Here is a 102,601-nt window from a genome sequence, read left to right on the forward strand (position 1 = left end):
GGCGAATTTACCTTCATTGATTTAGCTGATACACAAGCGAAAAGCGAAGATGAAGCCATATTGTCTTCACAGACGCTCGAAAAAGCACTTCAAACTGTAGGTAATGCTCAGTTTGTAGTCCACAACGGAGATATCGTAGACACCGGTACCAAGGAAGAGCAGTGGGACTGGTTGTTGGGACATTCACAAAAAAGTCTTTTGAATACAACCATTGTTCCTTCAGCAGGTAATCATGAGGATGAGAACTACGCTTTTTATGATCACTTTAATATTAATCAACCAGCTGGTTCTGCTACTAAAACAGGAGCGTACTACTCCTTTGATTACAGCTATGCTCACTTTATCGTACTGAACTCCAATGAGGACTCAGAGAAATATGCCAATTTTTCTGAAGATCAAGTCGCATGGTTAAAGAAAGATGCTGCGGCAGCCAAAAAGGCAGGTGCAAAGTGGATCATTGTTAACATTCACAAAGGTCCCTACACTACCTCTAATCATGCAACAGATTCTGACATCATGGATAACAATGGAGTTCGTAACCAAATCGCTCCACTCATGGACAAACTTGATATCGACTTTGTCGTGCAGGGGCACGATCATATTTACGCTCGTACGAAGCCAATCAACCAAGAGGGTAAAGCAACAACGCCAACCAAATTAAAAGATACATTAAATGAAAAGACGATTGAATATAGTGTGAATCCGGATGGAAGTATCTATGTCATCCCAGCAACTGCTGGCCCCAAAGTCTACTACAAGAACCCGAGTGAAAAACTTGGAGATAAGTACTATAATCTCTTTGAACTAGCTGAAGAGAATCATGCGGCAGTGTATGGCCCGGATCCGAGTGACAATCGTAGACCCACACGAGGACAGGTACAGAATTTTGTTGGCATCACTGTAGACGAAAATAAACTTACAGCCGTAACGTACGAAATTGATCAAAACAAAAATGATGCCAAACCTTTTATTGTGGATCAATTCGGAATCATCAAAAAATATTAGTATAATTGATTTAATGGTTTCTAAATGATCATAAAAGGATATCCTACAGTCTGGTCGGCTGCATGGATATCCTTTTTCATTTTCTTATAGGGACTTTCTTATAGAGACGTCTGATGTTGTGCTTGTAATACTTACGCCCTGTTCGGAAGCGGGTAAACCGTACATAATGCTATTAAGAGATCCAAAGTTCAAAAGCAGTCAATTTTACATATAGAAATTTTCTTGCAAAATATGGAGGGATAAAACGATGGCTTATCAAGAAATCAATGGAGTACGCGTATGGGGATCACCTGACCCGGGGGCACTATCTCAAGCCCGCACATGTGCCGAAAATGGTAATGTGATTCAGGCGCTACTGATGGCAGATCATCATAAAGGCTACAGTCAGCCAATTGGCGGTGTGATGGTGTATGACGGACAAATTTCACCTTCAGGTGTAGGGTATGATATCGGCTGCGGGAATAAGGCGGTAAGAACCAAGCTGTTTGCAGCAGATATTATGCCGCGTATTTCAGCCGTGATGGATGAGATTGCCCGTCATATTTCGTTTGGCGTAGGCCGTGTGAATGCAATTCAGGTAGACCATGAGCTGTTCGATGACCCGGATTGGGCAGTATATGCGGCGATTGGGAAACAAGAACATGACAAACTGAAGTCCTTGGCGAGGGAACAGCTGGGTACAGTAGGGAGTGGCAATCATTTTGTTGATGTATTCGTGGAGGAAGCGACAGGACAGGTCTGGATTGCCAATCATTTCGGCAGCCGGGGCTTTGGACACAAAACAGCAAGTGGGTTTCTAAACTTGGCTGCAGGACGGGAGTTTCTCGGAAAGGCGCCGGGAGAACATATGGATCAGCCGCCTGTACTGCTGGATATGAACAGTGAGCTGGGAGACATGTACTACCGTGCGATGCGCCTTGCCGGACGCTATGCGTATGCGGGACGTGACTATGTGATAGAACAAGTGCTTGGTATTATGGGGACCGAAGCGGATTTTACGGTGCATAACCACCATAATTACGCGTGGAAAGAACAGCATGATGGACGCGACACCATTGTAGTCCGCAAAGGCGCAACCCCCTCGGCACCTGGTCAAATGGGCTTTATTGGAGGAAGCATGGGTGATATCTCGGTGATTGTACGTGGGAAAGATTCGGTAGAAAATCGGGATTCCTACTATAGTACAGTCCATGGCGCAGGTCGTATTATGAGTCGTACCCAGGCAGCCGGTAAAATGAATTGGAAAACCCGCACACGGAGTGGTGGACAAATCACGGATGTACAGATGAAGGAGGCTGTTCGGAACTATGGTGTCGAGCTGCGCGGAGCCGGTACAGATGAAAGCCCGTTCGTCTACCGCAAACTGCGCGAGGTACTGGACGCTCACTCCGAGACCGTGGAAGTTATGCATGAACTAAAGCCTATTGGGGTATGCATGGCTGGGGCCAATGAATTTGACCCGTATAAGGATTAATGAAAAGAGAAGGAAGAACGGGGCTGTACCCATAAAAAAGACGATGCCCGGCAGAAGTGTTCATTCGCCGAGCATCGTATTTAAAGTACATATATGCGTATATAATAGAAGGAACTCATGGCTTGATGTGCTTGTTGAGCAGCTCTAAATCTTACAGTTGATCAGCAAAAAGTTGTTCTTTAATATAAGCGACTGGCATCTCTTGGCCTGTCCACAGTTCGAAGGCTAATGCGCCCTGCCACAGCATCATGCCCAGACCGTTAATGGCGGTTGCACCTACGGATTCAGCTTGTTCCATCAGCTTGGATTTAGCTGGGCTGTATACTACATCGGTTACAATCAGATCGGAACGAAGCATGGACACATCCTCAATGACACTTTTGCCTTCCAGCGGTTTCATACCCACACCTGTACCATTAGCGAAAATATGACTTGTAAGAATCTCTTCACGCAGCTTCTCCTGATTCTCTAATGCATAGATATTCGCCTTGACTTGGGCATGTTTCATCTCTTCATTAATCATACGGACATTTTCTTCCGCCCGGGCAAAGAACTGGTCATTACGAGCGAAAATTGAAATTTCAGCGAGACCAGCTCGAGCGGCTTCAATAGCAATCGGCGTTGCAGCACCGCCTGAGCCGACGAGTGTCATTTTCTTACCTTTCAGATCAATGCCGTTCTCCTGCAAGTTACGAACATAACCTGATCCATCTGTACTGTAGCCTTTCAGCTTACCATCCGTATTCACGACAGTGTTGACGGCACCTGTAAATTTAGCGCTGTCGTCTAGCTCGTCAAGATACTGGAGTATAGCTGTTTTGTTAGGCATGGACACGTTATATCCGCGTATGTTCAGAGCGCGCATCCCCCGTACGACCTCTTCAAGCTGTTCATTGCCTACTTCAAAGGCCATATACGCGTTATTTAGGCCCAGCTTTTCAAACGCAAGATTATGCATAGCCGGGGACAAAGAGTGTCCGATCGGTGTAGCTAGCAGTCCGATTAATTGTGTTCTTCCGTCAATACGTCCAGCATTTTTCATGATATAAGCCTCCAAGTAACGTGTGTAGTTTAATGAAACACTTTTTTATATCGATAAGCAACAAACACGGCCAGCAAAATACTGACTACAGCAATCGCAATATCCAGAATGAATACGGAGGTAATTCCCAGACTTTTGGACATGCTCCCGGTAGCCAAAGGCATCAGGATGAACGATAGGCTGGCTGCTATGTTTACGAGAGAAGTCGTAGTTCCTTTGTTCTTGCGGAAAAATTCCGTCATTACCGTAAGGGCAATTTGGAATATGCCTGCGGTAGACAAGCCGATTAAGAATGAACTGATCAAGGTAGCGACAGGATTGTGCCATACAATTAAAGCCAGCAAAGAAAGTAGGGCAATAAGCGGATACACAATCATGACGGTAATGGGCTTAATGAATCTACCAAGTACCATAGCCAACAAAATAACGGAAACTAATGAACCTATACTATAGTAGCTCAGCAGCTTAATAGCGCTGGCTTTGTCCATGCCAAGAGCCTCTTGTCCAAAGGTAGGAAGCCATAGCTGCACGATCATGAACAATACAGTTGAAGTAAAACCGATAATAATCAGAGACAAACCTTCTTGCCAAAACTTAGGCTCGCTGTGGAACGAATCCGTTGATTGACCAGTCTCGGCTGGAGCCTTTTGTTCCTCGGCTTTGTGGTTGGGGAAAGCGGTCATTGACAAGAAAATCCCGTTCAGCAGATAAATTCCTGCTGGAATAAAGAAGGAATATCCATAGAACATATCGTGATTAATAAAAAATGCAATCATGAAAGGAATAACAATGGCACCGATCGAGATGGATGCTTTGACTAGGACGGTTGCAGACCCGGCTTTTTTTCCGAACCCTTCAATGAGTGCGGGATAAGTCCCCGCATCCATCATCGAGTTGCAGAGCCCTGCGATAATGGCAAACACGAATGCCAAGGTGTAGTTAGGTGCAAGCGGAATACCGATTAGGAAGATTAAATAAGCAAATGATGCAATAACAATGAGTGGTTTCCTTCCGTATTTATCTGACATTTTTCCGGCTACTCCGAGAGCGAGCAGTTTACCGATTCCAATCGCTGACACCAGATAGCCGATGGCTGCTTTATCCGTGTTCAATTGCACGGTCAGAAAGCTCATATTCGACGAGAGAATAACATTAATCATACCCAGAAGAAAATAGTTGATATAAAGCCCTGTTGCCATTCTGATATAAGGATTTTTCATAAGTGTAACTCCCAACATAAATTTTAGATCAATGGCCTAGGTAGGCATCGTCCAGGTGTATTAAAGTACGCCCACAAACAAGTGAAAATATTCACATAATGTCTATGTCTTAATTATATAAGGGGTGATATTATAAATCCAATGCATATTTTTATCGTTTTTCATAGTTTGGGTCTATAATTTAAAATATGAATTAAAGAAGGGAATTACATAATTATGAACCTGAAGCACTTACAATATTTTCGTGTACTTGCGGAGATGGAGCATTTTACTCAGGCAGCTATGCGGCTATGTATCACTCAACCCAGTTTAAGTCATGCGATTTCAGAATTAGAAAAGGATTTGGGCGTTCATCTGTTTGAGAAGCAGGGGAGAAATATTCGGTTAAACAAATACGGACGATTTTTTCTGAAGTATGTGGAGCACGCGATGGATGAATTGGAAAAGGGGGAGCATAACTTACGGGAATTAGTGAGTCCAAGTCATGGTAATATAGATTTGGCGTTCATTTACACACTAGGTTCACACTTCATTCCAGCAATAATCCAAGCCTTTTCAGCTCTGGATGCCCGTAAAGACATTTCCTTTTCGTTTCACCAAGGGAATACGAACGATATTATTCAAGGCCTGAAGCAGGAACACTATGACGTGGCGTTCTGCTCTCACGTGGAAAATGAACCGGATGTGGAGTTTATTCCGTTGGCTCAGCAGGAACTGGTGGTCATTGTTTCACCTGATCATCCGCTGGCTTCTCTGGACCAAATTGATCTCAAGGATACAGCAGATTACCCGGTGATCTTCTTCAACAAAAAGAGTGGGGTTCGGCCCATTATTGAGAATTTGTTTGCCAAGGCGGGCGTTACGCCACAGATTATTTGCGAGATTGAAGAAGATACGGCAATGGCAGGACTGGTGTCTATCAATTACGGGATCGGAGTTATGCCCCGCATTTCATCGTTAGATTATTTTAACGTCAAAACATTGCCTATTATTAATCCAGAATACGAGCGTTTTATCTACCTAGCCAGCATTAAAAATAGATATTTATCCCCGGCAGTAGTAGAGTTTCGGAACTTTGCCCTAAGTTATGGCAAGGAGTTTTATTTGAAAACACATCAGCGTGTCTAAGCCGGAGTCTCGCAATATTTAAACTTGATAAATTTTAAATTGTGTTCTATACTTCATCATCGACACAAGCAATGTGAAATGATTCACGTTTTGATACTACAAGACTTACTTACAAAAGCAGGTGAATTCATGATGAAACGTACTTCTTTTCCAGTGGCGACAGGACTTTATGTAAACTATCTTTTGTTCGGCATGTTTAATATTATGCTGGCATCGCACATGTCCTTTTTAACAGAGCATTTGCATACAGATCAGGCGGGCATCAGTCTCTTGGTTTCTGCGATGGGATTTGGCAGGTTGTTTACCCTGTACATATCCGGGGTGCTCTCCGACCGTTATGGTCGCAAACCGTTTATTGTGGCAGCCGGGCTACTGATGGCTGTATTCTTGGTCGGTATACCGCTGAGTTCCAGCTTTGAGATGGCGATCGTACTGGCTGTGCTGGCAGGCGTAGCGAATTCTTTTCTTGATTCAGGTACTTATCCAGCGCTGATCGAAGCTTTCCCCCAATCCTCTGGTTCGGCTACAGTATTGGTGAGAGGTTTTATATCCGTTGGGGCGGCATTTTTACCGCTAATGATTATCTTTTTTATGAATCACGATATTTTCTACGGGTTCTCTTTCTTTTTACCTGCCCTCATATTTGCTTTGAATGCAATGTACTTGTTCAAAATGAAGTTCCCAGACATGCGCGTGCAGCCCGCCAAGGGGCAAAGTGGCGGTAATTCTGTATCAAGCCTAGCGGGAAAATTGGAGGCAAATGACCGGAGTAAGCCGCGGTTTTGGCAGGAAGGGCTATGCCTTATCTTGCTCGGATTTACGGGACCTACCTTGCTTTATATTGTGCAGTTATGGTTGCCTACTTTTGGACAACAGTTTATCGGTATGACCGAATCAGAGTCTCTCAGATTATTAGTTTATTACAATATGGGTTCGCTGGTTTCCGTGTTTGTATTGGTCATTGTGTTAAGAAAATGGGTTAAACCAGTTCACATTATTCTTATTTATCCATGTATTTCCCTGTTGGCTTTTGGAGCGCTTCTCCTTTTCAAGTCAGGGGCTGCGTCCATTATTTGTGCGAGTGTTATCGGGTTTTCAATATCAGGTGTACTTCAGCTGACATTAACCGTAATGAGTGAATTTTTTAGTCAACGAAAAGGACAGATTACCGGGTTTGTTTATACAGCAACCTCGCTTTCATACACGATCATTCCTGTGTTTACAGGCTTTCTGTTGAAACATTCTCAGATATCGAGTGTTTTTATGCTAGCTATTATTGTGAATGTGCTAGGGATCGTACTGGCGGTGTTTGTTAATTTTCGGTACAGTTTAGTTTTTCCAGCAAGTCGCAAATTTTCGCCTAAAATTGCACTTGAACCCAAATAACGACGACTGGATCATATCATCTGCATGCTTATTCAGAATGCGTTATACTATGAATTATTGTACATGTTCGACTTGAAACTGTAATTTGGGAGTGAGAAAGAGATGGCTAAAATCGTAAAGGTGAAAGATGTCCTGATTGGTGAAGGAGCGCCAAAAATTTGTGTGCCCATGGTGGGAGAAACGTTGGAGCAGTTGAAGGAAGAAGCTACTTATTTACGTACGCTCGACCTGGATATCGTGGAGTGGAGAGTCGATTTTTTCGAACATGTGGAGGATCTGGAAAAGGTAAAGGCTGCCTTACATGAAATTCGGTCTATTTTAGCCAATATTCCACTCGTATTTACGTTCCGTAGCGCTCGGGAAGGCGGAGAAAAGGAAATCAGTGCGGCGAGTTATGTGGAATTGAATCGTACAATAGCCGCAACGGGGCAAGTCGAACTTATTGATGTAGAGCTTTTTAATGAGGAGGCTGATGTGAAGACGCTGGTAGAAGCAGCACATAAGCATAACGTGTATGTGATTATATCTAATCATGACTTTCATAAGACGCCGTCGAAGGAGGAGATTGTTTCCCGATTATGCAAGGCGCAGGAATTGGGAGGCGATCTGCCTAAGATAGCAGTGATGCCGACCAATACAGCCGATGTGCTCACTTTGCTGGATGCCACGCGTACTATGGCAGAAGAGCATGCAGATCGGCCGATTATTACGATGTCGATGGCGGGGAAAGGTGTCGTGAGCCGCCTGACCGGAGAACTGTTTGGTTCGGCTTTGACCTTTGGTGCCGCTAAGAAAGCTTCCGCACCGGGGCAGATTCCTGTCACTGAACTGAGAGAGATATTGACGGTGCTGCATAGCCATTCTTAAAAGACGGATGGCATGCTCGCCAGTCAGTAATATATCCGCAGTGAACCAAAAAGGAGGGCCCCCATGCGATAAGCATGCTGGAGCCCTCCTTTTTGGTGTAACTCTTAATTCAATCCCCGAGTAGGTTCATATAACTCCCAACCTAGATTCAGCGTTTGAATAATATAGTCTGCGACTTCTTCCGCATCCAACTGATCTGTATCGATCTTGGAGTGATTCACCGCGTAGATGTCCTGTCTGGAACGGAATAAATCCTCAATTTCCCCTAAAGTCTTGTTTTGTAGATTAGGACGGGTGTCAATCAGCATCTTGAGCCGATCTTTCCAGGAATCCCAATTTAAATCCAAGAAGAAAACAATCGATGAAGCCAAACAAGCTTGCTTCACCTCTTCCTGTAAAAATGCACCACCGCCAACGGAAATGATTTTAAGGCGTGTGTTGCTGCACAGCTTCAAAATATGCTCTTTTTCAATCTCACGGAAACGCTTCTCTCCATAAGTCTTGAAAATCTCTGTTGTTGGCATGTTGTACTCTTGTTCAATCTCCTGGTCAATGTCCACGAAATCGCGATACAGCTTGCGCGCTAGATGGGAACCGATCGTTGTTTTACCTACACCCATAAAGCCGATGAGCACAATATTTTGTTCTTTTAATGGAATCTCACTATTGTTTTGCACGATAACCACTCTTTTCTCACCAGTAATGTTGAGATGTAACGCTTCAAAGCACTAAATACATTATACGTTCATCAACCGTGTCATTCAATAGTATAGATCACATCAGCAATGAGGTATACGATAAAAGGGATTCTGAATACCAATTAAGTGATAAACAGCAGGCAAACGAAACAAGGTATTCAAGTATTGTTTAATGTGTAAATTGAAGAAATACAAACTTGTACAAGTATAAAAGAGGCAATTTTATGTACTAAATTGAAAAAAAGGACATATTTTGCCGAGAAATATATTGAAATTACTGGAAGTGTGATTATAATAGAATTATACAAATTGTAAATGTAATCGCTCTATTTACAATTTGTGCTTTATATAATTTATGAGACAAAATTACTTTGAACCAAAAACCAAGTATACATATGCAAATAGTTGAATGATGCTTTATAGACGTGTATCGGTCATTGGGTTCATTGTGCGAAGGTGGTGATACGGTCTACACGTTCTAGTCAACGAAGAGTTGGAACAATGAAAAATATCTACGAGAGGGATGAATTGACATGAAAACAAACACAGCTAACGTATTGAAAAAGGGAATCAGTATCGCTTTATCAGGAATGTTGGTCGCCTTATTTGTCGGCAATTATTCTGCACATGCAGCTCCAGAAGTCGTTCATAAGACCATACTTGTTAAAGCTGGAGAAGTTTACGATGGTAAAGGCAAGACTGTAGTGGCTGATCCCGATACCTTGGGAGATGGAAGCCAGAAAGAGGCCCAAAAGCCTATTTTCAAGCTTGAAAATAATGCAACACTGAAAAATGTGATCATCGCTGCCCCTGCTGCGGATGGGGTGCATGTATATGGCAACGGCACAATCTCCAACGTAACGTGGGAGGATGTCGGTGAAGATGCCTTGACGCTTAAAGAACCAGGCACGGTAAACATTACGGGTGGTGGAGCGTTCCACGCATATGATAAAGTATTCCAAATTAATGCCGAAGGTACGATTAACATTAAAAACTTTAGAGCCGATGATATCGGTAAGCTGGTTCGCCAACTTGGGGGCTCTACATTCAGAGTGAATATGACTTTGGATAACTCGGATATTTCCAATGTAAAGGACTCGATCCTGAGATCGGACGGTCCTAACAGCAAAGCTAAAATTACGAATACTCGTTATCATAATGTAAAACAATTGTTCAAAGGTTTTAAATCCAGTAATACGAGTGAATCCGGCAATACTCAATATTAATTGGTATAGAAGAGAGTAAGGATAGGAGTACGGATGTGATAAGGGGCTGCCCAACAGGTCGTATGATCTGCTTGGGCAAGCCCCTTTTTGGGTGCAGCGAGTTACCCCAAAATGATCTGGGCTTCGTTCGGAACGAGGACTGTGATATGATCGTGCTATTACATTTTATACAAAAAAGTTGGGTGGCTATGAATCCTTTTCATAAATATGTGAATGTTGACGGTACCTTAAATGATACGCTGGTGCGGAATCGTGAGGTTTTATATACAGGTACGAATGGCCGGCATGTGGAACGTTTTTACGTGTCATCCTCTGAAAGTTATATATTTAAACCGCTAACCAACGATGATCAGAAGGGGCGGGAGAGATGGGTGTATGAGCATGTGCTTCCTGCGTTATCACCGATCTATCCCCGATTGCTAGCCTGGTCTGATGCAGGTGTGGATGGCGGAGAAGAATGGATGGTTTTTGAGGATCTTGGTCCGTTACATCATCTACACGCAGACGAAACTTTATTGCGAGCTGTTAGACTTGTTGCATGGTGGCATGCTTTGCCGACGGATCGTTTTGCTGGGATACCGCTGCGGGGACCAAAGCCACTCATTCAGGAGATGGTGTCCGAGCTATACACGCGCAAGCCGGATGTGTTACAGCTTTGCAGCTCACTAGGATTATCTAAGCAACAGATGCAGCGTATGTATGTACAGCTGGAGCATGTATCTTTTTCACAGCAGCTTGTACTGTCTCATGGTGATCTTCATCCGGGGAACTATGCGCTGAGCGGGGAACGGCTTATGGTGCTGGATTGGGAGCATACTCATCTGAACACACCGCTGTGGGATGTATATCACCTGATCGACATGTCCCATCCGTTGTTTCCCCGACGCATGACGTCCGAATTGCGTATTCGTATACTGGACACCTACGTGGAGCAGCTGGAGCTGTTGGGGATAAGAGTGGATCGAACGGCTTTTATGCTGGAATATGGCATGTTTGCTGTGGTATTTTCGCTCTGGATGCTGTTGTTAATCACAAGTGATTTGCAAAGGATTGGAACGCACCTGCATAGAAACGGCGACAAATGGTCAAAAGAGCAATTAGAGTCCCAGTTGGACGAAACGTTAGCCTGTTTGAACCAGTGTGCTGCGATGATGAATTGGGGACAAGCCCAGCGATGTAGATAGTAGCTTAAGACATAGACCGTATTTAGTTAGCCAAAGAAGGTAGGGAATATATCCATGAAAAAAGTTGGTTTGGTCATGAGAAAAATACAATTTGCTGAAGCACAGGGTCCACGTATTTTTGCAGAGCGTCTGAAGCAGATCGGGTTGGAATTGGGGGTGGACATCGTATTTGTATCACCGGAGCGCCATGTGAGCAGTCATGACTGGCTTCCGGGTTATGAACACGAAAAAGGCGACCTGGTCAATTATGACGTCGTACTGGACCAACTCCATGAGCAGCAGATTGAGCACGTTATTTATACGGTATCTGGCTTTACCTATTTGAACATGTTTTTTAAAAACAGCGTGCTTTTTCCGCATAGTTTTCCTGATCCGGCACTGACAGGCTATGAAATGATGAAGCCTTTTTATCAGATCGTGGACAAGGCTATCGTACAGACTGCCTTTCTCAAGCAGGAGATGGCTTCGAAGTTTGGCGTAACCGATGTGACAGTCATCCCGATCGGATTTAATGAGCGGCTGGTGGAAAAGCATTTTGATCCCTCGCAAGTGGTAGAGAACCGGGTGATGTGGATTGGTAGAGATGAGGAGAACCGACGTCCGGATTTGGTACTGGAGTATGCGAGGCATAATCCTGACAAGGATGTCTATATGGTATTTGGCGGTGAACGCTACAAGGAAAGTATGAAGAAATATGATATCCCGGACAATGTTAAACTTCAATTTGCGTTGACGCAAGATGAGGTGTTTGCGCTGATGAACACGGCGAAGGTGTACTGGAGCTGCTCCAAATTTGATACGTTCGCCATGCCGCTGACCGAAGCGCTCGCTATGGGTAAAATCGTGGTTAAGCCAGAGCATCCTTGCTATGGACATATCAGCTCTACGCATTCTTTTTCAGGGAATGAGAAAAACTGGTTTGAGCTGGTCAATATGGCTGCCGCCTCACCCCGTCGGGTTTCTACAGAAAATCAGGCATACGCCATGGAACAGTTTTCAAGTCAGGTGATGAAGCAGGGATACCGAGACTTTTTTGATCATTGGTTAAGCTGAGCAGCGAGGCATAATACTGTGGTTGCAACTCGCGTTTGGGTATCCAGAGTGAAATAAAAATAACCCGCAAGGGGGTCACTTTTTTTCAAAAATTCCATCTTGCGGGTTACGGTTCATCATTGACTTATCGTTTGGACTTTACTGGAACCGGGGTTCCTTTTTTAAAGCGAACCGGTCTTCTCGGAATTCTGTTAATGCCGGAGTCCTCCGATTTGGAAGGTAATGCTCTACGAGTTTTCTTTGTTGACAGTAAGCTTTGATTGGTTCTGCTGAACTCAACAGTGTAATTGTCTACAGATGAATCAATGGCAAGTCGGCGCATCCCCACTCGTCTGGATGATCCACTGCTATCGTTCCAACACCAATGAAAATCATGGTCAGTACTTCTCGGAAGCCGTGTGCGGTACGTACCACGCCACCTATTGGAGTGATTCTCAGCATAATAATAGAATGTGGTTCCCCCTACAGACCCGCTCCATACTTCTCTCGTATCACCAGGCTCTAGCCGATACCAGCCCATTTTAGAATAATTCATGGGATGACAGTCGGAATCAGGATAAGCATAGGCAGCATAGATGGTGTTACTCGTGTTGTTTGTAAAAAAAAGGCTCATCATACACACTTCTTTCCTCATAAATTGGTATTACAATGTTATACTATGAGGAATTTGGAGGAAGAGAGTGGACAATATCTCTCAATCTATGAAAAATGAACCAATCGTTTACGTCCAATTTACTAAACGATTCTATGATTGTATCTCTGCTATCGCTTCAGTATGAGCTGTCTTGCGATCCACAATGTAGCTAACTACCATGAGTAGCAGACCGCCGACAGTAATTAGCGATGCAACCCATGGAATAGCGGCTAGCCCCATTTGATTAATAACAGCTCCCCCGATAAAAGCGCCGCCTGCGTTACCCAGATTCAATGCGGAATGGCTGGAGGTAGAGGCAAGCAAAGGAGCCTCATAGGCCAGATTCATGATGCGAACCTGAATACCCGGCATGATGCCGAACGCAGCAATGCCCCAGATAAAGACTGTAATAACCGCCAGTACCTTGTTTTGAAGCGTAAACGTCAGAATGGCCAAAATAATAGCCAGTACAGCATAGTTTGCGATCAGGGATGGCAGCAGTTTCCAATCCGCAAGCTTGCCGCCAACGATGTTGCCGATCGTTACCCCTAGGCCAAACAGGACGAGAATCCAGGTAATGCTATGCTCGGCAAAGCCACTAATATCCGTAAGCAAAGGCGTAATGTACGTAAAGACAGTGAACAGACTGCCACAACCGACTGCACCTGTGAGCAACATCAGCAGCACTTTTGGATTAAACAGGCTTCGGACTTCTTGTTTGAGACTGGAAGGCTTGTCCTGATGAATCACCGGAATATAACGAATGATACCAAACAGAGAAATCAAGCCGATGACCACAATGGCTCCAAAGGAAGCACGCCAGCCGAGTTGTTGTCCGATAAAGGTACCAAAGGGTACGCCTATAATGTTCGCCACGGTCAAACCGGTCAGCACCATAGAAATAGCACCCGCGCGTTTGTCAGGACGAACCAATCGGGCAGCGATCAGGGAACCGGCTCCCAAAAAGGTTCCGTGCGATAATGCAGTAGCCATACGGGCAGCAATCAGAAGTTCGTAATTGGGAGCAATGACGGAAAAAAGATTACCTAAAATGAATATGGTCATTAGTAGGCATAGCAGCTTTTTCTGCGGTACCTTATGAGTTAATACGGTAAGCACAGGTGCACCAATAGCCACACCAAGTGCGTAACTGGTAATTAACTGCCCGGCTTGCGGAATTGTAACATGAAGATCATGGGCTACATTGGGCAGTAGTCCCATAATGACGAATTCGGTCATGCCAATGGCGAAGGCACCAAGGGTCAACCATAGCAAGGAGGGAGGGAAGCGGTTTGCTGTCATATTTTCTTGAGTACTCATAAGTGTCTTGTATCCTCCTGAAAAAATAGTAATGCGAGTATATCACTACAGGCGATATCTGGCGACCCATTTTGCAAGAATTTTACATACTAAGTTGATAAGTTTTATGTAATTTACAAAAGCGACAGGTAGGAAGGAGCCAAGTGTGTTATTTTGGTAGTATGATATGAAGATCGTAAATAACGTTGTAAGGAACGATCCAAGGAGGATACAACGATGGCACCTAAAGTGGTATATAGTATTACAGATTTAATAGGAGATACACCTTGTGTAAGGCTCCAACGGCTCACAGGGCCGCAGGATGCGGAAGTGTATGTGAAGCTGGAGTATTTTAATCCAAGCGGCAGTGTTAAAGACCGGGCGGCGGGCAACCTGATTGCCGAAGCGGAAAAGGCAGGACATCTAAAGCCGGGAGGCACCATTATTGAGCCGACGAGTGGCAACACGGGAATTGGCCTTGCGATGAATGCGGCAGCCCGGGGTTACCGTGCGATTTTGGTGATGCCCTCGAATATGACGAAGGAACGGGTCAACATTTTAAAAGCCTACGGGGCTGAGGTCGTACTGACACCAGCAGAAGAACGGATGCCAGGAGCAATTCGCAAGGCACTTGAACTGGGGGCTGAAATTGATGGGAGCTTTATCCCGCATCAATTTGAAAATGAGGCAAACCCCGATATTCACCGTACGACCACAGCACTTGAAATTTTGGAACAGACGGAAGGGAAGCTGGATGTGTTCGTCGCTTCTTCGGGAACGGGCGGTACCATTACGGGAACGGGTGAAGTGCTGCGTCAGCATTTGCCAGATCTGTGGATTGTTGTAGTTGAGCCGAAGGGCTCGCCAGTACTATCTGGGGGAAAACCCGGTCCACATAAGCTGGTTGGCACCAGTCCAGGCTTTGTTCCCACCGTGCTGAATACGGAAGTGTATGACGAAATCGTGCAGGTTTCGGATGAGGATGCGATTGCTACGACACGGGCGATTGCTGCCCAGGAAGGGATTCTGGTGGGCCCCTCTAGCGGAGCTACGATATGGACGGCGATTCAGGAGGCTCGGCGTTTGGGAGCAGGCAAACGGGTACTTTGCATTGCCCCGGATACCGGAGAGCGATATCTGAGCATGGGGATATTCGGATAAGAAGATGTGGATTGGGACCAAAGTGATTCGACTCATTTATATGTAGTATGATCCAGCCTCATTAAGTGAAGTAACAAAAGTGAATTGGCGATATGGCAATCAAGAATACACAAGTATAACAAGATGACTCCTGGAGCGCCTACTTCTTCACTAGCCTATTATAGCTCGACCTTGAAATATTATCTTTGAAAGAATAAAGGATGATGGGAGCGATATAGTAGATTCTTTTTCAATGGAGGAACATAGACATTGAATACATCCTTTTCATAATTCATAGGTTAATTTCACTCCTGACAATTAATAAGCCACAATCCATAAGGTTGTGGCTTATTAATTGTCGATTATAGCTTATATTCGTGAGAATTTTAAAAGTCTCACGGTTCATGCTCCGTTCTTCGATCTTATTTGTCTCTTCAGGATCCTCTTGAAAAACCCAAATAATCAGAGAAGGAAACACCGAGCCTATTATCCATTTCAGCAAGAGCTGCCTCAAACGGGTCAACTTATTAGTTGACTGCTTAAATGGTTGTGGAAAATAGTATAATGTACGCTGACATTTTTTGGCTTCTCTAATATTCGTGCAGCGATTATACCCAATTCAAGCTATTTATCAAAAATATGCAGCGGCTACGCAAGTGGGTTGATCGGTTGTCCACGTATCGATTGTGACCACTCGCACACCATCAGGCCACAACTCTTCCGAACGCACCTATAGAGGTTAAATGGACTGAACAGCAAACGATCGCTCGCTGCCTCACTTTTCATATTTTTGGCGGCTAGTACGTTTCCACTAAAGACTTCGCGCAAGACGTACAATTTTTCATTGCCTTTTTCCGGCTGGACTCCACCCATAGACAAGAGAACGTCACCGTTTTGTTCCGTCGTTTCGGCCAGTATCGTACGAATATGGTCATCGAGATGCAGCAAAAAGAGCTTGATATCGCTCAACAGATTTTGGGTACTTGTTGGGATGCCTGTAGTGCGTCAGTCAGTTCCTTTACAGTCATGTCCTGTTTGAATCGCAGTTCGTCCACAAGAGCCAGCACATCGTAGCCATAGGACGAGCGCTTCATGCTAAGCATCTCTTCTTCAGCCGATTTATACGAGACACCTGTATAAGAACATATCGGATTCTTGCAAGCATACGCCATGCTCTAAGCGTCAATCGTTTCGCTCTGTGTCGGTATTTTTTTATGCCATGCCGCATGGGCAGCAAAATGACTGCAATTTAGGAGGTTTGGAATACCTTTCAGGAATAAAGTATAAAAAACGGGAGAATTAGATATATTCTTTATTCATCGACAGCAAGATATGACATACGGTCACTCACAATAAATGTGATTTAGGGGTACCACTGAAATCATGTTTATTATAATCTAATTCAGAGAGGAAGAGGAAAATGAAAGTAGATCAAATGTTTGACCTTGATTTAAGAAAGAGCTATGAGGCCAGTGAGCTTAGCCCACAAGCTTCAATCATCAAAACAACCATTAAGGTATCCAAAGCAGTATGTAAAACTCTTACCTGTATCTGTACCGGTTCTTGTTCCAATTGTAAATAATTCATAAGCGATTCGTAAGTCAGGGGTAGTGAAATAGGCTACCCCTACTTACATTATGGAGATTGCATGATAAAACCTAATATATACAATTGGCATGTAGCCCGGCTGACCGATCATTTTAGTTGTGGTGCAACTGTTGGTCAGCCGCTTACTATCCTGTTTATTGATACAGGCGTCGATAAATCCCACTCAGAGATCCAAGGTAATCTAGTTGAGGCAGAATGCAAGTCATTTGTACCTTATGAGCCTTGTCTAAGCGATTACGTCGGGCATGGTACACAAATGGTTAGCTCTGTTACCGGCAAATATATATTGAAGGGGATATGCCCTTTCGCTCGGGTTGTTGTCTACAAAATTACGGACAAAAAAGGAATAAGCAAGCTTGAATGGTTGTATAGAGCGCTGGAAGAGGGTATTGCTAAAGGATATCCAATTATCAACGTCAGCTATCGTACAGAATATGAGGTCGACTTATTCGAGTTCAATAGGTTTCAGGCTTTGGTTGACTGCGCCAATGCGCAAGGCATATGGGTAGTCTGTTCCGCAGGAAACGATGGACGCGATATTACGCAGGAGTACAGAGTACCTGCGAATTTAAAGGGAGTATACCCAATTGGATCAACTAATAAGAACGGGGATATCTCCGGGTTCAGCAATACGCTCAACGATCAATTTTTTGCGCCGAGTGGTGATGAGTATGAAATCAATTACAACAATGATTGGGTAATGGTTGCCAAATCGAGCTTCGACACAGAGGATTACTTATATGAAGTGCTGGGATTTGACAAAGCATACACAGTGGGTATCGGTACGAGTATTGCCAGCGCCTTATTCAGCGGAGTTGTTGCCTCCCTTAGCGGAGAGCTTATCGCGCAGGGGATGAATGCCGGACGCACAGAAATGGAGTGTCTGCTCCGTCAAGGCGCGAGACTGATTGATGTTCAGCGGAATTATTATGAAGTAAGCCTTGCCGGTTCAATTCGTGCTTTAAGACAGATGAGAGGTTGATTGCATGTTGGAGAACTTTGAAATCTCGGAAAATTACATGTACCGGAAAACGTTGCTTGGCATGGAGTATTATACGCAGATATTTGATCATGAACAACTAGATGATGATGAATACCTTGACAGACTTGTACGGTTCGTTCAGCAGCAGGGGTTGATAGATTCCATTTATGTCTCCAGCCCCTCGACCTACGCTGCACTGCAAAGCCTGGAACAAGGCAGAACATTGAAGTCCAAAAAAAAGCGGAATCTTATCCTAAGTCTAAGCAAGTTCATTTCGCGGGCAATTTGTAGACCAACACCGTTTGGACTGTTCGCGGGAGTAGGCATTTCCCGATTTGGAAAAACGGGAGGCGCCGGGGAACATGTCGTCTGGGCAACTCCGGATTATAGCCTAATTTACCGCTTAATAGGGCTTTTCCATGGGGATACGGATGTCCGCAATGAATTGAGACTGAGTGTAAATAACACCTCTTACATTGACCATCACAGGCTCGTCATCTCTTATCAGACTCTGTTTGCAGCAGATCAGGAGGAACGAAGCACTGAAAATATATCTATTCTCAAAACCCCGGTCATAGATTTCATCATGAAGATCCTTGATAAAGAGCAGCAGACTTTTCTGCAGCTTATGCAAGCTATAAAAGACGCCTTCGGCGTGGATGACACGATCAGCACAGATTTTTTGCAGCAATTGATAGAACAAGGCTTTTTGGTAAGTGAGATGATTCCCAATCCTCGGGATAGCGCTCCTCTGGCGCATCTGATACGTACACTAAAGCTGCTTGCTACTCCCAAGGCAGCATATTACTCAGATATTTTGGAGAGAGTTGGACAAGCCATTCAGGACATTACAGTTGCTGCGGTCAAACGCGAAGGCATTGAGGCTGTCCGAAAACTAGTCCAGCTTATCCTTCCCGATTATCAGGGCGACTTGGTCAAAATAGACGTAAGACTGAATCAGGTAAATGAAATTCTATTGTCGGACAGCGATAGGCAATCGTTGGCCCAAATAGCTTCAATATTGAGCATGCTTTCTACGTACAGGAAAGAGGATACACTTTCCGACTATCGTCAGCAATTTACTGAGAAGTACGGAGTATATGAAGAAGTGCCCTTATTGCAGTTGTTCAGTAAAACCTTGGGGCTCGGCAAACCTGAAGAGTACAAGAGCCACTACCAGAACGGAGATAAGTACAGGCACAAGGATGAAGGCAGGTTCCGACAGCTTAAGGCGCTAATTGCGGAGTGGCAGACCGAAGCGCTTGTCAATCATTCGGATATCGTGCTTGACGAGGTCAAAATCCAACAGCTGTCTGAATTGAGTCTGGAGAATGTCCATGTCTCGTTCGATTTGTATTATTCCTGCATGGAGAATGAGCAAGGTGAAGTTACGTTTTATTTAAACAACAGAGCCGGATCATTGGAAGCGTGTCAGAGCTTCGGAAGATTTGCCTACATGTTTGACAAGGATAGCCGTGATGAAATCTTCAATTTTGTCAGGAACCCGAAGGATCAGAAAGCAGGGGAGAGCGCCGCTGAAATCTCATTTTACCCATTCAGTCCCAAAATAACTAATATTATGACGGCAGGCCCGACACCAGACCAATCTATGGATATGGCCACGTTTCCCGAGAATCGGAAATTAGATGTTTCCCAGCTGCTGGTAGGGGTGGAGGATTCGGGATACTTTTATCTGAAGCACAGGGAAACAGGCGAACTGGTATTTCCCAAACTCAGCAGCATGTACAATACAGAGCTGGCGCCTTATCTGATCCGGTTTCTGAATGATATTAATCTGCAGTATCAGACCGGATGGTCCCATCTGGAGGAGTATCTCTATGATTCTTCTTTTACACCGAGAGTAACCTATAAAAATATCATCATCTGCCCCAAAAAATGGACATTATATGCGGATAAACAGCTCCAGAGCGAAGAACAGTTTCTGTCCTTTCTGGAGGATTGGATCATAAAGTATAACATTCCGCGATATGTATATTTGGTGGAGCTGGACAATAAGCTGTTGCTGGATTTGGATCGCCATCATCATCGAAAGCTTTTGCACAAAGAATATACCCGGAATCCGGAAGGCAAGGCGGCCGTTATTATGGAAACGGAGAAAGAATTGTTCGCTTCCGCTAACCGATATATGGAGGAGTGCGTATTTTTTTGCAAAAGCCCGATGTTTCAGTACTTGCCGATAGACAGATTGTCTGCACAGGCTACCGATAAAAGCTTAAATAAAGTGCTGAGTTCTTCGGTGAATGCCGTTTATTATCCAGGTTCGGATTGGATATCCCTGCAGGTATATTACAATCAGGAAATGCTAACCGATTTGCTGGGCAGTGCGTTTAAGACATTCATGGACAATAGCGCCGAGTACTTCATTGACCAGGTTTTTTTTGTCCAGTATGCAGATAAGGAGCCGCATATCAGGCTAAGGTGCAAAATGTCGGGAAGCGTAGAGCATCAGCGTTTCACGGCCTTGAACTATGTTTTTGATTTCCTGAATACTGTAACCTCGTCCGGATTGGTTAGTTCCTATTCGGTTGTTCCTTACCGGCCTGAAATTTTGCGGTATGGCGGCGCAGCCTTCATTGAACAAGCGGAGAGGTTATTTGCTATCGATTCTTATCTAGTTTCAGGCTATTATGCAGGCAAGAGGTCAATTAATGCAACCGATCAGATGTTATTTTGCTGTACCGGACTTTTTGAGGTTGTGAACTGCGCGTATCCGCTGGCAGAAGATCAATTGAAGGCTATGGCTGCGATTATTGATCCAAAGAAATTCAGACAGGAGTATCGGGAACACAAAGAAGCGCTATTCCAAAGAATTCAACAGACCCGTTCCATATCCTTGCCAGCAAGCGATACAGGCGACAGGTTGCGGCAATACGCTGCATATTTCACGGCTATCCGGGAAGCTGACGACAGAACCAATTATTACGATGATATTATGTTCAGCATCATGCACATGTTCTGCAACAGAGTGTTCGGCCTGGACCGGGAAAAGGAAGAGCTTGCCCTACACCTGTGCTACTACAGTTTGGAAGATTATTTACAGGTAAGCAAATACCATGTTGCTTATTGAGGAGGAGCTTATGGCGGTCAAACAAGTCCCGGGAAATTTATCTGAAATAGTCAGGCAAAGCGCAGAAATTTACAAAGATATAGATACTGTAACCCTGCTAATCAAGAAGCACGCCATGCATGATTACCCTGAAATGGAGCTGATATCATTGGCTTCAGGATATCCCGGGATCAGCCTTCTTCTGGATAAACTAGATGAAGTCTACCCGGGGGAAGGGTGGGATGCGCTTGCTTTCAAGTACAATCAGGAGATTGTGCGCTTAATCGGCAATATACCGTTCCATTCATTGTCACTGTATACCGGATTGGCAGGTGTTATTTATCTGTTCAACGAGTGTTCAAGAGGTTCAACAAGATATACGAATGTGCTCTCACAGACGCTGGATATGTTTCTTAGCAGCTATGGGGAATTCTATGAGGAGACAAGGGGGAAATTGGAAGACTCCTTGATTGAGGATAGCGACTTGGATTTGATTTCAGGATGGACGGGGATTGCAGCTGCATTAATGGAGGTTAAGGAACGCCAAGACAGATACGCTGGGAAGCTGGATGCGGTGCTCCTTAAGATCCTTCAACTGATTACGGATGCTGTAGGCAAGCTGAGACATTTCGGGGAACTTCCCGAACAGACCATTTACTATAATCTTGGCATGGCGCACGGAATTACAGGAGCCATTAATTTGCTGGCTGTTGCACATCTCCGCCGCTACCCGTTAACAGGATTGAGAGAAGTACTGGAAGTTGCCAAGACTTTTCTACTCGGAAATATCAGAGAGTGGAACGGCACCCTTGTCATACCTAATATGTTCACACCGGATGAATCCGCAGAGACTAGTCGGAATCCAGGTTATCACAGAGATGCATGGTGTTACGGCACACCGGGAGCTTCTGTGGCTATGTTCCGGCTGGGATTGGCCCTGGAGGACAAAGCGCTGCAGCAGCAGGCTCTGCAATTGTTCAATACCGTCTACTCCAGACCAGATTCGCTAAGAAAGGTAATTTCACCGACGATCTGTCACGGCTATGCAGGCTTGCTCCTGATTCAGCACCATTTCAGCCGTACGGCAGCCATACCGTTCAAGAATGATTTTTTGCATCGTATGTTATCATACCGGAATACTCAAGAGGCAGTACCCTTTACAGACCTTGAGGGAAGCGTTGATGATCCGTTATCTCTCGATAAAGTAGGGCTGCTCGATGGATGTGCAGGTGTATTGCTGACACTGCTGACCTGTGATAATGAGAACTTGAGTACATGGAAGCAGATGCTGGTATTTAGCTAAAAGGAGGAGACGGTAATGTTCATTTTATTAAAAGAAATTATTACAGTCATGGTGGGACTGATTACCGATTTTCTCTCTTTTCAACTGGATGCATATTTTTATATTTGGTTTCTGGTCCTGTTTATTTCAAGCTTGGCAGCGACCCTGGTTCAACGAAGCGAAGGGACTATTACCTACAGCACAGCCGAATGTGTCGGAATAAATGTGCTAGTTGTCGTATTATACCTAGTAATCGGTACAATTTTGGCCAGATACTTTGCAAGTTTTGAGGATCAGCAGATTGTTGCTGGAGATAAGATTATGCTGTATAAAATTTCTTTTATGCTTACATCCGCTGTAATTATAGTGGATATTATACTAGATAGGTTGAAGAGAGGGCGGAAATTCTCCTACTCTTTGGAGTTTCTTGCCGGAAGCGCCGTGTGCTTCTTACTGTTCCAATTAAGCAACCAAACGGACTGGATAGGAACCAAGCTGTCGCTCTCCTATATTGTCATGGTAGCGATAGCCGCAGGTGTCTATACAATGGCAATGAAGTTTTTGCTAGAATACGAAAATCACAAAGAGAAATAGGTGATTAAGCCATAATGGAATTGAATATGGAGAGCACGGCATATAAAAAGATTGGTGAAGAAAAACAAACGGCCCATTCCTTGCTGGAGTTAATCAAAATTGCGAGATGGCCCAAGCTTGCGCTTGCTTGGAGCATCGTATTTACACTGATTTCCGCCGCTTTTTCATTAGTATTGCCGATCATTACAGGCAAGCTTGTCGATAAGATCTCAGCTATGGAGCTGACGATCCAGACCGCAGCTGTGCTTATTTCGCTGTTTCTGGCCGGAGGGATTTTAAACGCCGTGTCTTCTCTGCTCCTCAGATATGTGGGGAGCAAGTTTTTTCAGGAACTGCGACTGAAAATTTGGGAAAAAATTATCCATTTGCCGGTTAATTATTTTGATAACAACGAGAACGGCAAAATCATCAGCAGAATGACGAACGACCTTGCTATTGTAAGTAATTTTCTGGCTATCACTCTGCCTTCTATTCTGGCTGATGTCCTGATGGTCACTGGTTGCATCATCATGTTATTTGTGTTGGATTGGAGATTAATGAGTGTACTCGTTGCTCTGATTCCTATAACGGCGCTACTAATCTATCCCATTGGAAGAAGGATGAATAGAGTAGCGATTGAGGCACAGGATGCAGCCGCAGATTTTTCCGGTGAGTTATCCAAAATTCTCTATAACATCAGATTCATTAAAGCGACGACGTCGGAAAAGCTTGAAATGAAATATACTCGGGAGATACTTGGACGTATCTTTCGCTTGAACATCAAAGAGGGAATATTGTCAGCTGTCATTGAGCCGATTGTAACAATTATCATCATGCTAGCTTTGGTAGGAATGTTTTGGTATGGAAGCGCCGGCATTGCCGCTGGACATATCACTACAGGTACTTTGGTATCCATGATCTTTTATTTGTTTACAATGGTTTCGCCTCTGACCCAGCTCAGCAGTTTTTTCTCGCAGTATCAGAAGGCCAAGGGAGCAAGTAAGGAAATTTATACTATATATAACCAGCAGGATGAGAAGCAAGAAAAGTTAGGCAGTGTGCCGGACATGAAAAGTCATGATCAGAATTCGGATATCCTGCATTTTGCCAATGTTTCTTTCTCGTACAACCAGGGCCAACCGGTATTATCCAACGTGGAGTTAACCTTCAGAGGCGGTACCACTACAGCGATCGTAGGGCCTTCCGGCTCGGGAAAAACAACAATATTTTCTTTAATAGAGAAATTTTACTCAGAATATAATGGAGAAATCTATTACAATAATGTATATTTGGATAAGATTAGGACGGAAGAATGGCGTCGCAAAATATCCTATGTTATGCAGGATAGTGACTTACTGGTAGGATCAGTGAGAGACAATCTGGTATATGGCCTAAACAGAGACGCGGATGACCATGAGATTTATGCGGCTCTTGATACAGTAGGCTTGAAGGAGGTAATTTATCAATTACCGGATGGTTTGGATACCTTTGTTGGAGAAAGGGGAGTCAAATTATCGGGGGGACAGAAGCAGCGAATCCAGATTGCCAGATGCTTGCTTTCAGACCATGAGATTCTGCTGTTTGATGAAGCTACCGCCAATCTGGATAGCGAGTCAGAGCAGCTTGTACATGATGTAATCAAGCTTCTCTCCAAGAATAAAATGACCATTGTTATCGCTCATCGTTTGTCAACCATCTACAAAGCGGACCAGATAATCTTTTTGGATAAAGGAGAAGTAACGGGGGTAGGCACGCATCACGAATTAATGAGTTGGCATGATAAATATCGTGATTATGTTCAATTCCAGCTTCCTACACAATTAAGTTAGGGAGGGGCGGTGGCGTTGTATCATCAATTGTCAACGTGGATCATTGATAAATACTTTCAAGACGAAGAATTGGAAGCGGAGAAGCGTGCTTATGTGCTTTATTATCTAGAGAACATACTGGCTGGCACAGAAAAAATACTTCTTGTATTGGTCAGTGCCTGTTTGCTCGGTGTATTAGCCGAAACGGCTGCGATGCTGCTTTCCTATACAGTGGTCCGGCGAAAGTCCTTTGGCTGGCATGCTCGCAAGTCGCATCATTGCACCTGGGTCAGTCTACTGACCTTTGTGTTTGTTCCCTGGCTCTTAAAGGAAGTAGAATGGAACCGCTTTTTTTTGGCGACGCTCTGTCTGCTTTCTATCATTCTGATTGCCAGATACGCTCCGGCCGATACGGAGTGCAATCCATTGGTAGATCCGAAGTTCAGAAGAGCATGCAGATTACAAGCTATCTTTTTAAGTATAGTGTTTGTTTTCGTGGCCATCGCACTAGATTTTTATCCTTGGTTAATATTCGGGCTGTTTCTTGAAGCAGTCGTCATCACACCAGTATTCTATTCCATAATGAGAAGGAGTTATGCCAATTATGAACAATATCAAGAATATTAAAGAACACAGAAACAACCATACCCAGAGACTCAAGGCTAAGCTACTGGAGCATATGAGTAAAAGAGGTGAAGGAGGAGGGATTTGTTTCGGGTTGTTCTATGAACCAGTCAACCCAAAAGTTTGGAAATTGAACAAAAAATGATTACATCCGGCATTTATTTTTTGCAATACACCAGCTATCTTGTAATATATCATATGGTCAGCGGCAATGGTCTAAGCGTTTTCCGTATGAATTATAAGCTGCTGCTGTTTTTAGTCATGTATTATTTTATCGGAATAACAGCTCTGAATAACTTCGGACTGATTGTTTACCTATTTCTATTTGTGCTACTGGCATTATACGGGTGGTTGACCGACAAATATGAATCCTTGTGGGTCATAGGCTTCTACGCCATCCTTACCATCTTTATTACGACACTGCTGGGTTATTTCATAACGGTAATCAGCTATGCGGTTCCTTATGAATATAAAAACAAATGGACGGCGCCCTTCCTAACCGCTTGTTCACCTCCGCTGATCTACTTGGCGCTCCGAAAGCTTGTGTCTTATTTGTTTCCTACTCCGGCGGTCAGGCTTTTGAAGCTATATCGGATTAAGCTTATCGTCGGAGCTTCTTTAATCTTAGTCTTGGGGATCATCGGACTCGGACTCATTATCTATTCGGAGTGTGAAAGCAACAATCCGTATCCAAGCAGATTAAAGATTGTGTTGATGCTGATCGGCTTGACCTCCATCTTCCTGATGACGATCAATTGGCTGTATCGCTTCCTGCGTGAACGTGAGCTAGAGAAGAACAAGACGGAACAATACCTGCAGCTGGAGGCTTATATTATGGAGATTGAAAAAATGTACGAAGACATCCGCGGCTTCAGACATGACTATACCAATATCCTGTTAATGCTGGACGAGGGGATCAGAACTGGGGATTTGTCGATGATCAAGCGGATATATGAGAGTTCTATCCAACCTACTGCTTCACAGTTGAACGGATATTCCTATAGTCTGGATAACCTGATTAATCTGGACGTGAGTGAGCTCAAGAGTATTATTACATCCAAGGTGCTGGTGGCAAAGAAGCGTGGAGTTGACGTAAAACTGGAAATTGATAGCGGTATCAGTGAAATGTATATGGATATTATAGACCTTTGCAGAGTAATCTCTTGTTTCCTGGACAATGCAATCGATGCGGCATTAGAGACCTGCAATCCGTCCATAAATATTGTACTGATCCATGAAGACGATATTCAGACGGTGACGATACGAAACTCTTATAATCATTCTGCACTTGACGGGATTAAGGTGAATGATCTCTACAAACGGAACTTTTCAACGAAAGCGGACAATCGGGGTCTTGGCTTGTACAATATAGCAAAGGTGCTGCGCAGCAACAAGTATGTAACTTTGGATACCAAAAAGGAACCGGATTTTTTCACGCAAACATTAATTATAAAGAGAGCGACATCATGAATATTTTTATCCTGGAAGATCAGTTTATCCAGCAGCGCATAATGGAAAAGATGGTCCGTAAAAGCTGCGAGGAACTTGGCATCTGCTGCAGCAATCTCATTGTCACCAGTAAGCCGGATCTCCTGCTTTTTGAATCTAAAGCTTGTGCGAATAACTTGTATTTCCTTGATATTGAAATCTCGGGTTGCCAGATGAAGGGACTGGAAGTTGCCCAAGAAATCAGAAAATATGATATGTATGGGCATATTGTCTTTGTAACTACCCACGGTCATCTGTCTCCGCTTACCTTCCAATACAAGGTAGCAGCTCTTGATTTCATTATCAAGGATGCTACTCAGGATGAAATGGAAAAAAAGGTAAGAGACGTTCTTGCTGTTGCCCATCAAAGAAAGCCTGTGTTGGATGTCGATGATTGGTTTATACTCGACAATAAATTTACGAAATTTCAAATTTCCTTCTCCAGCATTTATTACTTTGAAACAACCGGTGTTCCCCACAAAATCCGTCTGGTTTCCGAAAACAGAACTCTTGAGTTTTACGGCGATCTGAAAGATATTGAGGCTAAGGACCCCAGGTTGTTCCGGTGTCATCGGGCATTTATCGTAAACCTGATGAAGGTGGAATCTATAGATAAGAGCAAGAAGGAGATCATTTTTCAAACCAATCAGAATTCCGGAGAAGCAAGGCGCATTATTCCCGTTTCCCGCCAATTGTTGAAGCACCTCTTAGATAAGATGGGAGACCGGAGCCTCCTGAACAGACCTGTTTACGAATAGAATAGATATGGAGGGCATAGTCCTTCGGGAAGAAAAGGGGAGGAATATGGAACAAAGATTATCCGTTCAAGCAGAGGTGAAGGGCATTGATGCCACCAGTTTAAAATTAATTGCAGTATTAGCAATGCTAATTGATCATATTGGAGGGCTATTTTTTGCCGATTTTTTGGGCTTTCAGGTGGTAGGCAGAATTACATTGCCTATCATGGCTTTTTTTGTAGCCGAAGGATATATCCATACCAGAAGCTTCAAAAAATATACAATACGCCTTGCTCTAACCGGGCTAGCCAGTGTGGTGCCTTACGGATTGGTATTTAAAGATTGGTATACTTCGGGAAACATCATGCTAACGTTGTTGATGGGCCTACTGGCAATATGGTTCTATGACAACACGACCAATCCTGTACTTAAATACTTGGCGATTTCGGCTCTTTGCGTAGTCTCTTTTTTGGGAGACTGGAGTGTAATTGGAGTGTTACTGGTTCTAGCTTTCTATGTCGCTCGCAAACAACAGAAGATTTACAACGGATGGATTATTGCAATAATTGCGCTTATGTTCATTTTCGGAGTCATCATTATATGGGCTGTTCCCGATTCGCTCAGCATCATGGGCATCAGCGCCAGCACAATGAACGAATATCTTTATCCGTTTGCGATCGGCGGGGCCTGTATTTTTGCCCTCCCTCTGCTATCCCGATATAACGGAGAGAGGGGAAAAGGCTCACGAACCTTCTTCTATTTGTTTTATCCGCTGCATTTGCTCGCGCTTTATCTGCTGAAGTTGGCTATTGATTATTACATATAAGAAGGGCTGTCTAATAAGTAACTAAAATAAAAAAATTGGACGGGAAACGACATGTTTTCCGTCTATTTTTTTATATAGTGCGATCGGTATGAATGATAACTTGGCGGTGAAAGTCCGCCAATATACGCAAAAATACCTTGCTTGGCCTCGTCCCGGATTTCATAACGATTAAGGTGAATCAGTTCTTTCTTCAGTATGCTGTGGAAGGACTGAACTCAATACAAGCATTGTCGAACACGACCGTAAGTAAGTGGTAAAATAGGTGTGTGATAGCGGTCCCACGGACTCTTCATATGTGGATGAAGCAGGGAATATTTTGAAGGTTGAAGGAGGAGCAGCATGAAGATTATGCCTTTACAGAAACGTGGAATCTCCGATAGTCGGCTGGCTCTTGGTTGTATGCCTTTTGGTGGTGAATGGAGCCATGCGCCGTTTACGCAGGAGCATGTCGTTGAAGCAGAAAGAGCTGTAGAAGCTGCACGATCCATCGGGATTACGATGTTCGATCATGCGGATATCTATCGTATGGGGAAAGCGGAAGAGATTTTCGGCCGGATTTTAAAGGGACAGCCGGGCTTGCGTGAACAAATCGTAATTCAGTCCAAATGTGGCATTTTTCTGCCGGATGGTACGCTCCCGGGCCGTTTTGATTTCTCATATGCTCATATTATGGAGTCCGTGGATGGTATCCTGAAGCGCCTCGGTACGGAATATTTGGACATCCTGCTGCTGCATCGCCCCGATCCGCTGGTAGAGCCGGAAGAAGTAGCGAAAGCGTTCAGTGAGCTCAAGGCATCCGGCAAAGTAAGGCATTTTGGCGTCTCTAATATGAATGTAAGCCAAATTCGTTTTCTGGAGCGGAGCCTAACGGAGCCGTTGATCGCTAATCAGCTGGAAATGAGCCTGGCCCATCTGCATTTTGTAGATCAGACCGTACATGTGAACCAGCAGGCGGGGACGAATGTACATTTTGGCGAAGGTTTGCTGGAATATTGCCAAACCGAGGATATTCAGCTCCAAGCCTGGGGACCGCTGGCGCAGGGACGTTTTAGCGGAGGTTCTTTGGAAGGGGCGCCTGAGTATGTCGTTAAGACGGCAGAGCTGGTGCAAAAGCTGGCTTCTGAAAAGGAAACGACACGTGAAGCGATCGTTCTTGGCTGGCTTATGAAGCATCCAGCACGGATTCAGCCTGTCATTGGCAGCGCCAATCCTGAACGAATCCAAGCATGTCAGGATGCGGAACGCCAGAGCGAGCTGATGACCCGCGAGGAATGGTATCAATTGTACGTCAGTGCGCGCGGACAAGCCTTGCCGTAACTCGTTTAATAAACCCTCCCCTCGTCTCATTAACAGACGAGGGGAGGGTTTATTTACATGGATGCATCTCATATTGCCTCAGTAGCTATTCCTCTTCGTAGCGTGCAAGGGCCTTGGCGGTTGTTTCCTTCATTCGTGAGATCAGCCGTGAGCCTTGGACGACCTTGACACGTTTGCCAAGGAAACGGATTTTGGATAGCATATATTCACATTCGTCTGCCTGGAAGGTGAGTGTAATACGATAGGTATCTGCTTCCTGAACATATTCGACCTCTTTTTCAAAGCAGGAAAAAGCATATAAAATACGAGACATTTCACCGTTATATACAGGAACAATTTCGATGATGCCCTGTTCCTTGCGCGACTCCAGTATACCGAGTATACGTTGGGTGAATTTATCGGCCTCTTCGGGTAGAAGCTCATCTTCCGTGATGTTCACGATATTAGATAGCTTGGTAGACATGAGCGCGCGGTGTCTGCGATTATACCACAGGAGGCTCCATTCTTTTTTGACCATGGAAAACTCCAGCTTATATGGAAAACCGGACATTCGCTCATGCAAGCGTCCGTTGCGCAGTTTGTAGGTCACACAGATGCCAGAACGGGATCGCAGAATGGAACGCAATTCACGCAAGAGTGGATGGTATACCGAGACAGCAGGGATACCTGCTTTTTCCCGCAAACTTCCATCGGCCTCCAGCGGCTCGTCGTCTGCAAGTAATTGCCGAAGCTTATCAAGTGTAGCCGGGGTAAAAGCCTCTGTCGCTGCCGAGTCTGCAAGCATAGATTTGAGCCAAATTCTTTCCTGTGATGTGGTAGCAAAAGCGCCCGATTCATCCAGCCGTGAGACGATCTGGTAGTTAAATATTTTCTCGAACAGGCTCATAATAGGCTTGCAGCTCCTTCCATTCCTGTCTGAATTCCTTCCGTAGCCGCTGAGGCTCCAATACCTCACAGCTTGATCCGAAGCTGCGAATCCACGGTTTAATCTCAGTGATTCCATTCACTGTGATTTCATAGATAAAGGATTCACTTTCCTCCTCCGCGATCGTACCCCATTGTCCCTGTGACAGCACACGTTCCCGAATAAAGTTGCGCTTCGCGCCCTCAGGATTGAAAAAACGTACCCGCACCTTCACAGGACGACCCGTATCAACAAGCCAGCTGTACCGCATTTTTTCTTCCAACACCGCTAGCAGATCGGCATGAAACTGCTCTGGTACAGGCTTGCCCTCCACCAATTGAGTCATGCCCTCCATACGAAACTTCATGATTCCTTTACCGCCTACATGACCCAGAATATACCAACGTCCATATTGATGATCATAGATGACTTGTAGGGGCAGAATGGTGTGTTCACGGCCGTCGGTCTCTTTTTCAAACAGCGGGTTTGTGTTTTGTGACCCGTACATGCTTCGTTTGGATGTCGAAAAATATAAAAAAGTTACACAGCGGCGTTGCCGAATGGCGTGTAGAAGCGGATGAATATGGGCTTCGTCCAGAATGCGTGAATAATAGTGGTATTTATATAAAAAAGGTTCGGCCATCTCCCGATCTCCGAGCTGACGGCGCATGGCTTTTTTAAGATGATCTCGCAGCAGATATCCCTGTACAGAGGGGAGCTGGGTGTTGGCCATAATGTCTACAAAATCATATAAGTCCAGCAGCTCCTCGTCCGTCAGTTCTGTCACCAGATCGTTGCGGACAGCATAGCGGTAAGGTCTGCCGCCGGGTTCCTTGCGAACGACGCCGACTTCAACCAGATATTTCAGATCGGAACGAATCGTTTTCTCATCCGGTAGTGAACTGTCGGAAGGCAGCCCGTTGCAGCAAGCATCCAATAGTTCCATGGTGGTCATAGGCTGTGACTGTAGCGCTGTCAGCAGAAGGGATAAGCGGACGCTTTCCGATTCCTTGAGCGATTTGGCCCGAAACAGAAATAACAATAATGGATCAGCCGATTCGTAATAATTAAAGCGCAGCATCTCATTAAAATCATGTCCGTGTTCCGCAGGCAACTGCTGTTGTACCGATTGGACAATTTCCTTGAGACGCCGGATTGTTTTATCAAAGGTATGTACCGAAATGCCCAGTCTATCTGCGAATTGCTGCCGATTATAGGCGCCGCTTGTTAATGTGAGCATACGCAGGAATTGAATTTCTTTATCAAAACTTTCTCTCGCCATGATGCATTCCCCGTTTCTGTTGCCGTTCTCCGAAAGCAAGTATCCCTTTATTCTAACAGGGAAGGGATGCAGGAAAAAGGGAAATTATTCATCTTTGTAATACTTTCACCATGTTCACGACTTCCAAAATAAAGCATCATAGGAGTATAAGATAGCACGATGAAATAAGAAGCAATACATAACAGAAGGGTGATGCAACATGTTTGGACGACGCAAAAATGAAGTGTTATATCCATGGGTAGGTAAGCTTTCGATTTATGAAACGATTAAGCAGGGACTGGACCCTCAGGGCAGGCTTACGGATGATCATTTACCAGATGATGAAGAATATTGGGCAGGTCACACGATGCGTTGGGTGGCAGGAGGATTGGATGGAGCATTTGGGCATCATGGCGCTGTCGGAGATGGAGAGACTGACAAAATTAAGGATCTGGCGCAGTTGTTGTCCAGACAATGCCGCAAGCCAGGGATGAAGACGAGACGTGAGACGTATGTACGCTTGATGGAGGAAAATGCGCTCAGCCTGATTGATCCGCTGCTAGATGCGGTGCGCGAGCATCCAGCAATTCAGCCGGATCGATTGTATGAGGAAGCACGTTGGCTGGCTGAACACGGAGCACATCGCAATGTGGTGAAGGTCGGTATTGCGCTGCTTGGATTACTGGAGACGGATCAGCACCACGAACTTATTTTAACACTAGCCAAGCATGATGAATTCACGCTATATGCAGCTGTAGCTATCCGTAATATTTCGGAGCAGGCCAACGAACAATTGTATAATTTAGCCTCACAGGTACATGGCTGGGGACGTATTCACGTAGTAGAACGGCTGGAGCCTGCGCGGCAGGAAATACGTGACTGGTTATTAAGGGAAGGATTCCGCAACAATGTCATGTATGAGTATCTTGCTTATGAGTGTGCTCATAAAGGCGAACTGCATACAGCCATCGCTGTACCGCACATTGATCAGGAGTTGTTTGACGGGGCGGGTGATATTCTATCGGCTTTGCTGGCAGCAGGCGGACCTGCGGAAAGTATAGACGATTATGAGCATGCCACTATGGTCATAGGCAACTACCTTCGCCATGCTAAGACCATGTGTACGACTGTGAAGCATTTTACGATCATCATGGATATTGCGGATTTTCTCGATGAAGAAGACGATTCATGGGAGGCACGTTATGAGCATGAATGGACGCCGGAATTACGTAAACGTTACGCGTCAATATGCCAGCAGATGATGGACGATCCGCAGTGGGTGAAGCCGGTAGAGCAGGAACTGCAGTATGCAGATTCACCGCATCTCCACTGCGCCATTCGCGTAGCTCGAATGCTAGCACTAGATGTATGGCCCGTGCTATTTGATCAATTAAGTAAATATCCAGTCAAGCCTAATCTATACTTTGAACTCATCAAGACAGAGGATGAACAGCGGGCTCGTAAGCTGGTGGCTTTTGCAGAAAAGCACTTGCCTCTGGAAGAAATTGCTTCTGGTCCTGCTGATGTGCCGGGCTTTGGACCGGAGTATGAAGCGCATCAATGTCTGGGTATTTTGCTTCAGCTATTGTCTTCTTACGAAGGAATGGGACAAGAGCTAGTTGCTGCCGGACTTTGGAGTCCGGTGATCTCCAATCGTCATGCAGCACTTCATGTACTCAAGGAATGGCCTTCTGAGATGTGGGGAGAGGAAACGACAGAGCGTCTTCGCCGCTTATCGATAGATGAAACGGAGGAGTCGATTAGAGAACAGATTCGGGAAATACTTTAATGATAAGGGAGGGAACAACATGACGGATATGAAGCATGGGCAGGGTTTCATTCAACCGGAAATGCGTGAGACGATTTTGCGTGAGCTGCGCGCGTTGGAGCAAGCGGAGCAGGTGCGCATTGTATACGCCTGTGAATCAGGTAGTCGGGCGTGGGGGTTTCCTTCACAGGACAGTGACTATGATGTACGATTTATCTATGTAAGACCCATAGAATGGTATTTATCTATTTTTGATAAGCGGGATGTGATTGAACGGCCAATCAGCGATTTGCTGGATATAAACGGCTGGGATTTAAAAAAGGCGCTCCAATTGTTTCGCAAATCCAATCCGCCTTTGCTGGAATGGCTGCAATCTCCGATTTCCTATCTGGAGCAATATGCAGTGGCTGATCAGATTCGTGCGATCTCGCCGTTAACCTTCTCTCCGAAGTCCTGCATGTACCATTATCTGAATATGGCGCGGGGAAATTATCGGGATTATTTGCAGGGAGAACAGGTGAAGATTAAAAAGTATTTTTACGTGCTGCGCCCGTTGCTGGCCTGTAGCTGGATTGAACGTCACAACAGCATGCCTCCAATGGAATTCGTAGAATTGCTAGAGGAACTCATTCCGGCACATACCGAACTTTATCAGGTGATCGAACATTTGCTTGATCATAAAAAAGCGGGCGAGGAGCTGGATGTGGAGCCACAGCTTTCGGTGGTGAATGATTTTATCCAGCAGCAAATTGCTTATTTTGAACAAAAGGCGCCCTTGCTTCAGCATATGGAGAGTGGACGTGATCAGCAGTTGGATGATATGTTCCGCGCTGCGGTGAATGAAGTATGGAAAGTATAAGCTGGGAAGGAGAAGTAGAGTATGCACATCACGCTAAAAGCAACCGGAAACAATGCTGGGATGATTTCGCACTTGCTTGCCAAAAATCCCTACAATACGTATGATCGCACGGAAAAGGGTGCGCGTGTACGCATGGTGTACACCGTGTTTACCGAGGAAGAGGCAGAAATCGTCATTCAGGCTTCGCCAGATTCGATAGATTTGGTCAAAAACAGTCCAGATAGCTATGATATTACACAATATATTAATGACCGGGAGTTTGTAACCAGCAGCTTATTTTGCACCTATATTCGTGGCTCGCTTGGTACGGCACTGAACGGCAAACCCAAAGAAGAGTATGCAGAATGGGTGACGCATCCTTTCGCGCTGGAGTTATCGTTTGGGCCTGTTGCTTCGGATTTACCGGATTCTGTGGTGGAGGGACTATTTGCTCCGCTGGGCTATCAAGTGGACATAGAACGAGGGGAAGCAGACTATTCTTTTCAGCTGAAAAATCGAAGCACTGTCAGATATGTCACGTTAAGTGGCCATCAGACGGTGCAGTATGCGCTACGTCAGTTATTGCTGTTGATTCCGGTGTTGGATAACTATAAGCACTACTATATCAGTGAAGAAGAGTTTGACAAGCTGAGACGTTACGGTGAAGGCTGGCTGTCAGCGCATCCGCTACGCGAGCTTATCATTCGACGCACGCTTCGTTTTACCAATCTGATTGAGCAATTTGAGCAATCTGATTGTGATGAAATAGGTATTAAAAAACATATTGAAAAGGATACTGTCCAAGCTCAAAAGGATAAGCACGAACAGATTCAACAGCCAGAACAGCCACATGAGGAAGGGAAGCAACAGCCTACAGTACGGCTAAATGAGCTGCGGTATCAAGCTATTATGGACGTAATTCGCAAGCTGCCTCGCAGACAGAAAATCGTAGATTTGGGTTCAGGGGAAGGGAAGCTATCGGCTCGGATGGCCCGAATGACGGGCGTTGAAGAGATTTGGGCGGTGGAGCCGTCTGCGTATGCACAGTTGAGAGCCGTGGAGCGTTTTAACAAGCTGGAAAGGCATGCCGATGCGATCAGTCCTACACCCATGATGGGCTCTCTCTTTTATTATGATGAACAATTGCGGGGAAAAGATGTGATGATCCTATGTGAGGTCATTGAGCATGTGGATGAGCATCGTCTGAACCGGGTGATGAAGACGATTGTAACGGAGTATCAGCCGGGCGTGCTGATCGTGACGACTCCCAATCGTGAATATAATGAAGTGTATCGTATGAATCAGCAAGAGATGCGGCATGGCGATCACCGTTTTGAATGGAGTAGAAGCGAGTTTCAGGAACGATGTGAGCAGTGGATTGTGGAAGCTCCTTATTCGGTAGCGCTGAAGGGGATCGGAGAAGAGGTCGAAGGCTTTGGACAACCGACCCAAATGGCTATATTTACGCGCAGAAAGGAGCAGAAGGAAGCATGAGCAATTCATCCAAACGTACGATTCATTTACCGCATGCTGGACTGGTTGTGTTGGTGGGGGCCTCCAACAGTGGGAAAACCACATTATTAGACAAGCTGGTGAGCGAAGGGATTCTGCTGGAGACAGAAGTGGTATCCTCGGATCATTTTCGCAAGCTGGTCGGAGATACGGAATTTATAGACTGGAGTGGACTTCCAAGACTGGAATCGGACGTACTGTTCTATGAGTATCAGCAAATGTCAGCCAAGGCGTTTGAGGCGATGGATACGATTCTGGCTATGCGATGTCGCTTGAATAAGCTGACGGTTGTGGATGCCACCCATTTGTATGCTGAGGACCGTCAAAAATATGTACAGTTGGCAGCCAAGGCGCATGTTCCTGTAATGGCTTTGGTACTGGATGTATCCGAAGCTGTGCTGCTGGAACGTGATTTAGGCAGGGAGCATCCGCGTGGCCGCCAACGGGTCAAGCAGCAGGCACAGCTGTTAAAGCGGAACCTGCGTGGGATCCGTGAGGAAGGCTTTAACGCTTGCTATATCCTTAAGGATATAGAAGAAATGAATTTTGTTCGCCGTGCGCAGCCACTGTTTCATGAGATTGGCTCAGGTATTGACATCATTGGTGATATCCATGGGTGCTACCGTGAGATGCTGGAAGTGATAGAGCGGCTAGGATATACGGAAGATACGGAAGGACTATACCATCATCCAGATGGCAGAAGACTGGTATCTGTCGGGGATGTGATGAGCCGTGGCCCCAAATCGTTACAAGCGGTGCAGTTCTGGAAAAAGCACGTGGATGCTGGACTAGCGTATATGATTGACAGCAATCATGGCTGGAAAATCGGCCGTTACCTTGATGGAAGAAAGGTGACTCTCAGTCATGGGGATGAACGATTTGCAGAGGAACTGGCCCAGTATGAACAAAAAGCGGGCAAGGCAGCGGCGGAACAGCTTAGAAGCGAGTTAAGGGATTTTCTGCTACATGCACCCTCACATCTTATTTTTGGCAGGAATGGATTGCGACACGTGGTCGTGGCTCATGCGGGGATTAAGGATCATTTTATCGGCAAACAGTCGGCACGTATTTCTGATTATTGCCGTTATGGAGATACGGAAGGACAGGATGCAGACGGAAAACCAATCCGCAAAGATTGGTTCGTAGACCATGAATCGGGAGAAATAGTAGTATGGGGACATGATCCTAGACCGCAGCCTACCCTTGTGAATCAGACGGTGAATATTGATCAGGGTGTGGTATTTGGCGGTATGCTGACCGCTTATCGTTTTCCGGAAAAGGAATTTGTCAGCGTTCCGGCACATGAGAATTATGCGAATGATCCCGATAGCCCACTTGTCCGGTGGCAGAGAAAACGGTTTTCCCCGCCGAATTTACGCAAGCTCATCGCTGGTTACAGTGTACTGACGGAATCGTATGGCGAAGTGCGCGTTCAAGGAGAATCGGTCAAAACCGCTATAGATGCCGTGTCACATGTGACAGTACCGATAGAGGAACTGGTGTATATTCCACCGACCATGAGTCCTGCTCCAGCGGTGTCTGCAGAGGAAGGTTATCTGGAGCATCCGCGTGAAGCGCTGGCTTATTATCGCGGGCAAGGGGTACAAACGATGGTGGCTGAGAAAAAACATATGGGTAGCCGGGCTATTTTGCTATTATTCAAAAACGAACAGGCCGCTGTCGAGTATGTAGGCTACCCGACATTGGGCACGATCTACAGTCGGAGCGGGAGAGCTTTCTTTGAACAAAGCCTTGGGAAGCAAGTGCTGGAAAAGCTGAATGTGGATCTACGGACTGCCGGATATTTTGAACGGAACCAGACGGATTTTGTGTTGCTGGATGCGGAAATTGTACCGTGGAATCTCAAGGCTCGGGAATTGATTGCTGCACAGTATGCGCATGTGGGTGAAGCAGCTCTGCTGGATCGCAGTAAGCTGGTAGACAAGCTGAAGCAGGCGAAGGTTGCGGGCCGAGAGGTTGGAGACTGGTTGGAGGAAATGGAACAGAAGTACGCGAATGCCGTGACGTTTCAAGAGGCTTTTCAAAAATATTGCTGGGATGTGGACGGTCTGGATGAGATTCGTATCGCACCGTTTCATACGCTGGCACACAGCGGAAAGACTTTTTTCGACCATTCTCATATTTGGCATATGGAGCAAAACCGGGAGCTGGCTGGGCTGTCTTCCCTGTTTATGGAGACAGAGTATCGCGTGATCACGGACGAAGCAAGCGAGGAAGAGGTCATTCGTTGGTGGAACGAGATGACAGAGGATGGTCATGAGGGGATTGTGATCAAGCCGGAACGCTTTTTGATGAAAAATCGGGACAAGATGATTCAGCCTGCAATCAAGGTGAGAGGCCGGAAGTATTTGCACATCATTTACGGTATGGATTATCTTGCCCCTGAGAATTTAAAGCGTCTGAAGCAGCGTCGAACGAACAAAAAGGAGCGTCATGCCCTGATGGAAGGAGCGCTTGGTATGGAAGGCGTGGAACGTTTTGTCCGCAAGGATACGGTAGATCGTATTCATGAATGCGTCCTTGCCGCACTATCTCTGGAATCAGAGCCGATTGATCCAAGATTGTAGTTTGCGAGGGAGGGATTGAGATGGAAAGGGGTACACCGTTAATTGATATTGGTGTGAACTTGATGCATCGTTCGTTTCATGCAGATCGGGAACAGGTGGTAGAGAGAGCCGCGGCTGTAGGGATTTCACCGCTGATTATTACCGGGACCAGTGTCCGCAGCAGTCGGGAAGCTTCTCAGTATGCAGCGCGTTATCCGGGCAAGCTGTATGCGACAGCTGGCGTGCATCCCCATGATGCCAAAGACTGCAGTGCAGACACGATTCAGCAGCTCCGCCAGTTGGCGGGTCAGCCGCAGGTCGTATCCATAGGGGAATGCGGATTGGACTATAACCGTGATTTTTCGCCACGTGATGTGCAGCGCCGATGGTTTGGCGAGCAAATCCAACTGGCGGGTGAGCTGAAAATGCCGTTATTTCTGCATGAACGAGATGCACATGAGGACTTTGTCGCTATGCTTCGGGAGTATCAAGGGCTTGTCGATAAAGCGGTAGTGCATTGTTTTACCGGCACGGAACAGGAATTGCGTACGTATGTAGAAATGGGACTGTATATCGGAATCACCGGCTGGATTTGCGACGAACGGCGGGGGAAGCATCTGCGTGAACTGGTCAGAGATATTCCCTTGGACCGTCTGATGATTGAAACGGATGCTCCATTTTTGACCCCGCGTAATTTGCCTGTGAAGCCTAAAGAAGGGCGTAATGAGCCCATGTATCTCGCTCACATTGCTGCTACGATAGCCGAATGTACAGGTCGAAGCATGATGGAGATCGAAATCGCGACGACGGAAACGGCTAAACGTTTCTTCGGATTATAGGATTGTCAAAGCCATAGATGTGGTATATATTATAGTGAATTAAAAAGCATTGTCGGGAGCTTGAGAAAGTCAGGCTGAGAGGGTGGCCCTTGCCACTGACCGTGAAATCTGATCTGGGTAATGCCAGCGTAGAGAAACCAAGAACACTATACAGGAATGCCGCTTTTTTTTGCGGTTGTCGATAGATTCAATGTATGTCCTAGCATTTTACCTTGATCCTGACTTGGCTGGGTATCAGTGTAGTAGTTTAGACTACTGGTTATATAAGGCATATCGACGAATGATGTTTTGTATGGTGCTTCACCTTTTACTGCGCATAAAGCTTGCCTGGAGATTCAGCTCCAGACAAGCTTTTTTTCATGGCCAAGAGGCCAACTATAAGGAAAAAGGGGAGCACGCAATAATGAATACTGCTGTAAGAGCGTCCAAAGGGTTGAAACTGACGGATATTTTGGTCACGATTGTGATCGCTGTTGTGTTCGGGTTGATCTACAAAATATGGGGACCTGCCTATGATTTGATGAAACCATTGGGTCTACACGCCGAGCAACTGATGTATGGCATGTGGTTTATGGCAGGTACGTTTGCTTATCTCATCATTCGCAAGCCGGGTGTTGCGATTTTGGCAGAGGTGGCAGCGGCAACGGTCAGTGCTTTTTTGGGAAGCGAATGGGGTATGTCCACCTTGTACTATGGCCTGCTGCAAGGCTTGGGAGCGGAGCTGTTTTTTGCGGCTTTTCTGTATCGGAACGCAAACCTGTGGGTTGCTTCGCTAGCTGCGGCTGGGGCGGCTGTCACTTCTCTGATTTTAGACTTCAGCTACGGGTATATTGATCAGCTATCGACTTGGAACTATGTTTTGTATATTGGATTTCGGATGATTGGCAGTATTGTGATTGCCGGGGTATTCGCGTTCTATCTGGCTAAGGCATTGGAGGTAACCGGAGTCACGCGAAGTTTGAGGCCTGCAACGGAACAAGATTATAAGGGGCTGGATTGATGAGCCGGGCAACCGAAGATGTGGTGGCTTCGATCACCCGGCTACGGTTGAAATTCCCCGGTGAGCAAGAGCTGCTTTTTCACAATATGTCTTTGTCTGTCCGCAAGGGGGAAAAGCTGCTGCTACTGGGACCGAGTGGATGCGGTAAATCAACACTGCTCCAAGTGTTAAGCGGTCTGATTCCACGCACGATAGAAGTGCCTATGAAATGCGATGCTGCTGTAATCCCAAGTGTCTCAGGTATTGTATTTCAAGATCCTGATACGCAGTTCTGTATGTCATATGCAGATGAGGAACTGGCTTTTGTGTTGGAAAATAATCAGGTTCCCCGGGAGCAGATGCGATCCCGTATTCGCGAGCTGCTGATACAGGTGGGTCTATCGACGGATGATATACATATGCCCATTGGCAGCATGTCACAGGGAATGAAGCAGCGGCTGGCGATTGCGTCTGTGCTGGCTATGGAGCCAGAAGTGCTTTTTCTGGATGAGCCCACGGCTTTGTTGGACGAGGAAGGCACTACACAGGTGTGGGATACCATTCGCAACATTTCGGTAGACCAGACACTGGTGATTGTGGAGCATAAAATTAATGAAATTGTCCATGATGTGGATCGGATTGTGGTGCTTTCTGCTCAAGGGGAGATCATTGCAGATGGAAGGGCCCAAGAAGTATTTCATGTGCACCGGCAGGCATTGTCCGAGTACGGCGTGTGGTATCCGGGAGTATGGAATGAAGCGTCTTCGCCACGTTGGAGTGAAGCAGTGACGCAACAGAATGGTGCGGGGACTGATGTGCTGGAGCTGGAACATTTTAGCGGCCTCCGCGGTTTAAGTTCAGTGATTTATGTGGAGCATGCGCAGGTGAAGCCTGGCGACTGGATTGGCGTGGTTGGTGAAAACGGGGCTGGCAAAAGCTCGCTACTGCTCTCCATGATGCGCTTACTTCGCACACAGGGACGTTATAGCGTGCGCGGAATTGAGGCAGGCAGTACAGAACAACTGGCAGAGCGTATCGGGTTCGCGTTTCAAAATCCCGAGCTGCAATTTGTAGCGCATACCGTACGAAAGGAACTAGAGTATTCGTTACCCAAGAGCTTGTATACCGTTGAACAGTGCCGGGAACGGGTCGATCGGATGCTCGTACAGTTCGGACTGGAGCGGCTGGACGAGCGGCATCCGTATCAGCTTTCGTTAGGCCAAAAAAGGCGGTTGAGTATTGCTACGGCTATGATTCGTGAGCCGGAAGTGCTGCTGCTCGATGAACCGACCTTTGGGCAGGATGCGCGTAATACCTTTGTCATGCTGGATATGTTGGAGCAGCTGAGAGCGGCAGGCACGGCCATTGTGATGGTCACCCATGACCCGGAAATTGTCCGTCGATATTGTACCGATACATGGCGGATTCAGAAAGGGGAACTACAGTATGAACCTGTCCTTTCCCCATCATAAAACATGGCTGCATCGCGTGAATCCGGGCCTAAAGCTCGTGATGTTTTCCATCCTGTTTGTGGTCGTTATAGTCATTCATGATCCGAATGTCATGTTTAATGTTGCGTGTGCTATGCTGTTGCTGCTTGTCTGGTCAGGCCATCCATGGAAGAGGCTGCTGCTATACGGGTCTCCCTTTATATTGGTGTTTATTTCAACTTCAACGGGTATGATGATGTTCGGCAAAGGGGTGACGACCTGGTGGACATGGGGTTTGATCCATGTGACGCAGGAAAGCTTTTACCGAGGCATGCATCTGGGCTTTCGTGCGCTGAGTATGGCTGCGGTAGGTTTGTTGTTTGGTTTAACGACTCGTCCAGTGGACCTTTTTTATTCACTGATGCAGCAATGGAAGCTCCCTCCGAAGTATGCATACAGCTTTTTGGCAGCCATGCGGTTGATGCCTATGATGGTGGAGGAATTCCAGGCATTGAGACAAGCCCACCGTATTCGAGGTTTACATCAGCATGTGTCCAAATGGAATATGTATGCCACGCTTCGCAGGTATGCGATTCCGCTACTCGCTCAAAGTATTCGGCGTGCCCAGCGCATTGCTATTGCTATGGAAGCCAAGGGTTTTACCAATGAAACCAAGCGAACGTATTATTATGCGATCGGCTATTCGGCTATAGATATTGTATTCATATTCTATTTTGTCGTCATGCTTACGCTGGCTTGGGGACTTGGGATTTGCTTTCCTTATGTAGGGGTGTGGGATGTACGTTAATTGTTGTCAAAAGGCTTTGCCCGTTTTCTGCTCTGTGGTATATTAATGCAATGGGAATTGACGGCTCGTACAGACCCGCCTGGGCTGGCGGGCTTATTACATTTTCCCTGAGAAATGGATCATCAGGAGGCCAGGTTTCATGATTACGCTGCATCAGGTAAACAAGCATTATACCACCTCAAGCGGCCAATTTCATGCGGTTCAATCCGTGTCCCTTCAAGTGGAGGAGGGGGAAATCCACGGTATTATAGGTGCCAGCGGTGCCGGTAAGTCTACCTTGCTCCGGTTGATGAATGTATTGGAAAGGCCGGATGAGGGAAATGTGGTTGTGAACGGGGAAGATCTGACTCGCATGCCGGAAAAACGTCTCCGTGAAGCGCGGCGATCCATAGGGATGATTTTTCAGCATTATCATCTTGTTCACAATCGGACGGTCAGTGGAAATGTAGCAATGCCGTTGGAGCTGGCAGGTGTCGCGAAAAAAGAGAGAGCAGAACGTGTGCGCGAATGCCTGCAATTCGTCGGTTTAGCTGATAGAGCAGAACAGTATCCGGCACAATTGAGCGGAGGCCAAAAGCAACGTGTAGCGATAGCCAGAGCGCTGGCGAATCGACCTGCGGTGCTGCTGTGTGATGAGCCGACCTCGGCGCTTGATCCGCAGACGACCGCGGATATTCTGGGCGTGTTACGGGAGATCAACCGTGAACTGGGAGTTACCATTGTAATTGTAACGCACGATATGGACGTGGTACGCAACATTTGTACCCATGTATCAGAAATGCGGGATGGACAGCTGCTTTCCACGCAACGTGTAGCTGACGCTGCGGTAGGTTCAACAGCGAAAGCAGGTGAAGCTGATGAATGAAATGCTGAACATCATTGCGCAATATCAGTCTGAGATATGGAAAGCCATCGGAGAGACGTTTATTATGGTGGGGATTTCTATCGCAGCAGCTGTACTGTTAGGGCTTCCGGCAGGAACGATTTTGTATTTGTGCGGCAAAGGGCAAAAATATGAAAATCGACTGCTGTTCACCCTATTGAACAGTGTGGTCAATGTCATTCGCTCGTTCCCGTTTTTGCTGCTCGTCGTGTTTATGATTCCATTTACACGTCTGGTCGTAGGGACGGCGCTGGGTACGATGGCTGCTACGGTTCCCTTGTCAGTGGTGGCCATCGCCTATTATTCGAGGCTGGTGGAGCAATCATTGCTTGAGGTGCCGAAGGGTGTAATTGAAGCCGCTACTTCTATGGGGGCATCCACTCTTCAGCTTATCTTCAAATTTCTGTACGTGGAAGCTCGTTCTGGGCTTGTACTGGGTTTGACCACGTCCACCATTAGCTTCATCTCCTACTCCACGGTGATGGGCATTGTGGGCGGTGGCGGGGTAGGCGATTTTGCCATCCGCTACGGTTACCAGCGTTTTGAAACAGGCTTGATGGCGTTCACCATCGTCGTCATGATTATTTTCGTACAAACGATCCAGTTCACTGGAAGCACCATATCCCGCCGGATCGACAAGCGGTAAATGGTTTATGAATCTCTTCATTAACACTTGCACCGCCCACTATGGGAAATAAAAATGACTTTACAGTGCCTCCAAAGCGGAGCGGGCAGAATTGTTCTGGAGAAGCGTCAGCGATCGGAAGAACAATCTGCACGCGAAGCGGCTATGCTGTAACTCATTTTTATCTTCCCGATCACAACTAATTTTGGAGGTTCCACATCGAATGAGTCGGAAAAACAACATGAAAACGAACTTGAAATTACTTACACTATTTGCTGTCGTTATGCTACTGGTTGCCGGATGCGGTGGTCAAAAGCAGGCTACACAAGAAACACAGTCTAAAGAAGCGACTTCCCAAAAAGAAGTGACCCTGAAAATAGCGACGCTCATCCCACCGATGACAGATGTGCTGGATATCGTGAAGCCGCTGCTTAAACAGGACGGAGTCAATCTGGAAATCGTCGTGCTTTCAGACAATATCCAACCGAACAACGCATTGGCAAGCCATGAAGTGGATGCTAACTTCTTTCAGCATGCTCCTTTTATGCAACAATATAATGAAAGCAACAAGTCTGATTTGGTAGCGATAAAACCAATTTACAACGCCATTTATGGTGCGTACTCCAAAAAATACAAGAACGTTAAAGACCTGCCCGAAGGTGCGACTATTGCCATTGCCAATGACCCGGCCAATACAGGACGTTCTTTGGTAATGATGGAGCAAAACGGTTTGATCAAGCTTAAAGAAGGCGTAGGCTATAATGCTACACAGGCTGATATTATTGAGAATAAGAAAAAGTTTGTGTTTAAAGAAGTGGATTTGTTGATGCTGGCGCGCTCACTGGATGATGTGGACATGGCTGCCATGTATCCCGCATATGCCAAGCCGCTCGGTCTGACACCGAAGAAGGACGCGCTGATTACCGAAAAAGACGATACGCACTTTGCCATTAATCTGGTAGCGCGTAAGGATAATGCAGATTCCGATGCCATTCAAAAGCTGGCAAAGCGAATGACCGGACCGGAAGTGCGTAAATTTTTTGAGGACAATTACAAGGATAGCGTTGTTCCAGCATTTTAATTAAATAAGTATTGAAACATTATTTATGATGATATTTGACCTGTATAATGGAGTGAAGTCTGTGAAGAGCAGATGGTCTCCCTTGTGCAGGTTTTTTTCTTTTTCATCCTTAATATGGATAAATTTCATCGAAATCAGGGTACAAAGTCTTATTTTTTAAGATTTTAGTGTATTACAGCATTATGAATTTTGGTCATAAAGGGTGATGGAGTAATGATAAGGAACCTATTAAAATAAATATACGAACAAACATTCGTTTTCGATTTCGTTAACGGTGTTTTAAATGGGTCAAAAAATTCAGCTGACAACGGGTCAAAAGCGTGAATAAAAAGGAAGGGGAACGACATGAAGCTGCTTGTAACTGTAAAAAGTCTGGGAAAACGCAAGCCCGCACTCGCACGACAGGAAATAGAACTGAGTCCTGCTCCAAAAACATTGCGAGATTTGATTACTGCAACCGTTGCTTTGAATGTTCAAAAGCTGCGGGATAAGCAGGAGAGTGTCGCGCTGATTCCATTCCTCACGGGAGAGGAAGTTGAGGCACAAGGCGAGATAGGCAAAGTAGGATTCGGTTCCGTATATAATGATGGTGTCCCGGATATTAAGGATGCTGTGAACACAGCGATGCAGGCTTTTGAAGATGGTTTATACAGAGTTTTTGTGTGTGACGAGGAAACTATTGAACTGGATGCTCCTTTGGCACTTAAGGATGGGAATGAAATTGTATTTATACGCTTCACAATGCTGGCTGGAGGCCTATGGTAGAGGGGGAAATGAAATATGCATCGAGAGAACAATGAGCAAGAATATTTCACCACACTGAAGGAGCGCGCGGCGCAACTGGAGGGACAACAACAGGAGTTGGCTCAGTATGTTGTGGAACTGAGTAAGCTTCATTACATACAGGAGAACGAGGAGCCATTTAACGAATGTCAGCGAATATTAAAAGAACGGGCGACAGAAAGCGGAGAACCGCTGTTTAAGCCACTGACAGAGGTATTGCGTGCTCTAATTGGACAAACAGCGGGCGATGTATTCACACATCTAACAGAGCATGTTACTGAATATCCATACAGCACCGGGTATGCGCGAAAGCCGTTTCGTACTTCGGATATTACGGCCCATACTTCCCGGATTTATAAAAGAATGGTGCAGTTGATCCGAATGGACTGTATCGGATTCTCTATAATGGATTATTTAACGAAAAAAGATTATGAATCAGGTAGGGATTACCGGATTCAGGAAACGATTGGTGATTGGATTGCTTACGAGCTAGACAACGGCAATTCACAGGTGCTTGAGGCGCTAAAAGCTATTATTTATGGGGATAATCAGGCGGCGTTACTTACACGCAATATGATTAAAGGCATGCTCCTGAGTCATCAGGAGGAGAATTATCGCATGATCGGAGAGCTCCTGGCAGCTGCCAAACTCCAAGAGGGATTGCGCCAAAGTATTGTGGAACAAATGGATGAAGGAACCCCGGAGGCTCTAATATATCTGTTAAAGTTGATCATCGACCAAGGCTTCATTCGTTACAGCTCGGTAGTGCGGGCGCTTGCAGTATGGACGGGAATGGGCTTGGAATCCGCCAATCAACGGGTCGTTCGCCAACTGATCGAGCAGGCATATGAAGCATTGACTCGTAGTGAACTGCGCCAGGAATGGCTGACCAGCTCAAATGCTAATGAAGTGTATATGAGTTTGTGGGCTACCGCAGTACATGAGGAACGTGATCTGTATGGACAGGTTCGGAAACTCATGGAGCAGGGAGCAACTTACCAGAAGATCGTAGCACTGTATGTACTGTCTAACAGTGACAACAAGGATGTGCGCCTCGGAATTGCGAGAGAATATCTGGATGAAACAGATCCGGAGCTTCAATATTGGATTCTGACGAACTATACAAGCAATTATTTTTATGAATGGATAGAAGGCGGGACCGTCGCGGATCGGATCGTTAAAGTGGTGCGCACTCCTTTGCTGGAGAGCAAAGAGGAGCGGCGTAAGGATTTTGAACGACTTCATAACCTGTTTGTACATATAAAAAAGGGTGAGTCCACCGAGCCCTCCAAGGTGCTAGATTTTGTAAATCTGTATCACCGCTCAGATGCACCTATTCAAAAAATGCTATATCTCGCTGGCTATGATATGGACGCTTCTTGGATTGGGGAAATCATAGCCTTAAAGGAACAGATTAGCCCTAATCTGCGTGGCGAACTGTTGAACCATTTTGTGCAAAATCCTGAGGATACGGTACAGCGTGATTTTATTTTTTCCAGTTTGTCGGACAAAAGTATGAGTATCCGTGAGTTCGCTGTGGCCAAGGCGCGTAAGCTGACGCTGTCGGAACCAGAAATGCAACAAATGGAAGCCTTACTAAAGCTCAAGACGGGCTCATTGCGACAAAGTGTCATTGGTGTGTTGCTCTCACAATCGGAAGAGCCGCTCGCTGGCTCATTGGAACGCTTGCTGCGTGCTAAGGCGGAGCTGCAACGATTGGGTGGACTTGAGGTATTGACGAAGATATATGCAGACCCGGATCGTGCCGAACAGTATGAAAGCCTGCGGGCTTTGGCGGATATCATTCAGCAACCTACCGCCAAAGAGGAGCAACTGTTGTCCAAGCTGGGACAGGAGGATGCTTATACAGGGGCTAACGGTTTTGGCCTGTACGATCCGAATGTCAAGGAAGCTTGGTTGGAAGAGAAAGTGGATCTGGGTGATTTTAGATTGGCCGATGTTTTTGTTAGTCCATTGGAGAAGCTCAAGCAGTTTTTGACTGGACTGGATGAGCTTGTTCATCATCATCGTGATGTGGAATATACAGCGGAATATTATTCAGGCTACAAAGATACATTGCTTATTGGGACGAACCTTCGTCCTCTACGGCTGGTTCAGGTCGATGAAGAAGTAGATTCCAGGCTGTCTTTATATCCTCTTTACGAGGAGTGGGACCGTTATTTGCAGGAAAGCGGCATAGAAGCACGTGAACTGCTGGAGCTTGTTTTTTATGACCGATTGGAGCCTATGGACCGAACGCTGGATCGCTACTATCGCTACTTTTCTTTTAAAATGGACTATTCAGAGCTAAGCAAGCACAAGCTGCTGGAAGGATGGCGTAAAGATTTCGCCGAGCAAATGTATCCTGTGGATCGGATTAACGAGGTTCAAAGATGGATGGCAGAGCTGACCTACTCCGATCAGGTAAGCACATTAATCAATGCTTATTTTATGGACACATCCGGTGAGCAAACATTTGACGTAATTGACCTTGCTTTAAATTCACTAATGCAGTGCGTGCCTAAGGACAGACCAGCAGAGGATTTGGGAATGCTCCATCTATTGTCCGGCCCGTGGGTGGCACTGGAGAAGGGGCAGGTCCATGACGATGAGTCCTTTAAGCGCTTTTTCCATACTTTTGTGAACTACGCAGAACTGCCAGGAGCGGAAAATCGTTTTTATTCTCCGCTGGATCTGGAGGATTATTTCAAAGCCTATGAAAAAGGGTTGATCGGTGTAGGGGAAGTATATCGGGAACTGCTGGCCGGTAGTGAAAGCAGAAGACATATGAGTACCTTAACCAATGCCCGCAATACATGGATTTCTAGCAACCCGGAATTTTTGGAGATACGCCGTACGGTTATTGATCGACTGTTAGAGGTTGAATTGGTTCGAGGCGATTTGCCTACCGAGGCTACGCCAAAGGTTATGGGCTTGAACCGAATTGAAGGCATGGATTATTTTATCCGTATTCTGGAGGGTCTCGACAAGGAAACATTCGTGCGTGGTTATGTGTACGGTTACGGTGATCGTATTACCAAAAAGGAATCGTTCAGTCACTTGCTCAAGGCATGTTATCCGAGTGAGGGCGAGGATGCCACGTTGCTCAAGGAAAAGTTAAAGGACACTAAAATTACAGATAAACGTCTGCTGGAGGCGGCAATGTATGCCCCGCAGTGGATTGAGATTGTAGCGGGTTATCTCGGATGGGAAGGACTTCGCAGTGCGGCATGGTATTTCCATGCACATATCAATGAAGGTTTTTCGGCCGAGAAGGAAACGATTGTAGCTCATTACTCGCCGATTGCTCCGCAAGATTTTAATGATGGTGCCTTCGATATTCACTGGTTTCATGAGGCTTACGAGACGTTGGGCGAGGAACGTTTTGATCTGCTGTACGATTGTGCCAAGTATATTTCGGCTGGAGCCAATCATCGTCGATCCCAGTTGTTTGCGGATGCGACGCTGGGTAAGCTCAAACGGAGTGAAATGGAAAAATCAGTGGAAGACAAGCGAAACAAAGACCATTTGCTGACCTACAGTTTGATTCCACTTGCTCAGCCACCTGAACCAGATGTACGCGAACGTTATGATTTTATCCAAAGGTTTCTGGAACAAAGCAAAAAATTTGGGGCACAGCGTAAGGCTAGTGAGGCACTCGTTTCACGAATTGCACTCGGGAATTTGGCACGTAACGCAGGTTATGATGACGTAACCCGTCTTGTCTGGGACATGGAGGCTCGCAAGCTGGATGATCTCCGGTCTTATTTCGAGCCACATGCTTTGGACGAGGCTACAACGGTGCAGCTCGTCATTGATGATGAAGGAGCGGCAGATATTGAAATTGTAAGCAAAGGCAAGACGCTGAAATCCATTCCGGCTCGTTTCAAGAAGGATGAGTATATTACGGCATTGAAGGAGCTTAAAGGAGATCTGGTGGATCAGTATCGCAGAGCTCGGAAGGAATTGGAGCGCTCTATGGAGTCTGGCACGACCTTTATGGTGAAGGAATTGAGAGGATTGCTGGGTAATCCTGTGCTTGCTCCGTTGGTGCGGACACTGGTTTTCAAGGCTGGCGAGCACCTCGGATATTTTAATGGGGATACGTTGGTGTTGACTGATCCTTCTGCTGAACAGCATTCTATAGGAGAAGAGGATAAGCTGATTATCGCTCACCCCCTTCACTTGTTCGAAAGTGGCCGTTGGAGCGACTTCCAGAAGGACTTATTCGACCGTCAGATACGCCAGCCATTTAAGCAGGTGTTCCGTGAGCTGTACCTGCTGAATGCTGATGAACGTGCCAACGCGACCGTTTCCCGTCGATATGCGGGACACCAGGTACAGCCGAATAAGACGGTATCCCTATTGAAAGGTCGCCAATGGACGGTCAGCTATGAGGATGGGCTCCAGAAGGTGTACTATGCTGAGAATCTGATTGCCAACCTGTATGCCATGGCGGACTGGTTCTCACCAGCAGATACCGAGGCTCCTACGCTGGAGACCGTGCAGTTCTTTGATCGGACAACGTATAAGAGCGTACCGTTGGACGAAGTTCCTCCTGTTCTGTTCTCCGAAGTTATGCGGGACGTGGATCTGGTTGTCAGTGTTGCCCATGTAGGCGGCGTTGATCCAGAGGCCAGTCTGACGACGATTGAAATGCGTAGGGTCATTGTGCAGGAATCACTTCGCCTGCTGAAAATTAGCAATGTACGCGTGGATGGGAATTATGCACGTGTAGATGGGACTCTTGGCGAATATGCTGTGCATTTGGGAAGCGGGGGTGTCTATAAGCAAGCGAAGGGAGCGCTGCATATTATTCCGGTGCATTCGCAGCATCGTGGACGCATCTTCCTGCCGTTTCTGGACGAAGACCCAAGAACAGCCGAGATTTTATCCAAAATAGTGTTGTTGGCCGAGGATCAGAAGATCAAGGACCCGCAAATTCTTACACAGCTTCAAGCGTAGAATAGAATTCTGATGTATATAGATTTATAATGAACTCAACGTTCGCATCTAGACAATGGTTTCAAATCCTCGACTGTGTAGGTGGAAACTTAGTTTAGTTGCGGAGGTTGAGTTATTTAATATTGAGCGTTTATCAAGCACGAATAAGGAGATATGGGTAATATTTTAGGTTCTGTGGTTTGATGGAAATCTAACAGTATAACAATTGACGATCATAGGAGAACATAACGATGTTTAAAAGTATCTTTCTAAAAGAGTACTCAACTGAGTATCAATCACAAGTTGTCGATTTAATTTTACATATTCAAAAAGATGAATATAATATCGCCATAACCAAAGAGGATCAGCCAGATTTGCTTGATATTGAAAACTTTTATCAGCGTGGTAACGGCAACTTCTGGGTGGCTCTTCGTGAAGGAACCGTAGTGGGGACTGTAGCTTTGTTAGATATTGGGGACCGTAAGGCAGCACTCAGAAAGATGTTTGTAAAACAAAATTATAGAGGTAAAACATTCAATGTTTCGAATCAATTATTGCATCATGCCATAGGATGGGCTAAGGAAAGGTCTATTGAAGAAATCTATCTTGGAACAACACCACAATTCGTAGCAGCTCATCGATTTTATGAGAAGAATGGATTTGTTAGTGTAGATCCAGGAGAATTGCCGATTAGTTTTCCAGTCATGAAAGTGGATAAAAAGTTTTACAGATACATTATTCAATAAAATGATCCTGAACCAAAACAATGCTGAGGGAAATTCCAGTTCAAAATGTGTGACTTAGTGGCCGCCGTGTCGTCTTGCTGCCAAGCCGCAATATAAACTATCGCTGAGCAGGAATTTCTTTTGTTTAGGACAGGCGTTTGCTAGAATAAAAGGGTATGTTGTAAGTCAACGTTAACCAAATTGCTGGGAGGGACACAAGTATGAGCAAAAAGATTAAATGGGGAATTGTCGGCACAGGCTGGATCTCAGATCAATTTGTGGCGGATTTGGCGCATGTTACGAATGGAGAAGGGTATGCCGTTGGATCACGTACTATTGAAAGCGCTACCGAATTTGCAGCTAAGCATCAAATATCACGAGCTTACGGGAGCTATGAGGAATTAGCACAAGATCCCGAGGTAGATGCTATTTACGTAGGGACTCCTCATCCTTTTCATAAAGAAAATGTTCTGACGGCTCTTCGGGCGGGCAAAGCGGTCTTGTGTGAGAAACCCTTCACCGTCAATAGTAAAGAATTGGAGGAACTAATCGGCTTTGCACGTGAGCGTAAGCTATTCCTGATGGAAGCAATGTGGACACGTTTTTTGCCTCCGATTCGCCAAGTGCAGGAGTGGATACATGCGGGACACATTGGCGAGGTAAAGCTGGTTAAGGCAGAATTTGGTTTTCGGGTAGATTGGAACCCGGAGGGCCGGCTTTTGAACCTTGAGCTGGGCGGAGGTGCTCTGTTAGATGCAGGGATTTATCCGGTTTCTTTTGCTTCAATGGTCTTCGGTCCTGAACCTGAGCATGTATGGAGCACTGCTCATATCGGGGAGACAGGCGTTGACGAGACATTTTCGATCTTGCTGGATTATGGGCAAGGACGCACGGCTATGCTTAACGGGGCAGTCCGTCTCGGATTGACGAATGAGGCATACATCCATGGAACCAAGGGCTATATTCACATTCCGTCATTCCTAAACAGCACATCGGCTACTTTAGTTGTGGACGGTGAAGAGGCACAACACTTTCAGGATGACCGATCCTCTACAGGCTATGCCTTTGAAGCAGAAGAAGTCGGGCGTTGCTTGAACGAAGATTTGCTCGAAAGTTCTACTATTTCTTTAGATGAATCATTAGGAATTATGAAACTGATGGATCAGATTCGTTCACAGTGGGGACTTCGGTATCCGTTTGAATAATCATATTCATTCCAGGGACCTTTCAGGTTCTCTGGAATTTTTTTGTTTGTGAGCGTTATTTTTGTATACATAAGTCTTTCCAATTCCCAAATAGCGACTTTGGTCGCACGCTAGGTAACGCCATATGAGTAAGTCAAGAGTGGGACATATGAATCATTTTTTGTGATTTAAATTAGTTAAAAAACCGTCATTAAAAAGTTACAAAAGTGTAATTTATTCATCGGTTAACTGAATTGTGAACGCTCTCTTTTTATGAAAAAGAATGAAGGTCCTAGTATTGAATTTCCAAAAACTTTCAATGAAATTTCCGAAAATGTGCGGTAGGGTGGTAAACGTGTCACTTGAGCCATTGCGGCTTTTGCTGACTTGCTTGCTTATCCCGTGGCTCTGGATTCTTGTCGGAGCTCGCAGGATCGAGAGCCTTTGCAAGCCTGTGAGCGTTGAATAGGCATTCACCTCATGACCTAACATCAAGGAGGAATTACAAACGTGAAAGTGAAATCAACATGGTTGTTCCGTATGGTGATGATGACAGTGATCGCGGCTGTCGTGATCGGACCTATGAATATTGCAGGAGCGGCAGGAAGCCGGACAGATCGGCCTTGGATGAACACGAGCCTGTCGGCTGAGAAACGGACAGCGCTGCTGCTACAGGAAATGACGCTGGAAGAAAAAATAGATTTGGTGACTGGCAAGGTCAACAATTACTATGGATTCTATAATAATTCGATGGAGCGGTTGGGCATTCCGGCGCTGACGATGGCAGATGGACCTGCAGGTGTACGTATCGCTAATCCGGATGTGCAGGACAAGCAATCGACTGCGTTGCCTGCTCCAATTGCGCTGGCTGCAACGTGGGATATCCAAGCTGCCAAACAGTATGGGGATTTGCTCGGAGACGAGGCTTTTAATACAACTCATAATGTGGTGCTTGGACCCGGGATGGATATTGCCCGAATTCCATGGGGATCGCGAAACTTTGAATCTATGGGCGAGGACCCGCTGCTGCAATCTCAAATGGCGACCGCTTATGTCAAAGGTATACAAAGTCATCCTGTTCTGGCGACTGCCAAACATTACCTTATGAATAATCAGGAGACAGAGCGTTTCACAACAAATGTCAAAGTCAGTGACCGTGCGCTGCATGAAATTTACATACGTCCGTTTCAGGAGGCTATTGCCAAGGCAGACTTGGGCGGAGCTATGTGCTCCTTTAACAAGGTCAATGGCGAATCGGCATGTGAGAACAAGACCATCATGACAGATCTCTTGAAAAAGGAAATGCAATTCAAGGGCTTCGTGATGAGTGATTACGGCGCGAACCTGAGTACAGTCGAATCGGCAAATAGTGGCTTGGACCTGGAAACACCGGGGACTCCTTATGGAAAATGGGGAGATCAGCTGCTGGCTGCTGTCAAGAATGGTAAGGTAAGTGAAAAAACGATTGATGATAAGGCTGGGCGCATTCTGGTGCAAATGTTCAGCAAAGGTTTATTTGATCACCCGGCTCAAAATAACCAAATTGATGCCCATGACCATGGCAAGACAGCCCGTCAATTGGCTGAGGAAAGTATGGTACTGCTTCAAAATAAAAACAATGCATTGCCATTGTCTAAAGATAAACTCAAGTCTATTGCTGTGATTGGCCCCGATGCAGATAACGGCACTGTGGCAGGCGGAGGCAGTTCGCTGGTGAATCCGACGTATACCGTGAGTCCGTTAGAGGGCATCCGCAATCGTGTCGGCAAAGGAGTTACCGTCCAATATGCACCGGGCACAGACCCGATCTCTGCAGGAGACATTATGCCAGGGCCATCTGCTGTTCCGTCTTCACTGTTGACTACATCTGATGAGAAAGAGGATATCAGTGTTGGATATGCGACTTATGGAGATGGCGAACAGGGACTTCGAGGCGAATACTGGAAGAATAACAAGATGGAAGGCAATCCGATTCTTGTACGCAATGATGACCAAGTCAATATGAACCTTGGATTTTATAATTATCAGGGCTTCAATGCGAAGTCCCCTAAAGTTCCAAATACACCAACGACACTGAACGGCTTGATATCTGCACGCTGGACAGGGGCAATTGCAGCTCCCAAGGATGGTGACTATGCATTGTCATTAACCAGTTTGGGATCAAGCAAGCTGTATCTCGACGATAAGCTTTTCGTGGATAATCAAGGTGAAAAGCTGGGCACTACGAAGAAAAACATCTCCCTTAAAGCGGGTGAAAAGCACAAGATACGTATTGAATACCGCGCTGATTATCCGACCAATGGTCGGGATTCCGGTGGTATGGTTCGTCTGGGCTGGGAACCTCCGGCAGATACGTCAGATAAGCTGATTGACAACGCTGTGAAATTGGCGAAAAAATCAGATGTTGCGATTGTTGTTACGCGCACGTATGAGAGTGAGGGATATGTTGAGCGTTCCGATATGGAGCTCCCGAATAATCAGGATCGGCTGATCCGTGCGGTTGCGGCTGTAAATCCGAAAACCATTGTCGTACAAATGAGCGGCAGAGCCGTGCAAATGGATACATGGCAGGACAAAGTCCCTTCCATCGTACAAGCATGGTTTGCTGGACAAGAGCAAGGGAATGCTATAGCGCGCGTCTTATTTGGAGATGTAAATCCTTCGGGCAAGTTGCCGGTAACCTTCCCGGTTAACGAGCAGTCTACACCTGTATCCTCACCTGAGAAGTTTCCGGGTGTGAACGGTATAGGTGACTATTCAGATGGTATTTTTGTAGGCTATCGTGGGTATGAGAAATCGGGTATTCAACCGGCGTTCTCCTTTGGACACGGTTTATCCTATACGACATTCGGATATAGCGATCTGAAAACCAAACAGCATGCGAGTGGAAAAAAATCCGATCGTATGAGTTCCGTCGAAGTTTCGCTCAAATTGAAGAACACCGGCAAAACAGCCGGAGCTGAGGTTGTACAAGTGTACAGCGGTAAGCTTCCGACAAACGTAGAGACTCCATCCCGTCAACTGGCAGGCTGGTCCAAGGTAGAATTAAAGCCGGGTCAAGAGAAGAAGGTTCGCATTGAGCTCGACCCGAAAGCTTTCTCTTATTGGGATGAAAAGTCCAAAGCATGGGTTATGCCGGCGGGGGAAGTGCCCATTTATGTGGGCAGTTCCTCTCAGGATTTACGACTAACAGGAAGTGTTACGATTCCGGCTACCTCTACAGCAAAGGCAAAAAAGTAAATCCCGTTACATTTGTTTTAAAATGGTTATATTCAAGAGAGCACGGGCACAAGCACCGGCTCTCTTTTTGCTATCGGTATGTAAACGTCCAACAGGTATGCAAAGGGAAACCCAAGTGAAAGCTGAAATAGTAGAGAGAGTGGGGACAGGCTAGTGATGGGGAGAGGAGGATATTAGATGAAGAAACTCCAAAAGCAACGACGTACTGACATCTGGCTGCTTATAGCTGTAGTAGCCATTTTGATCTGTGCGGTCCTGGCCAGTATGGCTATACGGAATGTTCCGGGGCCGAAAGCAGAAAATAATGTCAACATGTGGCTAACAACACCCGATCCGGCGAATCGTCTAACCCAACAAGCCCCGATCCGTTGGGATAAGAATGATAAGGATAGCAGTAAAGAAAAGGCTGCGAATGCGGATACACTGACGATTGAGATTAAGCCAGATATTCGTTACCAGACGATGGAAGGGTTTGGCGCAGCGGTGTCCGGTTCGTCCGCTTACCTGATGAATCATGGCATGTCTGCCAATCAGCGTGATCAGCTGCTAAATGATTTGTTTACAGCCAGTGGCATTCAACTCAGTTATATTCGCCATACCATTGGAGCATCGGATTATTCCGTAGATGAACAGGGGCAGCCTGGCAGCTATACCTATGACGATGTGGCAACAGGCAAGGACTATGAGCTGAATCATTTCTCCATCGCTAAGGATCGGGATGTAATCGACGTGCTGAAGCAAATCTTGAGAAGAAACCAGGATTTAAAGATTATGGGGACCCCGTGGACAGCTCCACCCTGGATGAAATATGGGGAGCAGATTTATAACGGCTGGTATTTGGACTATACCGATCCGCGCATCTACCAGGCTTATGCTAACTATTTTGTTCGTTACCTACAGGCTTATGCGAACGAAGGGATTCCGATTCAGGCGATTTCCATTCAAAATGAGCCAGAATTCACGACGTCCAAGTATCCCAGCATGAGTATGGGGGCAGCAGAACAGGCGAATTTTATTAAACAATATCTGGGCCCAACCCTAAATCGAAACCATTTATCTACTCAGATTATTGCCTTTGACCATAACTGGGATACAGGGAGTGAATATGCCAAGACCGTGTTAGGAGATGAACAAGCTCGAAACTATACGCATGGAACAGCCTTTCATTGCTACAAAGGAGAACCTACGGCGATGAAAGATGTGCATCATGCTTTTCCAGATAAGCCTGTATATATGACAGAATGTAGTGGGGGAGCGTGGAGTCCGGGCTTTGGAGATGATTTGAGCTGGGATATGTCCAAGCTGATCATTGGTGCACCCCGAAACTGGTCGCAAAATGTCCTCTTTTGGAATATCGCACTTGACCCGTCCGGGGGGCCGACCAATGGGGGGTGCACCAACTGTAGAGGTGTAGTGACCATCGACCCGTTAAGCGGTGCAGTTACGAAAAATGTGGAGTACTATGCGATTGGGCACGCCAGCAAATTTGTCCGTCCAGGTGCGGTACGTATTGATTCTACACATTATAGTGGAAGTATCGAAACGGTCGCCTACTGCAATCCGGACGGTACGCTTGTCCTGATTGCCGCCAATACAGGAGAGAACACAAAGACATTTAAGGTTCGGCAGGGAAATAAGGTTTTCAAATCTACCCTTCCATCTAAGTCCGCGGCTACCTTTCAATGGAATCCTACGGCTTTCTGACACGGTCTGTACATCAACGTTTTATAGAAGTTTTAGAGCGCTTAGCCCATCTGGCTGAGCGCTCTTTTTTCATTTGCTACAAAATCCAGACTGCGAAAAAAATAAAATTTTAATATTGTTCAGAATTGGTTCAGAGGCGGATGATAAGATCTTTTCACTAATAACAAGAATGAACCGTTTACGGGGGAGAGTCTGATGAATCAAGAAACAAATAAAGAATGGCAAAAAGTGCTGATGGTGACGTTGCTGGCAGGTATGGCATGGGGGCCCCAGCTTGTTCATGCGGAAACGAAACGGGAGACGTCTGCGATTGTGACTAAAACCAGTACAGTCTCTTTTACAGATCAATCCACTATGTCATCCCAGGCATTACAGGCGGTGCAGGAGGCTGTGAAGCAAGGACTAATCACGGGTTATCCAGATGGTTCCTTCCGCCCAGATCAACCGTTAACGCGCAAGGAAATGGCAGCTTTGCTGGCTAATGCACTTAAGCTTGACGCTACGGAGCAAGCAGTAACTTTTAAGGATACGCAGGGGAGTTGGGCCGCTTCTTATATAGAAGCTGTGCGTGCGGCAGGTCTAATGACCGGAGATGAATCAGGTGCTTTCCGCCCGAATGCTGCGGTGAGCCGTGAGGAATTGGCAGCAATTCTGGTGAGAGCGATTGGAGGAACCCATGTTCAAGGCGGAGATGTTCAAGACATTTCTGATGGGGATCAGGTGAGTTCATGGGCCAAAAACAACGTAGAAGCAGCTCTCAAACTGGGGTTAATGGATACGCCGGATAATCGGTTTGACTCTAAAGTACAGGTAAAACGTCAAGATATCGCAGCCTTTCTGGTGAATGTGTTCCAATCGGGTGAACGGACGGGAATCCTTTCTCGTATCGACGGGGATATCGCTTATATGGATGGAAAGCCCTATTTGATCGGCCAGCAATTGAAGCAACTGTTCGGAGCGGACAATGTGCCGGCGCTTCAAGGGGCTACCCTGACCTATCAGGCATCGAACCGAAACGTAGCTGATCTGTCGGCGCTTCAAATTGTGCAAAGTGGTACGGCCCAACATCCGGTGACTTTATATAGCAAAGGGTCAGAATTTAAAGGCAAGTTAGCTATTGCAGCGGATTTTGTGCGAATTCAAGGAGCTACGTTACCTCAGGTAACCTTGATGCAGGGCGCCAAAAATGTAGAGATTCATGCAGACGTAAACGAAATGATCGTAGATACGCATGAGCCTATTCAGATCCAGGGAAGTGGTGTATGGCAGCAGCTTAAACTGAATTTTGCCGATACACAGGTACGTCTCGCCAATGGGATACAGACTGTACAGACCCGTCTTGCGGAGCGGGGAACAGAGACTCAAATTATACGTGATACCACGTTGGATGCATCTTCGGATACATCCTCAACAAGCACTAAAAAAAGTTCATCCGGTGGTGGCGGTGGCAGTTCTACAACGAATCCAACGCCAACACCAATACCAACACCTAATCATGTACCTGTCTCAGCTATAGTTCCTTCCGATCAATATGCCATTATGGGTTCCGGAGATACGCTAGTGGATTTGAAAAATGTGTTTTACGATGCCGATCAGGATGAGTTGTCGTATCATGCGGTCACTTCGGATGTATATGTAGCAGAAGCAGAAGTGGCAAATAAACAGCTTACTTTAAAACCTAAATCAGTAGGAAGCACACAGGTATTTGTTACGGCAGAGGATGGAAAAGGCGGCAAAGCGAGCGTGTTTTTCAACTATACAGTGACCAGCTCTACTTATGAGGAGGACATTAATCATAGTCCTGTCGCGAGCAACAGCCTAAATGACATTCCTTTGCTCTTAAATGAAGGTGGCAAGCAGATTAGTCTGTCTGACTTGTTTAATGACGAGGATGGCGATGCACTGACCTACACGGTGGAATCGGCTTCGCCAGAAGTGGCCACAGGAGAAGTTACAGGCGATCAGCTTATACTTACGCCGCTTCAAGCTGGCACTAGTCTAATGACGATAACAGCCCATGACGGCAAGGGAGGCACAGCCTCGCTTCAGTTAGCTGCTATGGTGAATGCGCCTTTGCCTGATCCGCAGCCTGAGAATCACATACCTGTGGCTTTGCCTCATTTACCTATCGTAGTTACTAATGTGTTACAGGACAAGCTGATGCTGTATCCAGGTTCGTTATTTATGGACCAGGATGGCGACACCTTGACGTATACCCTCACTTCCTCCAATCCCCAAGTAGGCAGTGTGGTGGAGAATGGAGAAGATTCATTTGTAGCACTGCATAACGCTGGTATTACGATGATTGAGATTTCGGCGAATGATGGCCGTGGGGGCGTTTCTTTCACTTCATTTATGCTCCAAGTTGAAGCTCCTCAACCCGTAAATCATCGTCCGGTAGTGACCCGTGTGCCTGAACCTCAATATTTGGACCCGGGAGATGGTCAGCAAATATTGCAGCTGAATGATATGTTCTCTGATGAGGATGGCGACACGTTGACCTATACTGTGGTGTCTTCTGATCCATTGGTGGCAGGGGGGCAGGTAGAAGGGAATACACTTTTCATACAACCGTTGCGTAATGGTGTGACGTTCCTTACGATGACAGCAAATGATAATCGTGGTGAAACGACATCTTTTACGATTCCAGTGATTGTTGAGAAAAGAGATTTGTTCATTTCCGAAGTCGTGTGGCAAGGCGAACCGGATTATCTGGACCAGGCGATTGAATTGTACAATCCGACCAACAGACCGTTGGAGAAAAATAAAATCTGGATTGAGCGATCCGACCAACCAGACCCGATTATCATAAATGCCAATGACGGAGATGTCATTATGCCTGGGCAAACCTTTGTAATTGCGAATGATTTGAGTTCGTTCGGATCGGAAGATTGGTATTATACCTTCCTGCAGTTACAACATAACAATTCGGAACCCGTTACGCTTAAGCTGTACTACAACAACGTGCTCATTGATATGGCAGTTATTGGTCAAGGGCAGGCCTTGGGACGGAACAGTGGTACGGTCATTGGTAATACAGATCCATATCAAGCTGGCGAATGGAATGTTGAGGGGACGAACTCCCCTGTTAATTTAGGTGACTTTATCGGTAGGGAGAGAATGACACCATGAAAAATAAGAAGTTAACCGCTCAGCTGGCAGCTGCATTGCTGCTGCTGAGCCCCTCGCTTCCTGCCGGAGCAGAGCAAGCTACCGTGATAGATGCGGCTTCCGTAGCCAATGGGCCGACAGGGAACAATACTGCCACCTGGACGGACGTACAGCAGCTTACAACACAGCAATTGGAACAACTGCAAAAAGCCCGTGAACTCGGGATTATCCAAGGCGACCCCGCCGGAACGCTCCGACCTGGGCAGAAGCTCACACGTCAGGAGCTAGCCGCACTGCTGGTCAAAGCGTTGCAGCTTCCGACGGGCAACCTGGACGGCGCTGCCTCCTTCACGGACGTGCCCGCCGATAGTTGGGGGCGCCCGGCTATAGAGGCAGCCCGTAAGGCCGGGCTGATGCAGGGCGACGCCAACGGACGCTTCCGTCCGAATGACCTGATCAGCGCCCAGGAACTGGTCGCGCTGTTGGTCAGGTCCGCTGGGACGGGGACGTCTGCGGGCACGCCCGCTAGCACAACCGACTCGCCGTCGGCACAGACGCTGCCGACGGCGTGGAAGGACGCCAGCCCGTGGGCGGCCCCGATGATTCGGGCGGCGCTGAATAACGGGCTGATGAGTGAATTTGGCGGAAATCTACACGCCAAAGACTCGGTAAGCCGCGTAGATGCGGCCAGCCTACTCGTATCTGCTTTGTTTCCACAGGAGCGTGCTTCGCAGCTCGAGGAAATGGACGGCAAGCAGATACGGATCAATGGCATCGCGTATGACGTGGCAGAGCCGCTGCGCGGCATTTTTCACGCGGATAATCAGACCGCGCTGCGCAACGCGGGCATTCGTTTCCATGCCACAGGCCGGACGGTGGACAAGGTGACTTGGTTGGAGCTTCGCAGCAGCGGGACTTCGGCTCGTGACGGCGAAGCGGAGTTCAGTGGCAACATTGTGCTGAACGGACACGGCTCCACGCTAAACGGAGATTTGGTGATCGCTGGTGATTTTACATCCGTACTGCACTTGAATGTGGAACAGCAGTTAACGGTGGATGCCCGGGTACAGCAGGATTTTTATGCACAGGATGTACAGGTGCAGGGACAGACCCATATTAATGGCGGAGATAACAATACAGTTGTATTTGATAGCTCAACGTTGACGCAAATGGATGTCACAAAGCCAGAAGTTCACGTTGTACTTAGTGGTACCGCAAGCGCGACGATCATGAACGTCCAATCCAGCGCAAGCATTGAGGTTAGCGCGAATGCTTCCTTGCCGCAGCTGAATGTTAATGAAGGGGCGAACAAAGTCAATCTTCAGGGAACGGTTCAGACCGTTCAGGTAAATGGCAGCCAGTCCGTCGAGATGACAGGTAATAGTACAATCCAACAGCTGACTGTCACAGGGACGGGTGCCTTGGAATTGAAAACGACAGGCAGTATTGAAAATATTCAAGTCAGCAACCCGGCAGCTAAGGTAAATGTGAGTGGAAATGTACAGGTTTCTGCGGTCACACTGGGTACCGGAGTAGCTTCCAACGCTGTTACGGGTCTAGCTGCGGCAAGTGTAACAGGTACGTCCTCATCTTCTGGAAGCTCATCTGGTTCATCCAGCAGCGCTAACCGTTCACCGGAAGTCGTGAATGCTTCAGTAGAGCGTGTAGTCACAGAAGGCGCTGGTGAACAGTTGTACGATTTACGCCAATTCTTTACCGATCCTGATGGGGATACCTTGACCTTTTCGGCAGCTTCTCTTCAATCCGGCATCGTACGGGCGTCCGTATCGGGCAATACATTAAAGCTTACGCCAGTCAGTGTCGGAAAAGCATCCATCAGTGTATCGGCTAATGATGGACGGGGAAAAAGGGTGTCGTCTACCTTCAAAATCACCGTGAATGGCCAGCCAGTATCTGCAGGTATACCAGATCAGGCGCTTACTGTGGGACAATCGGACTCGGTACTGCATTTGAATGATTATGTTCAGGACCCGGAAAATGCAAGCTTAACGTATCAGGTTACAGTTGATGATCCTGCTGTAGCGTCGGTGGTGCTTGCGGAGGATGAATTGCGTCTGAGTCCGCTTCGAGCGGGCAGTACGAGCGTTCATGTCACTGCCAATGACGGACAGCAAGGAGAGGATGGCAGCACAGGCCAAAAGCAGATTGATTTCAAGCTAACGGTTCAGGGCGCTCCTAACCATGCTCCACATGGACAAGCCCCTCAGCCGTTAACCGTCACATTGGGCCAGCCGGATATGACACTGGATCTTTCAACAATATTTACGGATGCAGATGGCGACCCACTGGTGTTCACAGCGATCAGTTCGGATGCTTCCATCGTGCAGACTACCATAATGAGAGCTCAGCTTTCTTTGCAGTCGCTGCAAGCGGGGAGTGTAAGTATTACCTTGACGGCAGACGACAGCAAGGGTGGAACAGATACAGTTACCTTGATTGTAACGGTTTTGCCCATACCTAACAGTAGCCCGGTAGTAACCCGTGCACCAGACGCTGTACATCTGATTTTAGGCAAGGCTGACGGAACTGTGGATCTGTCCACCATCTTTGCTGACCCGGACCATGACCCGATTCGTTATGAAATCAGTTCGTCTGATCCAGCCGTGGCAGATGCTACAGTTCAAAATGATCAGCTTGTCATTCATGGGTTGACTAGCGGCAATACCGTGATTACCATCACGGCTAAAGACGATAGAGGCGGAGAGATTAGCGCAGACCTACAGGTTCATCTATTGGAAAATGCGGTTATTACAGCGATCCCTGAGCAGTTGCTCCAATTGGGAGATGCTGCATCAGAACTGGATCTCTCACCGTTCTTATTGAACTGGGATCTAGCATCCCTGTCAGTGACAGCAGACACGTATGATCCAGGAATTGCTACGGCCCATATGAATGGTCAGAAACTACAGTTAAACCCAGTAAGTGTAGGGGCCACGAGTGTAACACTCAGTGTGTATGATCAGTACGGACGTGCAGAGGGAGCGACGTTCCCGGTTACCGTCAGCATGCCTCAGCTAAATCAAGCTCCTCAAGTCGTAGCGGCTATAAACGAGCAGGTATTGACTCCCGGAGTTACACAGCAAAGAGATTATGATTTGCAACAGCTGTTCAGCGATGAGGATGGAGATGTGCTTCAGTTTACGGTCAGCTCCAGTGATCCGACATTGGTGAGTGCATCAATTAATGGCAGTATCTTAACGGTGGCTTCTGGAACAGGTAGCGGTCTTGCCGCTGTTACCGTTACAGCCACGGATGGTCGGGGAGGTTCTGTGCAATACACGTTGAATACACGCAATGCCGAACTGGTTTCCGGCGGGATCACTCCGATAGGGGTTAAATACGGCTTGCCGCACAGAACCGTGGATCTGTCCAGTTATTTCCCAGGACAATCTAAATTCCTGGTATATAGAGGAACGCCATCATCGACATTCATCGGTCCTGTAGAACTCATGGGCACCTCCATTCCCCTTTCCCCCGAACCTTTACTGGTATGGGTGGTAGGAGCGGATGGAAGAGCTGTCGTATTTCAGGTCCAACAGGAACCACAGCAAGCGCCTGCTGTATATTTCTCGCAATATGTGGATGGCGGGGATGGAAGAATTGTTTTGCAATTGTATTATAACGGGAATGGAGATCCTTCCCATCGGGCAGACGGTTACTCACTGGAGTTTCATCAATGGATGAAGAAAACAAACCAAATGAAAGTTACCACTCTACCGATTAATCCGGTTTATCCTGCCATGCCCTATATAATCATCGACACTATTTTCTATGATTTCATGGATATTACGAATGCTTGGTATTTCAATGATGAGGGCGATTTCTACAACCCGAACGAATTTAACACTGTTGCATACGTTTTAAAATACCAAGGACAAGTGGTGGATGTATTAGGAAATCCAAATTCACATGAACAGTTTACTCCACAAGGAGGAACGTTCGTCCGCAAGTCAGGAATATCCTATGGATCGTCTGCCTATAATCAGCCAGATGAGTGGAATGCGTTCCCGAAAGGGACCTTTCAATTTGTCGGCATTCATACACCATAAACGGTATGTTTGTCTGCGATCGCCTGTTTTTTGAAGACAGGTCATGAATTCTTAAAAAGGTGTAACCCATCAACTATGGAGGGTTACACCTTTTTATGTACAAAGAGGTAATGATAAAAGAGATCATTTATAGCAGTGAGTGCAGTCACATAGACATATACAAAAACATGACTATAATGTACATATAGTTTAAATTTAGTCTTTTTGGGGCTGACGGTTCCACACACTTTACTCACAAAGGAGAGGATTCATCTCATGAGCATACATTTGGAATTGGATTCCTTATCCGTTGAAAGGCTAGAAATGGCCCTTTCAGGACGACCGGGAATGTTCAAGCTGTTTTATGACACCGAGGATTGTGGATGCAATGGCGTACTCGTCATTTTGGTTGTCACCGCGCCCAATGCAACTGATAAAGCAGTACAGTCTGAGCCTTATTCTTTTTGGGTAGATCAGCAGCAGGAACAGCAGTTCGATAGCAGAATGCGGCTTGAGGCAGACCCTAGTTACCCGTCGTTCAAGCTAAGTAGTGATGCCGGTATATTTAGTAGCAATGTTAGAATTCAAGATCGGCGCGCGAACTCGTCCGAGGAGTGATGTGCGGAGGTAATAGGAATTCATTAAGCACCAAAAAAGCAATTCTGATTTACACCAAGTTTCCAAAAGACGAACCTTGTTTAGCCTATATGGCAGAGGTTCGTTTTTTTTGTGTTATATTCCAATCGTTCCACCAAAAAATGAAGTGTTTAGTGGCCTGCTCTGAAGTGGTACAATAACCTTTATGATAATCGGAGAAGGACGTTGAGAAGATGAAAAACTTGCTCGTTTCGGGCTATCGTGCCCATGAGCTGAATATTTTCAGTCAGAAGCACGAAGGCATTCCATATATTAAAAAGGCGATTGCAGGCAGGCTTATTCCCCTGATTGAAGAAGGGCTGGAATGGGTGATTACCCCAGGCCAATATGGGGTGGACTTGTGGGCCTGTGAGGTCGTTACTGCACTAAAACAGCAATATCCCCACCTCAAATGCTCTATTATGATGGCTTATCAAAATATGGACGAAAAATGGAAGGAGGACAAAAAGGAATATTTTCAGCAGATTTGTGCCGAAGTTGACTATGTAGGAGTAGTCAGCCGCCAGCCTTATCAGGGGATATGGCAACTTAGGGCACGGGATGAACTTCTTTTCCGCAAAACAGACGGTTTATTGCTTGTTTACGATGAGGATGCCGGAGAGGGCAGCCCACGTTTTATGAAGGAACTTGCATTGAAAAAACAACAGGCAGAGGGCTATCAGTATATTAGCATCAGCTCGGAGGATATCCAGAGCATTGCGGATGAAGAACGATTATTCATGGACCTCTGATTTTTAAAGCATTAGCCCGGATTTTTGAACAAAAAGGACGTATTCGTCCCTTTACATCGATGTAAGCGCTGTCATAGAATTTAAACAACAATAACTTATCAGTCACATAAAATAAATTTATTGAAAATACAAACTATGAAAGGAGCTAATGATTCAGATGAACAAAAGGTTTCGGTATACTGCGTTGCTCTGTCTCGGTGTCATGTTGTGTGGAGTGGTTACCCCGATGGATAGCCAGGTCTCTGCTGCCTCTACGAGACAAATGGAAAAGCTGAACCGGGGAGCCGTCGCTGTTAAGGTGCCTGAGGGTGTACTGGTGAGCTGGCGCTTGCTGGGCACGGAAGCGGATTCGGTCGGCTTTAATTTGTACAGAGGGACAAGCAAGGTGAATGATGCGCCGATACCATCGAGAACCAACTTTTTGGACAAGGCAGGTTCGACCTCATCTTCGTATACCGTTCGTGCCGTGGTCAATGGAGCAGAGCAGGCCGCTTCTCCTGCGGTGAAGGTATGGAACAACAACTATCTGGATGTTCCGATCCAGCAGCCCGCGGGAGGCACAACTCCGGATAATGTGAGCTACACGTACCATGCCAATGATGCCAGCGTAGGGGATCTCGATGGGGATGGCGAGTATGAGATTGTGTTAAAATGGGACCCTTCCAATGCCAAGGATAATTCGCAATCCGGTTATACGGGAAATGTATTTTTGGATGGCTACGAACTGGATGGAACGCGCAAATGGCGGATCGACCTGGGACGGAACATACGGGCTGGAGCCCACTATACGCAATTTCTCGTCTATGATTTTGACGGAGACGGCAAAGCAGAGATCGTATGTAAAACAGCAGACGGCACGGTAGATGGTACAGGTGTAAAGATTGGGGACGCTTCGGCTGATCATCGAAACACGAGTGGATATATTTTGAACGGACCCGAGTTTCTGACCGTGTTCTCAGGAAATACAGGCAAGGCTCTTAGTACCATTGACTATGTGCCACCACGCGGAACGGTATCGAGCTGGGGAGATAATTATGGTAACCGTGTAGATCGTTTTCTCGCCGGGGTTGCTTATCTGGATGGCGTGAGACCCAGCATAGTGATGGCACGTGGGTATTACACTCGCACCGTTCTGGTCGCATATGATTGGCGGAATGGTAACCTGAGCCGACGCTGGACCTTTGACAGCAACAGCTCCACCAATGCTGGAACTGCTGGACAGGGGAACCACAGTTTGAGCGTGGCAGATGTGGATGGAGATGATAAGGATGAGATCGTGTATGGCTCGCTGGTTGTAGACGATAATGGAGCGAAGCTGGCTAACACGGGGATGGGACATGGAGATGCACTTCATGTTGGCGATCTGGACCCCGACCGTTCGGGCTATGAAGTGTTCAAGGTGAACGAGGACAAAAATGCCACCTACGGAGCTGCCATGTACGATCCGCGTAATGGAAATATTTTATGGGGCGTAAATACAGGCAAGGATACTGGAAGAGGCATGTCAGCAGACATTGACCCGCGGACCAAAGGGAACGAGCAGTGGGCACCGGGTATTGGATTGCGTTCAGCCAAGGGACAGCTCATCACCAACACGCTACCGTCTTCCATTAATTTTGGCATCTGGTGGGATGGGGATCTCCTGCGTGAACTGCTGGATCATACCTCATCAAGCGCTGGAAAGATAGACAAGTGGAACTATACGAACTCGACTACTTCCAACTTGCTTACGGCAACAGGAACGAGTTCCAATAACGGAACCAAAGGAACGCCGTCCTTGCAGGCCGATCTGTTCGGTGACTGGCGTGAGGAAGTCATTTGGCGTAAAAGTGATAATTCAGCGCTGCGTATCTACACAACACCATACGAGTCAGAACATCGATTTTACACGCTTATGCATGATCCAGTGTATCGCTTGAGTGTTGCCTGGCAGAACGTAGCTTATAATCAGCCGCCGCACACCGGGTTTTATCTGGGAGAAGGGATGCCCAAGCTCCAGCAGCCGAATATATATACTCCTTGATATGTCGTTAGACAGTGGTTTGAAAGCAAATAGAATGAACAAAAACAGAGAGGGCTCCAAGCTAATTGGAGCTCTTTTTGTCATGAGAGCCCAAGAGATAACGTATGCTTTCTATAAAAACGGGAACATTAGTTCTTATTGGTGGAATATATGTATGAAAAAGGAGGCGGAATCTGTGAGTTCTTTAACGACTGAAGGCATAATTGAGCTCGTAACTAATGTTGGATTCCCTGCTGCATTAAGTCTGATTCTGTTAAAATACATCCTCGTCACTTTGAGTCGCAGATTAGAAGAGCTGGACCGATCTGTTAAGCAATTATCGCTATCTTTGGAAGAGATGGAGGCAAAGCAAGTGAAACAGTCAGAACAACCGTCCCCGGCAAATACGGACAAACTTCGTGCAGAATGAACAAAAAAAGGCAAATAGAAACAATTTAGCAACCCAATCGAGAAGCGAAATTCTTATAATAGAAATGTCTGCAGTTTATGCAGACATATGATTATGGAGGTGTATATAAGTATGAAATTAAATACGAAGCTATCAGCACTATGCATTGCGGCCACACTTATGAGCGTGGCACAGGCCGCTGCTGCCGCGCCCGCTGTGACGGCTCCAGCGGAAGCGACGCAGCCGAGCGTTGCCAATCCGGCCGCATCCGCCCCGGCTCAGGTGCCAGCACCAGCAGCGTCTGCACCGGCTACGACTCCAGCCCCGGCGCAAGCGCCGTCGGCTCCAGCAAGCTCGCCCCCGGCTGCAGCCGCAGGTTCTGCCAAAGCCGCTACACCAGTAGCTCCGTCTGCACCAGCACAGCGTCCATCTACATCGGTAGCACCCGCGGCTGCTCCGATCGTACCTTCGACTGTGAAGCCGTCTAAGCCGCAACAGCCGTCCACTGCGGCGCCAGCAGCAGCGGCTACCAACGTGAAACCGACGCAACTGGACAAGCTGAACCACGAGAGTGCGGTTCCGCTTGTGTTGGAGGCGCAGTCTCGTTATCAATATGCAATCAGTGGTGGTAGCCCGGTGGGTAAGTCGTTCCAGTTGAACGGTAAAAGCTACCACTATCTGTCCGAGGACATCGGCACGAAGACCAAATTGATCAGCTATCTGACGCAGGCCTACACAAAGCAGGCGAGTGAGCAATTTGTCGGTAAATTTTTCGTCGAAGTTAATGGCAGATTAGCTCAGTTGAACGCAGATGGTGGCAATTTGTTAGAGTTCAACCGGGCTACGGCGAAAATGGTAACCATGACTCCGGTGAAGCGCAGCTACCTGCTGACCGTGCCTTATCCGGCAGAAACCAAGCAAGCGAATGAGAAAATCACCGTGAATTTTGAAAAGGTCGGCAGCTACTGGAAAATCAGCTCTGCGCCGCATGTCATTTTCTAAATTAAGATTTTGCAACAGGCTTCATATGGGGTAAAGTGATGTTAAGGCTTGTTTCGTAAGCCTCAATTCAATGCAGGGGAGTGCTGTGCAATGATGACACCCATCAAGGTAAAAGACGTTAAGGATATTGAAAAAATCAATCAAATCGTATCCAATTATACGTATGACATCTGGATTCATGGCAAAAGCGGCATGGCAGATGCCAAATCCATTTTAGGCATGTACGTGCTGAAGCTGGATGAGCCGCTAACTCTGGTTGTACCTGACAATGTTAATCCCAAGAAGCTGTTCAAGGAGTTGGAGGAGTTTATCCATTTTCCTGCTCAAGAAGGATAAAAGGCAAGAAACTTGTAAACACTGGATGATCTATTACTAAAATAACGCAAAGAAGCCGTGGAACCTAAGTCCCACGGCTTCTTTTTTTAGTGTTCTTTCTCGTCCAAAAACGGGAGATTCACCGAATAGTACATAACCCCCATAAGCAGCACGCCGCCAACCAGATTTCCGAGCGTAACCGGAACGAGATTATGGATCACGCCAGCGACAGAAACTGTACCCGGATGGTCCAGCACGAGCGCAATGGCGAAAGTACACATATTAGCCACACTATGCTCATATCCCGAAATGAAAAAGCAGAACACAAACAGCATCATGGCAAACATCTTTGCACCATTTTCCTTCATAAACATGGGAACAAAAAAGGCAAGACAGACCAGCCAATTACACAAAATAGCTCGGAAGAATAGCTGCATTGCAGGCGCTTCCATTTTATGCTCAACCACGCTCAGTAGAAAGCTGTTCACGCTGGAGGAGTCAAACAGACCGGTCAAGTAAATAAGGAGTGCAAATACCCCCGCACCCAGCAAATTACCGCCATAGCTGGCAGCCCATAATCGAAGCACCTGTCCCCAGCGTAGCTTTTTACGGAGCGCAGCATAAGTGTAATAGAAGGTGTTACCTGTAAACAAATCCCCGCCGCCGTAAGCGATCAGAATGATAGCCGCTCCGAATGTGAGCGCCGCCATGGGATAAGTGAATGGAGAATGCTCCATGTAAAAAAAGTTGCCCGTCTTGAAGGCTACAATAACGCCGAACCCGATGAACATACTCGCCAGCATGGAACGTGCCAAATACCGGAGTAGGCTCTGCTTGTAAATTTTGTACTTCTTCATGGCTAGCTGTTCGACATTGCGTAAGCCTTCCGTCTCCATATTTAAGGACAACCTCCTATTTTCTCATATGTAAGTCTTTAAACAGACTTTATTTTTCCCGAAACATGTCCAGTCTATCAGCAATTCTGTTAGCTTAACAAACCAAGCTTTTGCAGTCCGTACAAAATACCGTCTTCATCTGCGCGTTTTGTGACCATTTTAGCTGCGGCTTTGGCTTCATCACAGCCGTTGCCCATCGCGACGCTGTTATGTATAGCTGTCAGCATCTCCACATCATTTAAGCCATCGCCAAAGGCGTATTGATTTTCAGCGGCAATGCCCAGTCTGGACGTAATTTCGCGAATACCCTTCGCTTTGGAGCCAGCATGAGGAACAACGTCCACAGAACTCGGATGCCAGCGCACAAAGTCAAACGCCTTGAATACCGTTTCATAGAAAGGCTCTTCTTCTGCTGTACACATCAACAGCGTCTGATAAATATCTCTTCCTTGGAAATAGAGCGGATCGTATCCAACTGAAATCTTGGCCTTAAGCGTTTGGACCGATTTCTCTACAAGCTCATCGTTAGGAATATTGGCCTTCATGTCCATATGATCCATATATACAAGGGCATGATTATGTGTGAGGGCCAGATCGGTCATCGTTTGCAAGGCTTCTCTGTTCAACGGATTGGTAGCGACCACTTCCCCGCGGAGCACGACATATTGCCCATTAAAGCTGACGTAGGAGTCAATTTCCAACTGCTCGCGGATATCTTTGAACATAAAAGGTGCACGGCCTGTTGCAATGGCCACCTCATGTCCCAGCTCTTTCAAAGCAAAGACGGCCTTTTCTGCCGTTAACGGCATTTTCTTGTCATCGTCCAGCAATGTACCGTCGATATCGAAAAAGATAATTTTTTTGTCTGACATGTCCTTACACCTGACTTTCAATAATGTATTTGTCGAAATGAACTCATATGGATTCATTATATCAAAGGAACTGCTTCTGAATACACAAATACGTATAAATCCTCATGAATGTCCGACCTCTATAGCTTACAATATGAAATAAGGCTTACTGTAAAATATAATTTCTATCTCCTATTTTCATAGATGGGATGTGATCACCATGACAAAAATCCAAGTCACACCGGAGCAGCTGGACAGCGTGGCCTCCCAATTTGCCAATGCCCACGGCACACTGTATAACCAGTTAAATGGCCTGGATAGCACAATGAACCACCTTCACAGCCAGTGGGATGGTATGGAGAGGAATCGTTTTTATAATGACTATCGAACGGCTAAATATACACTATCTTCTATATTAAATAAGGTTCAATCCATTGAAATTGAGCTGAAAAGCATCGCTTCGAAATTTAGAAATGCGGATGGTGAAAGCACACGTGGCTTCTGGACAGCCCTAGCTGCGGCAATGAGCGCTAGCGCAGCGCTGGCAGGCAGTGGAGAGGCTGGAGATCATGGTGGTGAAATTGCCAAGCAGCCCAAAAACATAGACGAATGGGAGCAGGCAGACGCGGTTAAATATCATCAATATGAGGAACTACTGAAAAACGCCGAGGCCATCGGCGACAAGCAGGTTATGCAGAAAATTCACGACCAGATGAATGTCCTGCAGCTGCAATATGAGGACTCCGTTACCCGTACAGATTACAATACAGGAGAGACCTCCAAGATCACATCCGATTCCCTTGTCGCCGTCACTGAACTGACAGGTAAAGACGGAAGCAAAACGGATATATCTATAGATAAAAAAGGGAATGTTGTGAGTTATGAGCAAAATACGGATAAATACGATTACTGGGTCCAAAAGCATACCCAATCAGCCGGAGAGCATGCTCTAGGTAAAACGGCCCAGACCGTCACCGGATATGGAATAGGTCTTATTTTGTCGCGCGGGGCTGGTGTTAGTGGGGGAAGTTCGGGCATCGGTACTGGCGCAGCCTCCGGCTGGGGGGAACACGTCGTCGGCATTGGTGGCGGCATGCTCAGTGACAAAGTACTTTTCTCTGTACCCGATGAGGGCGAAACCCGTACCATGATCTACCGAACGAATAAAGAAACTGGACATATTGAGAACATGATCATCGTCACCAAAGGTGAGAATGAAATGGAGTATCGCTATTGGGAGGATTATAACTAGATCTTGAGCAGTGAACGATAATAACGTGTTTAGGAGTACCCATAAAATCTACAGTCTTTTTTTCTAGAACAGGTGAGCGGCAGGTGGAAACTGTAAACTGTAAACTCACTAGCTGGAGAGGTCTGTGGATTTTTTTGTTTACCATTTTTTTCTGAATTCCGATATATTAAATAGATAAAATACATATCCAAGGTAATTTAATTGAATATTCGAAAAAGATTAAAGTACTAGTTTTAGAGGGAGAAATAGTAAATGAAAAAAACATCCATTAGTAGTCGTGTTGTTTTGAGAGGGTAGGGAGAGGAGTTACGATATGCAACAATCAGAGACATTACTGTACACGTACAGGCTAACATTGAAAGATATCATGTTATTTAATTTTTGTTTGAAGTATCAGAAGTCTACTGGGCTTAAGTTGATGGCATCAATCCAGTTTCTGTTGGTCATTATGGCTACATACAAGCTTATAGTAGATAATGAAGTAGATCCTAATACGATAGCGATGTTCTTCTTTCCATTCTTAGTTTTTGTAATTATTCCTTTCTTTACTATTAAAGAAGTGAAAGCTAACTACCTAAATCACCCACAATGGCCTATTGAAAAAGATTATGAGTTTTCAAAGGAGGGTCTTCATTTTACGTACTCTGCGGGTTACAACTGGGATGAAGTAAAGGGGGTCATTAATACGCTGACTGCCTTTTATATATTACTGCCTAATCATAAATTTATATTGGTCCCCAAGCGGATTTTTTCTAGTAGACTGGAGCGCCGACAATTCAAAGAACTGTTGATAACCCAGATCGGATCAGAGAGATGGGATTATAAATTTATAGACAAAATGAGCAAATTAAATAGAAAATAACTATATTTATGGTAAATAAAATTAAAGGCTAATACATTTGTTAAAAGGAGGAACTCATATGTATCTTCTATTTTGTAGCGATCCTCTAAATTCTAAAAGTGTAGATATGGATTACCGTGAAGAGTGCGAGGTTGCACAGAGTCTTGGTTTTGATATAGGGTTGGTCAATTTCGATAATCTGATCGAGGATGAACAGGAAGGATCAGGGTCTAACCCATATATTGTTTCTAAGAATATGCGGGAGTATGTTGCTAATCAGGGAAGCGAGTACGTGAACGCGCTATACCGTGGATGGATGTTAAGGCCCAAAGTATATGGTGCTTGGACTGCAGCCTTGGAGGCAAAGCGAATCAGGATGCTGACAAGTGCTAAGAGTTATAGGAACTGTCACTATTTTCCCGATTCATACTCGTTAATTCAAAATTTTACGCCTCGGAGTGTATGGCTGGAGCGGGACCAATTGGATGCGGAGCATATTCGAGAGGCGGTCATGCCTTTTGGAACGACAGCAATAATGGTCAAGGACTTCGTTAAATCACGGAAACATGATTGGCTGGACGCCTGTTATATCCCGGATGCGTCAGATCAGGTGCATGTGGAACGGGTGATTCGTCGTTTTGTTGAACTTCAGGGGACAGAATTGAATGGAGGAGTTGTGTTAAGGGAGTTCGTACCTTTAGAATTTCTTACCCTTCACCCCAAAAGTGGCATGCCCTTGTCTAAAGAATATCGTCTATTCTTCATGTTCGGAGAGCCTGTTTTTACAGTTAATTACTGGGATGAGGCTGCATATGAGACCGTTCCTACAGATCTGGATGAATTTATTCAGATTGCACGTCAAATCCAAAGTCCATTTTTCACAATGGATATTGCTCGTACACAAGCAGGACAATGGATTATTATAGAATTGGGAGATGGGCAAGTTTCGGGACTGCCTGAGCACACGGATCTTGAAGCGTTCTATACAAATTTAAAAAAAGTGGTGGTGAACCGTGGATTATGGTAAAAGGCACAGTGCTTCTGTTGAATTGGAAGGCTGTGCCTTTCTATCAATTTTGACATTTCACAGACTTGCAATTGGGGTAGCAAATGATGGATGATAGAAGAGGGCCTTTTATGTAGAAAATAGGGCTAAAGATAGAGAGGATACTAATAATAAATAGATCGGATTTACCGTATTTTTGTATATTATTGTAGAAAAAGATCGTAATTCAGGTTATAGTAAAGGAAGAAATTAACTAGGATACCTTTACCCAAATACGTAATTGTGGAGGGAAACATGAGTACATTTAAAAATTGGTTGAATACAACTAAAAAAGGACTTGGAGACCAAGTTAAGAAGTTTAAGAATAAAGATTTTATGGAAGCTGTTGTTGCAGGCTGTGCATTAGTAGCATTTGCTGACGGTACGATTAGTCCGGAAGAGAAAACAAAAATGGCCGGATACATAAATATCAGTGAAGAATTGAAAGTGTTTGATATGGGTGAGGTCATCAACCGTTTCAATCACTATGTAGCGAACTTTGAGTTTTCACCTGAAATCGGTAAACAGGAAGCACTGAAGGCGATTGGTAAATTGAAAGGTAAGCCAGAAGTAGGCCGACTCGTCGTTGGCGTATGTAGCGCTATTGGCGCAGCTGATGGTGACTTTGATGCCAATGAGCAGCGAATTGTGGCTGAGATTTGCGGCGCGCTTGGTTTGAATCCGTCTGAATTTAGTCTGTAAATTTTACGGAAGGGAGGTGTGTTAATCAGTGGCTGTAATTAATCTGGTCAAGGGCCAGAAAATTGATTTGACCAAGGGAAACACAGGACTGACCAAGGTTATAGCAGGATTGGGATGGGACCCTGTACAGTCCAAAGGATTTTTTGGCTTCAAGAAGCAACCCAATATTGATTGTGACGCTTCTGCCATTTTGCTGGATGCCAACGGAAAACTGACTCAGTCAGATAACGTAGTGTGTTTCCACAATAAAAAAAGTCCATGTGGCTCTGTCGTGCATTCCGGTGATAACCTGACCGGACAAGGTGACGGCGATGATGAACAAATTGAAATTGACCTGGCACGTATTCCTGCCAATGTCGACAAAGTGCTTGTTGTTGTGAATATATATGATTGCGTTAACCGGAAACAGGACTTCGGCATGATCGAGAAAGCGTATATCCGCATTCTGGACGGTGCTAATTCCAAGGAACTGGTGACGTTTAATTTATCTGATAATTATGAAGGGCTGACCGCACTGGTCTGTGGAGAACTCTATCGTCATAACAACGAATGGAAGTTTGCTGCAATCGGTGAAGGAACCCATGCCGTACATATTGATGTGCTGGCTCAGCGTTATATGTAATTTTAGGTTGCTCATACAAAACTTAATGTGAAAAGGGGTTCTTACTCATGGCAATTAACTTATCCAAAGGTCAAAAAATCGATTTGACGAAAACAAATCCAGGTTTGTCCAAAATCACAGTGGGTCTCGGTTGGGACACAAATAAATACGATGGCGGTAAAGATTTTGATCTGGACGTATCCGTATTTTTGGCTAATGCGGAAGGTAAAGTAGAATCCGATAAGAACTTTGTCTTTTTTAATAACCCACAAAATGAGAACGGCTCTGTCGTTCATACAGGGGATAACCGCACAGGTGATGGCGACGGAGATGACGAGCAAATTAAAATTGATCTGGGTAGCGTGCCAGCTAACGTTGAAAAGATCGCTTTTACGATTACAATCTATGAAGCACAAGAACGCAGCCAAAACTTTGGACAAGTGTCCCGTGCTTACGCTCGTATCGTAAACGAAGCAAACAATGAAGAATTGGTCCGCTTTGATCTGGGAGAAGATTTCTCAATCGAAACAGGCGTTGTTGTAGGCGAACTGTATCGTCATAGCGGTGAATGGAAGTTCAATGCCATTGGTAGCGGCTATCAAGATGGTCTTGCAGGATTGACGCGCGATTACGGTTTGGCATAAAAAATCTATACAAAGAAAGCAGGTATGCGGAATGACCATTAGCCTTTCCAAAGGACAACGTATTGATCTGACCAAAACGAATCCTGGCTTGACTCGTGTCGTTGTAGGTCTTGGATGGGATACGAATAAATACAGTGGTGGCGCGGACTTTGACCTGGATGCTTCAGCTTTCCTACTTTATGAAGACGGCAAAGCCAAAGCTGCGGATGATTTTGTATTTTACAACAACCCGACAGGTGGAGCAGGATCGATTACCCATACAGGCGATAACCGCACAGGTGAGGGCGATGGGGATGACGAGCAAATCATCGTTGATTTCTCGAAGATTCCTGCGAACATCCATCGTATCGGGATCACGGTTACCATTTATGATTACGAGGCACGCGCGCAAAACTTTGGTCAAGTGTCCAATGCTTTTGTGCGTGTGGTAGATGCAGCAACGGATCGTGAAGTGCTGCGCTACGATTTGGGAGAAGATTTTTCCACCGAAACGGCCGTCGTATTCTGTGAATTTTACCGTCAGAATGCAGACTGGAAATTCCAGGCTATCGGTAGTGGCTTTGCTGGTGGATTGGGTGCGCTTGCTAAAAACTATGGCTTGGACGCTCAATAATATCCACTTGGGGTGGTGTCCATAGGGCGCTACCCTTTCTTTTTAAGCTATTACATTGAGCATTTTGCATAAATCCCAAGAGCATTTTCAAATCAGCAATATATAGATCGAAACGCTTTAGTTTGTCTTTATATTGTTCTTATGTGCGTTGGGAATCGAATGATCCAAAATGCTACATTAGCGTACGCTGACACATGACAAACCGACAGAAAGGTGACACAATCATGGCTGTTATCGTAGTAAAGGGACAGAAGGCGGATTTGACGAAAACAAATCCGGGCCTGACCCATGTCAACGTAGGGATTGGCTGGGAGTCCCCAGCGTCTCTGGAGCTGGATACTTCGGCATTTTTGCTAGGTCCTGGAGGAAAAGTATCGGGCGATGAGGATTTAATTTTTTATAACAATCCGACCACGCCCTTTATCACCTATTCAGACGGACAACAGTCCGGTGACAAAAAGCAATTTGCCCTTGATCTGACGCGAATTCCTGCAAACATCGAGAAGATTGCGTTTACGCTGACGATTTATGATGCGGATCAGAAACGGCAAAATTTTGGACAGGTTCAAGGTGGGTTCATTCGTTTTGCTCATCCGGTTAGTGGAGAGGTTTTGCGGTTTAATTTGGACAGTGGATTTACAGTGGAAACTGCGATTGTTATTGGTGAACTGTATCGTCATAACGGGGAATGGAAATTCAACGCGATTGGCGCAGGTTTTTCCGGTGGATTGGATGCGTTGTGCGTTAATTTTGGGATTGAAGTGGAAAATAATCCGGCTCCGCCCACGCCAGTGCCTACACCTCCGTCTCCAGCGCCTCGACCAGCACCAACGCCGCCACCAGTACCACCTGCTCCGAAGCCAGAGCCATCTGCAACACCGGTGAATCTGAATCTGCGGAAAATTGAGCTGAAGAAGAAGGGCGACACCATTAATCTGAAAAAGGGCTCAGGCGGATTGGGTGAAATCCTGATCAATCTGAACTGGAATCAGGTGCAGCAAAGCAAGGGATTTTTTAATCGCGGCTCCAAGGGTGTCGATCTGGATCTGGGCTGCTTATATGAGATGAAGAATGGAGATAAAGGCGTTGTACAGGCGCTCGGGGAAGTTTTCGGTTCTCTAAATCGCTTTCCGTACATTGCTCTGGATGGCGACGACCGAACAGGCTCTGTGAAAACAGGGGAAAATCTTCGCATCAACGGTGCTAAAATTTCTGAAATTAAGCGAATTTTGGTGTTTACCTTCATCTATGAAGGAGTCACGAACTGGTCACAAGCGGACGGGGTAGTCACGCTGTACCAGAAGGATGGGCCGGACATTATCGTTCACATGAATGAACATGACAATCGCAAAGGGATGTGTGCAATTGCCATGATCCAAAATGTAAACGATGAAACGTTTAGCATTGAAAGACTCGTGCAGTTCTATGGCGGTCATCGTGAGTTGGATCGGGCCTATAACTGGGGCATGCGCTGGTCGCAGGGTAGCAAATAAATTGAATTATCGGAGGCACTCTTTTCATGTTGAATGATTTGTTTAAAAATATCAGCGAAAACTACGGCCATTTCTTTTCATGGAGTGATGTTGTAGGTACGCTTACTGATCCAGTGAGTTGGGGGATTATAGGAACTCTCATTTTGCTGGAAGGACTTTTATCGGCGGATAACGCCTTGGTTCTCGCAGTTATGGTTAAACACTTACCTAAGGAACAACAGAAGAGAGCCTTATTTTACGGGATTTTGGGTGCGTATATATTCAGGTTCCTGGCTATCGGCTTGGGTACATTCCTGATTAAGTTCACCCTGATTAAGGTACTGGGTGCAGCTTATCTGCTCTATATCGCTTATAAGGGCTTATTCAAGTCCGAAGGTGATGGAGAAGTGAAAAACAAACCTACTTCTTTTTGGAAAACGGTATTAATGGTCGAACTGATGGATATTGCCTTCAGTATTGACAGCGTCATTGCAGCTTTCGGTGTGAGCGAGAAAGTATGGGTTCTGTTCCTGGGTGGTATTCTCGGCGTTCTGATGATGCGTGGCGTTGCTCAAGTGTTCCTCAAGCTCATTGATAAATTTCCGGAACTGGAACAGACAGCCTTTATTATGATCGCCATTATCGGGGGTAAAATGCTGGCTGCTGCTTTTGGCTTTCATATGTCGCAGATTTTATTTTTCGGCATTTTGATTGCTGTCTTTGTAGGCACAATGGTTATCAGCTCGGCGAAAAGAAAGAAAAAGGCCGACAAAGAGGCTTAATGTACAAAGTATAGCGAAATCCCTCCTGAAACTAAGGGGGGATTTCTTTTATACCCGGAGCACAGGGCTTCAGTCAGGCAAGAAAGAGCAAGAGGAGGGGAAGAGCCCTGAAATATTTTAATGATTTAACCTCTGAGGAAGTAGAAGCGATCTTTTATACTCCACCGTTGGAGTTTCATAACCGTTCTCCCAAAAGTATATTGGCTTATGCGATAGGAGCGGCTTTGTACATGCCAGCGACCCGCTCGGAAGTAGCGGAAGAGATCAAAAATGGAAAACATGAAGGGTTAACAACGGTCATTTTGGATTTGGAGGATGCGATAGGGGATCAGCAGGTCGGGCAGGCGGAACAATCGCTGGCGCAGCAGCTGTTTCAACTATTGTCTTATGTACGGACGGGGATGATGAGTGAACAGCAATTACCTTTGTTATTTGTGCGTGTGCGCTCTGTGGAGCAGTTGGAACGACTACTGAACGGTTTGGGTGAATCTTTGTCACTGCTCACGGGCTTTGTCTTACCCAAGTTCTCTTCTGATAATGGACGAGCGTATTTTGCACTCATTGCAGAATATAACCGGAGTATGCATACAGGGGCAGGAAACGAAAACAACATGCCTGTGCTGTACGGGCTACCGATTCTTGAAAGCTCCAAAATCATTTATCGGGAAACCCGCTGGAAAGAGCTATTGTCGATTAAAGAAATCTTAGACGAGTACCAGGAATATGTGTTGAATGTACGCATTGGAGCAACCGATTTTTCCAGTCTGTATGGCTTGAGACGCAGCCCGGATATTACGATTTATGAAATTGCCGTCATTCGGGATTGCATCGCAGATATTATTAACTTGTTTGGACGCGTGGGCTCAAATTACGTCATTTCCGGTCCTGTATGGGAATATTTCTCTCACCGAGAACGTGTCTTTAAACCTCAATTAAGAGTATCTCCTTTCGAAGATGCACTTGGGAAGCCGGGCCGACACTTGCGGATGGACTTCATCTCAGATGCCGTAGACGGACTGATCCGAGAAGTCATGATGGACAAAGAGAATGGGATTATCGGCAAAACGATTATTCATCCCTCCCATATTAAGCCGGTACAGGCCATGTATGCGGTGACACATGAAGAGTATATGGATGCACTTGAAATTGTTGAGCGTAACGACGGTAGTCTGGGTGTATTCAAAAGTACCTATGCCAACAAAATGAATGAAATTAAGCCGCATTTGAATTGGGCTCATCGAATTATCAATAGATCAAAAGTATACGGGGTGTTACATGAACAACAACATTTTGTCAGTCTCTTACCCAACCACGAAAACACATCTGCTGCCAATCCTGGAGCAGTTCAGCGTTAAAATTACGGAGACTCATAATCCATTCCGTCTTCCTGTGGACAAGCTGTTTGCGATGGCGGCACGGGTCAATAAAAAGCGTTCATTTTTATTTGTCAGCAAGGTGCTGGGCAAGCATATTCCGGTAAACCCATACACCTCTCTGCTCAGTGGTGCGGCGCTGGCGATCCTGCTATATAAGGAGCTTGTCCCACAAGCGGGACAACAGATGGATGAACTGATTGGAGAGGCCGTGAGAGGACTACTTAACCCAGACTATGCGAAAGAGGCCTATCGAAAGCTGATGGATGAGCGTTTAGCTTTTGCTTTTACGGAGCCGATCAAGTTTGTTGGTTTTGCCGAGACGGCTACAGCACTGGGACACAGTATGTATCGGTTGTTTGACGACGGTACCTCGTATATTCATACGACACGCGAGGATATCCCGGGCCTTCGGCCTATTATTCGGTTTGAAGAAGAGCATTCGCACGCTGTTGATCATCGTTGCTATGCACTGGATGAAGGTGCTTTTGCGGGTGATGGCCCGATTGTGCTGGTAGATGATGAAATTACGACGGGGAAAACAACGCTTAATATCATACGGGATATTCAGGAGCATTTTCCGCGTAAACAGTATGTGATTGCTTCGTTATTGGATTGGCGGACAGACAGCGACGAGCAGGCTTTCGCTGATCTGGAGGTAGAGCTAGGCATTACGATTACGCCTTTAAGCTTGCTCAAAGGAAAGATTGAGGTACAGGGAGTACCAATACTGGATCACGCAGAATATGCTGGACAGGCTGGGAACCCAGAACATGCAGCCACTAGCATGGCAGAGGTTAATAAAGATGCTTCTGGAATAATTGACCACCGTTTTGAACAGGAGGCTTCCGGTTTTGAGCGGGTAGTACACAGCTCCATGTCAACGGACGGGTACACCAATACAGCTCCTTATCTAAAATATACAGGCCGTTTTGGTCTACAATCCATTGACAATTCAGCGTTGGATGCAGAAATCACGCGTACAGCCGAACGACTGAAGCAACTTCGTTCTGGGCAACGCACGCTGGTTATGGGCACGGGAGAATTCATGTACATTCCAATGCGGATTGCAGCAGAGTTAGGCCCGGATGTGTATTTTCAATCGACGACACGCAGCCCGGTATATCCCCACCGAGAAGAAGGGTATGGAGTCGCTTGTGGTGTGACATATCCATCGCCTGAGGACAGTACGATACGCAATTTTATTTATAATGTAGACCCTGGTCAGTATGACGAAATATTCGTTTTGATGGAAAGGGAGTCGGACCTAGAGCGGATGAACCCCATGCTGGAGGCTTTGAACCGTCTGGGCTGCGATAAAGTGCATGTCGTTTATTTTAACGGTTTAACTAGACAGGAGAGTAAAGGAGCGCGGATATGAAGCAAGCACTCATGGAGCAAATACAACAGAAGAACATTCATCCGCCCAAACCTCTAGGCAGTTATCCTGCCTCGGATGTCACATTTTTATTGAAGGATTTGAGTAGGGTTACGTTGGAAAAAGGGACGGAGGATCGTGAAGAGGCGATTCAGTCGGGCGTCCATTATTCAGAAATGCTGCCAGTGGAATATGAGCCTACAGCAGAGTATATTGCATTGTTTCACGAAACGCTTGCCCAATCTGCCCAAAAGGTTGCATTAGCGGCAGCTTCTGTAGCTGAGATGATTGTGAGAAAAAGAGGCCTGAACACGGCGATTGTTTCTCTCGCTAGAGCAGGGACGCCCATTGGTATCCTGATCAAGCGTTATATTGACTGGAAGTATAGCGTATCCTTGCCGCATTACAGCATTTCTATTATTCGTGGCAAAGGCATTGACCGGAATGCGATTTTATACATTTTGCAGCAGCATGGGCTGGGGATTGAACTTCAGTTTGTCGATGGCTGGACGGGGAAAGGGGCGATTCGTCAGGTATTGATTGAGGCCTGTCGTGAGATGAATGCGGATTACGGGTTGCGTCTAAACGATGATCTGGCGGTTTTGGCCGATCCGGGCAGATGTTCGGAGACCTTCGGTACACGAGAAGATTATTTGATCCCAAGTGCTTGTCTGAATTCGACTGTATCAGGTTTGATGAGTCGGACGGTATTACGCGACGATCTCATAGGCCCTGACGATTTCCATGGGGCCAAATTTTATGAATCCTGGCGGTTAGTGGATCAGTCCAATACGTTTGTGGATACGGTATCCGGTTATTTTCAAGACGTGGCTGAAGCGGCCGTTGCATATGCTGAACAAATGACATTGAATCCGGCTGCGGTGACATGGCAGGGCTTACGGGATATTGAGGCGATTCAGCAGGCATTTGGTATTCGGGATATCAATCTGGTCAAGCCCGGAGTGGGGGAGACGACTCGTGTACTGCTGCGTAGAGTGCCGTGGAAAATTCTGATTGATCGCGAAGATAATCCGAATCTCCAGCATATTATGCTGCTGGCAAAGGATCGTGGAGTGCCTGTAGAGGTATTTGAAGGATTGACTTATTCCTGCTGCGGAATTATCAAGCCGCTCAAGGGGGGACAAGAATGATCTACGCAAGTGATCTGGATCAGACACTGATTTACTCTAAACGTTCGCTTGGCGTACCGCTGGAGTCCACTGGTCTGTTGCCTGCGGAACAGATAGACGGGGCGACATCGGCTTTTATTTCTGAACAAGCCCTGCAATGGCTAAAGACACTGCCTGAAGATGTGATGTTTATGCCTGTGACGACTCGGACGATAGAACAGTATAGACGAATCACGGTGTTTCAGACGGAGTTGGTTCCCGCATATGCCGTGACGAGTAATGGCGGAAACATCATTGTGGGAGGCGAGGTGGATCGAGAGTGGAATCGGCGTATTCATGAACAAGTGCGCCGTGATGGTGCTCACGCGGAAGAAGCACGTCAGGTGTTCGGGCAGGTGCTGCATGAAGACTGGGTGGTAAACGAACGCTTTTGCGACGAGTTATTCTATGCTTTCATGATTGAACGGGATCGTATGCCACTGGAACAGGTGCTGGAGAAGGCGCGAATCATGCATGAAATGGGCTGGGAGGTATCCATTCAAGGTCGTAAGGTGTATTTGGTACCTGCGGCCGTGAATAAACAAGCAGCCGTGGAGCACATCCGCAATCTCACGAATGGAGGGGCAGTGGTTGCGTCCGGTGACTCTTTGCTAGACCGTTGTCTGCTGGACTATGCCGATTATGCGATTGCTCCGCGTCATGGTGAATTGTATCGGGAACAGTTACGGGATAAGCTGGAGGTCAATTACCGTTTTACAGAAGTGTCGGGGGTTTATGCAGCGGACGAAATCATGGCGTATGTTCATGCAATACACCGGAGTGTATTCGCAGCTCAAACTTCATTTTCAGAATAGATAGGGGACGTGGCTCTGTGAAGAAGGTTAAAGTGTATTTTAACCGCTGGTTTTCAGTGGCGTATCATTATATGAATGCTATTCGTAACAATGAGGACGGTATTCCGTTCGAGATCTATGCGACGCACTCTGATCCGCAGCATATGGCGTTACAGGCCAGTGATGTAGCTGAAGTAGAGCCTCGCACCAGTGGTGTGGAGTACGCACGGTTTTGCGCTGATTTTTGCAGGCGGCACGGAATTGATGTCTTTATCCCACGGTGGAATATGCTCGATATTAGCAAGCATCTTTATTTGTTCGATGATATTGGGACAAAAGTGATGGTATGCCAAGATACCGAACTGCTGGAGCAACTGATGGAAAAGGATCTGTTTTATGAATCCATCCGTCAAAAGGACATTGTCACGATTCCCGATTATGCCATTGCCAGCAATGCTGAGCAGTTTAAACAGGCTTATGAGTCGTTAATAGCACTTGGGCATAAGGTATGCTTCAAGCCATGTAATGCGGAAGGCGGAATGGGCTTTCGTATCATCGACAATGAACGTAATCCGCTGGAGGAACTGTTCGGCCATGCGCTGAATCATATTTCATTCGAGGAAGCACACCGCGTATTGTCATCCACAGAATCATTTCCCAATCTGATGGTGATGGAGTTGCTGGAGGGATACGAATACAGTATTGACTGCCTGGCTGACCGGAACGGAAAGCTGCTAGCAGCAGTTCCGCGTAGGAAGGCAGGAGGACGATTACGGCTGCTGGAGCAGCATCCCGAGCTGTTGGAGGTGGCACAGAAGGTCGCTGAGGCGTATCATATTCCGTACAATTATAACATTCAGGTAAAATATAACGGCGAGCATGCCAAGCTGCTAGAGATCAATCCGCGGATGTCCGGAGGACTTCATGTATCATGTTTGTCAGGTATCAACTTTCCTTATCTAGCGGTGAAATCGGCTTTGGGTCATGAGATCGGTTCACTTCATCCGCAATACGACATTTTAGCCAGTCATATCGAGCAGCCAATCACCATACGTAAATCCGTACATTGACACACACAAATATTGTTTTCTACAATATGGTAAGGGTTTACGTCAGGAGGTACAAGCTATGACGTCAAAAATGTGGGGTGCCACGATTGCTGTGGTTAGCTACCTGATTGCGCTTTTACTAAGTTTTTGGTTGCCACTGTTTGTGTGTTTGGCGATTCCGATCCTTGGTTTGGGAGGATACAGCGCCATCATGGCTGTTCGCCATCCTCGCCCCAATCTGACCGGTTCCGTGATTCCGGTGGTGCAGGAGCAGGTCGGTGAGACACAGCAGCATGAAAAGGAAGCTGCCGTTCGACCGCAGTCTATGACAGGACAAGTACGTCAACCAGATCAGGTGAGCAGTGAATTTGCTCAGGTGATGGAGTATTTGGAGGTACTGGAGGATATGGTGATCTCCGAGGGACAGAAGGATGCGCTTGATAACGAGATTGTCGAGAAGGCGCTGGCTCTATTTGCACGTTTGCAGCGGGTCATTCCGCTTTTGCATGAACTGAACAACAGCGAAGTGAATCATACGGTTCGGAGATTGATTTTGAAGGATTTGAATGGGCTAATTAATCCGTTTCTTCGGCTCAGCGGCGATGCGAAGCGGACCAACCGGAGGACGTTGTTAAACGGATTACGGGATGTGGATAGTAAAATATCAGTAATTGTATCCACGGTGGAGCATAAGGATCTGATGGAATTACAGAGCAAAGCGGAGCTTATTCACCAGCGTTATAGCAGTTCCGAATTGTAGGCGATTTGTAAGAAAATAAAAAAGTAGCAAATTAGCTGCTCTGAAAAACAACGATTATACTTGGGAACAGTTGTTTTTTAGAATAGGAGGTAGCGTATGGCGACCCCATGGGCTGAGTTGAAAAAAGAAGATGAACAGAAGGTGACTGAGGAGGCTTCACAGCTGATTCAGAAGGTATCACAAAGCGATGTCATGAGCTTGGATACCTTAATGGATGATATCGGTAAGTTGGGGGTTAAAACGCAGGAACGTGCGGGGCAGACCCTTAAAATGCTGGATCGTCCGGTAAACGACCTCATGTCCGGTGATCGGGCTGAGGTATCCAATATGATCTTAAAGCTGCGTGATGAATGTGAAACGCTCCAGCAGAGCAAAAATGTGAGTTTTTTTGGCAAGCTTCTGCGTAAAAGCCCGTTAAAAAACTACATTTACAAGTATCAGTCGGTGAAGACGAACATCGAGAAAATCATTACTGCCTTGAGAGATGGTAAGGATAATCTGGAAGAAAACATCGTCAGCATGAGACAGTTGAAGAAAGCCTCCATTGAAGAAATCTACAATTTACAGACGAAGATCGCCTTTGGTAATCGCCTGAAAGAACTGTTTGAGACCGAGATTGCCAAGCCGGAAAATGAAAACCGCAAGCCTCATCTGGAGCGGGGATTGCGCAAGGTGGTTACTCGTACGCAGTCTATGACCGAAATGATTTTGTTATACAATCAGGCGATTGCGGCAACGGATATTATTAATGATAACAATGATAAACTGATTGATTCTGTAAATAATGCGATTGATAAAACATCGAATCTGATCACTCTATCGGCTATGATCGCGATGGCGCTGGCGGATCAGGACAAAATCATTTCAGCCGTCGATGCGACCAACCGTACCATTGAAGATCAATTCAAGGAAAATGCGAAGCTTCTCAAAACGACGACCGAGAGAACGACAGATCTGCTTAGCAAGCCTTCTATGTCACTGGAGGCTGTGAATCAGGCGATTGGTGATTTGGTATCTGCTTTGGATCTGTCTGAAAAATCAAACCGTCGGATTATTGAAAGCTGCCATGATTATACAAGTAAAATGACAGCAATCAATGCCAACCTTAGCCAACGTTTGGGGATCGAAGGGAAAGAACCTTCCAAACCGCTGAAGGATAGTAATTCTTCTGAGGGTCTTAGCTCGTTTTTGAACTGATGACAATGTAGAATAATAGACCAATCTATGAAAAAGACGCCGGGATGACTCCGAAGGGCGTCTTTTTTTGGTTTGCCAGCAGCTAATAAAGGACATGATGAACATACATAGCATTCTCGTGCATAAACTCTTAAAAAGCGAATGACAAAAGGAGAGAGCGAGCGTATGATGTCTTTTATTTTGGGCTGTGTCATTGTCTATTTACTTGTGGCTGCCAGTAGCGAAAAAGCAGATTCAATTGTGGAGTTAAATGATTCTGTGAAATAAAATTTTTTATTGAAAATCATGCATTTTCTGATAGGATAGAGTTAAATATTGGAATCCAAAAGGAGAATGCATGCTGGAATTTTCATTTGAAATCATCGACGAATCGAAAATTAACATTGTATATCAGTATGGAAGCAGCAGCTTCAATTTTAATTTATTTTTTAACTACGGTGTGTGGACGCTGCATCCTTTTGACGGGATTCTACTGCAGAACAAGGAAATGTGCCGTCTGATCGTTACGGATCTGTTTAAGAACAAAGATTTTCATGTCATGCTGGCACGCGAAAATATTTTATTATCAACCCTGCGTACCTCTATTGATCTCAATCCCGAAACTCGGGGAGATCGATATCAGGAACAGGAATTTGATGAACTGTCTGATTTTGCCGAGACACACAGCTTTGAAGAGGTACTGCAAATCGAGCAGGATTCCGTCCGCGAGCGTATAGATTTCTTCCAAAACATTATTCAAAAGATGTATATGGAGGGATTCGGCCCGGAAGACAATGATTTTAACAAGGTACAAGCTATTCTTCGCATTTATAAGGCTGCACATGACCAACTCGGAGAATTAAGCGACTTTCCCCTGAGAGGCGACGAACGACGCAGATGGTAGAGTAGACGTACTAGACGTACAAACGCAAACATCATAGAGGAGCGTGGGGAACATGAGCAGTATTTCTTTACTTAAAAAGAATGCGCAACTGGTACTGACTAAAAAGAATCTAACGAATGTGACTGCGAGAGTTGGATTGGTGCTCGATATTTCAGGATCTATGAGAAGTTTGTACAAAAATGGTACCGTTCAAAAGGTGTTGGAACGAATTGTTGCAGTAGCGAGTGCTTTGGATGATGATGGTGTACTGGACGTATGGGTGTATGATCACCGTTTTTCACGGTTACCTTCCGTTACCGAAAATGATGTTGACAACTATGTTGAAAGACATATTCTGTCCAATGATTATTTGCCCAAGTTCGGTCGTAATGATGAGCCGCCTGTGATGCGCGATGTCATCGCCAAATACACCAAGGAAGAACCCTCTTCTGATCCGGCCTTTGTTATTTTTATTAATGATGGCGGTGTGAAGCGTGGAAAAGGAGACAACATCGACAACGCGGTCATTGATTCGTCAGGAGAGCCGATTTTCTGGCAATTTATAGGTGTGGGTGAGTCCGATTTTGGTGTATTAAAGAAGCTCGACAACATACAAGGCCGTGTGGTAGATAACGCTAATTTTTTTCAAATACAAGATATCGAATCTATGGAAGATAATGAATTGTACGAACTATTGCTTAACGAGTTCCCGTCATGGCTGCAAGAAGCGAAGGAAAAGCATATTTATTAAGGATACTAAGTGTTGTAATATGCGATCCTACAAAGCTTCATATAAAAAATACAAAAAGAGAGAGTTCCGCTAGCAATGCGAAACTCTCTCTTTCTTTACACACCTCTAAAACGTATAGAAGCTCTACGGCGGTTGCCAGTGGAGCGGGCAGAATTGTTCTGAAGAAGCGAAGCGTTCGCCTTTATCCCCGGATTTTACCCTTACAGGTTCTATTCAATAGAAATCCGGGGATAACAGCGATCGGAAGAACAATCTGCACGCGCAGCGCCCACCAACCGACCAAAGGCTTCTAATCGTTTTAACCTAACTCATCCCCATTAATATCATCGAGCAAAGGATAAGCCCTGCTCCGCACCCCGAAGTATATACCTTGAGGTGGCGGAACATGGATGTTTTCCAGGCTGACAAAGATTCATCGGAACGCAAACGCTCATTTTCCTCTCGTAATGCCTTGGATTGACGAATGAATAACTGTCCGATGTCGGCAAATCCCCGCAGGAAGAGGGTTAGAAAACCGCTTTGCAGAACGTGGAAGATTGCACCGATCACCAAGCCCAGCAACCCCAACAGGAATAACAGATTTGCAGTAGCCATGTTTTCACGACCATACAAGAGATGGGGGATGGCGTACAGAAATCCTAAAGTACCGACAATCAGGGCAGTGAGTCCGAAACGTAAAATCATTATTTTTCGACCCGCTTCGCAAAGCGCAGGTCTGGGTTCGAACGAGCATCAAATACGATACCTTGAATCTTAGGACTGATTAATGCCGTGTCCGCAGAGAACTGGATCGGAATAATCGGCAGATCTTCCATCAATACGTCTTCTGCCTGATGGAGCTGTTCAAAGCGTTTTGCCGGATCAAGCTCAAAGGTTGAGGATTCGATCAGTTTGTCATACTCCGGGTTGCTCCAGTTGGTAAAGTTGTTCGAGTTTTTGGAAGTATAATGCCCCAATACGCCGAGCGGATCCAGGAAGTTTCCTTCCCAGCCCATACGGGCGATCTGGAAGTTCTTCTGTTTAAAGGTATCAATGTACGTTTTCCATTCCTGATTCTCCAGCGTCACTTCAACACCCAGGTTTGTTTTCAGCATTTCCTGAATCGCTTCAGCTACTTTTTTATGCTTGTCCGAAGTGTTGTATTTGAAGGTGACTGGTGGCAGCTTGGTCAAACCTTCTTCTTTCAGACCTTCGGCCAGCAATTGTTTCGCTTTTGCAGCGTCAAACTCATAGTATTTTTTCGGTGCTTCATCACGGAAGTCCTTGCCGGATGGCGTTGTTGTTCCGTATGGAACATAACCGTAAGCCGGAGTTTCGCCACCTTTGGTTACGCTGGTAGCCAGTGCTTCGCGGTTAATCGCGTAGGCAATGGCCTGTCTGATTTTTTTATTGTCAAACGGCTTTTGTTTTACGTTAAAAGAATAGGTGTACACACTAAAAGACGGATGCGACAGGAATTCCTTGTTGCTCTTTTCCTGATCCAGTGTATCCACGGGAAGGCTCAAAATCAGATCCAGATCGCCCGTTTTGTACATTTGATAATACGTTGTGGAGTCTTGCACCATTTTAAAATTAATCGTTGCCATCGTAATGGCATCTTTGTTCCAGAATTGATCGTTTTTCGTCAGCGTAATTTGTTCGTTATGTTTCCATTCCTTGGCTACATACGCACCGTTGCCGACAATTGTGCCTGCTTCTGCTGCCCATTTGTCATTTTTCTCAACAACCGATTGGTTTACTGGCAGATAAGCATGACCCACGGCGATCGTGGGGAAGAAGCTTAGCGGTGATTTCAGCTCAACAACAAGAGTTTTATCATCTTTGGCTGTAACACCCACGTTTTCAATTTTACCTTTGCCTGTGTTGTACGCTTCGGCACCTTTGATGTAGTAGAGGGCAGAAGGATCGTAGGCAGCTGTTTTTGGATTTAGTACCCGTTTCCAGGAGTATTCAAAATCCTTAGCTGTCAGTGGGTCACCATTCGACCATTTTGCACCGTCACGGATAGTAAAAGTGTAGGTTTTGCCGTCAGGAGATACGTCTACTTTGCTGGCAGCACCTTCTACGATTTTACCAGCCTTATCGTATGTATACAGCCCTTCATACAAGTTATCAATTACAAAATAGGACGTTGTATCTGATGCGAAAGCAGGGTCTAGCGTATAAGGTTCTCCACCTGCCAGATTGGCAGTAATTTCTTGCGGGACATCTGCTTGAGGAGCAGCGGACGGGTCGTTGCTTGCTGTTTTGTCCGCAGTGCCAGAGCATCCAGCCAAAGCCGTTACGGCCAAAAGTAAGATGATCGTCATCCAATGCATTTTTTTCATCGTGGTTATCCTCCATTACTGTGATTAGTTATGCTAAAAATAAGGTACACCGTACCGGGATTTATTCATCCTCCTTTCCCGCAGGTATGCCGCGTGTGCGCACTTCGATAAAGGAACTGCCGTTTTTCCTGCGGTTAGGCGAGAAGCTGCGGATCATGGTGACACCCCTCCTTGTCCAATTTGGATCTCTCTGTTGTTAATGTTGTGAGCGCGGGTCAAGTGCATCCTGAAGCCCGTCTCCAAGTGTATTGAACGCCAGCATGGTGAGCGATATCATCAGTCCGGGGAAAAATAGGCGCCACCATTGACCGCTTAAAATAACGCCAAGTGAATCGTTAGCCATCGTCCCCCAGCTGGCCGAAGGAGACTGAATCCCCAGACCGAGAAAGCTCAGGAACGATTCGGCAAAAATAGCCGACGGAATAGTGAACGTCAAATTTACAATAATGATTGCCGCTGCGTTCGGTAGCAAATGTCTGAAGATAATACGTGAATGAGATGTCCCCAAGCTGCGGGCTGCTAACACATATTCTTGCTGCTTCAGCTGTAAGATTTGCCCACGCACTACACGGGCCATACCGACCCAGCCAGTAATAGATAATGCAATAATCATCGTGAGTAGGCCTGGCTTCATAATGACGAGCAGCAGAATGATGACCAGCAGATAAGGAATACTATACAAAATTTCAATAATACGCATGAGAATGCTGTCGATCCGGTCGCCCGTTTTACCGTGCCCAGCACAATAGCCAGCAACACAGCCGACGAGAATGCCAAGCACCAAATCAATGGCGGCAGCGGCAAAGCCGATCATGAGTGAAATTCTAGCACCGGCCCATGTCCGTGCCCATACGTCCCTCCCCAGATCATCCGTGCCAAACCAGTGCTCTCCCGAAGGAGAAAGATTCGTCTTCAAAAGGGATTGATCACTGGGTGCATAAGGAACCATGGAAGGTCCAATAATCGCCAGCACAATAATAATAATAAGTAGAGAAAGCCCCAACAGAGCAAGCTTGTTGTTAAAAAGTCTGCGTAGCCGATCTCGCCAGGGTGATTCTTTGGGTCTGGTCAACGTAGGGGTGGGGATCTGGCTGCGGTCTACAAGACTAAACAGGCTGTCCTTTTCGACAGTAGGTGCTGCTTTCATGTTAATCTCCTTTGCTGTCTAATTTGATTCGCGGATCGACAAGGCGATAGGATATATCAATTAAAAATAAAGTAACGACCAGAATGGCACTGTAGAAAATGGTCGTCCCCATAATCACTGGATAATCCCGATTAAAGATACTATCTACGAAGTATTTACCGATGCCGGGAATCGCGAATATTTTTTCGACGACAAAGGTACCTGTAATGACGGAAGCGAATAGCGGTCCGATAAAGGAAAGCACCGGAATCAATGCATTACGTAATCCGTGACGAAGAACTACTGCCCAAGAGGACAACCCTTTTGCTTTGGCAGTGCGTATGTACTCCTCATGCATAACTTCCAGCATGCTTGTCCGCATAAAGCGGGCGATAACGGCAAGCGGTGAAACAGCGAGAGCCAGCGACGGGAGCACCGTATGCTGCCAGGTTCCCCATGAGGCGACCGGAAGCAGATGCCATTGGACGGCAACATACTTGATTAACAGCGGTGCCAATATGAAGCTGGGTACGGAAATACCAACAATCGCGATAAACATCGAGATATAATCCAGTGGTCGATTATGGTGTAGAGCAGCAAGTGTTCCGAGCGAAATACCGGCAATAATCGCGACCACGATGGATTGAATACCCAGCAATGCAGAAGGTGGAAAACCTCGGGCAATGAGCATATTGACGTCCGTCGTTTTCGATTGAATAGACGGGCCCATGTCCAGCACTAGCAGATTTTTGAGATACAACACATACTGCACAGCGAGCGGCTTGTCCAGATTGTACCTGGCACGCATGTTTTGCAATACCGCTTCCGGAATGGTTTTGGAATCGTTCGAGAACGGATCACCCGGAATGATGTGCATGATGATAAACGTTAAAGTGACGATAATCCACAACGTAATGAACATCGTAAAGAGACGTTTTAAAATGTACATGGGGCTTTATTTCTCCTGTCTATCAAGCTGATTTACATACTACGGCTGCTGAAATTTTAAAATAAATAAAAGTATATAAGAATACTAGGAAATGATAAGACGGTTTAGGTGACATGTCAAGGCAAGGTTTTACATTATAGAACACAGGTCAAATTTTCGTCACAGGTTTTCCATTTATATAAGGCTAAGATTCCGCTTATTCCTCTCGACGAGTATCCTGCGGTATGTTATGATGATACTCTGATAACGTGTTAACGAACTAAAGCGTTTGCCACCTGTTCTTGGATACGGGGGTCACCATTGTTGGAGGGGAATAAGATGAGAAAAGCAGCCATGTTTACGATGTTAATTGGATTGATGATGATCGTGTTGGCCGGATGTTCCGGCGGTAAGGATAACAGTAAATTGATTATTGGAATTGATGATAAATTCGCCCCGATGGGCTTTAGAGATGAAAATAACGAGCTGACCGGCTTTGATATTGATTATGCAAAAGCGGCCGGGGAACAAATGGGTAAACAGGTGGAATTTCAGCCGATTGACTGGTCTGCCAAAGAATCCGAGCTGAACAGCGGACGTATTGATCTCATTTGGAATGGATACACCATTACGGATGAGCGTAAGGAAAAAGTGCTGTTCACAAAGCCATATCTGAAAAACAGTCAGGTGATTGTCATTCCGGCTACTTCCAGTCTATCCAAGCTGGCTGATCTGACGGGCAAAACGGTCGGACTCCAGACGCTGTCTTCAGCAGCCGATGCATTGGATGCAAATCCGATCAAAAGTAAATTGAAGCAAGTGTCCGAGTTCCCGGATAATGTTCTGGCTTTGACGGACTTGAAAACCGGACGTCTGGATGCGGTTATCATTGATGAGGTCGTAGCCAAGTATTATATGTCGAAGGAACAAGGGACGTATAAGCTGCTTGATGAATCATTGGCCCCTGAGGAATACGGCATCGGTGTGAAAAAAGGAAATGAAGAGTTGTTGATGCAGCTGCAATCCGCTTTGGATGAGCTGCACAAGAACGGAAAAGCTGCTGAAATTTCGAAAAAGTGGTTTGGTGAAGATAAAGTATTAAATTAATACGTAGTGTATTGAACTAAGGGTTTAGGAGTCGAAGGTCATGAGTATGGAATATATTTTGCGAATTATGAAGCCTATGCTTGAAGGGGCACAGATGACGGTTATTTTATTTTTCATCACGCTCATCTTGTCTATTCCATTGGGTTTTATCGTTACGTTGCTGGCCAAAAGCCGGATTAAGCCAATCGCCTGGCTGATGCATACGTACATTTATGTTATACGCGGTACGCCGCTATTGCTGCAATTATTGTTCTTTTGTTTTGGTCTGCCGATGTTGCCTGTCATTGGGGAGTATCTGGTCTTGGACCGGACAACGGCTGCGGTACTGGCATTTGTACTGAATTATGCGGCTTATTTTGCAGAAATTTTTAGAGGCGGAATGTTGTCGATTGATAAAGGGCAATACGAGGCTTCGCAAGTGCTGGGCTTGAGCAAGTCGCAGACGCTGATTAGAGTCATTGTGCCGCAAATGGTACGGATCGCTTTGCCTGCGGTAACCAATGAAGCGACAACACTGGTAAAAGATACGGCACTACTGTATGCAGTAGCGGTACCGGAACTGCTACATTTTGCGAATACGGCTGTAAACCGTGATTTCTCGATTGTACCTTATGTTGTAGCGGCGGTTATTTATTTGTTGTTAGCTTTGGTGCTGACGCTATTCTTCAGGGCGCTGGAAAAACGTTTTAAATTCGAGTAAAAGGAATGTCGGGATATGAATACTAATGCAATAGAAGTAACCGATTTGAAAAAATCGTTCGGCAAGCTCGACGTTCTGAAAAGAGTGAGCTTTAACGTTAAAGCGGGCGAGGTTGTAGCCGTCATAGGTCCTTCAGGTTCAGGAAAAAGTACCATGCTCCGTAGTTTGGTACACCTGGAAGATGTGACGGGCGGGACGATCCGCATTCATGATAAAGCACTGGTGGAAAACGGTCAGTACGCTCCGGCAGGTGACATTAAAGGCATTACCACCGGTATGGGCATGGTGTTCCAGCATTTTAATCTGTTCCCTCACTTGACGGTGCAGGATAATCTGGAGCTGGCTCCGAAGCTGGTGAAGAAGGTGAGCAAGGCTGAGCTACGTCGCCAAAGCGCTGAGTTGCTGGCTAAAGTCGGATTAGCAGATAAAGCAGATGCGTATCCATCCCGACTGTCGGGAGGACAGAAGCAGCGCGTGGCGATTGCCCGGGCAATGATGATGAACCCTGATATTTTACTGTTTGATGAGCCGACCTCGGCCCTTGATCCCGAGCTGACGGGTGAGGTGCTGCGAGTTATCAAAAAGCTGGCTGAGGAACATATGACGATGGTCATCGTGACCCACGAGATGAACTTTGCGAGAGATGTGGCGGATCGTGTTATTTTTATGGATAATGGCGAAATTGCAGAATCCGGTACACCAGAGCAGATTTTTGGCAATCCTCAGCTGGAACGGACGAAGGTGTTTTTGAATCGGGTGGGGGATTAAAAATATAGTTGCTTGTTAGAGTGTGTGTCCGTGAGCAATATGTTTTTAAGCAGGAAGTATGAGGGAAGAATAAAAGCAAGGGAGATGGCAAACGCCATCTCCTTTTTGTAGTTATAGAGTATGCGAACTGTGTAGCCACATTTGGGCAATATGTAGATTGAGGTTCGTATACAGATTATTATTTTTAATCTTTACATACCTACCGAAGGTATGTAGAATGAAAAATACCTACCGAAGGTAGGTTTTGAATGATGAGAGGATGAGTCGACCATGAATAAAACTCGCAACGAAATCATCTTTACGCTAATCATCAATCTTGTATTGCCTTATTTGGCTTATCGTCTGCTAATTCCGTATACGAGCAGTGTGGTGGCTCTGTCTTTCGCTGCTCTTGTACCACTATGCGACTCACTCTACAATCTTATACGGACGCGCAAAGCAGATGTGTTCTCTGGCTTTATCTTTCTTGGTCTGATTCTGGGCGTGGTGGCCGTTCTCTTGGGCGGTGACGAACGCTTCATTTTGCTACGGGAGTCTTATGTAACCGGTATTATGGGGTTGGTGTTTCTAGGCTCGCTGCTCTTTGGTCGACCATTAATTTATTATTTTGCGGAAAGATTCACAGGTCATAATCCTCAGATAAACGATAAATGGGAGAAGCTTCCACGCTATCGCTTTAACTTCCGCCTGATAACGGCGGTGTGGGGACTCAGCCTGCTGCTGGAAGCCTTCATCAAAGTAGTGCTGGTATATTCGCTGTCCATACCGACCTTTCTGGTCGTATCGTCGTTCTTCACCTACGGGCTTATTGGTTTGACGATCTGGTGGAATATAGGTTTCATTAAACGAATAAAAAGACAGACAAACGGGAGGTAAAAGATTATGCAAGATAAAGCGATGAACGACAGTCTAAAAAAGCTGCTTGAGATTGCCGAAAAGATGATTATGGAGAAAGGCTGTCGGGCGACGACACTACAGGATATTGCGGATCGCAGCGGACTGACTAAAGGAGCCATTTACCATTATGTCAAAAGCAAAGATGAATTGTTCGGTATGATTCTGGAGGCGGGAATGGAGAAAACCAATCAGCGCTTTTTTGAATCTGTCGCCCGGACTCCCGCAGGACCAGAAGGAATCAAATCCCCGCTTAACACCTTAACTGAACGGCTTCGTAACATCGGTAGTGGGGACAGCGCTGCCAGCCTGATTTTTATTTATCTACTCAGCCAACAGGATAAGCCCGCCGTGGCTGGCATTCTGAAACGTTATCATGAAGCATCTATCCTCACTGCCAAAACGTGGATCGAAGTCGGACAGCAGAATGGAGCTATCCCTGTTTCAATCGATGCGGACAGGACAGCTCGGATGTTCACCGTGTTCAAGAACGGACTGCAAGTTCAGCATAACATAGTGACCGATGGCGATAAAATCAACGAACTGGAAATTTACGAGTTCTTGATGAATGCGCTGGGCGCAGGAAGAGGCTAGGCAGCCCCTCCATTCGTCTGAAATTCTCTTAAAGTATTCCATTCGTTCAGCTATCCCTAGATTTTACCTTTAAGTTTATATTCTACTGAGGAGAAATCTAGGGATAACAGCGATCGGAAGAACAATCTGCATGCGTAGCGGGCTCACCACCATAACTCCTCCATCATCTATCTATTACGATCAACAATTTCTTTGTCCTCGCTAAATACTTCAATCATCGTTAATGCCCCCGCCCGGTACCCGTGAATGAATGCTGCTGCGGAGTGCAGGGAAGTTGACTCGCTTAATAAATCGAACATGACTTCAATTGACTCAAACTCGACTGCTGGTAATTTACTTTTCAACATCTCCATGAGATCACTAATTTTTTGATTCACTTTTTGAGATTCAGGGTCGGTTGAATGTATCTGTTCACTGGGACGCCATTTTCCATAGTACATATCCTCCAAAATCATTTTTATCATACCTCCTTATGAAAAGTTAAGTGTTTGTCCTCACGTGAATCGGTGATTCATTTATGCGCTGCTAATCACCCAAGCACATTTTACAGCATGCGATGGATGTATATTGATATTTATGCGTTATTTGCATAAAGTTTTTTTAGTATATAAGTTGAGTTGAAAATGTACCTGAGGCGCCACTACGCGTTTGAGTGGTGCTTTCCCTCGCTGTAATACTGGAATTATTCTATAAAATTCAAAGAGAGCTAAACATAATAGAGTTAAAGCTTTAATTTGCTAGGTTTATATGCAAACGCTATTATTCTATAATTTCACTCAGAAAGGAGGTTAAAGTAAAAAAATACGGAATATGGAACGTATAGGTGATATACTGCAAAGAGAATCAACCAACAAGCAAGTGTATGGGACAAACACAAAATTTTAGGAGGTAGAGTATGTTTAATTTTAGTAAGAAAATGATGACGGTAGTTCTTGCAGCTTCCATGAGTTTTGGGTTATTTGCAACAACCTCAAGTGCAGCGACAGACTATTGGCAAAATTGGACCGATGGCGGTGGGACGGTCAATGCTGTTAATGGATCAGGCGGTAATTACAGCGTAACATGGAAGGATACCGGGAATTTTGTTGTCGGCAAAGGCTGGACTACTGGATCGCCAAACAGAACGATCAACTACAATGCCGGTGTCTGGGCGCCGTCCGGTAATGGATATTTGGCTCTCTACGGGTGGACGAGAAACTCACTCATCGAATATTACGTCGTTGATAGCTGGGGTACTTATCGACCTACCGGAACGTATAAAGGTACGGTGACCAGTGATGGGGGCACATATGATATCTACACAACAATGCGATACGACGCACCTTCCATTGAAGGCGAAAAAACGACGTTTATTCAGTACTGGAGTGTTCGACAGTCGAAGAGACCGACCGGGGGCAACTCCACAATCACTTTCAGCAACCACGTGAAAGCATGGGCGAGCAAAGGAATGAATCTGGGAAGTAACTGGTCTTACCAGGTGTTGGCGACAGAGGGGTATCAGAGTAGCGGGAGCTCTAACGTAACGGTGTGGTAACCACTCAACTGCAAGCTGTTCAACGAACAGGCGCGGTTGGGACTGTCTCACGGGATAAGCGGGTTTTGAGAGCTGTCTGATAGATAGGGTTTAAATGAATCGATCATGGAGGACTCACCGAGCCCTAAGTATTGTAGACAGGCCGATGACCGTTCCCCTCCAGTCTATCCGTCAGTGCGGATGCGTCGAAGGCCGTTTCCTGCAAGGCGAACGGCCTTCGACGCTGCTGGAGGCGAGTTGCAAGGCCATCACAGCCTACTATTTTTCCTATCAGCTTAAAGGAGATCTATCCATGAGAAAGCTATTAATGTTTATTTTAATAGCAACAATAAGAATGATAACGATAATATAAAATGGACAGTAACGATTAATGAGGGAGCTAACGGTTACCGATTGCCTACAGAAGTGGAGTGGGAATATGCTGCAGGCGGAGGTCAGGCGAGCAAGGGCTACACATACAGTGGAAGCAATAATGCCGACGAGGTCGCATGGTATTGGAAAAACGCCGGAGACAAATACTTATCTGGAGACTGGAACTGGCCTATCATAGAGAGCAACTATAATAAAACAAAATCGATCGGTACCCGGAAACCCAACGAGTTAGGAATTTACGATATGTCCGGCAACGTCAGCAACAACGAGATATCTTTCCGAGGTAAGTTCGATGCGAATGGCTTTGGTCCCGATCAAGGGTTTCGTATAGCTCGTAGAGAATAGTCGGAACAAGGCACAACAAATGAAGGTTAAACTAACGGGCAGTTTAGGTTAATACAGTTCTACCCCACCGAGAAGACAGGGTCGGGGAGTGTCCTTATCCTGCCTTCTTGCATGTTATATGTTTTCTACTGTACTAAATTATCCAAATCCGGCTGCAATTTGGTCCGCAGAACATACAGCATGATGGCACCAACAAGGAACGCGACGGCATCCGAAATGACAAGCGACCAGACCACCCCGTGGAATCCGTTCATTCGATTAGCAATATACAACACAGGAATCAGAGTAACTCCTTGAATAACTGACATAATAAACGCGGCGGTTCCTTGCGCTGTTGCTTGAAAGATACCGGTAAACAGCGAGGTCATTCCTGTAATGAACAAGGATAAGAACGTCACATGTAGAATGTAGCTACCCATTTCAATTAATTGCGGGTCACTCGTAAATAAACCAATTAAGTGGTCGGAAATCAGGTAGACGATAACACCAAACACGATTGCTAACGCCACAATAGCTTTGATTGTAAATCCAATGGTATGCTTCATGCGTAATTTATTCGCTGTAAAAGAGAAGGCAATCAACGGCACAACTCCCTCGCATAAGCCCATCAGAATAAACTCAGGAAATTGCAATAGGCGTGATGAAATTCCGTAAGCCGCTACGGCCTGATCCCCATAATCGACAAGAAAATGGTTAAAGATGAGCGACATTGCACCCAAGAAGATACTCATAACAAAGACGGGAACTCCGATTTTGAATACATTGCTCAGAATATCCGTGGTAGCCTTAAACCATTTAACGGAGACAGTTAAGAATTGGCTCTTATATCCCATATGGAAGGCGTAGAATGCACTCGCAACCAAGTTAGAGATGACCGTAGCAGACGCAACGCCGATCACGCCCCAATGGAAGACGAAGATGACTAGCGCGTCGAGAATAATATTCACGACAACACTGAGAATCATACCGATCATCGACGTGATTGCTGCACCCTCGGAGCGCACAATATTCTCCAGCGTGAAGAATAATACGACGAATGGTGAACCAATAAGCATAATCGTGACATAGTCCTTCGTGAATCCGAAGGAGTCAGGTGTTGCCCCGAGGCCATGAACGATTGGATCGATCAACGGGAGACCGACCGCCATCACGATAAGACCGAGAACTAAACTGCTGTAAAAGGCGAATGAAGACACATGCTTCACATCGTCATATTTTTTCTCTCCCAGCAAACGGGAGATGAATGTGCCACTACCCATGCCTATCAAGTTGCCTAGTGCCATAATGATCGCGAATAACGGCAAGGTTAGTGCGAGTGCGGTTAACATGGCAGTATTGCCCAGTGTACCAAGGAAATAGGCATTTAAGATGGAATAGATGACATTCATTGACGTACCTAGCATCATCGGTACAGCGAAGTGAGCTACGGCTTTTGCGACCGGTGCTTTTTCAAAGTAATGGAGGTTTTCTGCATCCATGCGAGTCACTACTTTCTTTATTTATTTTGTCCTTCAGTCTAACACTGTTAGGTTGTGCCTTACAGTGTTAGATGATATCATGAACCTATGAACCTGTAAAGCATAAACTTACACTGTTAGATAAAAGGGCGGATACCGATGAAAAAAAAGCAGCCTCAAATTTCGGAGGATAAGATTTTGGAAGCCTCGTGGGAGCTTCTTGGAGAGGAGGGTATCGAGAAATTCAGTATGAGACGATTGGCCGACCGGCTAGGGATTCAGGCTCCCTCTTTGTACTGGTACTTCAAGAGCAAGCAGAATCTCTATCAGCGCTTGGCCAACCAGGTATCGAAAATGATTCTGGAGGAGTTTCATTCCGAGGGGGACTGGAAGGAGCAGCTGACGGGGCTTGCGGTAACGATGCGGAGTGTGCTCTACCGGTACCCCTGCTCCACGCAGCTCATGATGATGACGCTGCCCCACGAACCGGACATCATCCGGTTCACCAACCGTATGCTGCTCTGCGTGGAGTTGACACCGCTTGAGCAAGAGCAGAAAATGCAAGTGGTTACTACGCTTGTGAACTATGTCTCCTACTTCGTCCTAGACGATTATCAGCATGAGCGTAATGTCTCCGCTATCCTCAAGGATCAGGGAGCACTTCCGGGTGAGGAGATGGTTCACCTTCTGAATTCCATGAGTGAGACAGAAGTGGGACTATTCCGGAGGATGTTCACGAACGGGCTGTTCGAGCTGATGGGGACCGACGAAGCGTTTGAGTTCGGATTGAAGCTGATTCTGTTGGGGGTTGGGCAGGTGATAAAGGAGCAGGAAAGTAGTATGTAAAAACCGCCCATCCGGTTATTGGATGGGCGGTTTCAATTAGGTTACGTTTACCCTAAATTGTTAGTACAAGAGTAAGATGCCCAAAAAGTCGTCGCAAGATATCTAACCGCTATTCATGAAAAGCATTTATCGGATGCAGTAGATCTGGTCAAAGATTCACGGTACCTTTAATGAAGAAAAACAAATTGGAAAGTATAAGCAGTACAGTAATAGAACTGATTTTGATAACTTGGTTATTAATTGGTGTAATTTACATGTAGTAATCAGCAGACCTAAATGATATATTATGTATCCGGCCGTAAGATAGGCTGTGATGTAATAGTTAGATGGACTTCAAAAATTCAAAGGATTACCTACGAGGTATTATTTACCAGTAGCATGAATCATCGAAGTATGATATATTATTATTCCGGGCGTTGATATGGCCGGAAATGATTGATCTTTGAAAACTGAACAACGAGTGAGTAAAACGATTTTGTTCGCAAAATCAAACAAGAGATATTTTATCTCGTCAGTTTCAAAATGAGCTTATCGCTCTTTCTATAAACCAGC

At 45.9% G+C, this 102,601-nt stretch carries 88 protein-coding genes, 1 pseudogene and 1 riboswitch (1 of these 90 running past the window's edge); of the genes and pseudogenes, 72 read left to right on the forward strand and 17 right to left on the reverse strand.

Translation table 11 applies throughout. From position 1 onward, the window contains the following. Together MHH57_RS04455 and MHH57_RS04460 are read left to right on the forward strand one after the other, a co-directional pair. On the forward strand, positions 1-1,005 hold the 3' portion of the coding sequence (locus tag MHH57_RS04455) for a metallophosphoesterase family protein (RefSeq protein ID WP_342434865.1). The gene continues 429 nt to the left of window position 1, outside the view; the window shows 1,005 of its 1,434 coding nt (coding positions 430-1,434); its start codon lies beyond the left edge, outside the window; it ends in the stop codon at positions 1,003-1,005. 247 nt (positions 1,006-1,252) lie between these two features. Beyond that, entirely contained in the window at positions 1,253-2,479 is a 1,227-nt protein-coding gene (locus MHH57_RS04460; RefSeq protein ID WP_342434866.1) for an RtcB family protein, read from the forward strand. A 151-nt stretch (positions 2,480-2,630) separates the two neighbouring features. Here MHH57_RS04460 and MHH57_RS04465 read toward each other — a convergent pair whose 3' ends face one another. Then, positions 2,631-3,521: a shikimate dehydrogenase gene (locus MHH57_RS04465; RefSeq protein ID WP_029517618.1), complete on the reverse strand. Its 891-nt coding sequence runs from the start codon at positions 3,519-3,521 to the stop codon at positions 2,631-2,633. 29 nt (positions 3,522-3,550) lie between these two features. Further along, a complete protein-coding gene (locus tag MHH57_RS04470; protein ID WP_029517617.1) occupies positions 3,551-4,741 on the reverse strand; it encodes an MFS transporter in 1,191 nt (396 codons plus the stop codon). 216 nt (positions 4,742-4,957) lie between these two features. Between MHH57_RS04470 and MHH57_RS04475 the strand changes: the two genes are divergently transcribed. The 3 genes from MHH57_RS04475 to aroD all read left to right on the forward strand — a co-directional run bounded on the left by MHH57_RS04475 (position 4,958) and on the right by aroD (position 8,122). Then, positions 4,958-5,869 carry a LysR family transcriptional regulator gene (locus tag MHH57_RS04475; RefSeq protein ID WP_069012907.1) on the forward strand — a complete coding sequence of 304 codons (912 nt, stop codon included), beginning with the start codon at positions 4,958-4,960 and terminating at the stop codon, positions 5,867-5,869. Positions 5,870-5,998: 129 nt separating this feature from the next. After that, positions 5,999-7,255 (forward strand): MFS transporter, encoded by a 1,257-nt coding sequence (locus MHH57_RS04480; RefSeq protein WP_342434867.1) that lies wholly within the window; start codon positions 5,999-6,001, stop codon positions 7,253-7,255. Between the two features lie 102 nt (positions 7,256-7,357). Continuing rightward, positions 7,358-8,122: a type I 3-dehydroquinate dehydratase gene (aroD, locus tag MHH57_RS04485; protein ID WP_069012909.1), complete on the forward strand. Its 765-nt coding sequence runs from the start codon at positions 7,358-7,360 to the stop codon at positions 8,120-8,122. Positions 8,123-8,226: 104 nt separating this feature from the next. Here aroD and MHH57_RS04490 read toward each other — a convergent pair whose 3' ends face one another. Then, on the reverse strand, positions 8,227-8,799 hold the full coding sequence (locus tag MHH57_RS04490) for a shikimate kinase (protein ID WP_029517614.1): 573 nt from the start codon (positions 8,797-8,799) through the stop codon (positions 8,227-8,229). A 554-nt stretch (positions 8,800-9,353) separates the two neighbouring features. On the opposite strand from MHH57_RS04490, the gene MHH57_RS04495 reads away from it, so the two are divergent. From MHH57_RS04495 to MHH57_RS04505, 3 genes are all read left to right on the forward strand, one after another. Continuing rightward, a complete protein-coding gene (locus MHH57_RS04495) occupies positions 9,354-10,046 on the forward strand; it encodes a pectate lyase (RefSeq protein WP_029517613.1) in 693 nt (230 codons plus the stop codon). A 146-nt stretch (positions 10,047-10,192) separates the two neighbouring features. After that, entirely contained in the window at positions 10,193-11,230 is a 1,038-nt protein-coding gene (locus MHH57_RS04500) for an aminoglycoside phosphotransferase family protein (RefSeq protein WP_209950020.1), read from the forward strand. 54 nt (positions 11,231-11,284) lie between these two features. Further along, on the forward strand, positions 11,285-12,283 hold the full coding sequence (locus MHH57_RS04505) for a glycosyltransferase (RefSeq protein WP_025721310.1): 999 nt from the start codon (positions 11,285-11,287) through the stop codon (positions 12,281-12,283). A gap of 124 nt (positions 12,284-12,407) precedes the next feature. Here MHH57_RS04505 and MHH57_RS04510 read toward each other — a convergent pair whose 3' ends face one another. Beyond that, a complete protein-coding gene (locus MHH57_RS04510) occupies positions 12,408-12,899 on the reverse strand; it encodes a DUF1036 domain-containing protein (protein WP_165149987.1) in 492 nt (163 codons plus the stop codon). Positions 12,900-13,028: 129 nt separating this feature from the next. Beyond that, positions 13,029-14,237 carry an MFS transporter gene (locus tag MHH57_RS04515; protein WP_209949990.1) on the reverse strand — a complete coding sequence of 403 codons (1,209 nt, stop codon included), beginning with the start codon at positions 14,235-14,237 and terminating at the stop codon, positions 13,029-13,031. Between the two features lie 216 nt (positions 14,238-14,453). Between MHH57_RS04515 and cysK the strand changes: the two genes are divergently transcribed. Further along, a complete protein-coding gene (gene cysK / locus MHH57_RS04520; RefSeq protein WP_342434868.1) occupies positions 14,454-15,377 on the forward strand; it encodes a cysteine synthase A in 924 nt (307 codons plus the stop codon). Between the two features lie 627 nt (positions 15,378-16,004). Here the strand turns inward: cysK and MHH57_RS04525 are convergent. Together MHH57_RS04525 and MHH57_RS04530 are read right to left on the reverse strand one after the other, a co-directional pair. Next, the gene (locus MHH57_RS04525; protein WP_029517607.1) at positions 16,005-16,325 is read right to left on the reverse strand and encodes a hypothetical protein; all 321 of its coding nucleotides are present in this window, start codon (positions 16,323-16,325) and stop codon (positions 16,005-16,007) included. Then, on the reverse strand, positions 16,322-16,450 hold the full coding sequence (locus MHH57_RS04530) for a hypothetical protein (protein WP_256026159.1): 129 nt from the start codon (positions 16,448-16,450) through the stop codon (positions 16,322-16,324). The genes MHH57_RS04525 and MHH57_RS04530 overlap by 4 nt, the downstream gene beginning before the upstream one ends. A gap of 341 nt (positions 16,451-16,791) precedes the next feature. Here MHH57_RS04530 and MHH57_RS04535 point away from each other — a divergent pair, with 341 nt between their 5' ends. From MHH57_RS04535 to MHH57_RS04585, 11 genes are all read left to right on the forward strand, one after another. Continuing rightward, the gene (locus MHH57_RS04535) at positions 16,792-16,938 is read left to right on the forward strand and encodes an FDLD family class I lanthipeptide (protein ID WP_226888859.1); all 147 of its coding nucleotides are present in this window, start codon (positions 16,792-16,794) and stop codon (positions 16,936-16,938) included. Positions 16,939-17,004: 66 nt separating this feature from the next. Continuing rightward, positions 17,005-17,946, forward strand: coding sequence for a S8 family serine peptidase (locus tag MHH57_RS04540; RefSeq protein ID WP_209018268.1), 942 nt, complete (start codon positions 17,005-17,007; stop codon positions 17,944-17,946). A gap of 4 nt (positions 17,947-17,950) precedes the next feature. Next, entirely contained in the window at positions 17,951-21,034 is a 3,084-nt protein-coding gene (locus MHH57_RS04545) for a lantibiotic dehydratase (RefSeq protein ID WP_069012912.1), read from the forward strand. A gap of 10 nt (positions 21,035-21,044) precedes the next feature. Further along, positions 21,045-22,316, forward strand: a complete 1,272-nt coding sequence (locus MHH57_RS04550; RefSeq protein WP_107735013.1) for a lanthionine synthetase C family protein — start codon at positions 21,045-21,047, stop codon at positions 22,314-22,316. Positions 22,317-22,331: 15 nt separating this feature from the next. Continuing rightward, positions 22,332-22,889 carry a DUF5823 family protein gene (locus tag MHH57_RS04555; protein ID WP_016819877.1) on the forward strand — a complete coding sequence of 186 codons (558 nt, stop codon included), beginning with the start codon at positions 22,332-22,334 and terminating at the stop codon, positions 22,887-22,889. A gap of 14 nt (positions 22,890-22,903) precedes the next feature. Beyond that, on the forward strand, positions 22,904-24,697 hold the full coding sequence (locus tag MHH57_RS04560; RefSeq protein ID WP_081317629.1) for an ABC transporter ATP-binding protein: 1,794 nt from the start codon (positions 22,904-22,906) through the stop codon (positions 24,695-24,697). 9 nt (positions 24,698-24,706) lie between these two features. Continuing rightward, on the forward strand, positions 24,707-25,303 hold the full coding sequence (locus MHH57_RS04565; RefSeq protein ID WP_242210537.1) for an accessory gene regulator AgrB: 597 nt from the start codon (positions 24,707-24,709) through the stop codon (positions 25,301-25,303). A 162-nt stretch (positions 25,304-25,465) separates the two neighbouring features. Continuing rightward, positions 25,466-26,770: a GHKL domain-containing protein gene (locus MHH57_RS04570; protein WP_342434869.1), complete on the forward strand. Its 1,305-nt coding sequence runs from the start codon at positions 25,466-25,468 to the stop codon at positions 26,768-26,770. After that, positions 26,767-27,546 (forward strand): LytTR family DNA-binding domain-containing protein, encoded by a 780-nt coding sequence (locus tag MHH57_RS04575; RefSeq protein ID WP_029517599.1) that lies wholly within the window; start codon positions 26,767-26,769, stop codon positions 27,544-27,546. The genes MHH57_RS04570 and MHH57_RS04575 overlap by 4 nt, the downstream gene beginning before the upstream one ends. 46 nt (positions 27,547-27,592) lie before the next feature. Further along, positions 27,593-28,351 (forward strand): TraX family protein, encoded by a 759-nt coding sequence (locus MHH57_RS04580; RefSeq protein ID WP_342434870.1) that lies wholly within the window; start codon positions 27,593-27,595, stop codon positions 28,349-28,351. A 339-nt stretch (positions 28,352-28,690) separates the two neighbouring features. Next, positions 28,691-29,668 (forward strand): aldo/keto reductase, encoded by a 978-nt coding sequence (locus MHH57_RS04585; RefSeq protein ID WP_342434871.1) that lies wholly within the window; start codon positions 28,691-28,693, stop codon positions 29,666-29,668. Positions 29,669-29,753: 85 nt separating this feature from the next. Here the strand turns inward: MHH57_RS04585 and MHH57_RS04590 are convergent, their stop codons facing one another. Together MHH57_RS04590 and MHH57_RS04595 are read right to left on the reverse strand one after the other, a co-directional pair. Then, positions 29,754-30,554: a WYL domain-containing protein gene (locus MHH57_RS04590; protein WP_340931420.1), complete on the reverse strand. Its 801-nt coding sequence runs from the start codon at positions 30,552-30,554 to the stop codon at positions 29,754-29,756. Further along, the gene (locus tag MHH57_RS04595; RefSeq protein ID WP_029517595.1) at positions 30,529-31,854 is read right to left on the reverse strand and encodes a WYL domain-containing protein; all 1,326 of its coding nucleotides are present in this window, start codon (positions 31,852-31,854) and stop codon (positions 30,529-30,531) included. The genes MHH57_RS04590 and MHH57_RS04595 overlap by 26 nt, the downstream gene beginning before the upstream one ends. A gap of 199 nt (positions 31,855-32,053) precedes the next feature. Here MHH57_RS04595 and MHH57_RS04600 point away from each other — a divergent pair, with 199 nt between their 5' ends. From MHH57_RS04600 to MHH57_RS04720, 25 genes are all read left to right on the forward strand, one after another. Beyond that, positions 32,054-33,622 (forward strand): hypothetical protein, encoded by a 1,569-nt coding sequence (locus MHH57_RS04600; RefSeq protein ID WP_029517594.1) that lies wholly within the window; start codon positions 32,054-32,056, stop codon positions 33,620-33,622. Positions 33,623-33,641: 19 nt separating this feature from the next. Continuing rightward, on the forward strand, positions 33,642-34,460 hold the full coding sequence (locus MHH57_RS04605) for a nucleotidyltransferase domain-containing protein (protein ID WP_342434872.1): 819 nt from the start codon (positions 33,642-33,644) through the stop codon (positions 34,458-34,460). Positions 34,461-34,481: 21 nt separating this feature from the next. After that, on the forward strand, positions 34,482-35,933 hold the full coding sequence (locus tag MHH57_RS04610; RefSeq protein ID WP_165150001.1) for a 3' terminal RNA ribose 2'-O-methyltransferase Hen1: 1,452 nt from the start codon (positions 34,482-34,484) through the stop codon (positions 35,931-35,933). Beyond that, on the forward strand, positions 35,930-38,539 hold the full coding sequence (locus tag MHH57_RS04615; protein WP_029517591.1) for a polynucleotide kinase-phosphatase: 2,610 nt from the start codon (positions 35,930-35,932) through the stop codon (positions 38,537-38,539). Before MHH57_RS04610 ends, MHH57_RS04615 begins: the two co-directional genes overlap by 4 nt. A 20-nt stretch (positions 38,540-38,559) precedes the next feature. Beyond that, a complete protein-coding gene (locus tag MHH57_RS04620; protein WP_029517590.1) occupies positions 38,560-39,357 on the forward strand; it encodes a TatD family hydrolase in 798 nt (265 codons plus the stop codon). A 42-nt stretch (positions 39,358-39,399) separates the two neighbouring features. Then, a riboswitch (TPP riboswitch) is annotated at positions 39,400-39,511 on the forward strand. Between the two features lie 249 nt (positions 39,512-39,760). Continuing rightward, entirely contained in the window at positions 39,761-40,357 is a 597-nt protein-coding gene (locus tag MHH57_RS04625; protein ID WP_029517589.1) for an ECF transporter S component, read from the forward strand. After that, entirely contained in the window at positions 40,357-41,808 is a 1,452-nt protein-coding gene (locus tag MHH57_RS04630) for an ABC transporter ATP-binding protein (protein WP_165150005.1), read from the forward strand. The genes MHH57_RS04625 and MHH57_RS04630 overlap by 1 nt, the downstream gene beginning before the upstream one ends. After that, positions 41,783-42,574, forward strand: a complete 792-nt coding sequence (locus tag MHH57_RS04635; protein WP_039272469.1) for an energy-coupling factor transporter transmembrane component T — start codon at positions 41,783-41,785, stop codon at positions 42,572-42,574. The genes MHH57_RS04630 and MHH57_RS04635 overlap by 26 nt, the downstream gene beginning before the upstream one ends. A gap of 139 nt (positions 42,575-42,713) precedes the next feature. Further along, entirely contained in the window at positions 42,714-43,439 is a 726-nt protein-coding gene (locus tag MHH57_RS04640; RefSeq protein WP_342434873.1) for an ATP-binding cassette domain-containing protein, read from the forward strand. Continuing rightward, a complete protein-coding gene (locus MHH57_RS04645; RefSeq protein WP_039272472.1) occupies positions 43,432-44,103 on the forward strand; it encodes a methionine ABC transporter permease in 672 nt (223 codons plus the stop codon). Before MHH57_RS04640 ends, MHH57_RS04645 begins: the two co-directional genes overlap by 8 nt. Positions 44,104-44,305: 202 nt before the next feature. Then, positions 44,306-45,163 (forward strand): MetQ/NlpA family ABC transporter substrate-binding protein, encoded by an 858-nt coding sequence (locus MHH57_RS04650; RefSeq protein WP_039272474.1) that lies wholly within the window; start codon positions 44,306-44,308, stop codon positions 45,161-45,163. A 345-nt stretch (positions 45,164-45,508) separates the two neighbouring features. Continuing rightward, positions 45,509-45,928, forward strand: coding sequence for a hypothetical protein (locus tag MHH57_RS04655; RefSeq protein ID WP_165150009.1), 420 nt, complete (start codon positions 45,509-45,511; stop codon positions 45,926-45,928). Positions 45,929-45,943: 15 nt separating this feature from the next. Further along, the gene (locus MHH57_RS04660; RefSeq protein ID WP_342434874.1) at positions 45,944-50,911 is read left to right on the forward strand and encodes a DUF4132 domain-containing protein; all 4,968 of its coding nucleotides are present in this window, start codon (positions 45,944-45,946) and stop codon (positions 50,909-50,911) included. Positions 50,912-51,141: 230 nt separating this feature from the next. Then, a complete protein-coding gene (locus tag MHH57_RS04665; protein WP_069012922.1) occupies positions 51,142-51,636 on the forward strand; it encodes a GNAT family N-acetyltransferase in 495 nt (164 codons plus the stop codon). Positions 51,637-51,836: 200 nt separating this feature from the next. After that, complete coding sequence (locus MHH57_RS04670; protein ID WP_209949997.1) at positions 51,837-52,820, forward strand: Gfo/Idh/MocA family oxidoreductase; 984 nt, start codon at positions 51,837-51,839, stop codon at positions 52,818-52,820. A 489-nt stretch (positions 52,821-53,309) separates the two neighbouring features. Further along, positions 53,310-56,039: a glycoside hydrolase family 3 C-terminal domain-containing protein gene (locus MHH57_RS04675; RefSeq protein WP_342434875.1), complete on the forward strand. Its 2,730-nt coding sequence runs from the start codon at positions 53,310-53,312 to the stop codon at positions 56,037-56,039. A 177-nt stretch (positions 56,040-56,216) separates the two neighbouring features. Then, the gene (locus MHH57_RS04680) at positions 56,217-57,743 is read left to right on the forward strand and encodes a glycoside hydrolase family 30 beta sandwich domain-containing protein (protein WP_342425697.1); all 1,527 of its coding nucleotides are present in this window, start codon (positions 56,217-56,219) and stop codon (positions 57,741-57,743) included. A 195-nt stretch (positions 57,744-57,938) separates the two neighbouring features. Beyond that, the gene (locus tag MHH57_RS04685) at positions 57,939-60,875 is read left to right on the forward strand and encodes an S-layer homology domain-containing protein (protein ID WP_342434876.1); all 2,937 of its coding nucleotides are present in this window, start codon (positions 57,939-57,941) and stop codon (positions 60,873-60,875) included. Next, on the forward strand, positions 60,872-64,924 hold the full coding sequence (locus tag MHH57_RS04690) for an S-layer homology domain-containing protein (protein ID WP_342434877.1): 4,053 nt from the start codon (positions 60,872-60,874) through the stop codon (positions 64,922-64,924). The genes MHH57_RS04685 and MHH57_RS04690 overlap by 4 nt, the downstream gene beginning before the upstream one ends. Before the next feature lie 255 nt (positions 64,925-65,179). Beyond that, the gene (locus MHH57_RS04695) at positions 65,180-65,521 is read left to right on the forward strand and encodes an iron-sulfur cluster biosynthesis family protein (RefSeq protein WP_029517576.1); all 342 of its coding nucleotides are present in this window, start codon (positions 65,180-65,182) and stop codon (positions 65,519-65,521) included. Positions 65,522-65,733: 212 nt separating this feature from the next. Further along, the gene (locus tag MHH57_RS04700; protein WP_069012927.1) at positions 65,734-66,291 is read left to right on the forward strand and encodes a DUF1273 domain-containing protein; all 558 of its coding nucleotides are present in this window, start codon (positions 65,734-65,736) and stop codon (positions 66,289-66,291) included. Between the two features lie 226 nt (positions 66,292-66,517). Beyond that, positions 66,518-68,314, forward strand: coding sequence for a rhamnogalacturonan lyase (locus tag MHH57_RS04705; RefSeq protein WP_080658627.1), 1,797 nt, complete (start codon positions 66,518-66,520; stop codon positions 68,312-68,314). A 175-nt stretch (positions 68,315-68,489) separates the two neighbouring features. Next, the gene (locus MHH57_RS04710) at positions 68,490-68,723 is read left to right on the forward strand and encodes a hypothetical protein (protein WP_029517573.1); all 234 of its coding nucleotides are present in this window, start codon (positions 68,490-68,492) and stop codon (positions 68,721-68,723) included. 111 nt (positions 68,724-68,834) lie between these two features. Continuing rightward, positions 68,835-69,704, forward strand: a complete 870-nt coding sequence (locus MHH57_RS04715; protein ID WP_342434878.1) for a DL-endopeptidase inhibitor IseA family protein — start codon at positions 68,835-68,837, stop codon at positions 69,702-69,704. A 90-nt stretch (positions 69,705-69,794) separates the two neighbouring features. Continuing rightward, complete coding sequence (locus MHH57_RS04720) at positions 69,795-70,040, forward strand: HPr family phosphocarrier protein (RefSeq protein ID WP_023987189.1); 246 nt, start codon at positions 69,795-69,797, stop codon at positions 70,038-70,040. A gap of 86 nt (positions 70,041-70,126) precedes the next feature. Here the strand turns inward: MHH57_RS04720 and MHH57_RS04725 are convergent, their stop codons facing one another. Both MHH57_RS04725 and MHH57_RS04730 read right to left on the reverse strand, forming a co-directional pair. Beyond that, positions 70,127-70,915: a formate/nitrite transporter family protein gene (locus MHH57_RS04725; protein ID WP_029517571.1), complete on the reverse strand. Its 789-nt coding sequence runs from the start codon at positions 70,913-70,915 to the stop codon at positions 70,127-70,129. An 89-nt stretch (positions 70,916-71,004) separates the two neighbouring features. Further along, positions 71,005-71,787 (reverse strand): Cof-type HAD-IIB family hydrolase, encoded by a 783-nt coding sequence (locus MHH57_RS04730; RefSeq protein WP_029517570.1) that lies wholly within the window; start codon positions 71,785-71,787, stop codon positions 71,005-71,007. Positions 71,788-71,986: 199 nt separating this feature from the next. Here MHH57_RS04730 and MHH57_RS04735 point away from each other — a divergent pair, with 199 nt between their 5' ends. The 19 genes from MHH57_RS04735 (at position 71,987) to MHH57_RS04825 (ending at position 89,051) form a co-directional block, all read left to right on the forward strand. Beyond that, positions 71,987-73,018, forward strand: coding sequence for a WXG100 family type VII secretion target (locus MHH57_RS04735; RefSeq protein WP_318628265.1), 1,032 nt, complete (start codon positions 71,987-71,989; stop codon positions 73,016-73,018). Between the two features lie 313 nt (positions 73,019-73,331). Further along, positions 73,332-73,880, forward strand: a complete 549-nt coding sequence (locus tag MHH57_RS04740) for a YcxB family protein (RefSeq protein ID WP_069012931.1) — start codon at positions 73,332-73,334, stop codon at positions 73,878-73,880. Between the two features lie 58 nt (positions 73,881-73,938). After that, positions 73,939-74,886: an ATP-grasp domain-containing protein gene (locus MHH57_RS04745; protein ID WP_209950005.1), complete on the forward strand. Its 948-nt coding sequence runs from the start codon at positions 73,939-73,941 to the stop codon at positions 74,884-74,886. Positions 74,887-75,159: 273 nt separating this feature from the next. After that, a complete protein-coding gene (locus tag MHH57_RS04750) occupies positions 75,160-75,606 on the forward strand; it encodes a tellurite resistance TerB family protein (RefSeq protein WP_013369616.1) in 447 nt (148 codons plus the stop codon). A gap of 28 nt (positions 75,607-75,634) precedes the next feature. Continuing rightward, on the forward strand, positions 75,635-76,228 hold the full coding sequence (locus MHH57_RS04755; RefSeq protein ID WP_069012933.1) for a TerD family protein: 594 nt from the start codon (positions 75,635-75,637) through the stop codon (positions 76,226-76,228). A gap of 47 nt (positions 76,229-76,275) precedes the next feature. Continuing rightward, complete coding sequence (locus MHH57_RS04760; protein WP_013308970.1) at positions 76,276-76,851, forward strand: TerD family protein; 576 nt, start codon at positions 76,276-76,278, stop codon at positions 76,849-76,851. Positions 76,852-76,882: 31 nt separating this feature from the next. Further along, positions 76,883-77,464: a TerD family protein gene (locus MHH57_RS04765; RefSeq protein ID WP_069012934.1), complete on the forward strand. Its 582-nt coding sequence runs from the start codon at positions 76,883-76,885 to the stop codon at positions 77,462-77,464. A 224-nt stretch (positions 77,465-77,688) separates the two neighbouring features. Beyond that, a complete protein-coding gene (locus MHH57_RS04770) occupies positions 77,689-78,957 on the forward strand; it encodes a TerD family protein (protein ID WP_029517566.1) in 1,269 nt (422 codons plus the stop codon). Positions 78,958-78,983: 26 nt separating this feature from the next. Further along, the gene (locus MHH57_RS04775) at positions 78,984-79,718 is read left to right on the forward strand and encodes a TerC family protein (protein ID WP_029517565.1); all 735 of its coding nucleotides are present in this window, start codon (positions 78,984-78,986) and stop codon (positions 79,716-79,718) included. A 167-nt stretch (positions 79,719-79,885) separates the two neighbouring features. Next, positions 79,886-81,073: an HpcH/HpaI aldolase/citrate lyase family protein gene (locus MHH57_RS04780; protein WP_029517564.1), complete on the forward strand. Its 1,188-nt coding sequence runs from the start codon at positions 79,886-79,888 to the stop codon at positions 81,071-81,073. A 52-nt stretch (positions 81,074-81,125) separates the two neighbouring features. Next, positions 81,126-82,472 (forward strand): phosphoribosyltransferase family protein, encoded by a 1,347-nt coding sequence (locus MHH57_RS04785; protein ID WP_029517563.1) that lies wholly within the window; start codon positions 81,126-81,128, stop codon positions 82,470-82,472. After that, the gene (locus MHH57_RS04790; RefSeq protein WP_342434879.1) at positions 82,469-83,620 is read left to right on the forward strand and encodes a cysteine protease StiP family protein; all 1,152 of its coding nucleotides are present in this window, start codon (positions 82,469-82,471) and stop codon (positions 83,618-83,620) included. The genes MHH57_RS04785 and MHH57_RS04790 overlap by 4 nt, the downstream gene beginning before the upstream one ends. After that, positions 83,617-84,453, forward strand: coding sequence for an HAD family hydrolase (locus MHH57_RS04795; protein ID WP_342434880.1), 837 nt, complete (start codon positions 83,617-83,619; stop codon positions 84,451-84,453). The genes MHH57_RS04790 and MHH57_RS04795 overlap by 4 nt, the downstream gene beginning before the upstream one ends. Positions 84,454-84,470: 17 nt before the next feature. Then, positions 84,471-85,502 (forward strand): ATP-grasp domain-containing protein, encoded by a 1,032-nt coding sequence (locus tag MHH57_RS04800; protein WP_069012937.1) that lies wholly within the window; start codon positions 84,471-84,473, stop codon positions 85,500-85,502. A gap of 58 nt (positions 85,503-85,560) precedes the next feature. Beyond that, positions 85,561-86,241 (forward strand): hypothetical protein, encoded by a 681-nt coding sequence (locus MHH57_RS04805; RefSeq protein ID WP_039272509.1) that lies wholly within the window; start codon positions 85,561-85,563, stop codon positions 86,239-86,241. A 96-nt stretch (positions 86,242-86,337) separates the two neighbouring features. Next, positions 86,338-87,438: a toxic anion resistance protein gene (locus MHH57_RS04810; RefSeq protein WP_342434881.1), complete on the forward strand. Its 1,101-nt coding sequence runs from the start codon at positions 86,338-86,340 to the stop codon at positions 87,436-87,438. Between the two features lie 141 nt (positions 87,439-87,579). Further along, entirely contained in the window at positions 87,580-87,705 is a 126-nt protein-coding gene (locus MHH57_RS04815) for a hypothetical protein (RefSeq protein WP_277884418.1), read from the forward strand. Positions 87,706-87,775: 70 nt separating this feature from the next. Continuing rightward, on the forward strand, positions 87,776-88,321 hold the full coding sequence (locus MHH57_RS04820; protein ID WP_061831749.1) for a hypothetical protein: 546 nt from the start codon (positions 87,776-87,778) through the stop codon (positions 88,319-88,321). 52 nt (positions 88,322-88,373) lie between these two features. Beyond that, positions 88,374-89,051 carry a VWA domain-containing protein gene (locus MHH57_RS04825; protein ID WP_029517556.1) on the forward strand — a complete coding sequence of 226 codons (678 nt, stop codon included), beginning with the start codon at positions 88,374-88,376 and terminating at the stop codon, positions 89,049-89,051. Between the two features lie 303 nt (positions 89,052-89,354). Here the strand turns inward: MHH57_RS04825 and MHH57_RS04830 are convergent, their stop codons facing one another. The 4 genes from MHH57_RS04830 to MHH57_RS04845 form a co-directional block, all read right to left on the reverse strand. Continuing rightward, positions 89,355-89,735: a DUF3899 domain-containing protein gene (locus MHH57_RS04830; protein ID WP_342434882.1), complete on the reverse strand. Its 381-nt coding sequence runs from the start codon at positions 89,733-89,735 to the stop codon at positions 89,355-89,357. Continuing rightward, positions 89,735-91,378, reverse strand: coding sequence for a peptide ABC transporter substrate-binding protein (locus MHH57_RS04835; RefSeq protein WP_342434883.1), 1,644 nt, complete (start codon positions 91,376-91,378; stop codon positions 89,735-89,737). The genes MHH57_RS04830 and MHH57_RS04835 overlap by 1 nt, the downstream gene beginning before the upstream one ends. 196 nt (positions 91,379-91,574) lie before the next feature. Then, a complete protein-coding gene (locus MHH57_RS04840; RefSeq protein WP_023987209.1) occupies positions 91,575-92,525 on the reverse strand; it encodes an ABC transporter permease in 951 nt (316 codons plus the stop codon). Between the two features lies 1 nt (position 92,526). Then, entirely contained in the window at positions 92,527-93,453 is a 927-nt protein-coding gene (locus MHH57_RS04845; protein WP_165179391.1) for an ABC transporter permease, read from the reverse strand. A 318-nt stretch (positions 93,454-93,771) separates the two neighbouring features. On the opposite strand from MHH57_RS04845, the gene MHH57_RS04850 reads away from it, so the two are divergent. The 5 genes from MHH57_RS04850 to MHH57_RS04870 all read left to right on the forward strand — a co-directional run bounded on the left by MHH57_RS04850 (position 93,772) and on the right by MHH57_RS04870 (position 97,495). Continuing rightward, positions 93,772-94,539 carry an amino acid ABC transporter substrate-binding protein gene (locus tag MHH57_RS04850; RefSeq protein ID WP_342434884.1) on the forward strand — a complete coding sequence of 256 codons (768 nt, stop codon included), beginning with the start codon at positions 93,772-93,774 and terminating at the stop codon, positions 94,537-94,539. Positions 94,540-94,579: 40 nt separating this feature from the next. Further along, positions 94,580-95,239, forward strand: coding sequence for an amino acid ABC transporter permease (locus tag MHH57_RS04855; RefSeq protein ID WP_023987212.1), 660 nt, complete (start codon positions 94,580-94,582; stop codon positions 95,237-95,239). A gap of 15 nt (positions 95,240-95,254) precedes the next feature. Further along, the gene (locus MHH57_RS04860; RefSeq protein ID WP_023987213.1) at positions 95,255-96,007 is read left to right on the forward strand and encodes an amino acid ABC transporter ATP-binding protein; all 753 of its coding nucleotides are present in this window, start codon (positions 95,255-95,257) and stop codon (positions 96,005-96,007) included. Between the two features lie 270 nt (positions 96,008-96,277). After that, complete coding sequence (locus tag MHH57_RS04865) at positions 96,278-96,883, forward strand: VC0807 family protein (RefSeq protein ID WP_342434885.1); 606 nt, start codon at positions 96,278-96,280, stop codon at positions 96,881-96,883. A gap of 6 nt (positions 96,884-96,889) precedes the next feature. Beyond that, positions 96,890-97,495, forward strand: a complete 606-nt coding sequence (locus MHH57_RS04870) for a TetR/AcrR family transcriptional regulator (RefSeq protein ID WP_069291221.1) — start codon at positions 96,890-96,892, stop codon at positions 97,493-97,495. Between the two features lie 167 nt (positions 97,496-97,662). On the opposite strand, the gene MHH57_RS04875 is transcribed toward MHH57_RS04870, so the two are convergent. Beyond that, positions 97,663-97,950 carry a DUF6809 family protein gene (locus tag MHH57_RS04875; RefSeq protein ID WP_342434886.1) on the reverse strand — a complete coding sequence of 96 codons (288 nt, stop codon included), beginning with the start codon at positions 97,948-97,950 and terminating at the stop codon, positions 97,663-97,665. A gap of 440 nt (positions 97,951-98,390) precedes the next feature. Here MHH57_RS04875 and MHH57_RS04880 point away from each other — a divergent pair, with 440 nt between their 5' ends. Beyond that, a complete protein-coding gene (locus MHH57_RS04880) occupies positions 98,391-99,029 on the forward strand; it encodes a glycoside hydrolase family 11 protein (RefSeq protein ID WP_061831741.1) in 639 nt (212 codons plus the stop codon). 318 nt (positions 99,030-99,347) lie between these two features. Next, positions 99,348-99,746, forward strand: a pseudogene (locus MHH57_RS04885) (SUMF1/EgtB/PvdO family nonheme iron enzyme); the annotation flags it as partial. A gap of 125 nt (positions 99,747-99,871) precedes the next feature. Here MHH57_RS04885 and MHH57_RS04890 read toward each other — a convergent pair. Next, positions 99,872-101,224 (reverse strand): MATE family efflux transporter, encoded by a 1,353-nt coding sequence (locus MHH57_RS04890; protein WP_342434887.1) that lies wholly within the window; start codon positions 101,222-101,224, stop codon positions 99,872-99,874. A gap of 138 nt (positions 101,225-101,362) precedes the next feature. Between MHH57_RS04890 and MHH57_RS04895 the strand changes: the two genes are divergently transcribed. Next, on the forward strand, positions 101,363-102,049 hold the full coding sequence (locus MHH57_RS04895; RefSeq protein WP_342434888.1) for a TetR/AcrR family transcriptional regulator: 687 nt from the start codon (positions 101,363-101,365) through the stop codon (positions 102,047-102,049). Positions 102,050-102,601 lie beyond the last annotated feature (552 nt).

The sequence above is a fragment of the Paenibacillus sp. FSL H7-0442 genome (genome assembly GCF_038593105.1).
In the GTDB taxonomy this organism is placed as follows: domain Bacteria; phylum Bacillota; class Bacilli; order Paenibacillales; family Paenibacillaceae; genus Paenibacillus; species Paenibacillus polymyxa_D.

Bases quoted from the DNA above. Each gene is read 5' to 3' on its own strand.
- MHH57_RS04460 (WP_342434866.1), top strand. From the start codon at position 1,253: ATGGCTTATCAAGAAATCAATGGAGTACGCGTATGGGGATCACCTGAC.
- MHH57_RS04465 (WP_029517618.1), bottom strand. From the start codon at position 3,521: ATGAAAAATGCTGGACGTATTGACGGAAGAACACAATTAATCGGACTG.
- MHH57_RS04470 (WP_029517617.1), bottom strand. From the start codon at position 4,741: ATGAAAAATCCTTATATCAGAATGGCAACAGGGCTTTATATCAACTAT.
- MHH57_RS04475 (WP_069012907.1), top strand. From the start codon at position 4,958: ATGAACCTGAAGCACTTACAATATTTTCGTGTACTTGCGGAGATGGAG.
- MHH57_RS04480 (WP_342434867.1), top strand. From the start codon at position 5,999: ATGATGAAACGTACTTCTTTTCCAGTGGCGACAGGACTTTATGTAAAC.
- aroD (WP_069012909.1), top strand. From the start codon at position 7,358: ATGGCTAAAATCGTAAAGGTGAAAGATGTCCTGATTGGTGAAGGAGCG.
- MHH57_RS04495 (WP_029517613.1), top strand. From the start codon at position 9,354: ATGAAAACAAACACAGCTAACGTATTGAAAAAGGGAATCAGTATCGCT.
- MHH57_RS04500 (WP_209950020.1), top strand. From the start codon at position 10,193: ATGATCGTGCTATTACATTTTATACAAAAAAGTTGGGTGGCTATGAAT.
- MHH57_RS04505 (WP_025721310.1), top strand. From the start codon at position 11,285: ATGAAAAAAGTTGGTTTGGTCATGAGAAAAATACAATTTGCTGAAGCA.
- MHH57_RS04510 (WP_165149987.1), bottom strand. From the start codon at position 12,899: ATGATGAGCCTTTTTTTTACAAACAACACGAGTAACACCATCTATGCT.
- MHH57_RS04515 (WP_209949990.1), bottom strand. From the start codon at position 14,237: ATGAGTACTCAAGAAAATATGACAGCAAACCGCTTCCCTCCCTCCTTG.
- cysK (WP_342434868.1), top strand. From the start codon at position 14,454: ATGGCACCTAAAGTGGTATATAGTATTACAGATTTAATAGGAGATACA.
- MHH57_RS04530 (WP_256026159.1), bottom strand. From the start codon at position 16,450: ATGAAGCGCTCGTCCTATGGCTACGATGTGCTGGCTCTTGTGGACGAA.
- MHH57_RS04535 (WP_226888859.1), top strand. From the start codon at position 16,792: ATGTTTGACCTTGATTTAAGAAAGAGCTATGAGGCCAGTGAGCTTAGC.
- MHH57_RS04540 (WP_209018268.1), top strand. From the start codon at position 17,005: ATGATAAAACCTAATATATACAATTGGCATGTAGCCCGGCTGACCGAT.
- MHH57_RS04545 (WP_069012912.1), top strand. From the start codon at position 17,951: ATGTTGGAGAACTTTGAAATCTCGGAAAATTACATGTACCGGAAAACG.
- MHH57_RS04550 (WP_107735013.1), top strand. From the start codon at position 21,045: ATGGCGGTCAAACAAGTCCCGGGAAATTTATCTGAAATAGTCAGGCAA.
- MHH57_RS04555 (WP_016819877.1), top strand. From the start codon at position 22,332: ATGTTCATTTTATTAAAAGAAATTATTACAGTCATGGTGGGACTGATT.
- MHH57_RS04560 (WP_081317629.1), top strand. From the start codon at position 22,904: ATGGAATTGAATATGGAGAGCACGGCATATAAAAAGATTGGTGAAGAA.
- MHH57_RS04575 (WP_029517599.1), top strand. From the start codon at position 26,767: ATGAATATTTTTATCCTGGAAGATCAGTTTATCCAGCAGCGCATAATG.
- MHH57_RS04580 (WP_342434870.1), top strand. From the start codon at position 27,593: ATGGAACAAAGATTATCCGTTCAAGCAGAGGTGAAGGGCATTGATGCC.
- MHH57_RS04585 (WP_342434871.1), top strand. From the start codon at position 28,691: ATGAAGATTATGCCTTTACAGAAACGTGGAATCTCCGATAGTCGGCTG.
- MHH57_RS04590 (WP_340931420.1), bottom strand. From the start codon at position 30,554: ATGAGCCTGTTCGAGAAAATATTTAACTACCAGATCGTCTCACGGCTG.
- MHH57_RS04595 (WP_029517595.1), bottom strand. From the start codon at position 31,854: ATGGCGAGAGAAAGTTTTGATAAAGAAATTCAATTCCTGCGTATGCTC.
- MHH57_RS04600 (WP_029517594.1), top strand. From the start codon at position 32,054: ATGTTTGGACGACGCAAAAATGAAGTGTTATATCCATGGGTAGGTAAG.
- MHH57_RS04605 (WP_342434872.1), top strand. From the start codon at position 33,642: ATGACGGATATGAAGCATGGGCAGGGTTTCATTCAACCGGAAATGCGT.
- MHH57_RS04610 (WP_165150001.1), top strand. From the start codon at position 34,482: ATGCACATCACGCTAAAAGCAACCGGAAACAATGCTGGGATGATTTCG.
- MHH57_RS04615 (WP_029517591.1), top strand. From the start codon at position 35,930: ATGAGCAATTCATCCAAACGTACGATTCATTTACCGCATGCTGGACTG.
- MHH57_RS04620 (WP_029517590.1), top strand. From the start codon at position 38,560: ATGGAAAGGGGTACACCGTTAATTGATATTGGTGTGAACTTGATGCAT.
- MHH57_RS04625 (WP_029517589.1), top strand. From the start codon at position 39,761: ATGAATACTGCTGTAAGAGCGTCCAAAGGGTTGAAACTGACGGATATT.
- MHH57_RS04630 (WP_165150005.1), top strand. From the start codon at position 40,357: ATGAGCCGGGCAACCGAAGATGTGGTGGCTTCGATCACCCGGCTACGG.
- MHH57_RS04635 (WP_039272469.1), top strand. From the start codon at position 41,783: ATGAACCTGTCCTTTCCCCATCATAAAACATGGCTGCATCGCGTGAAT.
- MHH57_RS04640 (WP_342434873.1), top strand. From the start codon at position 42,714: ATGATTACGCTGCATCAGGTAAACAAGCATTATACCACCTCAAGCGGC.
- MHH57_RS04645 (WP_039272472.1), top strand. From the start codon at position 43,432: ATGAATGAAATGCTGAACATCATTGCGCAATATCAGTCTGAGATATGG.
- MHH57_RS04650 (WP_039272474.1), top strand. From the start codon at position 44,306: ATGAGTCGGAAAAACAACATGAAAACGAACTTGAAATTACTTACACTA.
- MHH57_RS04655 (WP_165150009.1), top strand. From the start codon at position 45,509: ATGAAGCTGCTTGTAACTGTAAAAAGTCTGGGAAAACGCAAGCCCGCA.
- MHH57_RS04660 (WP_342434874.1), top strand. From the start codon at position 45,944: ATGCATCGAGAGAACAATGAGCAAGAATATTTCACCACACTGAAGGAG.
- MHH57_RS04665 (WP_069012922.1), top strand. From the start codon at position 51,142: ATGTTTAAAAGTATCTTTCTAAAAGAGTACTCAACTGAGTATCAATCA.
- MHH57_RS04670 (WP_209949997.1), top strand. From the start codon at position 51,837: ATGAGCAAAAAGATTAAATGGGGAATTGTCGGCACAGGCTGGATCTCA.
- MHH57_RS04680 (WP_342425697.1), top strand. From the start codon at position 56,217: ATGAAGAAACTCCAAAAGCAACGACGTACTGACATCTGGCTGCTTATA.
- MHH57_RS04685 (WP_342434876.1), top strand. From the start codon at position 57,939: ATGAATCAAGAAACAAATAAAGAATGGCAAAAAGTGCTGATGGTGACG.
- MHH57_RS04690 (WP_342434877.1), top strand. From the start codon at position 60,872: ATGAAAAATAAGAAGTTAACCGCTCAGCTGGCAGCTGCATTGCTGCTG.
- MHH57_RS04695 (WP_029517576.1), top strand. From the start codon at position 65,180: ATGAGCATACATTTGGAATTGGATTCCTTATCCGTTGAAAGGCTAGAA.
- MHH57_RS04700 (WP_069012927.1), top strand. From the start codon at position 65,734: ATGAAAAACTTGCTCGTTTCGGGCTATCGTGCCCATGAGCTGAATATT.
- MHH57_RS04705 (WP_080658627.1), top strand. From the start codon at position 66,518: ATGGATAGCCAGGTCTCTGCTGCCTCTACGAGACAAATGGAAAAGCTG.
- MHH57_RS04715 (WP_342434878.1), top strand. From the start codon at position 68,835: ATGAAATTAAATACGAAGCTATCAGCACTATGCATTGCGGCCACACTT.
- MHH57_RS04720 (WP_023987189.1), top strand. From the start codon at position 69,795: ATGATGACACCCATCAAGGTAAAAGACGTTAAGGATATTGAAAAAATC.
- MHH57_RS04725 (WP_029517571.1), bottom strand. From the start codon at position 70,915: ATGGAGACGGAAGGCTTACGCAATGTCGAACAGCTAGCCATGAAGAAG.
- MHH57_RS04730 (WP_029517570.1), bottom strand. From the start codon at position 71,787: ATGTCAGACAAAAAAATTATCTTTTTCGATATCGACGGTACATTGCTG.
- MHH57_RS04735 (WP_318628265.1), top strand. From the start codon at position 71,987: ATGACAAAAATCCAAGTCACACCGGAGCAGCTGGACAGCGTGGCCTCC.
- MHH57_RS04740 (WP_069012931.1), top strand. From the start codon at position 73,332: ATGCAACAATCAGAGACATTACTGTACACGTACAGGCTAACATTGAAA.
- MHH57_RS04745 (WP_209950005.1), top strand. From the start codon at position 73,939: ATGTATCTTCTATTTTGTAGCGATCCTCTAAATTCTAAAAGTGTAGAT.
- MHH57_RS04750 (WP_013369616.1), top strand. From the start codon at position 75,160: ATGAGTACATTTAAAAATTGGTTGAATACAACTAAAAAAGGACTTGGA.
- MHH57_RS04760 (WP_013308970.1), top strand. From the start codon at position 76,276: ATGGCAATTAACTTATCCAAAGGTCAAAAAATCGATTTGACGAAAACA.
- MHH57_RS04765 (WP_069012934.1), top strand. From the start codon at position 76,883: ATGACCATTAGCCTTTCCAAAGGACAACGTATTGATCTGACCAAAACG.
- MHH57_RS04770 (WP_029517566.1), top strand. From the start codon at position 77,689: ATGGCTGTTATCGTAGTAAAGGGACAGAAGGCGGATTTGACGAAAACA.
- MHH57_RS04775 (WP_029517565.1), top strand. From the start codon at position 78,984: ATGTTGAATGATTTGTTTAAAAATATCAGCGAAAACTACGGCCATTTC.
- MHH57_RS04785 (WP_029517563.1), top strand. From the start codon at position 81,126: ATGGCGGCACGGGTCAATAAAAAGCGTTCATTTTTATTTGTCAGCAAG.
- MHH57_RS04790 (WP_342434879.1), top strand. From the start codon at position 82,469: ATGAAGCAAGCACTCATGGAGCAAATACAACAGAAGAACATTCATCCG.
- MHH57_RS04795 (WP_342434880.1), top strand. From the start codon at position 83,617: ATGATCTACGCAAGTGATCTGGATCAGACACTGATTTACTCTAAACGT.
- MHH57_RS04805 (WP_039272509.1), top strand. From the start codon at position 85,561: ATGACGTCAAAAATGTGGGGTGCCACGATTGCTGTGGTTAGCTACCTG.
- MHH57_RS04810 (WP_342434881.1), top strand. From the start codon at position 86,338: ATGGCGACCCCATGGGCTGAGTTGAAAAAAGAAGATGAACAGAAGGTG.
- MHH57_RS04815 (WP_277884418.1), top strand. From the start codon at position 87,580: ATGACAAAAGGAGAGAGCGAGCGTATGATGTCTTTTATTTTGGGCTGT.
- MHH57_RS04820 (WP_061831749.1), top strand. From the start codon at position 87,776: ATGCTGGAATTTTCATTTGAAATCATCGACGAATCGAAAATTAACATT.
- MHH57_RS04825 (WP_029517556.1), top strand. From the start codon at position 88,374: ATGAGCAGTATTTCTTTACTTAAAAAGAATGCGCAACTGGTACTGACT.
- MHH57_RS04830 (WP_342434882.1), bottom strand. From the start codon at position 89,735: ATGATTTTACGTTTCGGACTCACTGCCCTGATTGTCGGTACTTTAGGA.
- MHH57_RS04835 (WP_342434883.1), bottom strand. From the start codon at position 91,378: ATGAAAAAAATGCATTGGATGACGATCATCTTACTTTTGGCCGTAACG.
- MHH57_RS04840 (WP_023987209.1), bottom strand. From the start codon at position 92,525: ATGAAAGCAGCACCTACTGTCGAAAAGGACAGCCTGTTTAGTCTTGTA.
- MHH57_RS04845 (WP_165179391.1), bottom strand. From the start codon at position 93,453: ATGTACATTTTAAAACGTCTCTTTACGATGTTCATTACGTTGTGGATT.
- MHH57_RS04850 (WP_342434884.1), top strand. From the start codon at position 93,772: ATGAGAAAAGCAGCCATGTTTACGATGTTAATTGGATTGATGATGATC.
- MHH57_RS04855 (WP_023987212.1), top strand. From the start codon at position 94,580: ATGAGTATGGAATATATTTTGCGAATTATGAAGCCTATGCTTGAAGGG.
- MHH57_RS04860 (WP_023987213.1), top strand. From the start codon at position 95,255: ATGAATACTAATGCAATAGAAGTAACCGATTTGAAAAAATCGTTCGGC.
- MHH57_RS04865 (WP_342434885.1), top strand. From the start codon at position 96,278: ATGAATAAAACTCGCAACGAAATCATCTTTACGCTAATCATCAATCTT.
- MHH57_RS04870 (WP_069291221.1), top strand. From the start codon at position 96,890: ATGCAAGATAAAGCGATGAACGACAGTCTAAAAAAGCTGCTTGAGATT.
- MHH57_RS04875 (WP_342434886.1), bottom strand. From the start codon at position 97,950: ATGATTTTGGAGGATATGTACTATGGAAAATGGCGTCCCAGTGAACAG.
- MHH57_RS04880 (WP_061831741.1), top strand. From the start codon at position 98,391: ATGTTTAATTTTAGTAAGAAAATGATGACGGTAGTTCTTGCAGCTTCC.
- MHH57_RS04890 (WP_342434887.1), bottom strand. From the start codon at position 101,224: ATGGATGCAGAAAACCTCCATTACTTTGAAAAAGCACCGGTCGCAAAA.
- MHH57_RS04895 (WP_342434888.1), top strand. From the start codon at position 101,363: ATGAAAAAAAAGCAGCCTCAAATTTCGGAGGATAAGATTTTGGAAGCC.